Origin of the sequence: Streptomyces sp. NBC_00080 (genome assembly GCF_045041255.1) — a bacterium.
Classification (GTDB): Bacteria; Actinomycetota; Actinomycetes; order Streptomycetales; family Streptomycetaceae; genus Streptomyces; species Streptomyces coriariae.
The window spans coordinates 5,537,894-5,652,897 of record NZ_CP108235.1 but is presented as its reverse complement, the minus strand read 5'-3'; the positions used below and the strand labels follow the sequence as shown (position 1 = coordinate 5,652,897).

The window sequence follows — 115,004 nt, the reverse complement described above, 5'->3', positions numbered from 1 at the left end:
CAGCATAGGATCATCCACTTCGCCACAATCGGCTCGGCATCAGGTCTCAGACTATATGGCGTGCGGATTTGCCTACACACCGTCCTACACCCTTACCCCGGGACAACCACCGCCCGGGATGGACTACCTTCCTGCGTCACCCCATCACTCACCTACTGCAAGTCTGGTTCGTCGGCTCCACCACTTTCCTTTCCCCGAAGGGTCCGGAACGGCTTCACGGACTTAGCATCGCCTGGTTCGATGTTTGACGCTTCACAGCGGGTACCGGAATATCAACCGGTTATCCATCGACTACGCCTGTCGGCCTCGCCTTAGGTCCCGACTTACCCTGGGCAGATCAGCTTGACCCAGGAACCCTTAGTCAATCGGCGCACACGTTTCTCACGTGTGTATCGCTACTCATGCCTGCATTCTCACTCGTGAACCGTCCACAACTCGCTTCCGCGGCTGCTTCACCCGGCACACGACGCTCCCCTACCCATCACAGCGGGCGTTGGCCCTATAGCTGCAATGACACGACTTCGGCGGTACGCTTGAGCCCCGCTACATTGTCGGCGCGGAATCACTAGACCAGTGAGCTATTACGCACTCTTTCAAGGGTGGCTGCTTCTAAGCCAACCTCCTGGTTGTCTGTGCGACTCCACATCCTTTCCCACTTAGCGTACGCTTAGGGGCCTTAGTCGATGCTCTGGGCTGTTTCCCTCTCGACCATGGAGCTTATCCCCCACAGTCTCACTGCCGCGCTCTCACTTACCGGCATTCGGAGTTTGGCTAAGGTCAGTAACCCGGTAGGGCCCATCGCCTATCCAGTGCTCTACCTCCGGCAAGAAACACACGACGCTGCACCTAAATGCATTTCGGGGAGAACCAGCTATCACGGAGTTTGATTGGCCTTTCACCCCTAACCACAGGTCATCCCCCAGGTTTTCAACCCTGGTGGGTTCGGTCCTCCACGAAGTCTTACCTCCGCTTCAACCTGCCCATGGCTAGATCACTCCGCTTCGGGTCTTGAGCGTGCTACTGAAACGCCCTATTCGGACTCGCTTTCGCTACGGCTTCCCCACTCGGGTTAACCTCGCAACACACCGCAAACTCGCAGGCTCATTCTTCAAAAGGCACGCAGTCACGACGCATTGAGTAAACTCAATGCGCGACGCTCCCACGGCTTGTAGGCACACGGTTTCAGGTACTATTTCACTCCGCTCCCGCGGTACTTTTCACCATTCCCTCACGGTACTATCCGCTATCGGTCACCAGGGAATATTTAGGCTTAGCGGGTGGTCCCGCCAGATTCACACGGGATTTCTCGGGCCCCGTGCTACTTGGGTGTCTCTCAAACGAGCCGTTGACGTTTCGACTACGGGGGTCTTACCCTCTACGCCGGACCTTTCGCATGTCCTTCGCCTACATCAACGGTTTCTGACTCGTCTCACAGCCGGCAGACTGTGAAAGAGAGATCCCACAACCCCGTACACGCAACCCCTGCCGGGTCTCACACGTATACGGTTTGGCCTCATCCGGTTTCGCTCGCCACTACTCCCGGAATCACGGTTGTTTTCTCTTCCTGCGGGTACTGAGATGTTTCACTTCCCCGCGTTCCCTCCACACTGCCTATGTGTTCAGCAGCGGGTGACAGCCCATGACGACTGCCGGGTTTCCCCATTCGGAAACCCCCGGATCAAAGCCTGGTTGACGACTCCCCGGGGACTATCGTGGCCTCCCACGTCCTTCATCGGTTCCTGGTGCCAAGGCATCCACCGTGCGCCCTTAAAAACTTGGCCACAGATGCTCGCGTCCACTGTGCAGTTCTCAAACAACGACCAGCCACCCATCACCCCGAACCCTTAACGGATCCGAGTGCACTGGGGCCGGCACTGAAGGCAGCCATACGGCCATACCCTCAGATACCCAACAGCGTGCCCGGCACCCTCGCCACTCGTGATCAGCTTTCCACGCTCCGAAGAACAGTACTTGCAGCCCGAGATGACTGAGAATGCCGAATAATCAACGTTCCACCCATGAGCAACCAGCATCGGACGTACGCCGATGTACTGGCCTCTGAACCGGCCCCCGAAGGGACAGGCTTAGAAGTGCTCCTTAGAAAGGAGGTGATCCAGCCGCACCTTCCGGTACGGCTACCTTGTTACGACTTCGTCCCAATCGCCAGTCCCACCTTCGACAGCTCCCTCCCACAAGGGGTTGGGCCACCGGCTTCGGGTGTTACCGACTTTCGTGACGTGACGGGCGGTGTGTACAAGGCCCGGGAACGTATTCACCGCAGCAATGCTGATCTGCGATTACTAGCAACTCCGACTTCATGGGGTCGAGTTGCAGACCCCAATCCGAACTGAGACCGGCTTTTTGAGATTCGCTCCACCTCACGGTTTCGCAGCTCTTTGTACCGGCCATTGTAGCACGTGTGCAGCCCAAGACATAAGGGGCATGATGACTTGACGTCGTCCCCACCTTCCTCCGAGTTGACCCCGGCAGTCTCCTGTGAGTCCCCATCACCCCGAAGGGCATGCTGGCAACACAGAACAAGGGTTGCGCTCGTTGCGGGACTTAACCCAACATCTCACGACACGAGCTGACGACAGCCATGCACCACCTGTACACCGACCACAAGGGGGCGCCTGTCTCCAGACGTTTCCGGTGTATGTCAAGCCTTGGTAAGGTTCTTCGCGTTGCGTCGAATTAAGCCACATGCTCCGCTGCTTGTGCGGGCCCCCGTCAATTCCTTTGAGTTTTAGCCTTGCGGCCGTACTCCCCAGGCGGGGAACTTAATGCGTTAGCTGCGGCACCGACGACGTGGAATGTCGCCAACACCTAGTTCCCACCGTTTACGGCGTGGACTACCAGGGTATCTAATCCTGTTCGCTCCCCACGCTTTCGCTCCTCAGCGTCAGTAATGGCCCAGAGATCCGCCTTCGCCACCGGTGTTCCTCCTGATATCTGCGCATTTCACCGCTACACCAGGAATTCCGATCTCCCCTACCACACTCTAGTCTGCCCGTATCGAATGCAGACCCGGGGTTAAGCCCCGGGCTTTCACATCCGACGCGACAGACCGCCTACGAGCTCTTTACGCCCAATAATTCCGGACAACGCTTGCGCCCTACGTATTACCGCGGCTGCTGGCACGTAGTTAGCCGGCGCTTCTTCTGCAGGTACCGTCACTTTCGCTTCTTCCCTGCTGAAAGAGGTTTACAACCCGAAGGCCGTCATCCCTCACGCGGCGTCGCTGCATCAGGCTTTCGCCCATTGTGCAATATTCCCCACTGCTGCCTCCCGTAGGAGTCTGGGCCGTGTCTCAGTCCCAGTGTGGCCGGTCGCCCTCTCAGGCCGGCTACCCGTCGTCGCCTTGGTGAGCCATTACCTCACCAACAAGCTGATAGGCCGCGGGCTCATCCTTCACCGCCGGAGCTTTTAACCCCCACCCATGCGAGTGGAAGTATTATCCGGTATTAGACCCCGTTTCCAGGGCTTGTCCCAGAGTGAAGGGCAGATTGCCCACGTGTTACTCACCCGTTCGCCACTAATCCCCACCGAAGTGGTTCATCGTTCGACTTGCATGTGTTAAGCACGCCGCCAGCGTTCGTCCTGAGCCAGGATCAAACTCTCCGTGAATGTTTACCGGTAATCCGGCCGACACCACGAGAGCGGAACAGCCAGGCGGAATAAGCCCGGCCGTTCACAGCATCCTCGCTGTGTTTTGTTTCAAAGGAACCTCATCCTCGGCTATCACTGCCGGGGACGGGGTATCAACATATCTGGCGTTGATTTTTGGCACGCTGTTGAGTTCTCAAGGAACGGACGCTTCCTTTGTACTCACCCGAGAGACTCTCTCAGGCTTTCCTCCGGGCGCTTCCCTTCGGTCTTGCGTTTCCGACTCTATCAGATCTTTCCTCGACCCGATTTCCTCGGTGCTTTCCAGGTTCCCGCTTTTGTTTCGCGGTTTCCTTTCCGGCGGTTCCGACTTTATCAGAAGTTCCTGGCCGTTCTGACCGGCCATTCGTTTTCCGACTTATCGGGGGTGCCTCTGCGGAATCAGTGACTCGCGAGGCTGACAGATACTAACCGCTGCCGACCGGACTCTGTCCAGTTCCAGGCAACTGTTCGAATCTACCTCCCCACGCACTCCGTGTCAACGGCTTTTGCGGGGCGAAGAGGAGAGTAGCAGGCCAGCGGGGCCCTCCGCACATCAGGCGGCCGTCGGCACCTCGGCGCTGCGCTCGGCGGCCTCGATGTCACCCGTCTGTCCGGCCCGAACGGCTCTGCCGCCCAGGACGTAGACGTATGCGAGGAAGGCCAGCTCGGCTGTGATGCCGATGGCGATGCGGGCCCATGTCGGTAGGCCCGACGGGGTGACGAAGCCTTCGATGGCGCCGGAGACGAAGAGGACCAGGGCGAGGCCGATCGCCATACCGACCGCGGCTCGACCCTCTTCTGCCAGGGCGGTTCGCCGGGTGCGTGGGCCCGGGTCGATGACCGTCCAGCCCAGGCGGAGCCCGGTGCCAGCCGCGACGAAGACCGCGGTCAGTTCGAGCAGGCCATGCGGGAGGACGAGGCCGAGGAAGGTGTCGAGCCGGCCCGCCGAGGACATGAGGCCGGCCCCGATGCCGAGGTTGAGCATGTTCTGGAAGAGGATCCAGAGGACCGGCAGGCCCAGGAAGACGCCCAGGACCAGGCACATCGCGGCGGCCTGGGCGTTGTTCGTCCAGACCTGGGCGGCGAACGCCGCGGCCTGGTGGCTCGAGTAGTACGTCTCGTACAGGCCGCCGGGACGGGTGAGCTCGCGCAGCTCGTCCGGGGCCGCTATGGAGGACTGGACTTCGGGGTGGGTGCCGATCCACCAGCCCAGGAGGACGGCGACGGCGGTGGACAGGAGCGCCGTGGGCACCCACCAGTGGCGTGACCTGTACACCGCGGCGGGAAAGCCCTGGGTGAGGAAGCGCGTCACGTCACGCCAAGAGGCGCGACGGGTTCCTGTCACCGCGCTACGCGCGCGTGCCACGAGTTGGGTGAGCCGGCCGGTGAGCTGTGGGTCGGGCGCGCTGGACTGGATCAGGGACAGGTGGGTGGCGGTGCGCTGATAGAGGATGACGAGTTCGTCGGTCTCGGCGCCGGTGAGGCTGCGCTGCCGGCGCAGGAGGGCGTCGAGGCGGTCCCATTCGGCTCGGTGGGCGGAGACGAAGACGTCGAGGTCCATCGGTGTGCCTGCTCCTCGGCTGTTCGTCGGCGGCCGGTGATGGATGTCAGCTTGTCGTACTGCGGCGCGATGTGCCCTCAGCTTGGCAGACTGGCCGTTCTCGGGGCGGGCCAGGGAAGGGACGACGGGCGTGAGTGAGCTGGTGACGGGTGAGGCCGTGGCGTTGGAGCTGCGGCCTGCCAGGCTCCCCAGTCGAGCGTTGGCCACGCTGCTGGACCTGACCGTGGCCTTCGTGGTCTACGTCGTCGTGAGCATCGGTCTGGTGGCGGCGACGGCCTCCCTGGACGAGGCAGCGCAGATCGCGCTGTCGATCGCGACGTTTCTGCTGGTGCTGGTGGGCGGGCCGATCGCGGTGGAGACGCTCAGCCACGGGCGGTCGCTCGGGAAGATGGCGTGTGGGCTGCGGGTGGTGCGGGACGACGGTGGGCCGATCCGGTTCCGGCACGCGTTGATGCGGGGCGCGCTCGGTGTCGTGGAGATTCTGCTGACGATCGGGGTGGTGGCCTGTATCGCCTCGCTCGTGTCGGCGCGGGGGCGGCGGCTCGGGGATGTCTTCGCCGGGACGCTGGTGGTACGGGAGCGGGTGCCCGTTTCGCGGTCCGGTTTCGTGGCGCCGCCTCCGCCTTGGCTGGCGGGTCGGTTCCAGGCGGTCGATCTTTCGTCGGTGCCGGACGGCTTGTGGCTGGCGGTCCGCCAGTACCTGGGGCGGATGAACCAGCTGGATCCGCAGGTCGGCTGGGCCATGGCGGAGCGACTGGCCGGAGATCTCGCCACGCGTACGGGGACGCCGGTACCGCAGGGAGTGCCGGCGGCCGCCTATCTGGCGGCGGTGGTGCAGGAGCGGCAGGTCCGGGAGGCACGGCGGGCCTTCGGGAACGGTCCGGTGGCGGGATGGCCCGCGGGTCAGGGTGGGGCCGGGGGTGCGGGCGGTGCACCGGGGGCCTACGGACCGCCCACGCCGTACGGACCGCCCACGCCGTATGGGCCGTCCACGCCGTACGCGCCGACACCGCCGGTGCCCTACGCGCCACCGGTGTCGTACGCGCCGGCGCCTGTGGCGTACGGGCCTGCTGCAGGGCAGCCGTCTGCCGCGGCTCCTGGGGGTCCGTCGGCGGATGAGGGACGGCCCGGGGGGCCGCCTGTGGAGAAGTCGCCTGACGAACCGTCGCAGGGCTCGGCCACTGGGTTCGCGCCGCCGGCGTAGCACCGTCCGGGGTCGTGCCGTCCGGGGGGTGGCGGGGGCCGGGGTGGCTTCAGTCGAAGGTCGACGGGGGTGTTTCGAGGTCTTCCAGTTCGATGCCGGGGGCGGCGAGGACGACGTCCCCGGCGATGTGCACCGTGTGCTGTTCCCCGGTGTCCAGGGCCGTGACCTGGTATTCGTCCACGGTCAGGGGGCCGTTGTCAGTGGCGTGTGTTTCGCTTCCCAGCAAGGACCAGGACTGGTCCACGGTGCGCGGGGCGAGCACCGGATCGGTGAAGGCCACGAGGCGTACTCGGGTTGCCGAGGAAGAGGGGGTGAGGCGTAGGAGCCGGCTGGTGGCGATGAGGAATGCGGGGGATGTGCCGGTGAAGGCGTGGGCGGGGACATTGCCTTCCGTGGCCTGAGTGCCCGTGGGGTCGGTGCGGACCCAGGTGACGCCGTCGAGGGCCGCGCCGCGGACCTGCCAGCTGCTCGCGTGGAGTTCGAGACGGAGAGGGCGGCCTAGAGCGTCGAGGGTGAGGTCGACGGAGCCGGTGTGTTCGCCGGTGGGGGTGGTCAGTTGAGAGACGTAGCGCCAGCCGGAGGGGCCGGGGGCGCATTGGAAGTGCTCGTGCGCGAGGGGGGTGTGATCGTGCGGATCGTGGAGCGAATATCGGCCGCGGGGCATTGGGGTCCTGGGTGTGACGGGCCGGGTGGGTCCGTCTCGACGGGTCGGCCAGGCAGGTGACGGCCGGTCCGGCCGTGGGCCGAAGGGGCAGGCCCCCGGCACGGGGGTGCGGGGGCCTGCCTCGGAGGACCTACCCGGGCTTGAGAAGCGCGTCAGTGCACGGACGCGCTTTCAGCGGGTGAGCTGCGGACTCAGTAGCGGTAGTGGTCCGACTTGTAGGGACCCTCGACCTCGACACCGATGTACGAGGCCTGCTCGGGGCGGAGGGTGGTCAGCTTGACGCCGAGTGCGTCCAGGTGGAGGCGGGCGACCTTCTCGTCGAGGTGCTTGGGCAGCACGTAGACGTCGACCGGGTACTCGTCGGGCTTGGTGAACAGCTCGATCTGGGCCAGGGTCTGGTCCGCGAAGGAGTTGGACATCACGAAGGACGGGTGACCGGTGGCGTTGCCCAGGTTCAGCAGGCGGCCCTCCGACAGCACGATGAGGACCTTGCCGTCGGGGAACTTCCAGGTGTGGACCTGCGGCTTGACCTCGTCCTTGACGATGCCCGGGATCTTCGCCAGGCCGGCCATGTCGATCTCGTTGTCGAAGTGGCCGATGTTCCCGACGATCGCCTGGTGCTTCATCCTGGCCATGTCGTCGGCCATGATGATGTCCTTGTTGCCGGTGGTGGTGACGAAGATGTCGGCCGTCTCGACGACCTCGTCGAGCGTGGTCACCTGGTAGCCGTCCATCGCCGCCTGGAGCGCGCAGATCGGGTCGATCTCGGTGACGATGACCCGGGCGCCCTGGCCGCGCAGCGACTCGGCGCAGCCCTTGCCGACGTCGCCGTAGCCGAAGACGACCGCGGTCTTGCCGCCGATCAGGACATCGGTGGCGCGGTTGATGCCGTCGATCAGGGAGTGCCGGCAGCCGTACTTGTTGTCGAACTTCGACTTGGTGACCGCGTCGTTGACGTTGATCGCCGGGAACAGCAGGCTGCCGTCCCGGTGCATCTCGTACAGGCGGTGGACACCCGTCGTGGTCTCCTCGGTGACACCGCGGATCTCCGAGGCGAGCTGGGTCCACTTCTGGGAGCCCTCGGTGATGGTGCGGTTCAGGAGTTCGAGGACGACGCGGTGCTCGTCGTTCTCGGCCGTGTCGACCGAGGGAACCTTGCCGGCCTTCTCGTACTCCACGCCCTTGTGGACCAGGAGCGTGGCGTCACCGCCGTCGTCGAGGATCATGTTCGGGCCGCCGGTGGGGCTGTTCGGCCAGGTCAGGGCCTGCTCCGTGCACCACCAGTACTCCTCGAGCGTCTCGCCCTTCCAGGCGAAGACCGGGACGCCCTGCGGGTCGTCGGGCGTGCCGTTCGGGCCCACCGCGATCGCGGCGGCCGCGTGGTCCTGGGTGGAGAAGATGTTGCAGGACACCCAGCGGACCTCGGCGCCCAGGGCGACCAGGGTCTCGATCAGGACGGCGGTCTGCACGGTCATGTGCAGCGAGCCCATGATCCGGGCGCCGGCCAGCGGCTGGGTGGCGGCGAATTCCTTGCGGATCGCCATCAGGCCGGGCATCTCGTGCTCGGCGAGGGTGATCTCCTTGCGGCCGAAGGCGGCCAGGGAGAGATCGGCGACCTTGAAGTCCTGTCGGTTGTCGACAGTCGTCATGGTGAGCTGCTCCTCGGGGTTTTGGTCGAGAGAGTGGGTACGGCTGGTCTGCGCGGCGGCGGACACAGGGGTGCCCTATGAAGGGCATGGGCATGCCCGCGTGCGCGCAGCGCAGTCCGTCGGAGGCCCTCTCTCCCTCGGACGGTCCGCAGTGGGACCGCCCGACCGCCATCAGCAGCGACGTCTGGCTCCGTTCCAAGCTACACCGGACTGGCGGGGCGGCCCCAGTCCATCTCCGATCGGATCGAGCCGATCACGATCAGGGATGGACCGGGCCGAAGGGGATGAGGGGTGGAAAGGCGACAGGGCCCGCCTGGTGTGGGGCGGGCCCTGTCGGGGTGGTGCGGGTCAGTGCTCGGTGGGGTGCTGGGCGGGGCCGCCCGGGGTCGCCTCGCGGTCGGAGCCCTTGGCGGCCTCGGCCTCGCTGTAGATGTCGGGCTCGAGGTAGATGACGCGGGCGATGGGGACCGCGGTGCGGATGCGGGCCTCGGCGGCGTTGATGGCGGTGGCGACCTGGGAGGCCGTGTCGTCGTGCTGGACGGCGATCTTGGCGGCGACCAGGAGTTCCTCGGGGCCGAGGTGGAGGGTGCGCATGTGGATGACGCGGGTGACGGTGTCGCCGTCGACGACCGCCGCCTCGATCTTCCGGACGTCGTCGGCGGTCGCGGCCTCGCCGAGCAGGAGGGACTTGGTCTCGGCGGCCAGGACGAGCGCGATGAGGACGAGGAGGACACCGATGCAGAGCGTGCCGATGCCGTCCCAGACGCCGTCGTCGGTGAGCAGCGCGAGGCCGACGCCGCCGAGCGCGAGGATCAGGCCGACGAGGGCGCCGAGGTCCTCCAGGAGGACGACCGGGAGTTCGGGGGCCTTGGCGCGGCGGACGAACTCCGTCCAGGAGTGTTCGCCCCGCAGGGGGTTGGACTCCTTGATGGCCGTGCGGAAGGAGAAGCCCTCGGCGATGATCGCGAAGACGAGGACTCCGACGGGCCAGTACCAGTGCTCGATCTGGTGCGGGTGCTTGATCTTCTCGTAGCCCTCGTAGATGGCGAACATGCCGCCGACCGAGAAGAGGACGATGGAGACGAGGAAGGCGTAGATGTAGCGCTCGCGGCCGTAGCCGAAGGGGTGTTGCGGGGTGGCCTCGCGCTGGGCCTTCTTGCCACCCACGAGGAGCAGGGCCTGGTTGCCGGAGTCGGCGAGCGAGTGCACGCCTTCGGCGAGCATCGACGACGAGCCGCTGAACGCGAACGCCACGAACTTCGATGCCGCGATCGCGAGGTTGGCCCCCAGTGCCGCCACGATCGCCTTGGTGCCGCCTGACGCGCTCATGTTTTCGCGTTGTCCCTTCGCCTACGTGCGTACGCCGTGCAGGGCGGGGCCGACTTCGGCTTTGCCCGTCCTTTGCCGGGGGGCCATTCTTGCAGCCCTGTTCGGCAGCGGTGCGTCAGGTCGTCACGACGGGAGTCATACGACGACCGTGGCCCGGAAGACCGTACCCGCCCCGGCCACTTCGGCCTTGTGCCCCGCGGGGACGAAGACAGACGTGCCGGGCGTCAGCGCGTGCTCGCCCGCTCGGACGGTGCCCGCGGTGCAGAGCAGGATCTGCGGGGTGGGGAGGGTGAGGTCGTGGGCGGTGCCGCCCGGCGAGAGGACGTGGCGCGACAGGCGGAACTCGTCGATGGGGGTGTCGTAGACCTCTTCGCCGTCCGGGGCGGCTTCGGGGCGCAGGACGCCGGGGTCCGCGGGCTCGAAGCGGACGATGCGCAGGAGTTCGGGGACGTCGACGTGCTTGGGGGTGAGGCCGCAGCGCAGGACGTTGTCGGAGTTGGCCATGATCTCGACGCCGAGGCCGTCGAGGTAGGCGTGCGGGATGCCGGCGCCGAGGAACAGGGCCTCGCCCGGCTGGAGTCGAACGTGGTTCAGCAGCATCGCGGCGATGACGCCGGGGTCGCCGGGGTAGTGGTGGGCGATGCCGGCGTAGGGGGCGTAGTCGCCGCCGAGGCGGTCGCAGGCGGCCGCTGCCTGGGCGACGGTGTGGGCCATCTCCTCGCGGTCGGCGGTGAGGATCGCGGTGAGGACCTCGCGCAGGGCGGCTTCCTCGGGCTGGGCGTGCAGGAGGTCGACGTACGGCTTGAGGGAGTCGACGCCGAGGCCGTCCAGGAGGTCGGCCGCCTGCGAGGGGGCGCGGAAGCCGCACAGGCCGTCGAACTCGGTGAGGGCGCAGATGAGTTCGGGCTTGTGGTTGGCGTCCTTGTAGTTGCGGTGCGGTGCGTCGACGGGGACGCCGCGGCGCTCCTCGTCCTCGTATCCCTCTTGGGCCTGTTCCAGGTCGGGGTGGACCTGGAGAGAGAGGGGGGCGCCGGCGGCGAGGATCTTGAGGAGGAAGGGGAGGCGGGGGCCGAACTTGGTGACCGTCGCCGCGCCGAGTTCTCGTTGCGGATCAGCCTCGATGATCTCGACGAGGGTGCCTCGGTCGGTGCGTGAGGGTGCGCCCGGGTGGGCGCCCATCCACATCTCGGCCTGCGGTTCGCCGGTCGGCTCGGTGCCGAGCAGGTGCGGGATCGCGGTGGGGGAACCCCAGGCGTAGGGGCGGATGGTGTTGTCGAGGCGGTCCATGCGGTTCTCTCTGCCTGCCGGTCTGCCGGTCTGCCGGTCTGCCGGTCTGTGGGTCTTCTGCCGTCTGTCGCGCGTCGTCAGCCGTCTGTGGTCTGTCGTCAGCCGTCTGTCGTCAGCCATCTGCTGCGGTCCGCCGTCTGCTGCGGTCCGCCGTCTGTGTCCGGTGTTTCTCGGGTGACGGTCGGGGTCGGGTCAGGCTCCTGAGGCGAGGGCCAGGTAGACGGCGGCGAAATCCGTGGTGGCGATCAGTTCGGCGAGGGTGACGAGTTCGTCGCCTGCTTCGGGCTCGAGTTCGCTGATCGGCGTGTCGTGGCTGAGGGCCAGTTCGCGGGCGGCCGCGGCGGCGGTGAGGCCGCCGATCGGGCGGTCGCGCAGCAGCACCACGCGCGCGTGCAGCGCGGGCGCTTCCTCGACGCGGTCGCGGAAGAAGTCGTCCGGGTCGGCGCTGGCGGCGAGGGGGCCGGCGAGGATCGCGTTGTGTTCGGCGAGGGCCTGGGGGAGTTCGGCCACCAGGGCGGGGCGGCCGGCGAGTTCGGCGAGGGCGGCGGCGAAGCGGCGGCCCGCGGGGCCGGCCGAGGTGCCTTCGGTCCAGATCACCGGGAGGGAGTCGGCGAGTTCGCCGGCCAGGGTCTTCGCCGGGTTGCTGTAGGTCGCGACGGCGGGGCCGCAGCGTTCGGCGACCTGGTCGAGCCGGTCGGCGACCCGTTCGAGTTCCTCGGGCGGGGCGGAGAGCAGGGCGACGCGGTCGAGGAGGGCGAGGAGGGGGGTCAGGAGGGCCCAGAGGACTCCGGGGGCGGAGGCCGCGTCCGGTACGCCCTCGTCCTGTTCGTACGGTGCGGTCGCGAGCGGTACGAACAGTCCGTGGGCGGCGCCGGCCGCTTCGGTGAGCGGGGAGTCGGCGGGGGCCACGGCGGCGACCGTGCAGCCGCGGCGGTAGGCCTGTTCGGCGAGGAGGGAGAGGCCGGGCTCGCTGCCGTCGGGGGTGGCGATGAGGAGAAGGTCCACGGAGCCCGCCCAGCCGGGGAGTTCCCAGCGCAGGGCGCCTGCAGCGGGGGCGACGCCGGTGGGTGTCAGGCGGATGACGGGGCAGGCGGCGCCGGCGAGCGTGCCGAGGAGGTCGGCGACGCAGGTGGCCGCCGCGCCGGGGCCCGCGATGATGATGGCGCGGGGGCGGCCGTCCGGCTGGAGGTCGTGGACGCCGGCCTCGGCCGCGTACCGGGCGGCGGTGCGGACGCGGGCGCCGGCTTCGGCCGCGCCGCGCAGGAGGGCCCGGTGATCGGCCTCGGCCAGGGCCTCCGGCGTGTCGAGCAGCGAGTCGTCGAGCATGTCGGCAGTCTCCGATCGCCTGGGGCGTCGTCGGTTTGCGGGGCCGGGGTTGTGGCGGGGCGTCGCCCGGGGGCGTGGTGCTCGACGCCGTGCGCGGCCGGGCACCGGGGTGCTCGGGCCGGGGACGGCGGCGGGCCTGGGGCGGCGCGGGGTGCGGTCGCGCGGCGCGCTGTTACGCGGGGCGGCGGGCCTCGTCGACGAGGAGGACGGGGATGCCGTCCCGGACGGGGTATGCCAGGCCGCAGTCCTGGCCCGTGCAGATCAGCTCCGTGTCCTGCTCCTCCAGGGGGGAGTGGCACGCGGGGCAGGCGAGGATCTCCAGGAGGCCGGCTTCGAGCGGCATGGGGTGTCCCTTCGGGGTGTGCGGATGTGCCTGGTCAGGGTACCGCTGGTGAGGTTGGGGCGTGGGGGTTGGGCGGGACGGGGTGAGGTGGGAGGGGGCGCCCCTGCCGTGTGCCGCCCCCCTCCACCCTCTGCGAGGCCCGTGAGGCCTTCAGGCTCGGATGATGGTCAGCGCCTCGTCGCGGATCTCGGCCATCGTCGCCTCGTCGCGCGCTTCCGCGTTGAGGCGGAGGAGCGGCTCCGTGTTGGAGGGGCGGACGTTGAACCACCAGTCGGTGGAGGTGACGGTCAGGCCGTCGAGTTCGTCCAGGGTGACGTCCTCGCGGTCGCCGTAGGCCGCCTTGATCGCGGCGATGCGGTCGGCCTGGTCGGCGACCGTGGAGTTGATCTCGCCGGAGCCGGCGTAGCGGTCGTACTCCGCGACCAGGGAGGAGAGCGGGCCGTCCTGGCCGCCGAGGGCCGCGAGGACGTGCAGGCCGGCCAGCATGCCCGTGTCGGCGTTCCAGAAGTCCTTGAAGTAGTAGTGCGCGGAGTGCTCGCCGCCGAAGATGGCGCCGGAGCGGGCCATCTCGGCCTTGATGAAGGAGTGGCCGACGCGGGTGCGGACGGGCGTGCCGCCGTGCTCCTTCACCACCTCCGGGACGCTCCAGGAGGTGATCAGGTTGTGGATGATCGTGCCCTGGCCGCCGTTGCGGGCGAGCTCGCGGGCGGCCACCAGGGCCGTGATCGCGGACGGCGGGACCGGCTCGCCCCGCTCGTCGACGACGAAGCAGCGGTCGGCGTCGCCGTCGAAAGCGAGGCCGAGATCGGCGGACTCCTCGCGGACGCGCTTTTGCAGATCCACGAGATTCGCCGGGTCCAGCGGGTTGGCCTCGTGGTTTGGGAAGGTGCCGTCCAGTTCGAAGTACATGGGGACGAGCGTCAGGGGCAGGCCGTCGAAGACCGTGGGGACGGTGTGGCCTCCCATGCCGTTGCCCGCGTCGACCACGACCTTCAGGGGGCGGACGGAGGTCAGGTCGACGAGTGCGCGCAGGTGCGCCGCGTAGTCCTTCAACGTGTCGGCGGTGGTGATGGTTCCTCGGGTGGCGGCCGGGGCGGGGGCGCCCGAGTCCGTCCACCGTTCCACCGTTTCGCGGATCTCCGTCAGGCCCGTGTCCTGGCCGATCGGGGCGGCGCCCGCGCGGCACAGCTTGATGCCGTTGTACCGGGCCGGGTTGTGCGAGGCCGTGAACATGGCGCCGGGCAGGTCGAGTGCGCCCGAGGCGTAGTACAGCTGGTCCGTCGAGCAGAGGCCGATCTCGGTGACGTGTACGCCGAGGGCCGCCGCGCCGCGCGCGAAGGCGCCGGTCAGGGCGGGCGAGGAAGGGCGCATGTCGTGGCCGACGACGATCGCCTCGGCGCCGGTCACCCGGGCGAAGGCCGCACCGAACAGCTCGGCCAGCGACTCGTCCCACTGGTCCGGGACCACCCCGCGCACGTCGTACGCCTTCACGATCTGTGACAGATCAGCAGCCACGGCCAGCCTTCCTGGAGTCTGTAGGTCACCACAAACTACCCGGGCCGGTTCACCGCCCGCGGTGGGGCCGCCGAGTGGACCCACAGACGTAACCGTGCCGCCATGCTCCGCCGTCGTCCGAGGTGGGGCCGCTACGGCAGCATCCAGGCCAGCACGGGTGCGCTCTGCCCGACCACGATCAGGCACATCACCAGGAGCAGTCCGAGGCTCCACGGGAGCACCTTGCGCAGCAGGTCGCCCTCCCGGCCCGCGAGGCCGACGGCGGCGCAGGCGATGGTGAGGTTCTGCGGCGAGATCATCTTGCCGAGGACGCCGCCGGAGCTGTTGGCGGCGGCCAGCAGCTCCGGGGACAGACCGGACTCGCGGGCCGCGGTGACCTGGAGGGCGCCGAAGAGCGCGTTGGCGGAGGTGTCCGAGCCGGAGACGGCGACGCCGAACCAGCCCAGCACGGGAGAGAGGAAGGCGAGGCCCGCGCCGGCCGCCGCCACGAAGTGGCCGATCGTGGCGGCCTGTCCGGAGAGGTTCATGACGTAGGCGAGGGCCAGGACGGAGGTCACGGTGAGGATCGCGTACCTCAACTCGTGCACCGTCGCGGCCCATTCTCTGAGCGCCACGCGCGCGTGGACGCCGAGTACGGCCGCGGTGCCGATCCCGGCCAGCAGGACGAGGGTGCCGCCCGTCGCGACGACCGGCCAGGTGAAGAGGTTGCCGCCGACCGGATTCCCGTCCGGATCCACCACGTCGAGGAAGGGCCAGTCGTAGGTCCGGGTGGTCTGCGCGAGCCGGACCTTGACCGCCGGGATCTGGGCCACGGAGAAGATCACGACGATCAGCGCGTAGGGGGTGTAGGCGCGCACGACCTCGGCGCGCGGGTCCCGTTCGTCCAACTCCTCGCTGCGGGTGCCCGTCAGGACCGACGCGCGTACCGCTTCGGGGGCGGGCACGCGCGTGTGCGGTACGGCGGCCAGGGCCGCGGCGCCCGCCAAGGCGGCGCCGATGTCGGCGAGTTGCGCGGAGGCGTAGTTGGCGGCGGCGAACTGGGCGACGGCGAAGGCGGTTCCGCAGGCCAGGGCGGGAACCCAGGTCTCGCGCAGGCCTCTTCGGCCGTCCACCAGGCCGACCAGGACGAGCGGTACGACGAGGGCGAGCAGCGGTGTCTGACGGCCCACCACCGAGGCCACCGAGTCCAGCGGGAGGCCGGTGACCTGGGCCAGCGTCACGACGGGGGTGCCCATGGCGCCGAAGGCGACCGGCGCGGTGTTGGCGACGAGGGCGACCACCGCCGCGCGGACGGGGTCGAAGCCCAGGGCGACGAGCATGACCGAGCAGATCGCCACCGGGGCGCCGAACCCGGCGAGTGCCTCCAGGAGGGCGCCGAAGCAGAAGGCGACGACGAGGGCCTGGATGCGCGGGTCGTCGGAGAGGCGCCCGAAGGAGCGGCGCAGGACGTCGAAGTGCCGCGTGTGGACGGTCATCCGGTACACCCACAGGGCGTTGACGACGATCCACAGGATGGGGAAGAGACCGAAGGCGGCTCCCTGGGCGGCGCCGGAGAGTGTCTGTCCCACGGGCATGCCGTACGCGAGGCAGGCGACGAGGGCGGCGGCCAGCAGGCCCGTCAGGCCCGCCAGATGGGCCTTGAGGCGGATGCCGCCGAGCAGGACGAGGACGATCACCAGGGGCAGGGCCGCGACGAGGGCGGACAGGCCGAGCGAGTCGGCGACGGGTTGCAGTTGCTGCACGTACACGGGCGTCCCCCGATCCCGATCACGTTTCCGGTCGTTTCTCCGGTCGCTCTCCCGGTCCCGCGCTTCCGATCACGTCGGTGATCACGAGGGCGGGCGCGCGTCCGGCCGTCCCGCCGGTCACGTTCTCGGGCGCGGTTCCGTCATGCGGAAAGCGATTTCTCGTTCTTCGGCTGAACGGAATGGTCGTGTCCGCGACAACGGCGCGTCAATGGGGGTGCGGCGGTCCGTGCGGACGAGGGGAGGAAACCGGCTCAGTTGTCCGGCGAGCGCAGCACCCGCAGGTGGCCGCGGCGCGCGACCTCCATCGGGTCGATCGCCCGGCCGCCGCCGGCCCCGGCCGCGCGTCCCTGCGGGCGGGCCGCCTCACGGACGGCGTTGGCAAGCGCTTCCAGGTCATCCCCACTGGGGCGCGCGGGAGCCGAACCGTCGAGGAGTCGGACGACCTCCCAGCCGCGCGGGGCGGTGAGGCGCTCGGAATGCTCGGCGCACAGGTCGTAGCAGTGGGGTTCGGCATAGGTCGCGAGCGGGCCGAGGACCGCGGTCGAGTCGGCGTAGACGTACGTCAGCGTCGCGACGGCGGGTCGGCCGCAGGCAGTTCGCGAACAGCGACGTACAGGGCTCACGACGTTGGACGGTACCGCACTCTTGAGCGGGCCGCGACGACTCTCCACCAGGTCACTCCACCGTGTCGTGTTGTGAAACGCCCCACGCGCCTCTCCAGTCATACCCCGCTGACCTGCGCGAACACCAGTCCCTGAACACACGAAGGCTCCGGCTCGTGGTCACCACTCGACACAAACGGCATCAATTGCGATGAGTTCGCCGGTCTCGGAGAGATACGGAATCGAGCCCAACCTTGGCTGGAATGGTCATCCCGCGACATGCGGGGCACGGTGGCCGGTGGCGCTCGGACTGCCGTGTGGGGCCGGGCACCGGATCGCGGCGGGGACTACGCTTCAGTAGTGATGGACAGCCCCGTACCGCCCCCCGCCGCAGGCCCCGGACCCCGTCGTCGCGACCGCCACGGCCGGGGCATGCGGGGGCCGATCGCGCCGCCCCAGGTTCCGTTGGCCGCCAGCCGTGCCGATGTGTTCGCGGATCTCGTGCAGGACTCCGTGGAACGGCTGGAGCGTCGGTGGCCGCAGCTCGCCGACATCGACTTCATGGTGCTGGAGGTGCCGCGTCTGGACGCGGCCCCGGAGCCGTGGAACGACGAGGCGGTACCGCTGGGCGGGACGATTCCCGCGCGCGAGGGAGGGCGGGCGCGGATCGTCGTGTACCGGCGGCCGGTCGAGATCCGCACCAAGGGGCGGGACGAGCGGGCCGCGTTGGTGCACGAGGTGGTCGTCGAGCAGGTCGCGGAGCTGCTGGGGCTGACTCCGGAGACGGTGGATCCGCGCTACGGCGAGGACTGAACCCCGTCCCCCCTGGCCCGTCTCCCCCGCCCCTCTTCCGGGGTACCCCGACAGCCCTTTCGGGTTACTTCTGCAGCACCGCGACGTCCTCGTCGGCTTCCGGGACGGCCACCGTGCCGCGGTCGTCCGGCAGGGTCTGGATCGTGAAGCCCGGGACGCCCTCCGTGGTGGCGGTCAGGGTGCGGGAGGCGTAGACCGGGGTGTCCGTGAGGGGTTCCACGGTCAGCGCGTAGGTGCCCTTCAGGCCGGCCGGTACGGGGAGTTCGACCTCCTGCGTGGTGCCGGCCTTGACCGTGTAGGTCTGGGACGCGGCCGTGCCGCCGCCGCTGCCCGCGGACGCGGTGACCTTGACCTTGGCGGTGCCCTTGGGGGCGGTCAGGGAGAGGGTGGAGCCCTTGGCACTGTTGCCGGCGGCGGACGCGCGCGTGCCGACCGGGGCGGTGGCGGTGACGAACGCCGACTCCTGCCGGTCGCCCTTGCCGCGCAGGACCCGTACGGCCGCGACGACGGGCACAGACCGGCCCGTCGGGGTCAGGACCAGCGAGCCCGCCTCCCCGCGCGTGACGTCACCCAGGTCGACCGAGGCCGTCATGCCCGCCTTGACGTGCAGCGTCTCGTGTCCGGCGGGGGTGATCAGGCCCGAGGGGGAGGCGAGTTGGACTTTCAGGTCGGCGTCCGCGTCACCCGGCGCGTAGGCGATGAGGCGGACGGCCGTGGCGTCCTTGGGGATGCCCGGGACGACCTGGGTGCCCGCCGGGTCGGTGGAGGCGGCCAGCCAGTCCCCGCCGAGCTTCTCGTCCAGGGCCTGGACGGCGGCCCCCACCCGGCCGCTGCGGACGTTGACGTGGACGGTGAGGTCCTCCTGCTTCTCGCCGGTGAGCGTGGACAGCAGGATCGGCTCGCTGGAGTGCGCCGGGATCGTGATGCCCTCCCCCACCGTGGTCTGGAGGGCGCCGTCCTTGCCGTAGAGCTCGATGTCGGCGACGGCGGCGGAGTCGTCCGGATTGGTGAGGTGGACGTAGTCCGTGCGGTCGGCGACGGTACTGACGCCCGGGAACCAGAACTCCGTGTCCGGCGCGGTGCAGGTGACGCCCTGGAGGCCGCGGCCGCTGCCCGCGGTGACCTCGGTGGTCTCCTGGACGGTCCAGCCGGGCGCGAACTTCCCCTCGGCGGTGCCCAGCAGCGCGGGCGTCTCGCCGCCGGAGGTCTCGCCGACGGCCGGGGTACCGGGCGCCTTGGGCGTGACGACGGGCTTCGTCGCCTTCTTCTTGTCGCTCGCCTTGTCCGTCGCCTTGTCCGTCGCCTTGTCCGTCGCCTTGTCCGTCGCCTTGTCGGTCGCCTTGTCGGTCGTCGCGGCCGCCGACTCCGCGGTGGCTGCCACGAGTTCGGCCGTGCCGTCGGCGTCCGTGCCCTTGGTGACGGGCGTGAAGGACGTGTACGACGTGTCGGCGAGGTCGGACGTGCTGGGCGAGGGGCAGAGCAGGCTCGTGCGCTCCACGGGCAGTTCGGCGGCCGCCTGCGCGGTGTCGGCGGTGGCCGCGTCCGGCTGGTTGAGCGTGGCGAACCCGGTGACCGCGGCGAGCGCGACCGTGCCGGCGATCAGGGACAGGGTGGTGCGGTTCACTGCTGGCTCCCGTCGGGGCGCTCGCTGTCGTTGCCGTGGGGGTGCCGGTCCGGGTCGTAGGCGGGGTCGTAGCCGCCCTGGTCGTAGGCCGACGGGTCGTAGCCCTGCTGCTGCGGGTAGGTCTGGCCGTACGGCGCCTGCTGGGCCTGGCCGTCGTAGGCGTACGGGTCGTACTGGCCGGCCTGGTAGGGGTCGTAGGCCTGCTGGTCGTAGCCACCCGCCGGGTACTGCTGGGTGCCCTGGTACTGCTCGCCCGCGTAACCGCCGTACTCGGCGTTCGCGTAGCTCGCCGGGTCCCCGCCCCAGTCCCCGACCTGGCCGTCCGGGGGGACTCCCATGTCGTACGAGTGCTGCTGGGGGACCGCGACCGGGGTCTCCCCCTGCGGCGGCGACGGGAACTCCTCGTGGTGGCCGGGCTCTTCGGCCTCGGCCTCGGCCTGGGCGCGCAGGCGGCGGGCGCGGCGGCCCTCGCCGTCGACCGCCTGGGCGGGGATCGGCTCCTCCTCGGGAAGGTCGTCGTCGACGTCGCGGCGGCGGCCGGGAAGGGCGAGGACGACGAGGACGAGAGCGAGGAAGCCCTGCGCCCACAGCCAGGCGGTGTGGGTGAAGGGGTCGTCGTAGGTGACGTCCAGCTTCCCGCCGGTGGCCGGGAGTTCGAAGCCCTGGGCCCAGCCGTCGACGGTGGTGGGAGTGAGGGGCTTGCCGTCGAGGGTGGCCGTCCAGCCTTCGGCGGCGGTGTCGGCCAGGCGCAGGACGCGGCTGCCGGAGCCGTCGGGGACGGTGGTGTGGATGTCGACGGGGCCGGCGGCGACCGGGGTCGCGGCGCCCTTGCCGGAGTCGGCGACGACGGCCGCGCGGGAGACCTCCTGGTCGATCCGCCACAGGGCGCTGCCGTTCTGCTGGCTGAGCCGCTTCAGGCCGGGTGTGGCGTCCAGGACGCGGGTGACGTCGCGGGGCGCGCCCTTGTGGACGAGGACGTAGCCCACGGCGAACTTGCCGAGCTGATCGGCCTGGTCGGCGCCGGAACCGGCGACGAGATTGGCGACGACCTTGTCGAGCTGCTTGTTCTCGCCGTCGGCCGCGGCGAGTTCGGCGTCGCCGAGGCGGGCTCCGGAGCCGCGGACCAGCATGTAGGCGACGTGGGCGGCGGAGTCGCTGTCGAGGACGAGGGTGCGGGCCTGGTCGCGGTTGCCGGCCTCCTCGGCGACGAACGCGGGCACCTGTACGGGGTCGCGGCGCTCCAGGGGGCCGTCGGCGCCGCCGATCATCCAGCCGGCGGCGACGAGCAGCGGGCCGGCGGCCGAGGCGAAGGCGATGAGGGCGGCCACCGGCTGGCGCCAGCCGAAGCTCTGCTCGGCGACACGCGTGCGTGCCCCGTCGGCGCCGATGACGGCGGCGGCGAGGAGGGCGATGCCGTAGACGAGGGTGGCGGGCCCGGCCCAGGTAGAGCTGTTGGACAGGATCGCGAAGACGAGGCCCACGAGGGCGACCGCCCAGGCCGCCCAGACGCCGAAGTGGCGCTCGGAGCGCAGCAGCGCGGCCAGCGCGGCCAGCACGATGCCGATGAGCATCAGGCCGTCGACGGTGCCGGGGCCGCCGGGGCTGGCGCCGAGCAGGTCGAGCGCGGTGGCGGTCGACGCGCCGTAGTCGACGCCGGCCTGGGTGAAGAAGCCGAACGGCAGCAGGGACAGCGACCAGGGCGCGAGGATCAGCAGGGGGGTGCCCAGCTGGGCCAGGAAGCGCAGGCCGTAGGCGGTGATCTCGCGGCGGCGGACGGCGAGGACCGCGATGCCGAGGACGAGCGCGAGGGGCCAGACGATCGGCGTGAACGCGGTGGTGATCGTCAGCAGCAGCGCGTACGCCCAGGTGGCGCGCCAGCTGCCGCGGGCGCCGGACGCGTGCGTCAGGCCGCTCGCGGCGACGCCCGCGCGGGCGATGAGCGGCAGCAGGACGGCCAGGACCGCGGTGCCCACCCGGCCCCCGGCGAGGGCGCCGGTGGCGGCGGGCAGGAAGGCGTAGACGACGGCCGCCCAGGCGCGCAGGAGGCGTGACTCGACGAGCGGCCGGGAGGCGAAGTAGGCGGCGAGGCCGGCCAGCGGCACCGAGCAGACGAGCAGCACGGTGAGGGCGAGTCCGGTCGAGCCGAACAGCAGGGTGGCCAGCGTCGCGATGATCGCGAGATAGGGCGGGGCGGACGGGGTGCCGCCCGCGCCGATGGGATGCCAGGCGTCGAGGTAGCGCGACCACAGCTCGGAGGCGTCGGCCGGGGCGGGCAGCAGGGCGCCGCCCGCGAGCGCGCCACCGCCGAGCAGGTTGCGGCAGGCGACCAGGGAGACGAGCAGCAGGATCAGGAAGAGCACCGGGCCGGGCTTGCGCGCGATGCGCTTGAGGCGGGCGAACTGCTCGACCTCCAGGAAGTCGGCGTCGTCGCCGCCGGGTCCGGACTCGACGGCGCCGCCGTGCCGGCCCGCGCCGGACACGGCGTCGGGGTCGGAGGAGCCGAAGAAGTCGCCGGCGACCTGTTCGACGGTGGCCCGCACTGTCGCGCCGGGTGGCGGGAACAGGGGGCGCAGCTCATCCTTGTCGACCGCCGGCTTTCCGCGCCTGCGCCGCCCGGCGATGATCCGCTCGGGCCGCAGCAGGGTGCCCAGCAGACCGCGGATCTCGTCGACGGCCTGTCCGGGGACCTTGCCGACGAGGTAGGCGACGGTCCGCAGCAGGGTGCCGACGACCAGGCGCACCAGGATCCAGGGCAGCAGGGCGGTGCGGCTGTTGACGAGGAGGGTGTAGACGGCGCCGGCCTTGTCGACCTTGTGCGGGGAGGCGCTGGTGCGGCCCGCGCAGTCGACGGTGCGGCGCTCGCGGGAGGCGGCCTCGGCGTGCCGTACGACGGCCTCGGGGGCGATGAGGACGCGGTGGCCGGCGGCCTGCGCGCGCCAGCACAGGTCGACGTCGTCGCGCATCAGGGGCAGGCGGCGGTCGAAGCCGCCGAGCTGTTCGAAGACGTCGCGGCGGATCAGCATGCCGGCGGTGGACACGGACAGCACGGACCGGACGTGGTCGTGCTGTCCCTGGTCCTGTTCGCGGCGGTCCAGGCCCGTCCAGCGGCGGCCGGAGTGGGCGATGGTGACGCCGACCTCGAGGAGCTGGCGGCGGTCGTACCACCCGCGGAGCTTGGGGCCGACGACTGCGACGTCGTCCCGGCCCAGTTCGAGTTCGTTGTCGACCACGCGCAGCAGTTCGGCCAGGGCGTCCGGTTCCGGGGCGCAGTCGTCGTGCAGCAGCCACAGCCACTGGACGGGCTCTCCGTGCGGGAGCTCCGGCAGGTCGTAGGTGTCGTCGCGCCAGGTGCGCGTGACGGGGTCCCAGCCGCTGGGGCGCTTCAGGTACGGCAGTTCCTCGGGGGTGAGGACCGGGGCCGTCCGGTTGGCCTCCTCCACTGCCTGGCCGAACCCGGTGCGCCGGGCGAGGTGCAGGACGCGGTCGTCGCCGAGGGCCTCGGTGACCAGGCGCGCGGAGTCGTCCGAGCTGCCGGTGTCGGCGGCCATGACGGACTGGACGGGGCGCTCCTGGCCGAGCAGACCGGCGAGCGCGTCGGGCAGCCAGCGGGCACCGTCGTGGGCGACGATCACCGCGGTCACTACATGACGCGGGAACTCAGGTGTGGCAGCGCGGTCTTGATGGGCTGCCGTGTGGCTGTGCACGGACATCGAGGTACGGGCCCCGGTTCGGTGGACTGCGGTGGACGCCTGCGCCGTGTGGTGCGGCCGGGTGTCTCGGACGAGCGCCCACACTATCGGCTGGGCAGGACGACGGCCCGCCGCCTGTGGACAACCCACGTGCGACGGGCCGTTCGGACCCTATTTCTCTGCGTACCGCGATGCCGTGACGCCCTTGTGCTGTCGAACCGGGCGGTTCTCAGACCGCCGCCTTCTTCAGCCGGCGGCGCTCCCGCTCGGACAGGCCGCCCCAGATGCCGAAGCGCTCGTCGTTGGCGAGGGCGTACTCAAGGCATTCGGAGCGGACCTCGCAGGCGAGGCAGACCTTCTTCGCCTCGCGGGTGGAGCCGCCCTTCTCGGGGAAGAAGGACTCGGGATCGGTCTGGGCGCACAGCGCGCGCTCCTGCCAGCCGAGTTCCTCGTCCGCGTCGTCGACGTCGACCAGCAGTTGCTGCACCAGCTCGGTCATGTGCGCCCCTCGCTCTGTCTTTCGCGTCCCCGTGACCTGGCCGTTACCGATATCGGCTGAACGACACGAGTGAAATTACAAGTGTGCTGCTCCGGGCGAGTCAAGCCGAGATCTGCTATTGGGCCCCTTATTCACTCTGCGGAACCAAGGCCATGCGGTAAGTGTTCAAATCGCCATAAACCTTGACAAGCAGATGAAGCCCCGGAGGGCCACCGGCCCCGCACAGCGCTTGTACGGGGAAGGACGCCCAAAGGTGCGATCCCGTTGCGGCACGCGCGCGGAAGCGAACCTGATCACAGTCTGATCACGGGATCGCCACGAGGCTTGCGCGCCCGGCTTGTGCGCCATGTGTCCCGAAGGACGTGTGCACAAACCTTTCACCTCGCAGATGGACCGGATGAGGTGAACCCTGTCCCACATACCGGGCGTCGAGTTGACAGTGAAGGTGTGAACCGCTGTCCTTATGGGCATGCTCGCGAACTTGGCACTCACCTCGACCGGCTCCGCCGGGTCCCACGGTGCTGCCCGCGCTCGCTGTAGCTGTTGTCGTCGTTCCAGCTGTTGAGCCCAACGCGCTCCGGCTGCTCCTCCTGAGTCCACGCGACTCGGCTGCTGTTTCCCATCGGCCCACACCAGGGCGCTCCTGCTCCACCCGTGATCCGGGCGGACGGTACGCGACACCCAGCAGGCCCCCACTCTTCCGCCTCTTCCGCCGAGGAACCACCGCACCCCATGAACAGCGACAGCGACCTCCAGATCGCGGGCGACATCCTCGAAGTCCCGCACCTCCTCCAGGCACCGCGCGAGCACCCGGCCACCGTCGCCGAGTTCGTCGGCCTGGCCCGTTCGATCGCCGCGGACCGTGCCCAGTGGGAGCACCTGGTCCGGTACGACGCGACGACCCGCTGGTACCACCGGCTGCGCACCGGTCCCGGCTACGAGGTGTGGCTGCTGTCCTGGGTGCCCGGCCAGGGCAGCGGGCTGCACGACCACGGCGGCTCCTCCGGTGTGCTCACCGTCCTGGACGGCGAGCTGACCGAGCGCACCGAGCGCGGCAAGCGGGTACTGGGGGCGGGTGTGCAGAGGGTGTTCGCGCCGGGGTACGCGCACGAGGTCGTCAACGACGCGCTGGAGCCCGCGGTGAGCCTGCACGTGTACTTCCCGGGGCTGACGGACATGCCCATGCATCCCCGGTCCCGGCTGCACCCGGCCGAGAGGGCCCCCATCGCCTGCGCGGCGCTCGACACCTACGAACAGGTGGACGCCGTCAGCTCGTGATCCGCTCGTGAGCGGACGCCGTCCGCCGTCGGCATGTACGGGTGGACGGGATGTCCACAGGCGGGTGGTCGTCCACAACCGGCCGACGGGCTGTCGTGGAGGCCTGCGAGACTTGCCCTCATGCGCATTGTGGTTCTGGCAGGCGGCATCGGCGGTGCCCGGTTCCTGCGCGGTCTGAAGCAGGCCGTGCCGGACGCGGACATCACGGTCATCGGCAACACCGGCGACGACATCCACCTCTTCGGGCTGAAGGTCTGTCCCGACCTCGACACGGTGATGTACACGCTCGGCGGCGGCATCAACGAGGAGCAGGGCTGGGGGCGGGCCGACGAGACCTTCCACCTGAAGGAGGAGCTCGCCGCGTACGGCGCCGGGCCCGGGTGGTTCGGGCTGGGCGACCGGGACTTCGCCACACACATCGTGCGGACGCAGATGATGGGCGCCGGGTACCCGCTCAGCGCGGTGACCGAGGCGCTCTGCGACCGGTGGCAGCCGGGCGTCCGGCTCATCCCGATGACCGACGACCGGGTGGAGACCCATGTCGCGGTCGAGGCGGACGGCGAGCGCAAGGCCGTGCACTTCCAGGAGTACTGGGTGCGGCTGCGGGCGTCGGTGCCTGCGGAGGCGGTCGTGCCGGTCGGCGCCGAGCAGGCGAAGCCGGCGCCGGGGGTGCTGGAGGCCATCGCGGCGGCGGACGTGATCCTCTTCCCGCCGTCCAACCCGATCGTCTCGGTCGGCACGATCCTCGCCGTTCCGGGCATCCGCGAGGCGATCGCCGAGGCCGGGGTACCGGTGGTGGGCCTGTCCCCCATCGTCGGGGACGCGCCCGTGCGGGGCATGGCCGACAAGGTGCTCGCGGCGGTCGGCGTGGAGTCGACGGCCGCGGCGGTGGCCGAGCACTACGGCTCGGGTCTCCTGGACGGCTGGCTCGTCGACACCGTGGACGCGGGCTCCGTGGAGCGGGTGGAGACGGCCGGCATCCGCTGCCGGGCCGTCCCGCTGATGATGAGCGACCTCGACGCGACCGCGCGGATGGCCCGGGAGGCGCTGGCGCTGGCCGAGGAGGTGCGCGGGGCATGAGCGGTTCCTTCGACACCGGTTACCGGGTCTGGGCCGTGGACGGGCTGCCCGAGGTGCGGCCCGGGGACGACCTCGCGAAGCTGATCGCGGCCGCCGAGCCCGGCCTGGCCGACGGTGACGTCCTGCTCGTCACCTCGAAGATCGTGTCCAAGGCGGAGGGGCGGATCGTCCGGGCGGACGACCGGGAAGCCGCGATCGACGCCGAGACCGTACGGGTCGTGGCCCGGCGCGGGACGCTGCGCATCGTCGAGAACCGGCAGGGGCTGATCATGGCCGCCGCCGGTGTCGACGCCTCCAACACCCCTGCGGGGACCGTGCTGTTGCTGCCCGAGGACCCGGACGCGTCGGCGCGGGCGATCCGGGCGGGGCTGCGGGACGCGCTCGGTGTGGACGTCGGGGTCGTCGTCACCGACACCTTCGGACGGCCCTGGCGCGCCGGGCTGACGGATGTGGCGATCGGCGCCGCCGGGGTACGGGTGCTGGACGACCTGCGCGGGGGCACGGACGCGTACGGCAATCCGCTGAGCGCGACGGTCGTCGCCACGGCGGACGAGCTGGCCGGCGCCGGCGATCTCGTGAAGGGGAAGGCCGCCGGGCTGCCCGTGGCCGTGGTGCGGGGGCTGGGTCACGTCGTCGTGGCCGAGAACACCGAGAACGCCCGAGCCGACGGAGGCGACGGGGCCGACGGGGGCGGGGTCACCGGGGCGCGGGTCATGGTGCGCGGTGCCCGCGACGACATGTTCCGGCTCGGGACGTCCGAGGCGGTGCGGCTGGCGGTCACCCAGCGGCGGACGGTGCGGTCCTTCACCGACGAACCGGTCGATCCCGGGGCGGTACGGCGGGCGGTGGCGGCGGCCGTCACGGCGCCGGCGCCGCATCACACGACGCCGTGGCGGTTCGTGCTGCTGGAGTCGGCGGAGTCGAGGGTTCGGCTGCTGGACGCCATGCGGGACGCGTGGATCGCGGATCTGCGGCGGGACGGGAAGTCCGAGGAGTCCATCGCCAAGCGGGTGCGGCGAGGCGACGTCCTGCGCAACGCGCCCTATCTGGTGGTGCCGTGTCTGGTGATGGACGGGTCGCACACCTACGGCGACGCGCGGCGGGACGCGGCCGAGCGGGAGATGTTCGTGGTCGCCACCGGGGCCGGCGTCCAGAACTTCCTGGTCGCGCTGGCCGGGGAGCGGCTGGGGTCCGCGTGGGTGTCGTCGACGATGTTCTGCCGGGACGTGGTGCGGGAGGTGCTGGAGCTGCCGGAGAACTGGGACCCGATGGGGGCGGTGGCGGTCGGACACGCGGCGGAGGAGCCCCGGGCCCGTGGTGAGCGCGAGGTGGGGGACTTCGTCGAGGTGCGGTGAGGTGTGCGGCTCGGCGGGGTGGGGGCGCGGTGATCTGCATTGGGGGCGGTGATCCCCGCCGGGCGGTGTAGCGCGCCGGGCGGTGTAGCGCGCCGGGCGGTGTAGCGCGCCGGGCGGTGACATCCGCCCAGCGGTGACCTGTGCCGGACAGTGACGGCGTCGGCGTCGCGGTGGTCCGCGTGATCTCGGTGTCGGCGTCGCGGTGGTCCGCGTGGTGCCGTTTTGGGCGTCGTGCGGTGGCCTGTCGGTGGGTGCGCCTACTCTCGTAGCACCTCTCTTCCACTACCCGGGACTTTTCGTGTCAGGACGGTTCTCTCCCCGCCCCACCCGTACGACCGTGCGCGGTGGGCATGTCGGCGTGCCCGCCGGGGTGCCGCGGCAGGCCTCGGTGGCCGGGCGGGTGCGCAACTGGGTGCCGGAGGGGCCGATCGATCTCGGTCTGGTCCTCGGGCCCCTCCGGCGCGGACCGGGTGATCCGACGTTCCGCGCGATGCCGGACGGGTCGGTGTGGCGGGCCAGCCTCACCCCCGCCGGGCCGGGGACGCTGCGCGTCGCCGCGGCCGGCGGCGCGGTGCGCGGGGAGGCGTGGGGGCCGGGCGCGGAGTGGCTGTTGGACCGGTTGCCGGAGCTGCTCGGGGCGTCGGACGCGCCGGAGGCGTTCGTGCCCCGGCACCGCGTGGTGGCGACGGCCCGGCATCGGCGGCCGGGCCTCAGGCTGACGCGGACCGGGCTGGTGCTGGAGTCGTTGATCCCCTCCGTGCTGGAGCAGAAGGTGACCACCGACGAGGCGTACCGGGCGTGGCGCCTGCTGGTGCGCAAGTTCGGGGAGCCGGCGCCGGGGCCCGCGGCGGACGGGCGGCTCTGGGTGATGCCGGCGCCCCGGACGTGGGCGCTGATCCCGTCCTGGGAGTGGCATCGGGCGGGCGTCGACAACAAGCGGGCGTCGACGATTCTGCGGGCCGTTCGGGTCGCCGCGCGGATGGAGGAGGCGGTGCGGATGACTCCGGCCGAGGCCCAGGCTCGGCTGGAGGTCGTGCCGGGGATCGGGCCGTGGACGTCCGCGGAGACCGTGCAGCGCAGCCATGGGGCGGCGGATGCGGTGACCGTGGGGGATCTGCATCTGCCGGGGATCGTGGGGTGGGCGTTGGCGGGGGATCGGGAAGCCGATGACTCCGTGATGCTGGAGTTGCTGGAGCCGTATGCGGGGCAGCGGCACCGGGCTGCCCGGTTGATTCTGCTGAGTGGGCGGGTGCCTGCTCGGCGGGCGCCGAAGATGCCTCGGTGGGACATCGGGGCGTTGTGAGGGGCGCTCCGCGAGGGCTGGGGCGGGGGGATTTCGCCCCAGCCGCCCCTACCCGTCCCGTCCTCACCAGGAGCACCCGCCCCTTCAATCGCCGGACGGGCTGAAAGGGCTCCCCTCCCGCCGGTCGCAGAGGCCGCCTACCGGTCGCCTACTGGTCCGACGAGAAGCGGACCGCGCCCGCCGGGATTCTCGCGTCGCACCACACCCGCGCGCCGTCGCGGAGTTCGTTGTCGGGGCCGACGACCGCGCCGTCGCCGATGACCGTGCCGGTGAGCACGGAACGCTCGCCCACGCGGGCCCGGATGCCGATGAGGGAGTCGGTGATGACGGCGCCCGGTTCGATGACGGCGCCGGGGAGGATCGTCGAGCCGAAGACCCTCGCGCCCTGCGCCACGAAGGCGCCCTCGCCCACCACCGTGCCGCCCGTCAGCTTCGCGTCGGGGGCGACCCTGGCCGTCGGGAGGACCAGGCGGTCGCCGCAGCGGCCGGGGACCGCGGGGGACGGGGCCCGGCCGAGGACCAGGTCCGCCGAGCCCCGGACGAAGGCCGCCGGGGTGCCCAGGTCCAGCCAGTACGTCGAGTCGACCATGCCCTGCAGGTGGGCTCCGGCCGAGAGGAGGTCGGGGAACGTCTCGCGCTCCACCGACACCGGGCGGCCCTGCGGGATCGTGTCGATGACCGAGCGGCGGAAGACGTACGCCCCCGCGTTGATCTGGTCGGTGACGATCTCCTCCGGGGTCTGCGGCTTCTCCAGGAACGCCAGGACCCTGCCCGTCTCGTCGGTGGGGACCAGGCCGTAGGCCCTCGGGTCGGTCACCTTCGTCAGGTGCAGGGAGACGTCCGCGGCCGTCGCCTCGTGGGTGGCCACCAGCCTTCTGATGTCCAGGCCGGTGAGGATGTCGCCGTTGAAGATCAGGACCGGGTCGTCGGGGCCGGAGTGCAGTCGGGACGCCACGTTGCGGATCGCGCCGCCCGTGCCGAGGGGTTCGTCCTCCGTCACGTACTCGATGTGCAGGCCGAGTGCCGAGCCGTCGCCGAAGTACGGTTCGAAGACCTCCGCCAGGTAGCTCGTCGCCAGGACGATGTGGTCCACGCCCGCCGCTCTCGCCCGCGCCAGTTGATGCGTGAGGAACGGCACCCCCGCCGCCCTGACCATGGGTTTGGGCGTGTGCACCGTGAGTGGGCGCAGCCGGGTGCCCTTGCCGCCGACCAGGAGGATCGCTTCTGTCACCGTCGTCTCTGCTTCCTGCCGGGACCGGTCGAACCGTCATTCGACCGGCCAGTGTATGCAGACCGTTGTGTGGCGACTTCCAGGCCGTTGGTGTTCCGTCCCGGTCCCAGGAGACCGTCCCCCCGACGAGCTGAATGAGCCCCCATCTGGATGTGCGCTCCGGCCGTCCGGGGGCGTGCGGCCTCCGGGGCCTCCCCAGGCCCCGGGGCTCCCGAACCGGATCGCCCGCCTCAGCGCCCCTGGAAGCGCGCCGCGGTGGAGCGGGCCGAGCCGAGCTTGCCGTAGAGCTGCCTGCCTGGGCATTCCGTGGCGAACCCGTCCCGGTGACCCGAGATCACATTCAGTCGTACGTTCTTTCCCTTTCCGTAGAGATTGCCACCCCCGGACTTCAGGTATGTCTTTCCCTTCGGATTCGCCCCGAAGAGGCCGAGTTTCCATGCCGTCAGGCGCGCGACGGCGTTGACCGTGGCGGTGGTCGGCTTGGCGGAGGTGAAGGTGCCGAGGACGGCGATCCCCATGCTGTTGGTGTTGAAACCGAGGGTGTGGGCGCCGAGGACCGGCTTCGCCACTCCCCCGGCGCGGCCCTCGTAGATCTTCCCGCACTTGTCGACGAGGAAGTTGTAGCCGATGTCGCGCCAGCCCATGCTCCTCACGTGGTAGCGGTAGATACCACGGATGACGGACGGGGCCTGTGAGCACTTGTAGCTGTTGCCCGAGGCCGTGTGGTGCACGAACGCGGCTTTGACCTTCGTCGTGTAGACGAACTTCTTCTCGCGCAGCTTCTCGTCGGCGCCCCAGCCGCGACGCGTGACGATGCTCGGCCGCGGGCCGATGTACGGCTTCGCCCGCTGGGCCGGCGTCAACTCGGCCCCGCGCAGGGCGAGGAGTTCGCGTTCGGTGCCCAGCCGGTCCAGGGCGGGGATCTGCGTGGCGCCGAGCGGGGCGAGGGCGGCGTTGGCGGCGGACGCCGCGGTCGCCTCGGCGGTCATGGCGGTCATGGCTGCGGGCTCGGCCCCCTCGGCCCCCTCGACCTCCTCGACCTCCTCGACCTCCTCGACCTCCTCGACCTCCTCGGCCTCCTCGGCCCCTTCGCCCGCCTCGACCCCTTCGCCGGGTTCGACTCCCTCGGCTCCCTCGCCCGCCTCGGCCGCCGTCGCGGTCTCGGCGGTCTCGGCGGTCTCGGCGGTCTCGGCGGTCTTCTCGGTTGCCGCGCCGGGTGGGTCCAGTGCGTCCCGGGTGCCCGCCGGGCCGGACCCGGTGGTCAGTGTCCGGCTGCGCGGGGGGCCCGCGGGGACGTGCTCGGGGGGCGCCGAGCCAGGGTCGACGAGTTCCAGGCGCAGGCCGGAGGGGAGCAGGGCGGCGGTCGCCGTCTCCTCCGTACGGCGTTCGGTGTCCGGATGGACTCGGATCTCGACGCCGTCGGAGTCACCGACCCACAGCGGGGCCGTGGCGCCGCGGACCCGGCCCGAGGCGCTCTCGGGTGTGCCGGGGTCGGCGCCGTGGTCGGCGTTGTGGGTCTCGACGTCCTGCCAGCCGGACCAGGCGCCGGTGTCGGAGGTGCGGGTACGGACCTGGACGCGGCCGTGGAGTTCGGCGGCCGGGTCGTCCCAGACGACGCCGAGGAGGGAGAAGTGGCGTACGTCCCGGCGGGGCAGGCCCTGGTCGGTGGCGGCGCCGCCGAGTGCCCGGTCGCGGGCGAGAGCGGTGAGGGGCAGCGACTGGGTACTGCCCGGGAGGTCGGGAAGAGCGGGCACGTCCGGCAGGTCCGGCAGGTCGGGAAGAGCCGGGTGAGCCGGGTGGTCGGAGAGGGATGGGTCGGAGAGGGATGAGGTGACGGGGGTGTCGGGGCTCGTGGCCCTGGCCGTCCCGCTGGGCGCCGCCTCCGCGGCCGACGCCGGTCGCGCCGTCGCCGCGCTGGCGGGCGGCGTCAGCGGGAGGGCGAGTGCCGCCGCGCAGGTGACACCGATCGAGGTAGCAAGCAATCCGCGCATGCCAACGATCCTGGACATATCCATACATTTCTGTCCATCGGGGAATTGACGGGCCGTCGGGTGCGTTCGGCCGAACCGGTGGCTCCGGGAGGCCCGGTGACCGGTGCGGCGCCCGGGGCGGCGCGTACGCTTGCGCGGGTGACTGCCACCGATCGCACCCCGGCCGACCTGCTGCGTTCCGCGCTGGCCGCGGACCCCGCGCGCCCCTTGGTGACCTTCTACGACGACGCCACGGGCGAGCGGGTCGAATTGTCCGTTGCCACCTTCGCCAACTGGGTGGCCAAAACCGCCAACCTCCTCCAGGACGGACTGTCCGCCGAGCCCGGCGACCGGGTCGCGCTGCTGCTGCCCGCGCACTGGCAGACGGCGGTGTGGCTGCTGGCGTGTTCGTCGGTGGGCGTCGTCGCGGACGTCGCCGGGGACCCGGCGCGGGCGGACTTCGTCGTCGCCGGGCCGGGGTCGTTCGAGGCGGGACTGGCCTGCCGGGGCGAGCGGTACGCGCTGTCGCTGGCGCCGCTCGGGCGGCGGTTCGTGCCGGGCCCGCCCGAGGGGTACGACGACTACGCCGTGAACGTCCCGACCTTCGGGGACCGTTTCGCGCCGTACGCCCCCGTCGACCCCGAGGAGCCCGCGCTGATCGTGGCCGGGGCCGAGTACACCGGGGCCGAGGTCGTGGAGCGGGCGCGGGCGGAGGCATCGGGGCTGGGGCTGACGGGGCCCGGTTCCCGGCTGCTGTCGGGACTGGCCTACGACACGTGGGACGGGCTGAGCGCCGGGCTGTACGCGCCGCTGGCGAGCGGGGGGTCCGTGGTGCTGTGCGTGAACCTGTCGGAGGCCGGCGAGGAGGCTGTGGCTCGGCGGGTGGAGAGTGAGCGGGTGACGGCGACCGCGCGGTAGCCCTCCGGGCGGGCGGGGGGCGGTGCTCGGCGTCGGCGCTGCTGCGGGCTGCCGCCCCCAGGCCCCCGCTTCGGCCCTGAAGGGGCCTCGTCCTCAAACACCGGACGGGCTGATTTTCCCGCACCCCAGCCCACCCGTCGCCCCCCGCCCACAAGGCAGCCACCGTCCGCCTCACCCGTTCGGCCCACCCCCGTCCCCCCTCGCGGCCCGCTTCGCGGCATCGTCGTAGGGACAGCTCTACACGCTCGTACGGCCGAAGCCGGCCCGGAGGCGGGAGGGGTGGATCGGACGTGAGGGAAGCGGCGGGTTCCGGTGGGCCCCTGGGGCCCGGGGCGGGGGCGTCCGCCGACGGGCGGGGGCTCATACGGCGGCGCCGGCGGCGGTGGGTGCGGTACGGGGCGGGGGCCGCGGGGGTGGCCGTGCTGGGGGTCGGGGTCGCGGGGTGGGTCGTCTACGCGAAGCTGGACGGGAACATCACGCCCGACGACGCGGCCGCGGCGGAGCTCGCGCGGTATGCGCGGGAGCGGCCGACCTCGCTGGTGAAGGACGCGCAGAACATCCTGCTCATAGGGTCCGATTCGCGGTCGGGGGACGGGAACCGGAAGTACGGGCGGGACTCCGGGACCGAACGGTCGGACACGACGATCCTGCTGCATCTGGCGGCCGGCCGGCGCAGCGCCACCGCCGTCTCCGTCCCGCGGGATCTGATGGTGGACGTGCCGGGCTGCCTGCGGCCGGACGGGAAGCGGACCGAGCCGATGTTCGCGATGTTCAACTACGCGTTCCAGAGCGGGGGTTCGGCCTGCACGATCCGGACGGTGGAGAAGCTGACGGGCGTGCGGATCGATCATCACGTGGTCGTCGACTTCGCCGGGTTCAAGGACATGGTCGACGCCGTGGACGGGGTGGAGGTGTGTCTGAAGAAGCCGATCGACGACAAGGCCGCCAAGCTGCGGCTGCCCGCCGGGAGGATCACGCTCGACGGGGAGCAGGCGCTCGGGTACGTGCGGGCCCGCAAGTCCCTCGGGAACGGCAGTGACACCGACCGGATGGACCGACAGCAGCGGTTCCTCGGGGCGCTCGTCAACAAGGTGCAGAGCAATGACGTCCTGCTGAACCCGGTGAAGCTGTATCCGCTGCTGGACGCGGCCACGTCCTCACTCACCACCGACCCGGATCTGGCGAGTCTGCGCGGACTGTACGACCTCGTGCGCGGCCTGCGGGACATTCCCACCGAACATGTGCAATTCCTGACCGTTCCGCGGGAGTCGTACGTCTACAACGCCAATCGCGACCAACTTGTGGAGCCGGAGGCGGAGAAACTCTTCGAACGGCTGCGAACGGACGGGCCGGTGGTGGTTTCTCAGGAAATTCCCACGAACCCCACCCCCGCGGAGTCGGGCGACTACGGTCCGTTCGCTTTCCGGGCGCCGGGACCTGCGGCTTCCGGGGCGGTTTCGCCCACTCCGCCCGCCCCCACGTTCCGCGGCAACACCGCCGCCGAGGACGGCTGTGGGTAAAGCGCTTGCCAAGACGACCTCTTGCGGCGAACACAAGTTCAAAGAAATAGGGCGGATTGCCCGGTTGTAGGGGCGTGGAATTTGTCACGGCCGTCGCTCGCCGCCGAACCTGGCGGCTAGTGTGAGCGATCCGGTGCCCCCGGCCACGAGGTCTTCCTGGGGTCGCGCACCGAGTGACCGAGACCCGAGCGCCTTGAGGGGGAAAGGCGCCGCGTGGCCCCGACGGAGGATTCGGACAACCGTGGACGCGCAAGGCCGTGGGCGGGCGGACAACATCGACCCCGCAGACCAGTGGGTGCTCAATCCGAACACCGGCGAATACGAACTGCGACTGACTCCTTCCGCACCGCAATCGGCGGTGCCGGGGCCTCGTAGATCCGACTCCGGTCGAACCGGCGGCGGAGGAGGTCCGGCCCGCGGCCGTACGGCGGCGCAGGGCCGGGAGTCGTCGTCGCCCGAGGAGACGCCGGACCCGGAGGTGCCTTCGCCGCGCCGTCGCCGGGGCGCGCCGCCGGAGGAACCGGCGGCGAACCGGCGTGGCCGCCGGCCGGTGAAGAAGAAGACGAAGACGAAGAAGATACTGCTGTGGACCGGCGGGACCATGGCCTTCGTCCTGGTGGGTACGGCCGGTGCGGCCTATCTCTATCTCGAGCACCTCAACGACAACATCACGTCCGTCTCCGACGACGGCGCGAGCACCGGTGGCTTCAGCAAGGACAAGGCCATCAACCTGCTGGTGATCGGCACCGACAAGCGCACCGGTTCGGGCAACGAGGGCTATGGCGACTCGGGCAGCGTGGGCCACGCCGACACCACGATCCTGCTGCACGTCTCCAAGGACCGGACGAACGCGACCGCGCTCAGCATCCCGCGCGACCTGATCGTGGACGTCCCGGACTGCGAGACCAAGCAGGAGGACGGCTCCACCAAGGTCATCAAGGGCACGGACAACGTCCGCTTCAACACCAGCCTCGGGCAGGACAACCGCACGCCGAGCTGCACCGTGCGCACGGTCACCGAGCTGACCGGGATCCAGGCGGACAACTTCATGGTGGCCGACTTCAACGCGGTCAAGACGCTGACCACGGCGGTCGGCGGCGTCGAGGTGTGCCTGGCGAAGGACATCGACGACGAGGACTCGCATCTGAAGCTGTCGAAGGGCACCCACACCATCGAGGGCGAGCAGGCGCTGGCCTTCGTGCGCACCCGGCACTCCGTCGGCTTCGGCGGCGACCTGAGCCGGATCGAGCTGCAGCAGCAGTTCCTCAGCGCGCTGATGCGCAAGCTGAAGTCGAACGACACGCTCACCAGCCCGACCAAGATGATCAAGCTGGCGGAGGCGGGCACGAAGGCGCTGACCGTCGACTCCCAGCTGGACACCATCGACAAGCTGAAGGACCTGGGGCTGGAGCTGGGCAAGCTCAACGTGAAGAACCTGACCTTCACCACCGTGCCGGTGGTCGACAACCCGGCCGAGAAGGTCGCGGCCACGGTCGTCGTGAACGCCTCGACGGCGCCCACCGTCTTCCAGATGATCAAGGACGACGTCTCCTTCACCGAGGTGAAGGAGCAGGCGGCGGCGTCGAAGAACGCGGCCGCCGCGGCCGCGGCGGCCCGCCTCAAGGGCACCCAGTCCGCCGCCTCCGCGGTACGGGTGCAGGTCATGAACGGCGGCGCTCCGGCCGGCAGCGCACAGGAAACTCTTAACTGGCTGCAGAATGATGAGGGCGTGACGAAGTCCGAGAACGCGGGCAACGCGCCCGCGGCACTGAGCAAGACGACGCTCGAGTACGCGCCCGACCAGGCCGACCAGGCACGCAAGCTCGCCGCCATCATGGGGCTGCCCGGTACCGCTCTGAAGCCGGGCAAGAGCGTCAAGAACTCCCAGGGTCTGCCGACGATGACGCTGACGCTGGGCAAGGACTTCAAGGGCGCGGGCGTCTCGCTCACAGCTCCGACCACCGTGCCGGACACGGTCCAGAAGTCCACGGCGGACAAGGTCGAGTGCGCCAAGTAGGTAACCCTTCGGGCCCGTCGTGCGTCTGACTTGACGCGGGACGGGCCCGTGTCAGGCGCACGGCGGGGAGGGGCAGGGGAATTGGCGGGGAGCAGTGGGGTGCGGAGGGAGGTTCCCGCGGTCGAGGACACGGTGTCCCCGGCGGCGCGGGAACAACAGGACGAGACCGCGTCCGAGGGGGACGGCGCAGCGGGCGGCGCAGGGGACGGCGGAGCGGGCGGCGGGCGCGGCGCGGGCCGGAACGCGGATCGCAGACGCCGGCGTCGACGCGCGTTGCGCTGGTCGGCGACGGTGCTCGCGCTGGTCATACTCGGCGGCGCGGGGGCCGGATACCTCTACTACGAACACCTGAACGCGAACATCAAGAGCGACGACCTGAACATCGGTGACGCGAAGGACCGGGCGGCCGAAACGGAGGCCAACTCGGCCGGGCAGACGGCACTGAACATCCTGCTGATCGGTTCGGACGCCCGTGACACGGCGGAGAACCAGAAGCTCGGCGGCGCCAAGGACACCTTCGACGGTCCCCCGCTCGCGGACGTCCAGATGCTGCTGCACATATCGGCGGACCGCAGCAACATGTCGGTGGTGAGCATGCCGCGCGACACGCTGCTGGACATCCCCAAGTGCACGGACCCCGACGACGGGACCACCTACGGGGCGCTGACCGACGAGATGACGAACGTGTCGCTCGGCCGCGGCGGCCCGGGCTGCACGGTGGCCACCTGGGAGAAGCTCACCGACATCCACATCGACCACTTCATGATGATCGACTTCTCCGGTGTGGTGTCGATGGCGGACGCGATCGGCGGTGTCCCGGTCTGCGTGGACGCCAATGTCTACTCGCACACCAGCACCGGCAAGGGGTCCGGTCTGAAGCTGGAGGAGGGCACACACGCCGTCAAGGGCAAGCAGGCCCTGCAGTGGCTGCGTACCCGCTACGGCTTCGAGGACGACACCGACCTGGCCCGTGCCAAGGCGCAGCACATGTACATGAACTCGATGGTCCGCGAGCTGCGCGCCAACGCCAAGCTGACCAATCCCAACAAGCTGCGCAAGCTCGCCGAGGCGGCCACGAAGGCGATCACCGTGGACGACGGCCTCGACACCATCACGAAGATGTACGACCTGGCGGGCGAGTTGAAGAAGGTGCCCACCGAGCGCATCACGATGACGACGATGCCGAACCGCTACCAGGGCAGCCGGGTGGTGCCCACGGACGACGCCAAGCAGCTGTTCCGTCTGGTGCGCGAGGACATCGCCCTCGACGGCAAGGACGCCAAGAAGGCCACGGCCAGCCCGACTCCGACGGTCACCGACCCGGCCGCCGCGCCCGGCGGGATCGCGGTGCAGGTGCACAACGGGACGTCCACGAGCACGCTGGCGGCGGTCCGCGGGCGGGCCACGGCGGTGAAGGACCTGCTGCAGGGCAAGGGCTTCACCGAGGCCGTCGCGGACACCTCGGCGGCCACGGCCGTGAGCGCCACGGTGGTCCGCTACCCGAGCGCCGATCTGCAGGGCGACGCCGAGGCGGTCGCCAAGGCCCTCGGTATCCCGACGGGTCAGGTGAAGAAGTCCACCGAGGTCTCCGGGGTCACGGTCGTCGTGGGCGCGGACTGGCGCTCGGGGACGGCGTACAAGGCGCCGGTGAAGGACGACACGACGCCCGACACGGCCGGGGCGATCAACGCGTCGGACACCACCCAGTGCATGCACGTGGACCCGAACTACACCTGGTAGCCCGGGTCCTGTGGTGCCCTGAGGGCGCGCTCCGGAAGTGCTTCGTGAGCGCGCCCCTGCGTCGGTGGAGCGGTGCGGCGGTGCTCAGTGCGTGTCGCTGAGCACCGCGGGACGCCGCGAGGCGATGACCTTCCTGGCCAGCGCCTTCGGGCTGGTCAGGAAGCCGAAGCCCCACGACATGTGCATGGTGGCGAGGGCCACGGGGATCTGGAGCCGTGCCTTCGCCGGCAGCCCCTTGCCGGCCGGCAGCGACCCGGCGACGATCGCCGCGAGATAGCCGGCGGGGATCACGAAGCCCAGCGGGGTGAGCGCGGCGCCCACCACGATCCCGGCGGCTATCGCGCACACCGCGGTGGGCGGGGCGAGGTAGCGCAGGTTGATCGAGCCCTCGTGGTAGCGGGCGACGACGTGCCGCCAACGGCCGTAGTCCTTGTACTGCTTGGCGAGCGCCTTGACGCTGGGCCGCGGCCGGTACGACACCTTGAGCTCGGGCGAGAACCAGATGAGGCCGCCGGCCTCCCTGATCCTGAAGTTCAGCTCCCAGTCCTGGGCGCGGACGAACTCCTCGTTGTAGCCGCCCTGTTGCTCCAGCGCGGCGCGCCGGAAGACGCCGAGATACACGGTCTCCGCGGGGCCCGCCTGGCCTCCCGTGTGGAAGGCGGCGTTGCCGACCCCGATCTTCGAGGTCATGGCCGCGGCCACCGCGTGCTCCCAGTCGTTCTCGCCCTCGGCGTGCATGATCCCGCCGACGTTCTGCGCACCGGTCTCCTCCAGGAGCCGTACGGCGGTGGCGATGTAGTTCGGGGAGAGCATGCCGTGCCCGTCGACGCGGACGACGATCGGATGGCGTGATGCCTTGATCGCGGCGTTGAGCGCGGCGGGCGTACGCCCTGAGGGATTGGGGACCGTGTGCACGCGCTTGTTGCCGGAGGCTGTCTCGGCGACGAGCTGGGCCGCGATCTCTTCCGTACGGTCCTTGGACGGACCGATGGCGATCACGACCTCCATCTCGCCGGCGTACTCCTGCGCGAGGATCGCTTGGACGGCTCCGCGCAGATGCCGCTCCTCGTCGAGGACGGGCATGATGACGGACACTGCGGGGAGCTGCACGTCGGGCTTGGCGTTCATAGGGGGCTCACGTTACCGCGAACGGGGGACACGGCCCGCCCCGCCGGGTGCGCTGCACCGGTCGGCAGATCGTATGGGCCTACCGTTCCAACGGCTCCCCCCGCCCACCGCCGCCGCCCGGAGGTGCCCCGTTATGCCCACCACACCGCCCCGGCCCCCGCGTCGACCCCACCCGCGGCGCCGCGTACCCCGTCCCTCCGCCCGGCGCGGGCGCCCCCGCTGGGCCATGCGGGCGACGACCACGCTCTCGGTGGTACTGCTCGCCGCCGCCGGGATCGGTCACTCGGTGGTCGCCGGCCTCGACGCGGACATCGCCCGGGTCGACCCCTTCAAGGACATGAAGAACCGTCCGCGGGCCGGCCACGGCATGAACGTCCTGCTGGTCGGCACGGACGGCCGCGACAACATCACGGAGACGGAGCGCCGCCGCTACCGCCTGGGCGGGGCCCCCTGCCACTGCACCGACACGATCATGATCGTGCACATCTCGGAGGACCGTGAGCGGGCCAGCGTCGTCAGTCTCCCGCGCGACTCCTACGCCGAGACGCCGCCGCACACCGACCAGGTCACCGGCAAGGAGCACAGCGGCCACCCGATCAAGATCAACTCGGCGTACGCGGAGGGCGGGCCGCAGCTCACCGTCCGCACGGTCGAGAACATGACCCACGTGAAGATCGACCACTACCTGGAGGTCGACTTCACCAGCTTCATGAAGACGGTGGACGTGCTGGGCGGCGTGCGGATCTGCACGGCGGAGCCCCTGAAGGACCGGTACACGGGCCTGGACCTGGAGCCGGGCGCGCACACGCTCAAGGGCGGCCAGGCCCTGCAGTACGTCCGCTCCCGGCACACGGACGCCTCCTCCGACCTGGGCAGGATGAAGCGGCAGCAGCGCTTCCTGGCGGCCCTGGTGGACCGGGCCACCTCCTCAGGGGTGCTGCTGAACCCGCTGAGGTTCCGGGACGTGACGCGGGCGGTGCTCGGCTCGGTACGGGCCGACCGGGGCTTCGGCACGGACGAGCTCCTCGACCTCGGCCGGGCGATGCGCACCTTCTCCCCTTCCTCCTCCGAGTTCACGACGGTCCCCATCGGTGAGATGCAATACGTCGTGAAGGGCCTCGGCTCGACGCTGAAGTGGGACACCGCGAAGGCGCAGCGCCTCTTCCGGGCCCTGCGCGACGACGAGCCCCTCGCCGCCGCGGGAGCCCGGCCGCGCGACGGCGGAGCGGCACGCGTGGACGTGGCCCCGCAGCAGATCCACGTCCAGGTCGAGAACGGCACCCGCACGGCGGGTCTCGGCAGGCGGGTGGACGCGGCGCTGGCGGCGACGGGCTTTCGTACGACCCGCCAGCCGGTCAGCGCGGCCGCCCCCTCGACCCGGCGCACGGTCGTCGCCTACGACCCCCGCTGGGACCGTTCCGCGAAGTCGCTCGCGACGGCCCTCCCGGGCAGTGAACTGCGGGCTGTGGAGGGCCTCGGGCCCACGCTGAAGGTCATCGCGGGGACGGACTTCCACAAGGTCCGCAAGGTGCGGGCGGCCCGGGTGGAGCAGGGCGAGTCGGGAGTGGTGCGGGGGGACGAGGTGGGCTGTTCCTAGGCGGATGTGCGTTTCTGGTGCGAAACGTACGGAACGGAGTCGTCCGCCCGATGGCGCGGGGCACGTGGGAGGCGTACGACGGAAGGGCACGCACGGGGCCCGCCGGGCCCCCTCACCCCCAGGAGGAGCCATGACCCAGCCCGGAACCATGACCGCCATGAGCAAGGAGATGCAGGACTGCGTCGAGGCGTGCATGTCCTGCCACAGCATCTGCGAGGAGACCATGAGCTCCTGCATGCAGATGGGCGGCCAGGCCCAGATGCAGATCATGCGCGCGCTCATGGACTGCTCGGAGACGACCCGCATGTGCGCCGACATGATGATGCGGCGCTCGCCCATGTCGGCCGAGATGTGCGCGATGTGCGCCAAGGCGTGCGACATGTGCGCCGAGGCGTGTATGGCCATGCCGGACGATCCGCAGATGATGCGCTGCGCGGAGTCCTGTCGCCGCTGCGCCGAGATGTGCCGCACGATGGCGGGCGCCACCATGTGACCGTCGCCCGGACGCAACTCAGGGGCACCCTGTGCGGGTGCCCCTGGGTGATACCGCCGCGCGGCCGGCTCAGTTGCCCGAGACGGTGACCTTCTCGTCGTTCTTCAGCTGGCTGACCAGCGTCTTCACCTTCGCCTTGTCCCAGACGAGGTTGCCGCCGGTGGAACCGGAGATGGGCATGTTCATCGACTTGCCGTCACCGCTGTTGACGCCCTTCATCGCGAAGAACATCGACCCCAGGTCGTACAGGCCCATGTCCTTGTCGACGATCAGGGTGTCCAGGCCCGCGCTCATGGTCGGGTAGAGCTTGAACGGGTTGAGGACCGTGCCCGGGGTGGCCACCTGGTTGGCGAGGGCCGCGAGGAACTTCTGCTGGTTCTTCGTACGGTCCAGGTCGGAGCCCGCGAGCGCGTACCGGGTGCGGACGAACGCGAGGGCCTCCTCGCCGTTCAGGGTCTGCTTGCCCTTCTTGAAGTCGGCGCCCGACTTGGTGTCCTTGATGTCCTGCGGGATGTCGATCTCGACGCCGCCGACCGAGTCCACGATGTTCGCGAAGCCGGCGAAGCCGATCTCCACGTAGTGGTCGATGCGCAGGCCGGTGTTGAACTCGACCGTGCGGACCAGCAGTTCGGGCCCGTCCTCGGCGTAGGCGGCGTTCAGCTTCACGTGCCGGCCGGTGCCCTTGTAGGTCTTGCCGGACTCGGAGCCGACGAACGTCGGGATCTCCACGTCGGAGTCACGCGGGAGCGAGATCAGCGTGTCGCCGTTGGAGCCGGTGTGCAGGATCATCATCGAGTCCGTGCGCTTGCCCTCGGCGGAACCGGTGTGCAGTTCCTTCTTCTCCTCGGCGGACATGCCCTCACGGCTGTCGGAGCCGACGATCAGGTAGTTCGTGCCCTCGCCCGCCTCGGGCCGGTCGATGACCTTCGACAGGTCGACCTCGCGGTTCAGCTTGCCGTCGGCCCAGAAGTAGGTGCCCACCGACGTCACGACCAGCACGGTCAGGACGGTGATCGCCGTCCACTTGATGCGGCGGCGCCAGTTCGGCGCGGGACGCGGAGCGCGGGTGCCGAGGCCTCCCGGACCACCGGGGTCGCCGCCGCCCCCGTAGACCTCGCCCGAGCTGTAGCCGCTGTCGTAGCCGGTGTTCTGGGCGTTCGTGTAGTCGCCGTATCCCTGGCCGTTGACGTACGACGGCTGCGGCGGGACTCCGGCGCCCTGCGGCGGCGCGGCCGGGCCGCGGCGGACCTGCCGCATGACACGCGGGCTCTCGGGCTGCGCGTTCGCGCTGCCGCCGCCGTACCGGTTGCCGCGGTCACTGTCGGACCATCCCTCGGGCCAATCGTTCATGCGGACCAGTGTGCAGGGCAGGGCTGTGTGCCGTACAAGGGGCGTCGGAGAATCAGGGCCCCGCTGTTGCCAAGCTGACACAAAGTCCCGGGTTGTCCCCGTCGGCATAAGGTGGAGGACATGACAGACCAGGTCACCGCGGCGGACTCGGGCAGCACCCCGGACATCCCGGGCAAGCCCACATCCGCCTCCCGCACCACCCTCAGCCACATCATGAGCCACAACGACACCAACCTGCTGGGGACGGTGCACGGCGGCGTGATCATGAAACTCGTCGACGACGCGGCGGGAGCGGTGGCCGGGCGGCACTCCGGCGGCCCCGCCGTCACCGCGTCCATGGACGAGATGGCGTTCCTGGAGCCGGTCCGCGTCGGTGACCTCGTCCATGTGAAGGCGCAGGTCAACTGGACCGGCCGGACGTCGATGGAGGTCGGCGTCCGGGTCCTGGCCGAACGCTGGAACGAGTCCGCTCCGCCCACCCAGGTCGGCTCGGCCTATCTGGTCTTCGCCGCCGTCGACGCCGACGGCAAGCCGCGCGTGGTCCCCCCGGTCCTCCCGGAGACGGAACGCGACAGGAGGCGGCACCAGGAGGCCCAGATCCGCCGCACCCACCGCCTGGCCCGGCGCCGCGCGATCATGGAGCTGCGGGAGAAGCGGGCGGCGGAGGGGTTCGAGGACTGAGCGGGCGCTTCCCGCCCGGCCGGACGTGATCAGCTTCCGCTGTCATGTCAGGGACGGCCTCTGGGGAGGGGTCGTCGAGGGACCAAGGCAGCGAAGGGCGCCCGGTTGTCCCGGGCGCCCTTCGGCCGTCGGCTCGGTGGCCGGTTACGGCAGGTTCCTCGCCATGACGATGCGCTGGACCTGGTTCGTGCCCTCGTAGATCTGGGTGATCTTCGCGTCGCGCATCATCCGCTCCACCGGGTAGTCCCGGGTGTAGCCGTAGCCGCCGAGGAGCTGGACCGCGTCCGTGGTGACCTCCATCGCCACGTCCGAGGCGAAGCACTTCGCGGCCGCGCCCTGGAAGGTGAGGTCGGCGTCCAGCCGCTCGGACTTGGCCGCCGCCGCGTACGTCAGCTGACGTGCGGCCTCGATCTTCATGGCCATGTCGGCGAGCATGAACTGGATGCCCTGGAAGTCGGCGATCGCCTTGCCGAACTGCTTGCGCTCCTGGACGTAGCCCTTGGCGTAGTCGAAGGCGCCCTGGGCGACGCCCAGCGCCTGCGCGGCGATCGTGATGCGGGTGTGGTCCAGGGTCTTCATCGCGGTCAGGAAGCCCGTGCCCTCCTCGCCGATCATGCGGTCGGCCGGGATCCGGACGTTGTCGAAATAGACCTCGCGGGTCGGGGAGCCCTTGATGCCCAGCTTCTTCTCCGGGGCGCCGAAGGAGACACCCGGGTCGGACTTCTCCACGACGAAGGCCGAAATGCCCTTCGAGCGCTTCGTGGGGTCCGTCACGGCCATCACCGTGTAGTACTCGGAGACGCCGGCGTTGGTGATCCAGCGCTTCACGCCGTTCAGGATCCAGTGGTCGCCGTCCCGGACCGCCTTGGTCTTCATACCGGCCGCGTCCGAGCCCGCGTCCGGCTCGGAGAGGGCGTACGAGAACATCGCGTCGCCCTTGGCGAGCGGCGTCAGGTACTTCTTCTTCAGGTCCTCGGAGCCCGAGAGGATGACCGGCAGCGAGCCCAGCTTGTTCACCGCGGGGATGAGGGAGGAGGACACGCAGGCCCGTGCCACCTCCTCGATCACGATCACCGTGGCGAGGGCGTCCGCGCCCGCGCCGCCGTACGACTCGGGGACATGCACCGCGTGCAGGTCGCTCGCCACCAGCGCGTCCAGCGCCTCCTGCGGGAAGCGGGCCTCCTCGTCCACCGCGGCGGCGTACGGCGCGATCTTCGCCTCGGACAGCGAGCGGATGGCGTCGCGGAGCATGTCGTGCTCCTCGGACGGGCGGTACAGGTCGAAGTCAGCCGATCCGGCCAAGGTGTCTCACGCTCCAAAACGCTACGGTCACCGACGCTAATTACCGTTAAGTAACTCAAATTTTAGAGGTCCACCCACCCGAGTGATACGTGAGTTTGGCGACAGGGGGCCTTCTTGTGACAACTGCCCGGTGAGGGGAGCCGACACGCCCCGACTATGCTCGGGCGCGCAGCGACGGCATCCCCACCTGGAGCATTCATGGCCCTCAAGATCACCGTGATCGGCACCGGCTATCTCGGCGCCACGCACGCCGCGGCCATGGCCGAGCTGGGTTTCGAGGTACTCGCTCTCGATGTCGTGCGCGAGAAGATCGAGATGCTGGAACGCGGCGAGACCCCCATGTACGAGCCGGGGCTCGAGGAGCTGCTGCGCCGGCACGTCCCCGGGTTCGAGGGGTCCAGCGGGCGGCTGCGCTTCACCCAGGACTGGGCCGAGGTGGGGGCCTTCGGCGACGTCCACTTCGTCTGCGTCAACACCCCGCAGAAGCACGGTGAGTACGCGTGCGACATGTCGTACGTCGAGTCCGCCATGGGCTCCCTCGCGCCGCATCTGACGCGGCCCGCGCTCGTCGTCGGAAAGTCCACCGTGCCGGTGGGTTCCGCCGACCGGCTGGCCCGGACGATCGCCGAGCTGGCGCCCGCCGGTGCGGACGCCGAGCTCGCCTGGAACCCGGAGTTCCTGCGCGAGGGCTTCGCCGTCCAGGACACCCTGCACCCGGACCGCATCGTCGTCGGGGTGCGCAGCGAGCGGGCCGAGGCGCTGCTGCGGCAGGTGTACGAGACGCCGATCGGCGAGGGTTCGCCGTTCGTGGTCACCGACTTCCCCACCGCCGAGCTGGTGAAGACCTCCGCGAACTCCTTCCTCGCCACCAAGATCTCCTTCATCAACGCCATGGCGGAGGTGTGCGAGGCCGCCGACGGCGATGTCGCCAAACTGGCCGAGGCCATCGGCTACGACGACCGGATCGGCAAGAAGTTCCTGCGCGCGGGGATCGGGTTCGGTGGCGGCTGCCTGCCCAAGGACATCCGGGCCTTCATGGCCCGTGCCGGTGAGCTCGGTGCCGACCAGGCGCTGACCTTCCTGCGCGAGATCGACTCCATCAACATGCGTCAGCGCGGACAGATGGTCGAGCTGGCCCGGCAGGCGCTGGGCGGCGGGTCCTTCCTGGGCAAGCGGATCGCCGTGCTCGGTGCCACCTTCAAGCCCGACTCCGACGACGTTCGGGACTCACCCGCCCTCAACGTCGCCGGTCAGATCCATCTCCAGGGCGGGCAGGTCACGGTGTACGACCCGAAGGGCATGGCCAACGCCCGCCGGGTCTTCCCGACGCTCGCGTACGCGGACTCGGCCCTGGAGGCCGTCCGGGGCGCCGACGCCGTACTGCACCTCACCGAGTGGCAGGAGTTCCGCGAGCTCGACCCGGCGCAGCTCGCGGAGGTCGCGACGACCCGGCTGATCCTCGACGGACGCAACGCGCTCGACCCGGTCCTGTGGCGCAAGGCCGGATGGACGTACCGGGCGATGGGCCGCCCGACCGCATAGGCGCGGGGACAAGCACGGGCACCGCCCCACGCGAGGCGCGGGCAGAGGCCTACGGAGCGACGCCGGTTCGGCCGAGGCTCAGTCGGCCGAACCGGCGTCTTGCTGCATTCTGCACCACCGGCCTGTGCCCCGGCCGGTGAACTACTTCGCCCGGTACCGGCGCATCTTCGCGCGGGCCCCGCACACCTGCATCGAGCACCAGCGCCCGCGGCCCGCCGGACTGCGGTCGTAGTACGCCCAGTGGCAGGTGACGGCCTCGCAGGCCTTCAGCCGGGTCCAGGTGCCCGCGATCAGCGCCTCCGCCACCGCGGCGGCCGTACGGGCGAGCAGCGAGGACGCGCCGGCGGCGGCCAGGCGGGCGGAGCCGTCGTGCTCGTCGATCGTCACCAGCAGGGGCGCAGACGCCAGCAGCTCGCCCAGCGGGGTCACCTCGCGGTGCGGCGGATGGCCCGCGTGGGCCAGCAGGGTCGCGCGCAGCGACTCGCGCAGCTCACGCGCGCGCGCCACCTCGCCCAGGGCATCCCCGGCGGCATCCGCGCTCTCCGGGTTTCCGGGGGTTTCCGGGGTTTCCGGCAGCCCGAATCGGGCCCGGCCCTCCGCCGTGTCCAGCGCGTCCGCGCCCGACTCCAGGTCCAGCGTGTTCACCAGGGACTCGACCAGGGCCAGGCTCCCGGGTGCCGCCGATCGGTCATTCATGCTTGCGACGTTACCGCCAATGCGGGAGCATGCAGTAACCGTTACTGGTTACCCGGCTCTAGGGGTAACCCGTCCGATCGTCAGGAGGAAGTCATGGCTCTCGCCAAGCTGGGCGTCGTCGTTCTGGACTGTCCCGACCCGGGCACACTGGCCGGTTTCTACGCCGAGGTGCTGGGCGGCACCGTCGAGGGCGAGGGGGACTGGGTCGACGTGAAGGTGCCCGGTGGTCAGTCGCTGGCCTTCCAGGCCGCCGCCGGGTTCGTACCGCCCGCGTGGCCCGCGCCCGAGCACTCGCAGCAGTTCCATCTGGACCTGACCGTCGACGACCTGGACGCAGCCGAGCGGGGCGTGCTGGCGCTGGGCGCGAAGCCGCTGGACGCGCAGGACCGCTCGCGCGGCTGGCGTGTGTACGCGGATCCGGCCGGGCACCCGTTCTGCCTGTGCAGCTGCTGAGGTCCGCACGACCCCCGTACGGCCACCGAAGCCCCGTACCGCGCCCGAGCCTGGAGGATGCCATGCCGCCCGTCGCCCGTTTCCGTTCCGTCGTCCTCGACTGTCCCGACCCGCGCGCGCTCGCCGACTTCTACGCGGCGGTCCTGGGCGGTACGCCCGAGGCCGAGGACGGTGAGGACGACTGGTTCGTCCTGCATGTCCCCGGCGGTCCCCGGATCGCGTTCCAGCAGGTCGAGGGGTATACCCCGCCGGAGTGGCCGCGCGCCGACCGCAATCCGCAGCAGTTCCACCTCGACCTCGACGGCGGCGCCACCTGGGCGGAGATCGACGCGGCCCACGAGCGGGTACTGGCGCTGGGTGCGCGGCCGCTGGATCTGGAGGACCGGGAGAAGAAGGACTTCCAGGTGTACGCCGATCCGGCGGGGCATCCGTTCTGCCTGTGCCGGATCGAGCACCCGTAGCGGCCCCGCCCGGCGGGCCTGCCCGAGGACCCGCCCGGCGGCCCTATCCGTCCAGCTCCGCGATCCGCACCGTCGACGGCTCCCTGCGGTCCTGGGCCGCTCGGGCCGTGAAGTCGGCGGTGCGCAGGACGCGCTGCACGTTGCCCCAGGTCAGCAGGGCGATGTCGGTCTCCGGCCAGCCCCGGCGGAGCAGCTCGGCGATCAGGTGCGGATAGCCGGAGGCGTCGGCGAGGCCCTGCGGGTGGGCGGCGCCGGAGTCGTAGAGGCCGGACAGGCCCACGCAGGCCGGGCCGGCGATCGCGCGGACGTGGTCGAGGTGGTCGGCCACGTCCCGCAGGCCGGGGCCGGTCTGCTCGGCGGTCAGCGGTACCAGGCAGAGCCCCTTGGCCTCGCCCAGCCCGGCGAGCAGTTCGTCGGACAGGTTGGCGGGGTGCGGGCGCAGCGCGCGGGCGGCGGAGCGGGTGCACAGGACCGGCGTCTTGGAGAGCGTGAGGACGCGGCCGACGGTGAGGTCGCAGGCTCCGGAGAGGTCGGCGAGCACACCGAGCCGGTTCATCTCGCGCACGACCTCCTCGCCGAACCGGGTCAGCCCCGTTTCGCCCCCCGCCCAGGAGGTGCCGGTGAGGGTGAGGACGCGCAGCCCGAGGGAGTGCAGCACGCGCAGGACGCCCAGGGAGTCGTCGAGCGCGGCGGCCGTGGCCGGGCCGAGGACCACGGCGACGCGGCCGCAGTTGCGGGCGTCGATGATCTGCCCGGCGCTGCGGGCGAGCCGCAGTCCTTCGGGATGGGCGGCGATCACCGACCGGGCGAGGTCCAGCTGCTCCAGGGTGGCCCCGACGGCCCGGTCGGCGACGAGGCCCTCGGGCAGGTGCAGCGACCACAGCAGCGCGCCGACGTTGCCCCGGCGCAGGCGGGGCACGTCCGTGTCGACGGCGCTCTCGCCGAGCTGGAGGTCGTAGCAGGGCAGGTGCCGCAGGGCCGAGGACAGTCCGCTGTAGCCGTCGGCGACGGGGTGCGCGGCGAGGAGGGCGCGGGCGCGCTCCAGCGGGGTGCGCTCGGGCTCGTGGGCGGCCCGGACGGCCTCGGCGACCTCTGCGGCCTCCTCGGCCGTGAGCGGCGCGTACGGGCCGAACGGGGCCGCCTGCGCCTCGCCGTCGAGCTCACCGACCTCGGGAAGGGTGTGCGGCTCGTCATGGAGGTCGGCCATGGCGGTCTCCGTACGTCGATCAGCAGTACGGTCACCGTCGCACGGCGGACGGCCGGCTTCCTGGTGGACGGGGCGTTCGGGGTACGGACGCCGCGACGCCCCGGTCAGGTGCCCTCGGCCACCTGGATCGCCTCGTCCGGGGTGTCCCGGGAGCGGACCGGGTCGGCGATGGTGCGGTCGATGCGGTCGCGCTCCGCGGTGGCATCGAGGAGGACGACGACGAGACGGCGGAGCCCTACCCGGCGCTCGTCGAGCGGCTGAAGGGTCTCGGGCTCGCGTATCCGCACGTGGTGTACGCCGAGCCGGACGCACCGCTGTTCCGCCGGATCCGGGCCGAGTGGCCGGGGACGCTCGTCGCCAACCCGTGCTGACGGAACTCACCACGGACGCCGTCTCCCGCGCGGTCGACCGGCTGCTCGCCGCCGGGGCCGACCTGGTCGCCCTCGGACGGCCTTTCCTGGCCAACCCCGACCTGGTCGCCCGGCTGCGGCAGAAAGCGCCGCTGAACCCGCTGCGGGACCGCTACCTGATGTACGTGGGCGGGGCGGTCGGCTACACCGACTACCCCGCCCTGACCGACGGGCCGGCTCAGCCGTCCAGCGACTCGATCGTCGCGTGGGACGGCGACCGGGTCGCCTGAAGGTCGCGGGCCACGTCCTCCGCCGCGCCGAGTACGCGTACCGCGTTCTGCCAGGTCAGCTTGGCGAGGTCCGGCCTGGACCAACCGCGGTCGAGGAGCTCCGCGATCAGGTTGGGGTAGCCGGAGACGTCGTCGAGGCCGTCGGGGGTGAAGGCGGTGCCGTCGTAGTCGCCGCCGATGCCGAGGTGGTCGATGCCGGCGACCTCGCGCATGTGGTCGAGGTGGTCGGCGACCGTGGCCACGGTGGCGATCGGGCGGGGGTTGGTCTCCTCGAAGGCCCGGTGGACCTTCATCGCCTCGGCGGTGGTGGCGAGGTGGTGGAAACCGTTCGCGCGCATGTTGTCGTCGGCGGCGGCCGTCCAGTCGACCGCCGCCTGGAGGACGAACTTCGGCACGAAGGTCACCATCGCCATGCCGCCGTTGGCGGAGAGGCGTCCGAGGACGTCGTCCGGGATGTTGCGGGGGTGGTCGCACACCGCTCGCGCGGACGAGTGCGAGAAGATCACCGGCGCGGCCGTCGTGTCGAGCGCGTCCCGCATCGTCGTCGCCGCCACGTGCGAGAGGTCGACCAGCATGCCCTCGCGGTTCATCTCGCGCACGACCTCGCGGCCGAAGGCGGACAGCCCGCCGGCCTTGGGTACGTCGGTCGCGGAGTCCGCCCAGTCCACGTTGTCGTTGTGGGTGAGCGTCATGTAGCGCACGCCCAGCGCGTACAGGCCGCGCAGGGTGCCGAGCGAGTTGGCGATGGAGTGGCCGCCCTCCGCCCCCATGAGCGAGGCGATACGGCCCTCCGCGCGCGCCGTCTCCATGTCCGCGGCCGTCAGCGCGGCGCGCAGGTCCCGCGGATGGCGGGCGATGAGCCGCCGCACGCAGTCGATCTGCTCCAGCGTCGCCGGGACCGCGTCGGGCAGGTCCGCGCGCACGTACACCGACCAGTACTGCGCGCCGACCCCGCCCGCGCGCAGCCGGGGGATGTCGGTGTGCAGGTGGGCCTGCTGGTGGCCGGCGATGTCACGGGCTTCGAGGTCGTAGCGGACCTGCTCGCGCAGCGCCCAGGGCAGGTCGTTGTGGCCGTCGACGACGGGGAACTCGCGCAGGAGCTCGCGGGCCGCGTCCAGTGAGGTCATCTGCGTCACTTTCCGAAACCGAAGCCGTTCGAGCCCTCGACCTTGGCGCGCAGGCGCTTGCCCTTCTCGGTGGCCTGGTCGTTCAGCTCCTGCTGGAAGTCCCGCATGCGGGCGAGCAGCTCCTCGTCCTGGGTGGCGAGGATGCGGGCGGCCAGCAGACCGGCGTTGCGGGCACCGCCCACCGAGACCGTGGCGACCGGGACGCCGGCCGGCATCTGCACGATCGACAGCAGGCTGTCCATGCCGTCCAGGTACTTCAGGGGCACGGGCACGCCGATCACCGGCAGCGGGGTCACGGAGGCGAGCATGCCGGGGAGGTGGGCGGCGCCGCCGGCGCCCGCGATGATCACCTTGAGCCCGCGCCCGTCCGCCTGCTCGCCGTACGCGACCATCTCGCGCGGCATGCGGTGCGCGGAGACGACGTCGACCTCGTACGCGATCTCGAACTCGTCGAGGACCTGCGCGGCGGCCTCCATGACCGGCCAGTCGCTGTCCGACCCCATGACGATGCCTACAACTGGGCTCATTCGGTGATCGTGCCTCTCAGGTAACCGGCTGCGTGACGTGCGCGTTCGAGGACGTCGTCCAGGTCGTCGCCGTAGGTGTTGACGTGTCCGACCTTGCGGCCGGGCTTCACGTCCTTGCCGTACATGTGGATCTTCAGCTGGGGATCGCGGGCCATGCAGTGCAGGTACGCGGAGTACATGTCCGGGTAGTCGCCGCCGAGGACGTTGACCATGACCGTCCATCCGGCGCGCGGACGCGGGTCGCCGAGGGGGAGGTCGAGGACGGCGCGGACGTGGTTGGCGAACTGCGAGGTGATCGCGCCGTCCATCGACCAGTGGCCCGAGTTGTGCGGGCGCATCGCCAGTTCGTTGACCAGGACCCCGGGAGACCCGTCGGCGTGCCGGATCTCGAAGAGCTCGACCGCGAGGTGGCCGACCACGTCCAGTTCCTTGGCGATGCGCAGGGCCAGCTCCTCGGCGCGCAGGGCGAGGGCCCCGTCCAGGCCGGGCGCGGGCGCGATCACCGTGTCGCAGACGCCGCCCACCTGCTGCGACTCGACGACCGGGTACGCGACGGCCTGACCGTGCGGGGAGCGGACGACGTTGGCGGCGAGCTCGCGGACGTAGTCGACCTTCTCCTCCGCGAGGACGGGGACGCCGGCCCGGAAGGGGTCCGCCGCCTCCTCGGCCGAGTCGACGACCCACACGCCCTTGCCGTCGTAGCCGCCGCGGACGGTCTTGAGGACCACCGGGAAACCGTCGCCTGCGGCGCCCTCGGCCAGGCCTTCGGCGGCGAACGCGGCGACATCGGCCGGGTCGGTCACGATCCTGTGCCGGGGGCACGGAACGCCGATCGCGTCGAGCCGCGCGCGCATCACCCCCTTGTCCTGGGCGTGCACCAGCGCGTCGGGGCCCGGGCGGACGGGGATGCCGTCCGCCTCCAGCGCCCTGAGGTGCTCGGTGGGTACGTGCTCGTGATCGAAGGTGATCACATCGCACCCGCGCGCGAACTCACGGAGCGTGTCGAGATCGCGATAGTCGCCGATGACGACATCGCTCACGACCTGCGCCGCGGAATCCAGTGGGGTGTCACTGAGGAGCTTGAATCTGATGCCGAGCGGGATGCCCGCCTCGTGTGTCATACGAGCGAGCTGGCCCCCGCCGACCATGCCGACTACCGGGAACGTCACGCCCCCAGGGTATCGGCCACGCCACCGCGGCCGAATTCCGTGCCTCTTACCGGGACCTTTCCCGTCTCATACCGACCGTTTCCCCGCTTCTTCCCCGCTGGTCACCGCCCCGTGAGCCTGACCACAGGAAACCGACAAGAGTGGTGGTTAGCATGGCTGGGTTGACGAAACCGAACCCGGACGGGGGCCTGTACGACCATGGCGCATGGTTCCTCGGGGCTGAGGAGGGTCGTCCGCGAGCTCGCGAAGTTCGGAGCCGTGGGCGGCGCGGGGTTGCTCGTCAACCTCGGAGTCTTCAACCTTGTCCGGCATCTCACCGACCTTCAGGTGGTGCGGGCCAGCGTCATAGCGACGGTCGTGGCCATCGCCTTCAACTACGTGGGGTTCCGCTACTTCACCTACCGTGACCGCGACAAGAGCGGGCGGACGAAGGAAATGACGCTGTTCCTGCTGTTCAGCGCGGTGGGACTGGTGATCGAGAACGGTCTGCTGTTCGCGGCGACGTACGGCTTCGGCTGGGACAGCCCGATCCAGAGCAATGTGTTCAAGTTCGTCGGCATCGGGATCGCGACGCTGTTCCGGTTCTGGTCGTACCGGACGTGGGTGTTCCGGACGCTGCCGGCCAAGGATGCCGTGGCCGGCGCCGAATCGTTCCTGACGGTGACCGAGCAGTCCCGAGGGCCCGAACCGAGGGCCGGGCAGCGGGTCGGCTGACCGTCGCGCCCCACCGGCCTTCCCGGCCGCCCCACCGCCCCACCGTCCGGCCGCCCTACCTGACCGTCGTCTCGCCGTCCTCCGCGGTCCGCTTCTGCGGGGGCGTGCTGGACAGGAACAGCCCGAAGATCGGGGGCTGGGCCTGGAGCATCTCCAGGCGGCCGCCGTCGGCCTCCGCCAGGTCGCGGGCCACCGCCAGGCCGATGCCCGTGGAGTTGCGGCCGCTGATGGCCCGCTCGAAGATGCGGGCGCCCAGATCGGCGGGGACGCCGGGCCCCTCGTCGGTGACCTCGACCACGGACTGGTTGCCGGTGACACGGGTGCGCAGCGCCACCGTGCCGCCGCCGTGCATGAGGGAGTTCTCGATCAGGGCGGCCAGGACCTGGGCGACCGCGCCGGGTGTGCCCACCGCCCGCAGCTGGCGCTTGCCGGAGCTGACGATGGCCCGGCCCACACCGCGGTAGGCGGGGCGCCACTCGGCGAGCTGCTGCTGGATGACCTCGTCGAGGTCGAAGGTGACCGCCGAGCCGGTGCGGGGGTCCCGGGCGTTGGTCAGCAGGCGTTCGACCACGTCCGTCAGACGCTCCACCTGCGTCAGGGCGATCGTCGCCTCCTCCTTCACGGTGTCCGGGTCGTCGGTGAGGGTGATCTCCTCCAGGCGCATGGAGAGGGCCGTCAGCGGCGTGCGCAGCTGGTGGGAGGCGTCCGCCGCGAGGCGGCGCTCGGCGGTCAGCATGCGGGCGATGCGCTCGGCCGAGGCGTCGAGGACGTCGGCGACCCGGTCGAGCTCGGGAACGGAGTACCGCTTGTGCCGGGGCCGCGGGTCGCCCGAGCCCAGCCGCTCCGCCGTCTCTGCGAGATCGGTCAGGGGGGAGGCGAGCCGGTTGGCCTGCCGGATGGCCAGCAGCACCGCCGCGATCACCGCGAGCAGCGCCACCAGGCCGATGATCAGCAGCGTGCGGCCGACCTCCCGGGTGACCGTGGAGCGCGGCTCCTGCACCAGGACGGTCTCGCCCTCCTCACCCCGGGCCGTCGCCTTGATCACATCACCCTGGGGCTCGGTGCCGACCTGGATGACGGTCCGGCCGGGGATCCGGATCTCGGCGTAGCGGTCCTGCGTGACCTGGTCGCGCAGTATCTCCGCGGTGACGTGCTCCGAGCCCACCAGCCGGCTGTCCACGATGCTGGCCAGCCGCAGCGCCTCGGAGTCCACCCGTTCCTGGGCGCTGTTGCTGATCGTGCGGGTCTCGACGATGACGAGGGACACCCCGAAGACAGCGATGACGACGAGCACCACGGCGAGGGTGGACTGGATGAGACGGCGACGCACAGGACCCTCCGAGCGGTGATCTTCAGAAGCCCGATCCGGGCATTCCCCTCAAGGACGCGGGGAACTGCCCGGCACCGGCCGAACCCCACTCCCTCAGGGGCGCGGGGAACCGCGCGACCAGCCCCCACTCACCCGCACCCGACAACACGAGGCGAGGCGCAGACACCGGCCGAGCCCGCGGCTGGGGGTGCCCCCTCCGGGGGAGCTCAGCTCTTCTCGAAGCGGAAGCCCACGCCCCGCACGGTGGCGATGTAACGGGGGTTCGCCGCGTCGTCGCCGAGCTTCTTGCGCAGCCAGGAGATGTGCATGTCGAGGGTCTTGGTCGACGACCACCAGGTGGTGTCCCAGACCTCGCGCATCAGCTGGTCGCGGGTGACGACCCGGCCCGCGTCCCGGACGAGGACCCGCAGCAGGTCGAACTCCTTGGCCGTGAGCTGGAGTTCCTCCTCGCCCATCCAGGCGCGGTGCGACTCCACGTCGATGCGGACGCCGTGCGTGGCGGGCGGCTGCTGGGGCTCGGACGCGCCGCGCCGCAGCAGGGCCCGGACCCGGGCCAGCAGTTCGGCGAGCCGGAAGGGCTTGGTGACGTAGTCGTCGGCGCCCGCGTCCAGACCGACGACGGTGTCCACCTCGTCGGCGCGCGCGGTGAGGATGAGGATCGGGATGGCGTGGCCCTCCGAGCGCAGTCGGCGGGCCACCTCCAGACCGTCCATGCCGGGCAGCCCGAGGTCGAGCACGACCAGGTCGACGCCGCCCTGCATTCCGGCGTCGAGCGCGGTGGGGCCGTCCTCACGCACCTCGACCTCGTAACCTTCCCGGCGCAGGGCGCGGGCCAGCGGCTCCGAGATGGACGCGTCGTCCTCGGCGAGCAGTACACGGGTCATGAGCTGATGGTAGTCCGCGCCGGGCGGCGGCCGAAGTGTGATCGCCCAGCTGCTTCTTACTCACGGACATGCCGGACAGCCGACGTACCGAGCGGCCGGCCGTCCCTCCGTCGATCTTGGTACGGACCTACGGTCGGTGGATGGCATCCTGGTGGAGACCTTCAAAACCTCGCCCACGGTTCCTTGATCACCTGTGATCCGTGTCTCAAGTCCTTCCATATCAGGCGTTGTGCTGCCGTATGGTGAAGTAACGCCTGTAGCACGCACGGACCTTCGGCGGTCGGCTCGACGTCGAGGGTCTCCTTTGTGTGCGGGCCGGTCCCCGCCGGCCTCCCAAGGAATGACCTGTGGCCGGGCCCCCGACTCGATGGGGGCGTGGATCCCGGTGGTCGCCGTCCGCCGCTCCGAGACCCGGAGCGGACTCCCCCGGGGCGTGGGGGTGGACGACGCGGTCCGCCGGTGCCGGCCGCCCCCCACCGGGCGCGCAACGCTCCACTGCGGCGCGCGTCCCGAGCAGCAAGGAACGACATGGCGTCCAGCCTGACGAAGGACTCGGTCCGCCCGGGCACACCCGGCTCCGGGAAGACCTTCTTCGGCCACCCCCGCGGACTGGCCACTCTCTTCATGACCGAGATGTGGGAGCGTTTCTCCTACTACGGCATGAGGGCCCTGCTCCCGCTGTACCTGGTCGCTCCCGGCGGCCTGCACCTCAGCGCCGCGACCGCGACCGCGATCTACTCGGTCTACCTGTCGCTCGTGTACCTGCTCGCGCTGCCCGGCGGCTGGTTCGCGGACCGCGTGCTCGGCCCCCGCAAGACCGTCGCCGTCGCCGGCGCGATCATCATGCTCGGCCACCTGACCCTCGCACTGCCGAACGCCGGCAACTTCTACGGGGGCCTCGGCCTGGTCGCCATCGGCTCCGGCCTGCTCAAGGCCAACATCTCGACGATGGTCGGCCACCTCTACGACGGGCCCGACGACCCGCGCCGCGACGGTGGCTTCACGCTCTTCTACATCGGCATCAACCTGGGCGCGTTCGCCGCGCCGCTGATCATCGGCACCATCGGTGAGAACGTCAACTGGCACCTGGGCTTCGCGCTGGCCGCGCTCGGCATGGGTCTGGGCCTCGCCCAGTTCCTGCTCGGCAGCCGCCACCTGAGCTCCCGCTCCGACGTCGTCCCCACGCCGCTGTCCGCGCAGGAGAAGGCGGCCACCCTGCGGAAGGCCGCGTTCTGGGCGGCCGTCGCGATCGTCTTCTACGCCGTCGTCGGTGTCTCCGGCGTCTACACGCTGAACTGGCTGCTGGTCCCGATCACCGTCGCCGGTCTGGTCATCCCGGTCCTCGTCATCGCCCGGATGAAGCGCGACAAGGAGCTGGACCGCGCCGAGCAGTCCAAGCTGACCGCGTACATCTGGTTCTTCGTCGCCGCCGCCGTGTTCTGGATGATCTACGACCAGGGCGGCTCGACGCTGTCCCTGTTCGCCGACTCCTCCGCGAAGAACAGCGTCCTCGGCTGGGACTTCCCCGTCTCCTGGTACCAGTCGGTCAACCCGGTCCTGATCATGGCCCTGGCCCCGCTCTTCGCCTGGGCCTGGCTGGCCCTGGCCCGGCGCGGCAAGGAGCCGAGCACCGCGACGAAGTTCGCGATGGGTCTCGTCCTGGTCGGCGCGTCCTTCTTCCTCTTCCTGGCCCCGCTGTCGATCGCCGAGGGCGGTCACAAGGCGGCCGCGCTGTGGCTGGCGGCGATCTACTTCGTGCAGACCGTCGGCGAGCTGACCCTCTCCCCGGTCGGCCTGTCGGTCACCACGAAGATGGCTCCCGCGAAGTACGCCTCGCAGATGATGGGCGTCTGGTTCCTGGCCGTCACCGCCGGTGACGCCACGACCGGCCTGCTGTCCATCGCCGGCGTCGACCTCAACAAGACGGGCATAGTGGCCCTGGAGGCGGTGCTCGCCGTCATCGCCGGTGTGGCGGTGTGGATGTACCGCAAGAAGGTCAAGGGGCTCATGGGCGACGTCCACTGACGTCCGCTCCCCCCGCATGACGGAGGGCCGCCGTACCCACGTGGGTACGGCGGCCCTCCGTCGTTGCGGCCCTACGTCGTTGCGGCCCTACGTCGTTGCGGCCCTACGTCGTTGCGGCCCTCCGTCGTTGCGGCCCTCCGTCGTCGCGCCCCGCGCGGCTCAGCTCGCCCTTCTCCTGGGCATGAACGTGAACACCGCGCCGCCCAGCAGGATCGCCGTACCCGCGACCAGGCCCAGCGCCTTCAGGGTGCCGTGGTCGCCGGAGCCCGTCTCCGCGAGGCCGCCGCTCGTCGACGTGGACCCGCCCGAGGACGACGAGGAGCCACTGCCCCCGGACGCGCCGCTCGCCTGTTCCGCGGTGTCCAGCGTCAAGGAGACGGCCGTGCTGTCGGGAGTGCAGGTGGTGGTCGTGCCCATGGCTTCGATCGTGAGGACCCCCGGGGAGAGCGTGGACTCACCGGTCGCGCCGGGCTTGTAGACGCCCGTGAGGTCCGGGATCTCGATCGGTTCGTTCTGCGGGATGGGCTCGGAGTTCAGCGGGCCCTCCACCGTGACCGAGCCCTCGTCCGCGCCGCCCAGCACGATCTGCATGGTCGGCTTCACCTTGCCGGCCGGGATGTCGATCGGGCTGTCCATGACCGATTTCTTGAACTGCACGGTGAGGTCGTAACTCCCGCCGCTCTTCTTGGCGTTGATCTGGATCGGCGAGGTCGCCTTCTTCTCGCCGATCGGTGACTGGCAGGTGTAGGGGATGTCGACGACCTTGCCGGTGAAGTCGGTCTGGCCGCCGTCACCGCCGCTCTCGGACACCGAAGGGGAAGTGCTGGGCGTACCGGACGCGCTCGCCGAGGGCGACTGGCTCTGGCTCTGCGAGGGGTCGGGGGACGTACTCGGCGAGCCCGAGCCGGAACCCGAACTCCCCTCCCCCGCCGTCACGGTGATGGTCGCCGCCGGCTGGACGGCCTCCGTCGGCGCGCACTTGGTGTCCGTGGACAGCGCGTTGACGACGTACGCGTCCGGGGTCAGCGTCACCTGCCCGGCCGCCGTCAGCTTCAGCGTGCCCTTCATGTCGGACAGCGTCATCGCGCCGCCCTTGGGGATCGCAGGGTTCTCGCGCGGCCCCTGCATCGCGATGTCGGCGGTCTGCGCGCCGGCCGTCTTGAGGGTGCCGGACGGCTGGACCGAGTTCGCGGGCAGGTCGATGATGTCGGGGTTCTTCGACGCGGCCTGGGTGAACTTCCAGACGACGTCGACGGTGTCGCCGACCTTCGCCGTCGCCGGGGCGGTGATCTCGACCTTGGTGGTGCCGTTGACGTCGGGCAGACCGATGCCCGAGGGCGGAACGCACTTGGTGGCGTAGGCCACCTCGGCGGCCTGGGCCTGCCCTGCGCTCACGCCCAGCAGGACTGCCGCCCCGGTCAACAGGACGGCGGCGCCCGCCGCTGCCGCTCGCTTCCGCGCGGGCGCACGGTCAGGTGATACGGCTCTCTCACTCACGTGGATCCCTTCCTGCCGGGAGTCGTGGGACTCGTCGGATGGTCTTCGTGCGGTGCGGAGAGCCGGCCCGCCGGGCCCGGACCGGTGTCCGGGGTGAACCACGGCAGGGTCGCGTTCGGGGTGGGGGGTGGCTCGGTTCCCGGGAGCGCGACCGCCGTCCCGCGCCTGCGCCTGCGTCCGTGCCCGGGAGCGGGCGAGGGCCGCCGGACGGCGTGGCGCGGGCGTACCCGGTCCACCACCGCCATCCCGATGCGGAAGACCGCCGCCGGCACCACCAGGCAGAGCAGGATCCAGAACAGGGTCACGCCCCAGGGGCGGCCCACCCCCCACGGCTGTTCGGCGAGGACCTTCCCGCCGTACTTGAGGGAGACGGTGTAGTCGCCGTGGGCGCCGGCGGTGAGTTCGACGGGCAGTTCGACGCGGGTCTTCCCGCCGGGGCCGATCGTGCCGTGCCACTGCCGCTCGTCCCACTGCGGGGCGAACACCCCGTGGGCGGTGCCGACCTGGAATACGGGGTTCTCGACGGCCGCGGTGCCCACGTTGCCGACGGTGAAGGCCAGGGTGCGGGAGGGCGGCGCGCCGAACCAGGTCAGCAGGGAGCCCGAGCCGTCGAGCCGGGTGTCGCTGAGCACGGACAGGCGTCCGCCGGCCGTCTGCGCGGGAAGCGGTTCGACCGGGTGCCCGGCCACCTGGAACACCGCGTCGGCCTGCGCCTTCGCTCCGGTCGCGGTGGCCACGTGCACCACGCAAGGGCACGGCACCGGCGGCTCGGTCACCGGCAGGGCCCGGCTGAAACGGCCGTCGGCGTCGGTGGTGACGGCGCGGCCGTCGGCGTTGGCACAGGAGTTGGTGCCGCCGACCACGCCCCGGGCCGGTGTCGCCTGCCCGCAGATCAGCAGCATCAGCAGCGTGCGCGAGCGCCAGCCGGTTCCGTTGACGGTGATCGAACCGCCCGTGCCCGCCTGCGCCGTCGAGAGGGTGACGGCCGGCTTGCCCTGCGCGGCGGCGGCCGGGTCGGCCGAGGGCAGCGAGAGCGTGAGCAGCATCAGCAGCAGGGCCGGCACCAGCGCCGTGATCCGGGGCTTGCCTCTCATGTCAGTGCTCCCGTCACCGCGGCCCGGTTCGTGACCGTTGCGCGTCCACGTCGGCGTCGCCGTACCGCCACCGCGGCCGCCGCGACCGACAGCGCGCCGGCCGCCGTGCCCGCCGCCGCGCCCCAGGGCACGAACCGCGCCGACGCCCGCCCGGTGGCCCGCGCCGCGCCCGGCGCGGTCACCGTGAGGCGGACGGTGACGGCGTCCAGGGCCGGACGGTCGGGCCACGGTTCGTCGAGCGTGAGGCGGCGGCCCGGGGGCAGCCGGACGGGCAGGGTGCGCGGAGCGCGATCCAGGACGGCGCCGAGGACGCCGTCCGCGTGTACGGCGAGCCGCGGGACGAGGGCCGTGGTGCCGCGGTTGACCAGCTCGTACGTGATGCGGTCGCCGCGCACGGCCACGTGCTCGACGGTCAGCGCGGCCAGCTCGGGGCCGCCGACCCGGATCAGCAGCCGGACGGCGGACTCCCGGCCGGTGGAGTCCCGTACGAGGAGGCGGCCGACGCGGTCGCCGGGCGGCGCGTCCGCCGGGACCGTCACCGTGAAGGGCACCTCGGCGCGGGTGCGGGCGGGGATGCCGAGGGCCGGTTCGGCGAAGGCGACCCGGAGCCCGTCGCCGGTGGCGCGCAGCCGTACGGTGAGCGGCCCCGTGCCCCGGTTCGTCACGGAGAGCGTGTCCTGGAGCACCGCCCCGGGCGTGCCCTCCGCGTAGAAGGACGGCCGTCCCCCACCGGAGGGCGCGACCGACCAGCCGCCGGGGGTGGCCGGGGTGGCCGCCAGCAGCAGCGGCAACGACAGGGTCAGCAGCAGGGCACGGGCGGCGGCGTACGGCATCGGCGGCTCCAGCACTCGTACGAGGGAACGGTCAGCGGGGGACGCGTGCCGTCCCGCCCCGCCGGGTCAGCCACAGGGCACCCGCCGCGCCCGCGAGCAGCACGGTGCCGCCGAGGGTGCCGAGGGCGATGGCGGAGTCCTCGGGGCCGGTCTGCGGGAGGCCGCCGCCGGAGCCGCCGCCGCCCGTGCTGCCGCCGCCCGTGCTGCTCCCGCCGCTCGTGCTGCTCCCGCCGCCCGACGCGGTCACGTCGAGGGTCAGCGAGGGGCCGGCGTTGTCGGTGGGCGTGCAGGTGGTGGTCGTCCCGAGCGCCTTGATGGTGAGCACGCCGGCCGTGAAGGTGACCTTGCCGGTCTTCTTCGGGGTGTACGTGCCGCTCAGGTCGTTGATCTTGATGGGGGTGTTCTCGGGGATCGCGGCCTGGTTGGCGGGGCCGGAGACCTCGAGGGTGCCGCTGTCGGCACCGCCCAGTCTGATCGTGGCGCTCGGCTTCATGGAGCCCGCGCCGAGTTCGACGGGACTGGACGAGACGCCCTTCTGCCAGGACATGGTGATCTTGTAGCCGCTGCCGCTCCTGACGCCCTTGATGTCGATGGGCGACACGGCGCTCTTGTCGCCGATGGGCGTCTTACAGGCGTAGTTGACGTTCACGACCTCGGCCATGGCAGCGGGGGCGGCCATCCACACCGCCGAGCCGGCCAGGGCCGCGGCAGTCGCGAGCGCGGCGGTTCGCTTCCGGTACGACACGGTCCCGTCCCCTCACTCCCACCGCCCCGCCTTACTGACGAGGCATCAGATTGAGCCGTCAAGGTACGCCCGGGGCGATGAGGAGGGAAGAGAACGTACGCGCCGGAGTTGTGGCGATCCGGCGCGCGGATCCAGGGGGTTTCGAGAACACGCGGCCCCCGGCGCCACCGCGCCACAGAACCGACGGCCACCCCGAAATGGCCGATCCCACTCACACACTCCCGGGGCCGGTCGGCCGGAAGTCGGCCCACGGGGCTGACCGACCGGGAGTAGGTCTCGGGAGGCCGGTCGGAGTCCGCTCGCCCTGAAGTCGGCCGAGGGGTCCGCTCGTCCTGCCGTCGGTTCGGGCAGTCCGGGAGTCGGGCTCAGGCGGGAGGTTCCGTGGGCCCGGGGTGGGTGGTTCCCGGGCCCTGGGGTGGTCAGGCCGGGGCGCCCAGTTCCGCCCAGACCGTCTTGCCCGTGATGTCCGGGGTCCGTACGACACCCCAGTCCAGGCAGAGACGCTGGACGATGAACATGCCGTGGCCGCCGGGGCGGCCCGCCCGGTGCGGGGTGCGGGGGGCCGGCTGGCCCGTACCGCGGTCCGAGACCTCGACGCGGATCACCTTGTTGTCGCAGGTGAGGACCATCGCGTCCGGCCCCTCGGCGTGCAGGCACGCGTTGGTGACCAGCTCGGAGACGACGAGCAGCACGTCCTCCGCGGCGGCCCGTTGGTCGGCGGTGGCCGCGGGCAGCCAGGCCCACGCGTAGAGCGCCTGGCGGGCGAAGTCGCGGGCGAGCGGGACGACCCCGCTGGCGCCGTCGAAGCTCAGCCGACGTACCTGGCGGCCGCCCGGCGACCCGGACGCCACGGTCGCCGCGCCCCCTTGGGACGCCTCGACTCCCGGTGCGCCCGCTTGGGACGCCCCAGGAGCGTCGCCGGGCTCCGGGCCGCGGTCGCCCGGCGAACAAGGCCGGGTGGTGCTCATCAGCGCTTCACCTCACCGATTCCCCGATTCACCGGTTCACAATTCACAAGTCGGATCACTGCAGGTCTGTACGTAGGCGGACGGCGTTCGCGTCGGCATCGCCGCCGACATGTTCGGGTTCAGGATGTCTCCTGCCCGAGAGAACCGCCGGAACACCCCCCGTTCACGTCCGTTCGCACCCGTTTCCGGCGGACGGCGAAGCTCAGCCGTCCTCGTCACGCTCGTCGTGCCCGTCGCTCAGGGCCTCTTCGACCGTGGCGTGCACGGTGAACACCGCGTCCGCGCCGGTGATCTCGAAGACCCGCGCCACCACGGGCAGCATGCCCGCCAGATGGACCCCGCCGCCCGCGGCTTCCGCCTTCAGGCGGGCGCCGAGCAGCACGTTGAGCCCGGTGGAGTCGCAGAACTCCAAACGGGTGCAGTCCACCACCAGGCGACTGAGCCCCTTGGAGAGGCAGTCGTCGAGTGGCTCACGCAACAGATCGGCGGTGTGGTGATCCAACTCACCCGCCGGGGTCACCACGGCGCTGGAGCCCTCTTGCCGCACCTCGACCAGAAGCCGGCCAGACTGTGCGCTGCCGACCGTCCCGCGGTCCATGCCGTCTCTTCTCCTGGGGTCGTTGACTGCTTCCTGACGCCCTCGCACCCTACGCCTTCGACCCGCGCCTCAACACCCGAACAATCACACACAAACGGACATACTCGGACAAAATGCACTTGCGGCGGGGCAAGTAAAGCGGGTAGGGCTAGTAGAAGCACGTAACCGACACGGCCGGCTTTGGAGGCGCCGCACACCGCAGTGCGCTCACTGGCTTCGGCAGCCATACGCCGAGAACGATGGAGGACATCATGTCACCCCGGCTCGACGCACCGCCTACCCGCGGAGCGACGTCGACACCCCCTCCGGAACAAGAACATCTGAAACCCATCGCGCAGGACCTGGCACCGGACGTCGACCCCACCGACGTCCTCGCCGGACTTCCGGAGATCCCCCCGTACGACGAGGTCGGAGCCGTCGACGCACGGGCCCTGTCCAAGACCCTGTTCGCACGGCTCGAATCCCTCGAAGAGGGCACGTACGCGTACTCGTACGTCCGCAACACCCTCGTCGAACTGAACCTCGCCCTGGTCAAGTTCGCCGCCTCCCGGTTCCGCTCCCGCAGTGAGCCGATGGAGGACATCATCCAGGTCGGCACCATCGGCCTGATCAAGGCGATCGACCGCTTCGAGCTGTCGCGCGGCGTCGAGTTCCCGACCTTCGCGATGCCAACCATCATCGGCGAGATCAAGCGCTTCTTCCGCGACACGTCGTGGTCGGTGCGCGTCCCGCGCCGGCTCCAGGAGCTCCGGCTCGACCTGGCCAAGGCGGGCGACGAACTGTCCCAGAAGCTCGACCGGGCGCCCACCGTCGTGGAGCTGGCCGAGCGTCTCGGCATCTCCAACGAGGAGGTCGTCGAGGGCATGGCCGCGTCCAACGCGTACACGGCCTCGTCGCTGGACGCGCAGCCGGAGGACGACGACTCCGAAGGCACCCTCGCCGACCGCATCGGCTACGAGGACCACGGACTCGAAGGCATCGAGTACGTGGAGTCGCTGAAGCCGCTGATCGCGGAACTCCCGTCCCGCGACCGGCAGATACTCTCGCTCCGCTTCGTCGCCGGTCTGACCCAGTCGGAGATCGGCGAGGAGCTCGGCATCTCGCAGATGCACGTGTCGCGGCTGCTGTCGCGGACCCTGGTGCGGCTGCGGAAGGGGCTGACGGTCGAGGAGTGACCCGTCCCGTCCGTGTCCGGGTGCGCTCCCGGGCACGGACGCCGGTGTCACCCCGGCCCCTCGCCTCCGCCCTCTCTCGTTACCGTCGGAAACCTCCCCACGGAACCCCTCGGGCCACTAGGGTCACCTCCACCACAGACTGACCGGTACGTCAGCACCGGACGCGGCGCGCTGCGCATCCGGCGAGGAGGCGACCCCCATGGCCCGTGCCGACGTGGACGGCGGCGGAAACCGTGACGGTGACGACGGCGGTCACGGCGGCGGCGACGTGAGCGCCGACGTCTCGGACGCGCACCTCACCGACCGGCTCCGCGCCGCCCCCGCCGCCGCGTACCCGGCGCTGCGCGCGCTCCGCGCCCGCCACCAGCCCGCCGTCCTGGCCTACGCCCGCCTCTGCACGACCGGCGAACCGGCGGCACGGCGCCTCGCGGCCGAGGCGTTCACCCTCGCCGCCCGGGAGACCGCCCGCGGCAACGACCCCGGCGGGTCCTGGCGCCACCGCCTCCTGCTGCTGTCCGGGCAGGTGGCCACCGACTGGGCCCTCGACGACCGGGCCGGCGGCCTGGACGCGGGACTGCTGCTCGTCCTCAACACGGCGGCCCCCGGCGGCCCGGTGCCGCCGCTGCTCGCCGCGTTCCGTTCCCTGCCCTCCCGCACGCAGGGCCTCGTCTGGTACGGCGTCGTGGAGCGCGAGCCCGTCGAACGGACGGCCACGCTGCTCGGCCTGACCCCCGAGGACGTCACGTACGGCACGGGCCCCGCCCTGCACCTCCTGGCCCAGGCCTGCCTCCGGCACCGGCTCGCCGCCTCCGACGACCCGCGCTGCGGGGACTTCCGCCGGCTGATCGAGCAGTCCGTACGGCCGGACGCCCCGCGGCACAGCCCCGACCTCGAAGCCCACAGGGCGCACTGCCCGCACTGCGCGACCGCCTACGAGGAACAGTGCGCGCTGCGCGACGATCCTCGCGGGGCGCTGGCGGAGGGGTTGCTGGTGTGGGGCGGGTCGGCGTACGTGAGGGACGACCGGCAGCCGTCCGGCGGCCGGGGACCGGCGGCCGCGAGACGACCGTCGCGGCGGGTGGCGCTGGCCTCGGCCGCGTTGGGGGTGGCGGTGGTGCCCTTGGCGGTGGCTCTGCTGCTGACCTCGGGCGACTCCGGCGACGCGCAGGACGCGGCGGGAGCCGTCGTCACCGGGCCGTCGGTGGTCCCGCCGGTGACCGTGACGGCGACGGCCCCGGCGCCGCCCGCCTCCTCCCCTGCCTCCCCCTCGCCGTCCCCGACGCCGAGTCCGTCCCCCTCCCGTACGAGCGCCCCGCCGGAGCCGGAGCCCACGCCGTCACCGACCCGCGCGCCCGGTGGGACGTTCGCCCAGGTCGTGAACGCGGACAGCGGGCGCTGCCTGGAGGTGGCGGGCGACTTCGACAACGGCACGGACGTGGTGACGGTCCCGTGTTCCGGCTCGCCCAGCCAGCGGTGGCGGGTGGACGCGGCGCGCGGGGTGCTCCAGTCGTACGCCGACCAGGACTTCTGTCTGGACAGCAGGGGGTCCGTGGACAAGGGCGTGGGGGTGTGGGAGTGCGCCTCCGTGGACGGCGATCACGGGGCGAACCTGCGGTTCACCGTGGACGGCGACGGGACCGTCCGCCCGGCGATCGCGATCCTGACGGCGCTGACGGCGGACGCGGGCGGCGGGGTGTCGCTGGAACCGCTGGACGAGGACGGGGACCAGTTGTGGCGGGCCGGGGCGGCCTGAGCACGGGACGCGGTCCCCGCCGTCGGGTGTCCTCATGCTGAAAACCCCCTGGCCGGATTCCCGTCGCTGACTACGCTGGCCCGGCCCTCTGACCAGCAGAGCCGCTGGGCCAGCCGCGTCATCTGCTCATGAGGAGCCCCATGCCCGACTCCCCTGCCTCGGCCGCTCCTGCCTCGGCCGCTCCTGCCTTGCCCGCTCCGGCCTCGCCCGCCCCGGCTGCCGGTTCCTCAGCGCTCGGGCGGCTCGCCGATCTGCCCGTTCTGCTCGTCGCCGTCGTCTGGGGTTCCAGCTATCTCGCCGCCAAGGGCGTCACCACGGCGGACACCGTGCCGGCCGTGCTGGTGCTGCGGTTCGCCGTGGTGCTGCCGGTGCTGGCGGTCGTGGGGTGGCGGCGGCTGCGCGCGCTGAGCGGGCCGCAGTGGCGCGGGGCCGGGGTGCTCGGGCTGATCCTGGCCGGGATCTTCCTGCTGGAGACCTACGGCGTCGTGCACACCTCCGCGACCAACGCCGGGCTGATCATCAGCCTGACCATGGTGTTCACGCCGCTCGCGGAGAGCCGGGTGCGCGGGGTGCGGCTGCCGGGGGCGTTCATGGCGGCGGCGGGGCTGTCGGTACTCGGTGTGGCGCTGCTGACGCAGGGCGCCGGGTTCACCGCTCCGTCCGGCGGCGATCTGCTGATGCTGGGGGCGGCCGTCGCCCGCACCGTGCACGTGCTGGCCATGGCGCGCATGGACTCGGTGCGCGGCGCCGACGCGCTGTCGCTGACGACGGTCCAACTGGGCTCCGCGGTGGCCGTGTTCGCGCTGCTGGTGGCGCTGCCGGGGGCGGGCGCCTCGCCGTGGGCGGCCGCGGCGGACTTCGACGGCGGCGACTGGCTGGGGCTGGTCTACCTCTCCGTGTTCTGCACGCTGTTCGCGTTCTTCGTCCAGATGTGGGCGGTCCGCCGCACGTCGCCGTCCCGGGTCAGTCTGCTGCTGGGCACCGAGCCGGTGTGGGCGGCGGCCGTGGGCATCGCGCTGGCCGGGGACCGGCCGGGGTGGCTCGGCTTCGTGGGCGCGGTGCTCGTGCTCCTCGGCACCGGATGGGGTCGGACGGTGACGGACCGGGACAAGGGGCCGGGGTCGGCTCAGACGACCCGTACGCCGCGCCGCCACACCCCCGAGACGAGCGGCACGCCGGGCCGGTAGGCCAGGTGGACGTGACTCGGGGCGTCCAGGAGGGTCAGGTCGGCACGGGCGCCGGGGACCACGCGGCCCACGTCCGTGCGACGCAGGGCCGCGGCACCGCCTGCGGTCGCCGACCACACCGCCTCGTCGGGTGTCATCCCCATGTCCCGCACCGCGAGCGCGATGCAGAACGGCACCGACGAGGTGAAGGACGAGCCGGGGTTGCAGTCCGTGGAGAGGGCGACGGTGACGCCCGCGTCCAGCAGCCGGCGCGCGTTCGGCCACTCGGCCCGGGTGGAGAACTCGGCGCCGGGCAGCAGCGTGGCGACCGTGTCGCCGCTCGCGAGCGCGTCCACGTCCGCGTCCGTGAGGTGCGTGCAGTGGTCGGCGCTGGCCGCGTCCAGCTCGACCGCCAGCTGCACGCCGGGCCCGTAGGAGAGCTGGTTGGCGTGGATGCGGGGGTGCAGTCCCTTCGCCCTGCCCGCGGTGAGGATCGCGCGGGCCTGGTCGCCGTCGAAGGCGCCCTTCTCGCAGAAGACGTCGATCCAGCGGGCGTGCGGGGCGCAGGCGTCGAGCATCTCGCCGGTGACCAGGGCCACGTAGCCGGCCGGGTCGTCGGCGTAGTCGGGAGAGACGATGTGCGCGCCGAGGTAGGTGACCTCGTCGGTGTGCCGGGCGGCGAGGCGCAGGGCGCGGGCCTCGTCGGCGACCGTCAGGCCGTAGCCCGACTTGGTCTCGAAGGTCGTGGTGCCCTGGCGCAGCGCCTCGGACAGGAAACGGGTGAGGTTCGCCTCCAGTTCCCCGTCGGTGGCCGCCCGGGTGGCCGCCACCGTCGTGCGGATGCCGCCCGCCGTGTAACCGCGGCCCGACATACGGGCGTTGAACTCCTCGGTGCGGTCGCCCGCGAAGACCAGGTGGGAGTGGGAGTCGACGAAGCCCGGGAGCACCGCCCGGCCGCCGGCGTCGACCCGGTTGTCAGTGGCGGGTGCTTTGCTTGATTCACCGGTCCACACGACGCGGTCGCCCTCGATGACGACAGCCGCGTCCCGGACCAGCCCGAGCGGGGAAGTGTCGCCGAGGGAGGGATCGTTGGTGACCAGCGTGGCGATGTTCGTGATGACGGTGGTCGTGCCGGTCGTGCCGGTCGTGCCGGTGCTGCTGCTCATCGTCGTGTCCTCGTGGGGGCGGGAGCCGGTGGTGGTCGCTAGACGTGCAGGGCTGCCACGGCCCGCGCGAGGGCCTGCGGCACATCCGGTACGAGCGTGTGCGCCCCGTCGCGTACGACGTGACGCCCGGCGACGACCGTATGGCGTACGTCCGCCGCGGTCGCCGCGAATACGGCCGTCTCGGCGCCGAGCCTGGGCACCGGTCCCGCCGTCCTGACCGAGTCGAGCGCGATGGTCGTGAAGTCGGCGGCCGCGCCGGTCTCCAGGGTGCCCGCGTCCGGGTTGCCGAGGGCCGCGTGGCCGTCGGCGGAGGCGGCGCGCAGCAGGGCGGCCGCCGTCCAGTGGCCCCGGGTGCGGGTGCGCAGCCGCTCGTTCAGCTCCATCGCGCGGGCCTCTTCGAGCAGGTCGATGACGGCGTGGCTGTCGGAGCCGAGGGACAGCGGTGAGCCCGCGGCCTGCAGGGCGACGGCCGGGCCGATGCCGTCGGCGAGGTCCCGTTCGGTCGTCGGGCACATGCAGGTGCCGGTCGCGGAGCGGCCGAGGAGGGCGATGTCCTCGTCGGTGAGATGGGTGTTGTGGACGCCGGTGGTACGCGGTCCGAGGACGCCGTGCTCGGCGAGCAGTTGGGTGGGCGTGCGGCCGTGGGCCTCGCGGCAGGCGTCGTTCTCGGCGGTCTGCTCGGACAGGTGCACATGCAGCGGCGCCCGGCGCTCCTCGGCCCAGCGCGCCACCGTCGCCAGTTGTCCGGCGGGCACGGCCCGTACGGAGTGGATCGCCGCCCCGATCCTCGCGTGATCCCGTTCCTTGAGAAGTGAACAGCGTGCGGCCCAGGCGTCCGCGTCGCCGTCGGAGAAGCGGACCTGGTGGGCGTTGGGGGGCTGTCCGAAGCCGGCGGACAGATAGGCGGTGTCGAGGAGGGTGATCCGGACACCGGCTTCGGCGGCGGCCTCGATCAGGGCCTCGCCCATGGCGTTGGGGTCGGCGTAGGGGGTGCCGCCGGGCGCGTGGTGCAGGTAGTGGAACTCGCCGACGGCCGTGATGCCGGCCAGCGCCATCTCGGCGTACACGGCACGGGCCAGCTGGTGATAGGTCTCCGGGGTGAGCCGGTCGGCGACGGAGTACATGACCTCGCGCCAGGTCCAGAAGGTGCCGGAGCCGACCTGGACGGTGCCGCGCAGGGCACGGTGGAAGGCGTGGCTGTGGGCGTTCGCCAGGCCGGGCAGGGTGAGGCCGCGCAGGATCTCGGCGCCGGGCGGCGGGGTGTCGACGCCCGTCCGGACGGCGGTGATGCGGCCGTCCGTCACCTCCAGGGCGACGCCCGGCTCGACCTTCGTGCCGAGCCAGGCGTGCTCCAGCCAGTACGTCCGTGTCCGCTGCGTGGGGGTCACCGGCAGGCCAGTCCTTCCAGTACGTCGGCGAGGGCGTGCACCCCGGCCACGCAGTCGTCCTCGGCGGCGAACTCGGCCGGGGAGTGCGAGACGCCCGTGGGGTTGCGCACGAACAGCATGGCGGTCGGGATGGTCCCGGAGAGGATTCCGGCGTCGTGTCCGGCGCCGGTGCCCAGGACCGGGACCTTGAGGTCCGTGTCGCTGCCGAGGATGCGGGCGAGTTCGTCGCGCAGGGCGTGGTCGAACTCGACGACGGGCGTGAACGACTCACGGACGACGTCCAGGTCGATGCCGTGGACCTCGGCGTACTCGCGGGCGGCCTTCTCCACACCGCCGACCACGGTGTCGAGAGCGGCCTGGTCTGCGGCGCGGGAGTCGAGCCAGCCGCGCACCAGGGAGGGGATGGCGTTGACGCCGTTGGGCTCGACGGAGATCTTGCCGAACGTGGCGACGGCGCCCGCGAGCCGGGCCTCCCGGCGGGCGGCCAGCACGGTCTCGGCGTACGGCAGCATCGGGTCGCGCCGGTCCACGAGGCGGGTGGTGCCGGCGTGGTTGGCCTCGCCCCGGAAGTCGAACCGCCAGCGTCCGTGCGGCCAGATGGCGCTGGCCAGGCCGACCCGGTCGCCGCTCAGGTCGAGGGCGCGCCCCTGCTCCACGTGCAGCTCCACGAAGGCGCCGATCCGGGCGAGCCGCTCCGGGTCCGCGCCGATGGCGTCGGGGTCGTGGCCGGCGGCCTCCATGGCCTGCGGGAGGGTGATCCCGTCGCCGTCGGTGAGCCGGTGGGCCTGTTCCACGGTGAGCCGGCCCGCGGTGAGCCGGGAGCCGACGCAGGCGAGTCCGAAGCGGGCGCCCTCCTCGTCACCGAAGTTCACGAGAGCGAGCGGCTTGCTGAACGTGACGTCCCGAGCGCGGAGTTCGTCGAGCGCGGCGAAGGAGGACACCACGCCCAGGGGTCCGTCGAAGGCGCCGCCGTCCGGCACCGAGTCGAGATGTGAGCCGGTGACGACGGCGTCGCCGGCCGCCGGGTCGCCGAGCCACGCCCACTGGTTGCCGTTGCGGTCGACCTCGTACGTCAGGCCCCGTGCCTCGGCCTGCTCCCTGAACCACTCCCGGCAGTCGGTGTCGGCGGCGGTCCAGGCGTAGCGGCGGTAGCCGCAGGACTCGGAGTGCCGACCGATGGGGGCCAGTTCACGCCACATCTCCTGGAAGGACGCACCAGCCGCCACCGGCTGCGGGCAGTCGTTCCGCGGGGTGGAACCGGTGGGCACGGCCGAACCCGCGGTCGGCGACGAGGGCTCGGCCCCCGCCGGACCGTTGCCGCCCCTCTCGTCTCCCGGAAGGGTCACGCTTCGTCACCTTCACGCATGGGCACCCGCACGCCCCGCTCGTCGGCGACCGATTCCGCGATGTCGTACCCGGCGTCCACGTGCCGGATGACGCCCATGCCGGGGTCGTTGGTGAGGACGCGGCGGATCTTCTCGCCGGCGAGCTTGGTGCCGTCCGCCACGGAGACCTGGCCGGCGTGGATGGAGCGGCCCATGCCGACGCCGCCGCCGTGGTGGATCGACACCCAGGACGCCCCGGAGGCCACGTTGACCATGGCGTTCAGCAGGGGCCAGTCGGCGATCGCGTCGGAGCCGTCGAGCATCGCCTCGGTCTCGCGGTACGGGGAGGCGACGGAACCGCAGTCGAGGTGGTCGCGGCCGATGGCCAGCGGGGCCGCGAGCTCGCCCGACGCCACCATGTCGTTGAAGCGCTCGCCGGCCTTGTCGCGCTCGCCGTAGCCGAGCCAGCAGATACGGGCGGGCAGGCCCTGGAAGTGGACGCGCTCACCGGCCAGCTTGATCCAGCGGGCCAGCGACTCGTTCTCCGGGAAGAGGTCGAGCATCGCCCTGTCGGTCTTGGCGATGTCGGCCGGGTCCCCGGAGAGCGCCGCCCAGCGGAAGGGGCCCTTGCCCTCGCAGAACAGCGGGCGGATATAGGCGGGGACGAAGCCCGGGAAGGCGAACGCCCGGTCGTATCCGGCGAGTTGGGCCTCGCCGCGAATGGAGTTGCCGTAGTCGAAGACCTCGGCGCCGGCGTCCATGAAGCCGACCATCGCCTCGACGTGCTTCGCCATCGACTCGCGGGCCCGGGTGGTGAAGCCGGCCGGGTCCTTCTCGGCGGCGTCGGCCATGTCCTCGAAGGCGATCCCGGTCGGCAGGTAGGCGAGCGGGTCGTGGGCGGAGGTCTGGTCCGTGACGATGTCGATGGGGGCGCCCGTCGCGAGCAGCTGCGGGACGAGCTCGGCGGCGTTGCCGAGGAGGCCGATGGAGAGCGGCTTGCGCTGGTCGCGGGCCTCGACGGCCAGCCGGAGCGCGTGGTCCAGGTTGTCGGCCCTGACGTCCAGGTAGCGGTGCTCGATGCGGCGCTCGATGGCGCGCGGGTCGCAGTCGATGCAGATCGCCACGCCGTCGTTCATCGTGACGGCGAGCGGCTGGGCGCCGCCCATGCCGCCGAGTCCGGCGGTGAGGGTGATCGTGCCGGCGAGGGTGCCGGAGAACTTCTTCGCGGCGACGGCGGCGAAGGTCTCGTAGGTGCCCTGGAGGATGCCCTGGGTGCCGATGTAGATCCAGGAACCGGCGGTCATCTGGCCGTACATGGTCAGGCCCAGCTGCTCCAGCCGGCGGAACTCCTCCCAGTTGGCCCAGTCGCCGACGAGGTTGGAGTTGGCGATGAGGACACGCGGGGCCCACTCGTGGGTCTGCATGACGCCGACCGGACGGCCGGACTGCACCAGCATGGTCTCGTCCTGCTTGAGGGTCCTGAGGGTGCGGACCATCGCGTCGAAGGAGCGCCAGTCGCGGGCCGCCTTGCCCGTGCCGCCGTAGACGACGAGCTTGTCGGGGTGTTCGGCGACCTCGGGGTCGAGGTTGTTCTGGAGCATCCGCAGGGCGGCTTCCTGCTGCCATCCCAGGGCGCTCAGTTCCGTACCGCGTGGCGCTCGTACGGGGCGGGGTCCTGACATGGTCTGCCTCCTTGCGGATGGGTGATCCCGGCGGTTGTTGCTGTTGTTATTCACATCCTGACTCGATGAATAGGGCTAGTCAATACGTCGGGGCCACGGCACCGCGTCACGCCCCCGGGAACACGGCATGCGGAGACGGCCCGCCCGACCTGCCCGACCTGCCCGACCTGCACAGAGAAGGGGGCGCACGTAGCCCCGTTCACCACCCCGCGTGGACATGCGCGCCGTTGACGCGCGCCGGTGGGTCGGTGTTGAACGGTGGAGAAGGGGCGCATGGGGCGCCGATTCGGCCCGAAACAGGGTCAGTCGACCCACGTTAGCCGCCCCGCCGCATGTTCCGCTGGAAAATGCCAGAAGACTCACCCCTCGACGCCTACGTTGCGTAGCTTCTTCATCACTCAGCCGAACCGAAGGCGGGAGGGGAGCCCAACGGTGCCCGGAATCGACGAGTGTCTCCTGGAGGCCATGCGGCTGCCCGGTGCCCGGGGTGCCGCGCTGGTCGACTGGACCAGTGGGCTGGCCTTGGGCGCGGTCGGGGAGTTCCCCGGCGGCGACCACGAGGCGGCGGCCGCCGAGGCGGCCGAGGTGGCCCGGCTCACGGCCGAACAGCGGGCGTTCGCACCCGACGGCTACGACCGTCGCGACAGCCAGGACGGCCACGACGGACAGGGGGGCGGGGGCGGGGTCGCCGATCCTCCGGTCGAGGACCTGATCATCAGCAACCGGGACAGCTACCACGTGCTCCGCTTCGTACCGACGTCCTTCGACAGCAGCGTGTTCCTGCACGTGTGGCTGGCCCGGCCGGACGGCAACCTCGCGCTGGCCCGGATCCGGCTGGGCGAGATGGCCGGACGGCTGGTGCTGGGGTGACCGCGGTGAGAACGACCCCGCAAGGGACGACCCCGCCACCCCGGCTGCCCGTGCGGGAGAAGTCGGCGGCCAGGGAGCGCGGCGGCGGACTGTCGCCGATGCTGACCCGGCTCGCGGCCGAACGGGCGACCGGTGTCCTGGAGCGCGAGCGCGGCTCGCTCTACCTCGCCGAGGGCCGAGTGGTGCACGCCGAGAGCCCCCTCGCCCCGGGCCTCGACGTGCTCCTCCTGGCCCACGGCACCCTCGCTCCCGCCGTCTGGCAGGACGCGGTGGACCGGGCCGACGAGGAGTACGGCGTCGCCCGGCTGCTGCTCGACGCCGGCCGTGTCCCGCGCGGCGCGCTGGAACTGTGCCATCTGGAGGCGGTCTTCGACGCGGCGTACTTCGCGCTCACCCCCAGCAGCACTCCCGGCCGCTTCCGGTACGGCGCCGGGCACTGGCTGGGCACGCTCCGGCCGGTCCCGGTCGAGGCGGTCGAGCGCGAGACGCTGCGCCGGCGTGAGCTGCTGCACCGGCTGTGGCCGGACCCGCTGACCGACGGGGCGCCGCTGCGGCGGGCCGAGACCGTCGCGGCGCCCGCGCCGACCGCCCGGCAGAGCGCGGTGCTCGCCTCGGTGGACGGCGTACGCACCGCGTCCGACATAGCCCGGGCGCTGGGCCGGCAGGCCTTCCACACCCTGGTGGACGTCCGGCGGCTGGCGGCGGCGGGGCTGCTGACCGCCCTCTTCCCGCCGCCCCGGCAGCACCGGCCGCCACCTGCCGCGCCCCCGCTCCACCCCGGGCCGGCCGCAGGTCCCGCCGTGAGCCCCGCCGGCCCCGACCCCGACCCGCGACCGGGCATCACCCTGCCCCGTGTCAACGACCCCGACATCACCTTGCTGAAGAGGCTCAGGGATGCGCTGGAGGCCCTTTGAACGGCAGCGACCGCGCGCCGAGAGGAGCGAGCTGATGGTGTCCGAGCCAGAGATACTCGACGAACTCCGGCGGCTGCGGGCCCGGGTGCCCCAGCTGACCGGCGCCCTGACGGCCGGCGTGGACGGTCTCGTCCTCGCCCACGACACCCCCGGCGTGGAGCCGGAGGTGGTGGCCGCCCTGACCGCCGCCGCCCTCGGCGTCGCGGTGCGGATGGCGGACACCACCGGCCAGGGCGACTTCCGCGAGCTGCTCGTGCGCGGGGTCTACGGCTATGTCGCGACCTACGCGGCCGGTGAGAACGCCGTGCTGACCCTGCTCGCGCAGGACCGCGTCAACGTCGGCCGGCTGCATCTGGAGGGCCGCCGGTCCGGGGCCCGCATCGGGGAGCTCGTCGACGCGTGGGAGGCGAAGGCGCGGGAGACCAAGGCCGCCGCCCCGCCACCGGCCAGGGCGCCGGCGAAGACCCCCGCGAAGGCGCCCGTCCGGACGCCCGCCAAGCCACCCATCGTACGGACCAGATCGGCGCGCGGATCGGCCACCACCAACGCGCGCACCACCACGGAAAGTTGAGAAGGAACCGAGGAGCACAGCATGGCCAACACCGAAACCACACTGAAAGAGTGTCTCGCCTCGATCGAGGGCGCGACCGGAGTGGCGCTCGTCGACTACACCAGCGGCATGGCGCTGGGCACGATGGGCGGCAGCAAGACCTTCGACCTGAACGTCGCCGCCGCCGGGAACACCGACGTGGTGCGCGCCAAGATGCGCACCATGGAGCACCTCGGGCTCAAGGGCCAGATCGAGGACATCCTGATCACGCTGAACGACCAGTACCACCTGATCCGGCTGATCAGCGGCCGCGGCGGCAACGGACTCTTCATGTACCTGGTCCTGGACGCCAAGCGGGCCAACCTGGCGATGGCCCGCCACCAGTTGAAGAAGATCGAGGAGGACCTCGAGGTATAGCCCGTCCGGCCGGACGTGCCGGACGTGCCGGACCGGTCCGTGCCTAGACCAGTGCCGCGGTGCGGCGGCGGGACCCGCCCGGGGCCGCGTCGCCGGCCGCGATGCCGGTGCTGCGGTACGCCTTGACGGCCTTGCCCGCCGGGCGTCCGCCGCGCCGGTCCAGCCAGTCGACGCGCACCCACAGCAGTGCGTCCTCGGCCCGCTCGCGCCGTCCGAGCCAGGCGGCCTTCAGCCGCAGTCCCGTCCCCCAGCCGGCGAGCAGCAGTCCGGCGGCCGCGGGGACCGCGAAGGAGCTGCCGAGCGCCGCCACGAAGGCGAGCAGCAGCCACCAGCGGTGCCCGCGCCGCCAGGTGCGCACGGTCACCGCCCGGTCCTGGAGCACGTCGTGCTTGCCCGCCCGTGCGGCGCCCTGTCCGAGTCCGGTGATCCGCCTGCGGCCGTGCCACGCCACCACGGCGACGGCGACGATGAACAGGGCGGCCCCGGCCAGCACCCCGATCCGCCGTCCGGTGAGTCCGGGCACCAGGACCCCGACCCCCGCCGCGAACACCCCGCACCACCACAACGGCGCGGCTCCGGCCCGTACGACGACGGCCACCCGAGCCAGCCCCTGCCCTCCGCGCGCCACGTCCGCCTCCTGGTCTCTCCGGCACAGTCTCGTGACCGTTCAGACTAGTGAGCGAACGTGAGACCAGTCTGAGAGAACGCCCCGAAAAATCGCGCCCTCCGCCAGGGGCGGCCTACTCGACGAAGAGCCCTCGCGCCGCCGCCCGCGCGTCGAACTCCTCCAGCCGGGCCTGCGCGTCGGGCAGGTCGTCGCACATCGCCTCCAGCAGCACCCGCCCGAGCAGCATCGGCGCGCACGCCGTGTCGAAGGCCAGTCCGGTGCCGACGGCGGCCGGCAGCAGCAGGTCGGAGACCTTGGCGACCGGTGCGAACGCGGAGTCGGCGACCGTCACCACGCTCAGCCCCGCCTCCCGGGCATAGCCGAGGGTGTCGACGACCTCGCGCGGATGCCGGGGCAGCGCGAAGCAGAGCAGGGCCGAGGCGCCCGCCCGGACGGCGGCGTCGATCCGGTCGTGGATCATCGTGCCGCCCTCGTTCAGCAGCCGTACGTCCGGATGGACCTTGGCGGCGAAGTAGGCGAACCCGTACGCCTGGGAGGCGGCGGCCCGCAGTCCGAGCACGGGAAGCGGTCGGGAGGCCGCCAGCAGCCGGCCCGCCCGCTGCACCGGCCGGGGATCGGCGAGCAGTTCGGCGAGGTGCTTCAGGTTCTCGATCTCGGCCTCGACGGCCTGCTGGTACTCGTTGTACGAGACCGGTCCCGCCGTCTGTTCGGCGGGGGCGACCTCGCGCAGGTGTTTGCGCAGGGCGGGGTAGCCGTCGAAGCCGAGGGCGACCGCGAAGCGGGTCACCGACGGCTGGCTGACGCCCGCGAGTTCGGCCAGCTCCACGCTGGACAGGAACGGCACGTCGGCGGCGCGCCGCACCATGCTGTGCGCGATGCGCCGCTGGGTCGGTGTCAGCCGGTGTCCCTCGAAGAGCGCCTGCAGCCGGGCGGCGGGACTGTCCGGCAGACCGGCACCCGTCACCTGCGGATCCGAGGCCGCCGGATCCGATGCCCCTGGACCCGGCGCCCCTGGACCCGGCACTCCCTCACCGATCCCCGTCTCCGCGCTCATGCCCCGCTCCCCCTCCAGATGTCCGTGAACCGGTCCAGCAGTCCGGCCGCCGCCCGCACGTCGTCCGTGAGCGGCCGGTCGGCCTGTTCCGCGTCGAGCACCGCCTCGGCCAGCTCCAGCGCCCGGCCCGCCGGAAGTCCCGGTTCGGGCCGCAGTTCACGCTGGCGCAGCGCCCGTACGGCGGCGACGAGTTCGCAGCCGACGACGAGACGGTACGCGGCACAGGCGCGCAGTGTCTGCCGGGCGGCGAGCGAGGCGAAGCTGGCCTGTTCCTCGACGCCCCGGGAGAGTACAGCGTGACCGAGCGAGGCGGGCGCCGAGAAGGCCCGCAGGTCACCCAGGGCGGCCGCGGCGGCGTACTCGAGGATCATCACGCCGGAGGAGGCGGGCTCGGGGTCGGCGAGGAAGGGGCGCAGCCGGGTGTAGGCCGGTTCGTTCAGGGTCGAGAGGCGGGAGGTGGACAGCCGGGCCACCTGGGTCAGCGCCAGCCTGAAGTGGTCCAGGGCGAGGGCGAGCTGGGCCTGGTAGAAGCCGCCGTGGTGGTAGGCGGTCATGTCCTCGGGGGAGATGAGCGGGTTCTCGGCGGCCGCGTTGATCTCGATGCCGACCACGTCCTCCAGGGCGTCGGCGGCGTCGTGCGCGGGGCCGTGGATCTGGGGCAGGCAGCGGAAGCCGTAGGGGTCCTGGATCCTGCCGAGGGGTGGCGTGGGCCGGTCCTGCGCGCCGATCAACTCCCGCATGCGGCGGGCGACCTCGGTGGATCCGCGGTGCGGGCGGGCGGCGTGGACGGGGGCCGCGTACGCCTCGTGCGAGCCGTCCACGGCGAGCAGCGAGAGCGCGGCGACGACCTGGGTGGCCTCCAGGAGACCGCGCAGTTCATGCAGGGCGAGGGCGGACTGGCCGAGGGTGAGGGCGTTGCTGCTGATGAGCGCGAGCGCGTCGTTGTTGTCGAGCTGCTGCGGTGCGGGGATCCCGGTGCCGCGCCATGGGTGCTCCCCCACCAGCGCGAGCCCGACCTGTGCCAGCGCCGCCAGGTCGCCGGTCCCCACCGAGCCGAACTCGTTGACGACCGGATACGCCCCGCTCTCCAGCGCCTCGCACAGCGCGATGACGACGCCGGGCCTGAGGCCGGCGCCGCCGGCGAGCAGTTGGTTGGCGCGGACGGCGAGCATGGCCCGGACCTGCCGGGCGGGCAGTTCCTCGCCGATGGCGCCGGCGTGGCTGCGCAGCAGGCGCAGGCCGTGCCCGGCGGCCGCCTCGGTGGGCACGTCCTCGTTCCGGTTGGCGCCGACTCCGGTGGAGCGGCCGTAGACGCGACCGGTGGCGGCGATCCGGCGGGCGGCGTCCCAGGACTCGGTCATCCGCTTCGTCGCGTCGGTGCCGGGGACCGGTCGAGCGGCCCGGTCGGCTAGGCGGGCGACGTCCGCGACGCCGAGGGCGATCCCGTCGAGGACGACGAGACCGGAGCCCACCCCGGAAGGGGCGTCCATCATCCGAGACGGCATAAGGCCACGAACTCCCATCGATCCGGACACTCGATCTTGCCTGCCGGTCATCCGATACCTCGGATCAACACCGAACCGTGGAAAAGCTATTCACCTATCGAGAACTCTGCATGACGTTATACAGCCGGGCAAGGGACAACTCATGATCCAGTGCGACGCGGTCCACAAGCGCTTCCCCGACGGCACGACGGCAGTCCACGACCTCTCCCTCCACATGCCGGAGGGCTGCGTGACCGTGCTGGTCGGTTCCTCCGGTTGCGGCAGGACGACCACCCTGCGGATGATCAACCGCATGGTCGACCCGACCTCCGGAACCATCGAGGTGGGCGGCAAGGACGTCACCCGCCAGGACGCGGCCGAGCTGCGCCGCTCCATCGGATACGTCATCCAGCAGTCGGGGCTCTTGACGTGGCGAACGCGTAGGCGAAGCAGCACGGGCTCACGAAGAACCAGGCCCCGCGCTCCCCGCCGACACTTCGCCCCCCTCTCCGCCCGCTCTCCGCCGCCCTCCCGCGAACCCGACTGCGGACAGGGGGGCTATCCCCAGTGCGGCGGGCGTTCCCGCTGCCTAGCCTGGTCGGCATGACGGGATGGGAGACCACCATGGAAGCGCGCGACACGGACCTGAAAAAGGAACTCGACGCCACCCTCGCGACCCGCAGGGAACTGGGCGAGGAGTACGAGTCCGCGCTGGTGGACTCGTTCCTGGAGAAGGTCGACCAGCGCATCGACGGCGCGGTGGAGCGCCGGGTGCGGCGGCAGTTCGCGGAGCAGCAGATGGTGGCGGCCCGGGACGCCCGCTCGCCCAGGGCGACGGACTCGTGGGGCGAGCGCTTCGGCTTCGGCATCGTCTCGCTGGTGCTGGCGATCCCGTTGTCCGCGATCGGCGCGGGCACCGCGCACCTGCCGGGCCTGATCGTCTCCTGGGTGGGCATCGTCGGCGTCAACGTGGTCCAGGCCGCCCGCTCCCACCCCGGCCTCTTCGGCATTCGGCGCGGCTCCTCGAAGGGCGGCGACTGGGAGGAGTGACCCGGGCCGGGGCCGGGGAGCGGGGTTCACGCCTGGCGGGTCGGCAGCACCATGATCTGCCGCAGGTTGACGTGCCGGGGGCGGCTGGTGGCGTAGGCGACGACGTCGGCGAGCTCGGCCGCGGACAGCCCGCCGATGGCGTCGAACATGCCGTCCAGCTGCCCGGCCAGCTCGTCGTTGTCGAGGTGCGTCGCCAGCTCGGTCTCCGTCAGCCCCGGCTCCACGTTGGTGACCCGCACGTCCCGCGGCCCGAGTTCGACGCGCAGGGCCTGGGAGAGATACGTGACGGCCGCCTTGGTGGCGCCGTACACCCCGTAGTTCGGGAACGCGATGTGCGCGGCGATGGACGAGATGTTCACCAGATCCGCGGGCCGGCCCTCGGCGGCGGCGCCCACCAGGTCCCCGGTGAAGGCGCGGATCACCCGGAGCACTCCGGTGACGTTGGTGTCGAGCATCCGCCGCCACTCGTCGATCCGGCCGTCGTCGACGGGGTTCGGCAGCATGACTCCGGCGTTGTTGACGACCAGGTCGACGTTCCCGTAGGCCTCGCGGATCCTGGCGGCCGCCGCGTCCACCGACGCGTCGTCGGTGACGTCGGCGACGACGGCCAGGGCCTCGCCCCCGTCGGCGCGGATCTTCTCGACGACCGACTCCAGCCGGTCGCCGCGCCGGGCCAGCAGGGCGACCCGGGCACCCGAGGCGGCGAGCAGCACGGCGACGGCCTCACCGATACCGCTGGCGGCGCCGGTGACGACGGCGGTACGACCGGTCAGGCTCGTGTACGGGCTCCCGTACGGGTCGTGGTTCTGGTTCCCGTACCGGTTCTGGTTCTCGTGCGACATCCGTTGCTCCTGGGAAGGCGGGCCGGGGTGGTTCCCCGGCGGCACGCACCACCCTCGCCGTCCGCGTCCGCGCTACCCAGGGATGCGCTTTTCCTGGGTCTGCCAGTACCAGGTTCGCGGCCCGCCGCTCCCCTACCATCGAACGCATGGACGGGGATCTTGGGGACTTTCTGCGCTCGCGCCGCGCCCGCATCCAGCCGGAGGAGGTCGGACTGCCCTCGCACGGCCGCCGTCGGGTACCCGGGCTGCGACGCGAGGAGGTGGCGCAGCTGGCCGGAGTGAGCGTCGACTACTACATCCGCCTGGAACAGGGCAGGGGCCCCGGGGGCCCCTCCCGGACGAAGTCCGGGGGAGTCAGCGACGCGGTCCTGGACGCCGTGGGGCGCGTACTGCGCCTGGACGACACGGAGCACGCCTATCTGCGCGCCGTCGCCCGCCCCCGCAGGCCGGCCGGGCGACCGGCCGCGCCCCGGGTCCGCGCGGGCGTCCGGTTGCTGCTCGACAGCATGGAGCGCACGCCGGCCTTCGTGCTCGACCAGCGGATGGACGTGCTGGCGTGGAACACGCTCGCCGACGCGGTCTTCGGCTACAGCCGCACCGGGCCGGAGGGCCGCAGCATCCCGCGGCACGTCTTCCTCGACCCCGGCTCCCACGACTTCTACCCGGAGTGGTCCGCGGTGGCCGTCCAGTGCGTCGCGCATCTGCGGATGCTGGCCGGCCACCACCAGGACGACCGCCGGCTGACCGCGCTCGTCGGGGAGCTCTCGCTGAAGAGCGACGACTTCCGCCGGCTGTGGGCCGATCATCCGGTCCGGGAGTGCGCGTACGGGGTCAAGCGGATCCAGCACCCGGTGGCGGGCCTGCTGACCTTCCCGTACGAGACCCTGGCGGTCTCGGCGGACCCGGACCAGTCCCTGCTGGTCTACACCCCGGAGGCGGGCTCCGAGACGGAGGAGCGGCTGCGGCTCCTGGGCAGCTGGCGGGTGACGCCGGTCCAGGCGTCGCCCTAGTCCGGACCTGCGGCGGACACGACTCGGGGCCTGTCCGGTGGACAGGCCCCGAGTCGACCCAAGCTTGCGCGGGGACCGCCGCACCCCCGTTACCGGGGGGCGGGACGACGGCGGTCCCCGCGAGGGACGCGGGCCGGGTCAGGCCGGGCTTTCGCGTCCGTGGCGTCGGTGGAGGTCCGGGAGCCGCTCCGGAGGTCCGTGACGCCGTTTTGGTGCCGGTGGGGCGGGGAGCCGCTCCCGCCCTGCCGACACCCATAAATATGCCGGACGCGTGTTAACCGAGTGCTGCGCGGACGTGACACCCTCGTACCACTTCCGCGAAGTCCACCACTTCGGTAGGCAAACGGAAGTTCAGCGCCCGAGGGGGCCGTTCACCGGAGGTTTCCCCGAGGTTTCGGCCCTTGCCCCCCGAAAGTCACTTCCCGCCCTTGGCCAGGAAGGCCAGCAGGTCCTGGCGGCTGACGACACCGGTGGGCTTGCCCTCGACGAGGACGATCGCCGCGTCCGCGGTGCCGAGCACGGACATCAGGTCGCCGACCGGCTCACCGGAGCCGACCTGCGGCAGCGGGGCGGACATGTGCTTCTCCAGCGGGTCGTCGAGGGAGGCCCGCTGGGTGAACAGCGCGTCCAGCAGCTCCCGCTCCACGACCGAGCCGACGACCTCGGCGGCCATGACGTCCGGGTGACCGGCGCCCGGCTTCACGATCGGCATCTGGGAGACGCCGTACTCGCGCAGCACCTCGATGGCCTGGCCGACGGTCTCGTCCGGGTGCATGTGGACGAGGGACGGGATGGCGCCGTGCACCTTGTCGTTGAGGACGTCGGCGACACGCGCGCTGGGACCCTCGTCCTCGAGGAAGCCGTAGTCGGCCATCCACTCGTCGTTGAAGATCTTCGAGAGGTACCCGCGACCGCTGTCGGGCAGCAGGACGACCACGACGTCGTCCGGGCCGAGCCGCTCGGCGACGCGCAGGGCGGCCACGACGGCCATCCCGCAGGAGCCGCCGACGAGCAGCCCCTCCTCCTTCGCGAGCCGCCGGGTCATCTGGAAGGAGTCCTTGTCGGACACCGGGACGATCTCGTCGGCGACGGTCCGGTCGTACGCGGTCGGCCAGAAGTCCTCACCGACGCCCTCGACGAGATACGGCCGCCCGGACCCGCCGGAGTACACGGAGCCCTCGGGGTCGGCGCCGACGACCTGGACCCGGCCCTCGCTGGCGTCCTTCAGGTAGCGCCCGGTCCCGGAGATGGTGCCGCCGGTGCCGACGCCGGCGACGAAGTGGGTGATCCGCCCCTCCGTCTGCTCCCACAGCTCAGGGCCGGTGGAGTGGTAGTGGGAGAGCGGGTTGTTCGCGTTGGAGTACTGGTCCGGCTTCCACGCACCCGGCGTCTCCCGCACCAGCCGGTCGGAGACGTTGTAGTAGGAGTCCGGGTGCTCGGGGTCCACGGCGGTGGGGCACACGACGACCTCGGCGCCGTACGCCCGCAACACGTTGATCTTGTCGGTGCTCACCTTGTCGGGGCACACGAAGATGCACTTGTACCCCTTCTGCTGCGCCACGATGGCCAGCCCGACCCCGGTGTTTCCGCTGGTCGGCTCGACGATCGTGCCGCCGGGCAGGAGCTCCCCGCTCTTCTCCGCCGCCTCGATCATGCGCAGGGCGATGCGGTCCTTCACGGAACCGCCCGGGTTGAAGTACTCCACCTTGGCCAGGACGGTCGCCTGGATGCCCTTGGTCACGCTGTTGAGCTTCACCAGCGGGGTGTTGCCGACGAGGCTGATCATCGAGTCGTGGAATTGCACCGTTGTCTCCGGTTGCTTGCAAAAACAGTGGTCGTAGTGGTTACGCCAGGGTACGGCCCGGGCGGTGGCCGGGTCGGCACGTTCACTCCCGGTTGAGATTGGGCGACGGTCCGTACGGGGCAAGGAGTGGGTGTACGGACACGAGGAGGTGGCGTCGAGGCATGACGAGCATGTCGAGGGCGAGAGTGGCCCGGCGCATCGCGGCCGGCGCGGCCTACGGCGGCGGCGGCATCGGACTGGCCGGGGCGGCGGCCGTGGGGCTGGTAGTGGCGGAGGTGCATCTGGCGCGGCGCCACGTGAACAACGGGACGCATCCGCACGTCCCGCAGGCCGAAGGCCGCTACGGCCTCGCCTACGACGTGCCCGGACCCGGCAAGGAACCCCTGCGCCTGACGATGCTGGGCGATTCCACGGCGGCGGGCCAGGGCGTGCACCGCTCCGGGCAGACCCCGGGCGCACTGCTGGCCTCGGGCCTGGCGGCGGTCGCCGAACGGCCCGTGGAGCTGCGCAACGTGGCGCTCCCGGGCGCGCAGTCCGACGATCTCGACCGCCAGGTCGCGCTGGTCCTGTCGGACTCCGACCAGGTGCCCGACGTCTGCGTGATCATGATCGGCGCGAACGACGTGACCCATCGGATGCCGGCCACCCGATCGGTCCGCCATCTGTCCTCGGCGGTACGGCGGCTGCGCACGGCCGGCGCCGAGGTCGTCGTCGGCACCTGCCCCGACCTGGGCACGATCGAGCCGGTCCAGCAGCCGCTGCGCTGGCTGGCCCGCCGGGCCTCACGCCAACTGGCGGCCGCCCAGACGATCGGCGCCGTGGAGCAGGGCGGCCGCACGGTCTCCCTGGGCGACCTGCTGGGCCCCGAGTTCGAGGCCAACCCGCGCGAGCTGTTCGGCCCCGACCACTACCACCCCTCGGCGGAGGGGTACGCGACGGCGGCGATGGCGATCCTCCCCACGGTCTGTGCGGCCCTCGGCCTCTGGCCGGCGGAGGAGGAACGCCCGGACGTCTCCCGCCGCGAGGGTTTCCTGCCGGTGGCCCGGGCAGCGGCGGAGGCGGCCTCGGAGGCCGGCACGGAAGTCACCGCGGCGATGCCGACCGGCCCTCGGGGTCCCTGGGCTCTGCTGAAGCGCCGCAAGCGGCGGCGGGTCTCGGAAACGGAACCCGCGTCCCCTGCCAGCCCGTCCGGCGTTTGAGGACGAGGCCCTTCAGGGCCGACGGGTTCCGGGGGCACAGCCCTCAGGGGCCGGCGCGTGGACCCACCAGCACATTCCCCGCCCACCGCCGAAGGCCCAAGCAAGCGCTTAGTAAATTGCGGTCAGGGTCACACCGCGACACCAGTGACCCAGCCCATACGTACGGGTAACTTCCCAGACAGCCGTGCCCGTAAGAACACCCTCGCCAATGGAGCCGTGATGCCCGAAGCCGTCATCGTCTCGACCGCCCGCTCACCCATCGGCCGCGCTTTCAAGGGCTCCCTGAAGGACCTGCGCCCGGACGACCTCACCGCCACGATCATCCAGGCGGCCCTCGCCAAGGTCCCCGAGCTGGACCCGAGGGACATCGACGACCTGATGCTCGGCTGCGGCCTGCCCGGCGGCGAGCAGGGCAACAACCTCGGCCGCATCGTGGCGGTGCAGATGGGGATGGACCACCTCCCCGGCTGCACGATCACCCGTTACTGTTCCTCGTCCCTCCAGACCAGCCGGATGGCCCTGCACGCCATCAAGGCCGGCGAGGGCGACGTCTTCATCTCGGCCGGCGTCGAGACGGTCTCCCGGTTCGCCAAGGGCAACTCCGACAGCCTGCCCGACACGCGCAACCCGCTCTTCGCCGAGGCCGAGGCCCGCACCGCGGCCGTCGCCGCGCAGGAGGGCACCTCCTGGCACGACCCGCGCGAGGACGGCCTCGTCCCGGACGCGTACATCGCGATGGGCCAGACCGCCGAGAACCTCGCCCGCCTCAAGGGCGTCACCCGCCAGGACATGGACGAGTTCGGCGTCCGCTCGCAGAACCTCGCCGAGGAAGCCATCAAGAACGGCTTCTGGGAGCGGGAGATCACCCCGGTGACGCTCCCCGACGGCACGGTCGTCAGCAAGGACGACGGCCCGCGCGCCGGCGTCACGCTGGAGGGCGTCCAGGGCCTGAAGCCGGTCTTCCGCCCCGACGGCATGGTCACCGCCGCCAACTGCTGCCCGCTGAACGACGGCGCCGCCGCGGTCGTCGTCATGAGCGACACCAAGGCCCGCGAGCTCGGCCTCACCCCGCTCGCCCGCATCGTGTCGACCGGCGTCTCCGGCCTGTCGCCCGAGATCATGGGCCTCGGCCCGGTCGAGGCGAGCAACCAGGCGCTGCGCCGGGCCGGTCTCACCATCGGCGACATCGACCTGGTCGAGATCAACGAGGCGTTCGCCGCCCAGGTGATCCCCTCCTACCGCGAGCTCGGCATCGACCTGGACAAGCTGAACGTCAACGGCGGCGCCATCGCCGTCGGCCACCCCTTCGGCATGACGGGCGCCCGCATCACCGGCACGCTCATCAACTCCCTCCAGTTCCACGACAAGCAGTTCGGTCTGGAGACGATGTGCGTCGGCGGCGGCCAGGGCATGGCCATGGTCATCGAGCGCCTGAGCTGATCGCCCGGACGCGGGCCCCCGAGAGGGCCCCTGCGTAACCGTGTCGGCACCTGCGGTGACGGATCAGCCCGGAGTCCGGAAAGCCCCTGGACTCCGGGCTGTTTTGTGATCCAATCTCCCCCAGGATGTGACCTATCTCCCTCCCCGGAGGGATTTACGCAGCTCAGCGCCTTTCGGCACCAAACCCCAGGCCCAAAGTCCTGCCCGTTTCGTGACGTTACGCACTGACAGTTGGATAGTCCACCCTTCAAGCTGATGTAGGAAGTCGGGGGTCGACTTTGAACCGGGAGTACGTCAGTGAGCGCCATGCCGATCGCCTTGCTGGTCACCACGGCCGCCACGGGCGCCGTGGGCGTCGCCGTCCTGCGCACCCTCTTGCAGTTGCGCCGGCAGGTCGCCGCCCTGCACGCCCAGCTCGCCAAGGACGCCAGGAACGCCGAGGAGACCGCCGCCGAACTGCGCGGCTTCGTCCCGGCCGCCCGCGGTACCGCCGACGCGGCTGAGATACGCGCCGCCGTCGCCGACGCGCTGGCGGAGGAACGCGAGCGGGAGCTGGCCGAGGCCCGTGCCTTCTGGGCCGCGCAGGAGGCCCGTGACGCCTCCGACGCGCCCACCCTGCTGGGCCTCCCGGACAGCGAGCTGTTCCTGCCCCGTCAGGCCGACTTCGTGGGCCTGGAGCCCCTGGAGTCGGTGAGCGAGCCGACCGCGGACGCCGACGAGTTCGCCGGGGACTCCGCCGAACTGGCCGCGGCCCGCCGCCGTCACCCGTCCCACCCCGACTTCGTGCCGGTCCAGTCACCGGTCGTGAACGACCACGAGCGCACGGTGGCGACGCTGGAGGAACTGGCCGCGTCGCAGATCGAACTGACCGACGTCCGCCCGGGTCCGCTCGGCACCCTCGACGTCTACGTCTTCGCCGACGGCACCACCCTGTGCATGACCCCGGGCCACCGCGAGACGGCGGAGCGCCTGGCCGCGGCCCTCACCGCGGGCGAGACGCCGTTCCTGCTGGGCGGGTCGGGCATCTCGGGCGCATACACCCTGACGTTCCAGTGCGGGCCGGAGAACGTCTACATCCTGGCCGACCGGGTCATAGCGAGCCTGTGAGGCTCACACGCCCGCCCGCTTCTGCGCCTGCGCCACCAACTCCAGAGCTTCCCGCAGCTGGCCCTCGTCCGTGAGTACGAGGGCCAAGTCGTGCGCGGCGACGGTGATTTGATCGGCGGCGGCGAACATCCCGGCGTCCGGCATCTCGCGCGGCAGCGCTCCGGGCTCCTCGATGAGCTGCGCGCGCCGGACCAACTCTCTTGCCAGCGCCAGCGCCTCCGTGGCCGCGCCTCTCTGGAGCCGGCTCTGCGAAGCGGCGCGCAGACGATCGGCGAAGTGGTCCACCGCACGGGTCAGGGACGTCGTATCAGCCACGCCGCGAGACTACGCGTCGCACCGGCACTGTTGCCAACGGGCGAACACTCAGGCACGGTGACCTGAAGGACCGGCTTACATCCCCTTTGCTACCGGAGGCGCCGATGTCCCATGTCCTCTCCGAGGAGACCCACCGCAACATACTGGCCCGCATCCCCCATTGCACCGGTCGTGAGGTCGCCGACTGGCTGCGCACCGTCGACGAAGGCCCCGCTCTCCGCTTCGAGGAGAAGGTCAGCTGGCTGCGCGCCGAGCACAACCTCGCGTACGGCCACGCCAAGGCGATCATCCACGAGTACGACCTGAGGAGGGCCGCGCGCAAACTCCTCTAGCGCGCACGCGACACACCACCCTACGGACACGGAGAAGGGCCCCGGGATCGGATCCTGGGGCCCTTCTCACTGTCTGGGTGGATCAGTCGCTGTTGAGGATCGAGAGGAGTCGCAGGAACTCCATGTAGATCCACACCAGCGTCAGCGTGAGGCCGAAGGCGGCGAGCCAGGCCTCCTCGCGCGGGGCGCCGTACGCGATGCCGTCCTCGACCTGCTTGAAGTCGAGGGCGAGGAAGCAGGCGCCGAGCAGGATGCCGATGACACCGAACACGATGCCGAGCGGACCGCTGCGGAAGCCGAGCCCGTCGCCGCCGCCGAAGACGGTGAACAGCAGGTTCACGGCCATCAGCAGGACGAAGCCGAGCGCGGCGGCCATCACGAAGCCGTAGAAGCGGCGGTTGACGCGGATCCAGCCCGCCTTGTACGCCACGAGCACACCGGCGAAGACCGCCATGGTGCCCATCACCGCCTGGGCGACGACGCCGTCCGCGATGTACGTGGAGACCGCGCTGGAGATCACGCCGAGGAAGACGCCCTCGAGGGCGGCGTACGACAGGATCAGCGCGGGGGCCGCGCGGCGCTTGAACGACTGGATCAGGGCCAGCACCATGGCGACCAGACCGGCGCCGATGGCGATGCCGTACGACTTGCCGATGTTGGCCTCGTCGACGGGCAGCAGCACCCAGGACAGCACCGCGGTGACGACCACGGTGCCGAGCGTGGTCGCGGTGCGCGCGACGACGTCGTCCATGGTCATCCGGCCGGTGGCGGCCGGGGCCTGCGGCGGGGCGCCGTACTGAAGGTCCTGCTGGGCGTAAGGGTTCTGCGCGTACGGGTTGCCGGCCTGCTGGGCGTAGGGGTTGCCCTGCTGCGTGCCGACTGCGGGTCCCCCGGCCTGCGGCGCGGCGTTGAAGCCCGCGTAGCCGTTGTCGCGGCTGAACCCCCGTCGCGAGAAGACCGGGTTTCTGCTCCTCATTGCACTCCTCCGTGGCCACACTGCGCGGCCTTGAGCTCAAGGGTAATGGGTAGGCAAAGGATTGACCCTAGTGCTTGGGGAGGATCTTTCCCTCTTCCTGCTGGCCAACACGCTACGTGGCGTCGTGATTCCCGGCACAGGAGGGCCGTATTCATGACCAAGCCGCGACATGGCCGGTACCGGGCGGAGACCGGCCGGGCCCGGAGGGGCCCCCGACGGGACCCGCTGTCCGATCACCCGAACGGGAACCCGGTGTACGCCTCGGCCAGGTCGGTCTCGGCGGCGCGGGAGGAGGCGATCCGCTCCAGCCGGGCCAGCTGGAGACGGTCCTCGAAGGGGGTGGCGTCGGGGGCGCGGTGCAGGAGGGTGGTCATGTCGTACGAGAACCGCTCGGCCTGCCACACGCGCCGCAGACAGGTCTCGGAGTAGGCGTCCAGGGCAGCGGTGGACCCGGTCTCCCTGCGGTGCGTCAGCGCCCGCGCGAAGGTGACGACGTCCCCGACGGCGAGGTTCAGTCCCTTCGCCCCGGTGGGCGGCACGATGTGGGCCGCGTCCCCGGCGAGGAAGAGCCTGCCGTGCCGCATGGGCTCGTGCACGTAGGAGCGCATGGGGGTGACCGACTTCTGGGTGATCGCCCCGCGCGCCAGTTTCCAGTCGTCGTCGGTCTCGAAGCGGCGCTCCAGCTCGTCCCAGATCTCCTCGTCCCCCCACGCCTGCGCGTCCGTGCCCTCGGGCACCTGGAGGTAGAGGCGGGAGACGGACGGGGAGCGCATGGACAGCAGCGCGAAGCCGCGGTCGTGGCGGGCGTAGACGAGCTCGTCGTGCGAGGGCGGCACGTCGGCGAGGATGCCGAGCCAGCCGAAGGGGTACGTCCGCTCGAAGACACGGGTCGACGCGGCCGGGATCGCCTGCCGGGCGACGCCCCAGAAGCCGTCGCAGCCCACGACGTAGTCACACTCGAGGACGTCCTCGACGCCCTCGTGGCGGAAGCGGATCCGCGGGTGGTCGGTGCCGGCGTCCTCGACGGCCAGCGCCTCCGCCTCGAACAGCAGCGGGCCGCCGTCCGCGAGCTGGAGCGCGATGAGGTCCTTGCACACCTCGGTCTGCGCGTAGACCATCACCGACCGGCCGCCGGTGAGGGCGGGGAAGTCGACCCGGTGACGCTGCCTGGCGAACCGCAGCTCTATGCCGTCGTGGCGCAGCCCCACGCGGTCCATGCGCTCCCCGGCGCCGGCCGCGCGCAGCACGTCCACCGTGCCCTGCTCCAGGATCCCGGCGCGCTGGCGCTGCTCGACGTAGGCCCGGTCGCGGCTCTCCAGCACGACGGAGTCGATGCCGGCGTTGTGCAGCAGACGGGCGAGGAGGAGGCCGGCGGGGCCGGCGCCGACGATGCCGACGGTGGTGCGCATCGGGCGTTTCCCTTCACTGTTCGCACAGTGAAGTTTTCTTCACTGTATTGGGACGTGAGTCTGCGCTCCTGTTCACCGGGTGTCAACGGTCGGAACGCCGAGAGGCATGGCGAGGCGTGGGCGACGAAGGGGGCCGACCGCCGCGGCGGTCAATGCCTCAATGGAGGATGCAGCGATCGCCGAGACGTCGGAAGTGCCCAGAGCCGGACTTGAACCGGCACGCCCGCGAAGGGGCAGCGAGGTTTAAGCTCGCCGTGTCTGCATTCCACCATCTGGGCAGGCCTGACGGCTCCGTTGGAGCTTCCGACCCTATCGGGATCCGTCCCTCGAACAGCGGAACAGCGGACCGATGTTGTCTTATTTTATTGACGTCTGAGGGTGCATCAGCACCTGGAACTCGCCATCTGCACTTGCCAGTAGCCTCGCGCGTGGCAACCGCTTGCGTACGCGGAATGACGGAATTTCACCGTCCGAACGAGGTTGCTCCACCGGTTCTTGACGACCGGGCCCTCAGGGACGGGCGTCATCCCCAGGTATGACACGGCGGTCCGCCGTCCGACCCGAGTCTGCCCTCGGAACCGGAACAGCGGGTGACTACACGGCCGTCGGCGGCCAGGACGATGGTTCACGTCCCCAAGACTTGCCGTCGTCCCGTCAGGAGCCACGCCCGTGACCACCAGCCCCCTCGCCGAACGGACCACCGCCGTGGCCGCACGCGCCACGGACCTGTCGAAGATCTACGGACAGGGCGAGACCCAGGTGGTCGCTCTGGACCGGGTCTCGGTCGACTTCCGGCAGGCCGAGTTCACCGCGATCATGGGGCCGTCCGGCTCCGGCAAGTCCACGCTGATGCACTGCGTGGCGGGCCTCGACAGCTTCTCCTCCGGCTCGGTGCGCATCGGTGACACCGAGCTCGGCGCGCTGAAGGACAAACAGCTCACCAAGTTGCGCCGGGACAAGATCGGGTTCATCTTCCAGGCGTTCAACCTGCTGCCGACGCTGACGGCGATCGAGAACATCACGCTCCCGATGGACATCGCGGGGCGCAAGCCGGACAAGGAGTGGCTGGAAAAGGTCATCCAGATGGTGGGGCTCGCCGACCGGCTGAGCCACCGGCCCTCTCAGCTCTCCGGCGGTCAGCAGCAGCGGGTCGCCGTCGCCCGCGCCCTCGCCTCCCGGCCCGACATCATCTTCGGTGACGAGCCGACCGGAAACCTCGACTCGCGTTCGGGCGCCGAGGTGCTGGGCTTCCTGCGCAACTCGGTGCGGGAGCTGGGGCAGACGGTGGTCATGGTGACCCACGACCCGGTGGCGGCGGCCTACGCGGACCGGGTGATCTTCCTGGCGGACGGGCGGATCGTCGACGAGGTGTACGGCCCGACGGCCGACTCGGTGCTCGACCGGATGAAGCAGTTCGACGCCAAGGGCCGCACCAGCTGATCCCCCACCGGGACCGACCGCTCGCCGACGAGCAGGACTGAGAAGAACCCATGTTCCGTACCGCCTTGCGCAACGTACTCGCGCACAAGGCCCGGCTCCTGATGACCGTGCTCGCCGTGATGCTCGGCGTGGCCTTCGTGTCGGGGACCCTGGTCTTCACCAACACCCTTTCCGGCGCCCTCCAGAAGAGCTCCGCCAAGGGCTTCGACCAGGTCGACGTCGCCGTCACCGCCGAGGCCCAGGCCGACGTCGGCGACCGCATCGTCAAGACGCCCGAGCTGACCCAGGCGCTGCTGGAGCAGAGCGCGAAGGTGCCGGGCGCCGCGTCCGCCATCGGCGTCGTCAACGGCTTCACCGCCATCGCCGACAAGGACGGCAAGCTCGTCGGCGGCGGCTTCCAGTCGCAGGGCGGCAACTACTGGGGTGCCAAGGACGCCCGGTACCCGCTCACCGGCGGGCACGCGCCGAGCGGCGCCGACGAGGTCGTCATCGACTCCCGGACGGCCGAGCGGGCCGGGTACAAGGTCGGCGACACCGTACGCATCTCCGTCGACGGCCCCGTCCTCACCCCGAAGATCACCGGCATCTTCACCACGGACGACGGCAACGTCGCGGCCGGCGGCAGCCTCGCCCTGTTCGACACGGCGACCGCGCAGACCCTCTTCGGCAAGACCGGCACCTACGACGAGATCGACGTCCGGGCCGCCGACGGGACCTCGCAGAGCGCCCTGAAGTCCGCCTTGGACAGCGCCCTGCCCAAGGACCGGGTCGAGACCGTCACCGGCAAGCAACTCGCGGACGACCAGGCGGAGATGATCGCCGCCTCGATGAGCGGGATGAAGCAGGGACTGCTGGTCTTCGCCGGGATCGCGCTGTTCGTCGGCACCTTCATCATCGCCAACACCTTCACCATGCTGGTCGCCCAGCGCACCAAGGAACTCGCCCTGATGCGGGCCGTCGGCGCCTCCCGCCGGCAGGTCACGCGGTCGGTGCTGATCGAGGCGTTCGTCGTCGGCACGGTCGCCGGGGTGACCGGCCTGATCGCCGGTGTCGGCATCGGGGCCGGGCTGCGCTCCCTGCTGGGGACGCTCGGGGCGACCGTCCCCGACGGACCGCTCGTCGTCTCGGGCGGCACGGTCGCCGCCGCCCTCGTCGTCGGCGTCGTCATCACCATGCTGGCGGCCTGGCTGCCCGGCCGCCGGGCCGCGAAGATCCCGCCGGTCGCCGCGATGAGCAGTGTGCACGCCACCGCGAGCACCAAGTCGCTGGTGCTGCGCAACACGCTGGGCGCGCTGTTCTCGGCGGCGGGAGTCGCCGTGGTCCTGGCCGCGACGACGATGAGCGGCTCGGACGGCCAGGCCCCGATGGGTCTCGGCGCGGTCCTGCTCATCATCGGCGTCTTCATCCTGACGCCGCTGCTGTCCCGTCCGCTGATAGGGGCCGCCGCGCCCGTCCTGCGGATCTTCGGGGTGTCCGGCAAGCTGGCCCGGCAGAACTCGGTGCGCAACCCGCGCCGTACGGCGGCCACGGCCTCCGCGCTGATGATCGGTCTGACCCTGATCACCGGTATGACGGTGATGGCGGGCAGCCTGCAGAAGTCCATCGACAAGATGGCGTCCTCCGCGATCCGGGCCGACTACGTCGTGTCGATGGCGAACGGCAACGAACTCTCGGCCGACATCGACGAGAAGCTGAAGGCCACCGACGGGGTCACCGCCACCAGCCCGATGCGCAACGCGCCCGGCCGGATCGACGGCACGACCGAGTACCTCACCGGCGTCACCGGCTCCACCATCGGCGGGCTGACCGACCTCAAGGTCGACGACGGCTCCTTCAAGGTGGGCGGCGGGCAGGTCGTCGTCGACGACGCCACCGCCGAGTCCCACGGCTGGAAGGCCGGCTCGTCCTTCACGGTGAACTACGAGGACGGCAAGAAGCAGCAGCTGACGGTCTCCGGGGTCTACGAGGGCAACGAGCTGATCGAGGGCATCCTGCTGGACAACGCCGCCCTCACCCCGCACCTGGCCGAGCCGGCCGACATGCGGGTCATGGTCAAGACGTCCGGCGGTACCTCGGACGCCACGAAGGACCGGCTGGAGAAGGCCCTCGGCGCCAACCCGGCCATCAAGGTCCAGAGCAAGCAGGACCTCTCCGACGAGGTCGCGAAGATGTTCACGCTGATGCTGAACATGCTCTACGGGCTGCTCGCGATGGCCGTGATCGTCGCGGTCCTCGGCGTCATCAACACCCTCGCGATGTCGGTCTTCGAGCGGTCCCAGGAGATCGGCATGCTGCGGGCCATCGGCCTGGACCGGCGCTCGGTCAAGCGGATGGTCCGGCTGGAGTCCCTGGTGATCTCGCTCTTCGGCGGGGTGCTCGGCATCGGCCTGGGCGTGTTCTTCGGCTGGGCCGCCGGTGAGCTGCTCGGCACCCGCATGGCGACGTACGAACTGGTCGTGCCGTGGGCCCGGATGGCCGTGTTCCTGCTGCTGGCCGCCGGGGTGGGCATCCTGGCCGCGCTGTGGCCGGCCCGGCGGGCGTCGCGCCTGAACATGCTGGCCGCGATCAAGTCCGAGTAGGGCAGAACCGGTTCGGGGCCCCGTCGCGTGCTGCGGCGGGGCCCCTCGTGCGTCGGACGGCCGTCAGTTCCAGGTGCGGGCGCGCAGCGGCATCCCGGAGTCGCCCGACCCGGGGGTCCGCACGGCCAGGACCTGGTTGACGCCGATCTGGTTGCGTTCGAAGGCGACGGCGGAGGCGGCCATGTAGAGCCGCCAGACCCGGGCCCGACCGGGGTTGGTCAGGTGGACGGCCCGGTCCCAGCCGGCCTCCAGCCGGGCGACCCAGCGGCGCAGGGTGAGGGCGTAGTGCTCGCGGATCGACTCGACGTCACGGACCTCGAAGCCCGCGCGTTCGAGCTGGCCGACCGTGGTGCCGACGGGGGCGAGCTCACCGTCCGGGAAGACATAGGCGTCGATGAACGCGTCCACGCCGTACGCCGACTCGTCGCGCTGCGGACGGCGGGCGATCTGGTGGTTGAGCAGCCTGCCGCCGGGCCGGAGCAGCGCGAACAGGACCTGCGCGTACTCCAGGTACTTCTCGGAGCCGACGTGTTCCGCCATCCCGATGGAGGAGACCGCGTCGAACGGCCCGTCGGTGACGTCCCGGTAGTCCTGGACGCGGATCTCGACCTTGTCGGTGAGCCCGGCGTCGGCGACGCGCTTGCGGGCGAACGTCGCCTGCTCCTGGGAGAGGGTGATCCCGACGACGGTCGCGCCGTGCTCGCGGGCCGCGTGGATGGCGAGGGAGCCCCAGCCGCAGCCGACGTCCAGCAGCCGCGACCCCGCTCTCAGGTCCAGCTTGCGGCAGACGAGTTCGAGTTTGTCGCGCTGGGCGAGTTCGAGGGTGCTGTCCCCGGACTCCCAGTAGGCGCACGAATAGACCATGGACGGGCCGAGGACGAGCGCGTAGAAGTCGTTGCCGACGTCGTAGTGGTGGCTGATGGCGCGTCGGTCGGTGCGCCGGGTGTGGAGGTGCCCGGCCCGGCGGACCTCTTCACGCGGCGGGGCGGGCGGCAGCGGCGGTCCGGCGAGTTTCAGCAGGCCGCGCACCGCCGCACGGAAGTCCGGGTCGCGCAGCGCCCGGCCGAGCGTACGGGCATCCTCGCCGCGCTGCCAGATCAGGCCGGACAGCAGATCGAGAGCGGTGTACAGGTCCCCCTCGACAGCCAGGTCGCCGGACACCCAGGCGCGGGCGAGGCCGAGTTCACCGGGCTTGAAGAGGAGCCGGCGCAGGGCCCGGCGATTGCGTACCACCAGGGTCGGCGCGTCAGGCGGGCCCGCCTGCGAACCGTCCCAGGCGCGGACGCGCACCGGGAAGGGGGCTCCCAGCAACTGCTCGACGAGGGCATGGAGCCGCGGCGCGACGTCAGCCATGATGCACACCTCCGTGACGGGTGATCCCGCAATGTCCTGACACCACGTAAACACGGAAGAGCGCGCCGTCCAGTCCCGCGCGGCCGTCACGGCTCGGCAAAATACATGCACAGGGCACGCGTCACCGTCGGCACTCGGCGCGGGGCCCCGGCACGGGCTCAGGCACGGTGCACGCCGAAGGGGCCGTCCGCACCACGGATGGCGGACGGCCCCTTCGGGGGTGTTTCGGTGACCGTCGGCCCGGAGGCCGGAGGTCGGGTGACCTGAGGTCGGGTGACCGAAGCCGGGTGACCGGAGGTCGGGTGACCGACAGTCAGGAGGCCTTGGCCTTCTCGTTCTCGGTCTTCTCGGCGGCCGGCTTCGCGGCGACCGGCGCCGGCTTCGCGGCCTCGTAGAACTCCTCGCGCGGGGACTCCAGCGCACCCAGCGCCACGACCTCGCGCTTGAGGAACATGCCGAGCGTCCAGTCGGCGAAGACACGGATCTTGCGGTTCCACGTCGGCATCGCCATGCCGTGGTAGCCGCGGTGCATGTACCAGGCGAGGCGGCCCTTGACCTTGATCTTCATCTTGCCCATGACGATCATCGCGACGCCCTTGTGGAGGCCGAGGCCCGCCACCGCACCCTTGTTGGAGTGCGAGTACTCCTTCTGCGGGAAGCCCCGCATACCGGAGATCACGTTGTCGCCGAGGACCTTGGCCTGCCGCAGCGCGTGCTGCGCGTTCGGCGGGCACCAGGCGTTCTCGACGCCGGCCTTGCGGGCGGCCACGTCCGGGACCTGGGCGTTGTCGCCGGCGGCCCAGATGTAGTCGGTGCCCTGGACCTGGAGGGTCGGGGCCGTGTCGACGTGACCGCGGGGGCCCAGCGGCAGGCCGTAACGGGCCAGCACCGGGTTGGGCTTGACGCCGGCCGTCCACACGATGGTGTTGGAGTCGACCTCGAGGCCGTTCTTCAGCACCACGTGGCCGTCGACGCAGGAGTCCATGGAGGTGGAGAGGTAGATCTCCACACCGCGGCCCTCGAGGTGCTCCTTGCCGTACTGGCCCAGCTTGGGGCCGACCTCGGGAAGGATCTTGTCGGCGGCGTCGACGAGGATGAAGCGCATGTCCTCGCGGGACACCGTCTTGTAGTACTTGGCCGCGTCCCGGGCCAGGTCCTCGACCTCACCGATGGTCTCCGCACCGGCGAAACCGCCGCCGATGAAGACGAAGGTGAGCGCCTTGCGGCGGATCTCCTCGTCGGTCGTGGAGTCGGCCTTGTCGAGCTGCTCGAGGACGTGGTTGCGCAGGCCGATGGCCTCCTCGACACCCTTCATACCGATGCCCTGTTCGGCGAGGCCGGGGATCGGGAAGGTGCGGGAGACCGCGCCGAGCGCGATCACCAGGTAGTCGAAGGGCAGCTCGTACGCCTCGCCGACCAGCGGCGCGATCGTGGCGACCTTGCGGTCCTGGTCGATGGTGGTGACCCGGCCGGTGAGGACCTCCGCCTTGGGCAGCACGCGTCGCAGCGGGACGACGACGTGGCGCGGGGAGATGTTGCCGGCGGCGGTTTCGGGGAGGAAGGGCTGGTAGGTCATGTACGACCGGGGGTCGACGACCGTGACGGTCGCCTCGCCGTAGCGCATCTTCTTCATGATGCGCCGAGCTGCGTACAGGCCTACGTACCCACCGCCTACTACGAGGATCCTGGGACGCTCCGTGGTGCTCATGCCATCGAGTATCCACCCGCTCGAGGGGGGTCGCTCGTGCGCCCCTTCACAAGCTTCCCGGGGGTGTGTGCTATCCTCCGCGGCCCGCGTGATCCACGTCATGGCGCGGAGCGGGAACCAGCGTGTAGGGCATGGCGTTGTCAATGCCGCGTGAGCTGCCTCTCCGGGCTCGGAAGGGCTCCGTGAGGGCCGCCGGAGACACCCTCCCCAGACCTCCGCGATACGTCCGCGCGCGCCTCTTTTGAACACGTTCACAGGGGTGTTGGGCCCCCGGAAGGGTCAACGGAGACGCCTCTGTCCTCCGACAGGGCCGAATTCCTTGTGAAGAACTTCACGAACTTTCCCGAGGGGGTGCCTCCGGAACGCGTCCGAGGGGCCACGAAGGGCCCCTCGGGTCTGCTCATACGCGCATCCTGCCTGCTCAGCAGAGTGCAAGTAGCGGGTCCGCCGGGCTCACGCGATCGACCAGGCGATGCCGTCGAGGATGTCGTGCTCGCTCACGACGACCTCCTGCGCGCCGATCCGCTCCATGATCGCCAGCAGGACGAGCGCGCCCGCCGCGATCACGTCCACCCGGCCCGGGTGCATCGCCTGATGCGCCGCGCGCTGTTCGTGGGTGGCCCGGAGAAGGTCGTCGCTGATGCTCCGGACCCGGTCGAGACCGATCCGCGCATGGTGGATCTTCGTGGAGTCGTACGCGTCCAGCCCCAGCGCGATCGCCGCGACCGTCGTCACCGAGCCGGCCAGGCCGACCAGGGTGTGCGCCTCGCGCAGCGGGACCGTCCGCTCGGCGAGGTCGAGGGCGGCCTCGATGTCGGCGCGCATCGCGGCGATCTGCCCGGCGGTGGGCGGGTCGGTGACCTTCCCGTCCACGACCAGGTGCCGCTCCGTCATCCGTACGCAGCCCACGTCGACGGAGCGCGCGGCACGCACCCGGTCGTCGCCGACCACGAACTCGGTCGAGCCGCCGCCGATGTCCACCACCAGGAACGGCTTGGCCAGGTCCGCACGCCCGTCGAGTTCCCTCGTGGCGCCGGTGAAGGAGAACTCGGCCTCCTGGTCGCCCGTGATGACCTCGGGCTCGACGCCGAGGATGTCCAGCACCCCGCGCACGAACTCGTCCCGGTTCTCCGCGTCCCGGGAGGCGGAGGTGGCGACGAAGCGCAGCCGCTGCGCGCCGTACTCCTTGATGGCGGCCGCGTACTCCCGGCAGGCCGCGAAGGTCCGCTCCAGCGCCTCGGGGGCGAGCCGTCCGGTGCGGTCGACGCCCTGGCCGAGGCGGACGATCGTCATCCGGCGGTCCAGGTCGACCAGCTCGCCGGTCTCCGGGTCGGCGTCGGCGACGAGGAGGCGGATCGAGTTCGTACCGCAGTCGACGGCGGCGACCCGGGTCACCGGGCGGCCGCCGTCGCGTCGTCCCGCTCGACCGGCGCCACGCACGTGCCCTTGCGCCACCACTGCGGGAGCATCTCCAGCGCCTCGTCGCCGAGGGGGTTCACGCCCGGGCCGGCCGCCAGGGAGTGCGCGACGAGCACGTGCAGGCACTTCACCCGGTCCGGCATGCCGCCCGCGCTGGGGAAGTTCTTCAGTTCCTCAATCTCGTCCCGGCGCCGGATGTAGTCCTCGTGCGCGGCACGGTAGGCGGCGGCCAGCTCCGGGTCGGCCTGGAGCCGCTCCGTCATCTCCTTCATCACGCCGTTCGCCTCGAGCGTGCCGATGGCCGAGTTGGCCTTCGGGCACGTCAGGTAGTACAGCGTCGGGAAGGGTGTGCCGTCGGGCAGGCGGGGGGCCGTCTCGACGACGTCCGGCTCACCGCACGGGCAGCGGTGCGCGATCGCGCGCAGTCCGCGCGGCGGCCGTCCGAGCTGCTGCTTGAAGGCCTCGACGTCCGCGTCGGTGGGCTCGGTGCGCGGGGTGGTCGGCGGGGGCGTTTCCATGCCTGTCTTTCTATCGGTTCTGGCCGGCGGCTCCGGCCACCGGCTCTGAGTACCGGCTCCGACTGCCGGTTCCGGCTGCCGGTTGCGGCCGCCGGTCGGTTCACTGGTCGGAGGCGTCGGACTTGTCGACGCCGTCCCAGACGTTCGCGTACCAGGGGCGGTCGGCCGCCCCGAGGTCGGCGCGGGACTGCCTGGCCGCGTCCGGATCGATCACGACGAAACCGGTCTCCCCCGGCAGCACGTAGTGCAGGCGCTGCCGGATCTGCTGCTCGGCGTAGGCGTCGTCCTGCCAGCGCGCCTTGAGGTCGCGCAGCTGCTCGACGCGTTCGCTGGCCTGCCGCTTCTCGCGCTCCAGATCGGCGATCTCGGCGCGCTGCGAGACGTACTGGCGCATCGGATAGGCCAGGGCCACGATCAGCGTGCACAGGACGAGCGCGAGGAGCGCGGCGCGGCCGGTGAGCCGGGAGCGGCGGGCCTGGCGCTTGGTCTGGGAGCGGTAGACCCGGGCCGCGGTCTGCTCGCCGAGCAGCTTGATCCTGGTCGCGGTGGAGAAACGGTCCCGGTCCTTCACGGCCACTGCTTCCCGCCTCCCGTCTCACACGTACGTACGTCCCCGCACACGGTACGGGACCGGTACGGGGACGTACGTACGACTGGCGGAGCCTTGACCCGGTTAGGTCGGGCGGCGTCGGCCCTTGCTGTGCCCTGGGTCCGCGGAGCGGACGTGCGGGAAGGTTCAGCCCTTGAAGCGCGGGAAGGCGGAGCGGCCGGCGTACACCGCGGCGTCGTCGAGGATCTCCTCGATGCGCAGCAGCTGGTTGTACTTGGCGACGCGGTCCGAGCGGGCCGGGGCGCCGGTCTTGATCTGACCGCAGTTCACCGCGACCGCGAGGTCGGCGATGGTGACGTCCTCGGTCTCGCCGGAACGGTGGGACATCATGCACTTGAAGCCGTTGCGCTGGGCCATCTCGACGGCGTCCAGGGTCTCGGTCAGCGAACCGATCTGGTTGACCTTGACGAGCAGGGCGTTGGCGGAGCCCTCCTCGATGCCGCGGGCCAGACGCTCGGGGTTGGTGACGAAGAGGTCGTCGCCGACGATCTGGACCTTGTCGCCCAGCTTGTCGGTGATGACCTTCCAGCCGGCCCAGTCGTCCTCGTACAGCGGGTCCTCGATGGAGACGAGCGGGTACGCGGAGACGAGCTCCTCGTAGTACTCGGTCATCTCGGCGGCCGAGCGGGACTTGCCCTCGAACTCGTACTTGCCGTCCTTGTAGAACTCGGACGCGGCGACGTCGAGCGCGAGCGCGATCTGCTCGCCGGGGACGTAACCGGCCTGCTTGATGGCCTCGATGATGAGGTCGAGCGCGGCGCGGTTGGACTCCAGGTTCGGGGCGAAGCCGCCCTCGTCGCCGAGGCCGGTGGACAGGCCCTTGGTCTTCAGCACCTTCTTGAGGGTGTGGTAGACCTCGGCACCCCAGCGCAGGGCCTCGGAGAAGGACTCCGCGCCGATCGGGGCGATCATGAACTCCTGGATGTCCACGTTGGAGTCGGCGTGCGAGCCGCCGTTCAGGATGTTCATCATCGGCACCGGCAGCAGGTGCGCGTTGGGGCCGCCCAGGTAGCGGAACAGCGGCAGGTCGCTGGCCTCGGAGGCGGCGTGCGCGACGGCGAGCGAGACGCCGAGGATGGCGTTGGCGCCGAGCGAGCCCTTGTTGTCGGTGGCGTCCAGGTCGAACATGGCCTGGTCGATCAGGCGCTGCTCGGTGGCGTCGTAGCCGACGAGCTCCGGGCCGATCTGCTCGATGACGGCGAGGACGGCCTTCTCGACACCCTTGCCGAGATAGCGGTTGGGGTCACCGTCGCGGAGCTCGATGGCCTCGAAGGCACCGGTGGAGGCGCCGGACGGAACGGCGGCACGACCCGTGCTGCCGTCGTCGAGGCCGACCTCGACCTCGACCGTGGGGTTGCCTCGGGAGTCCAGGATTTCCCGGGCTACGACGACGTCGATGGACGGCACGAGCATCTCCTTCTTGGGATGTGACGCTGGTTGTGCGGGGCCCGGGGGCCTTGATGAGCCCTTGCTGAGCCTTGCGACTAGAGCCTAACCGCCCCGGGACCGTCGGCAGTCGACCGACCGTCCCGTGGACAGACAGACGGTACCTATTGTTTCCGCCCGGAACAAAGGGGGTGGCCGAGAAAAGCCGACAGGAAGTGACGAACGGGCAAAGAGAAACCCCGCTCCGGTGCGTACGGGGGAACACGCACCGGAGCGGGGGGCCCGTGGGGACGGGGGGTGACCCTCACGAGGTCTTCAGTGTGCCGACCTCGCATATGAGGGCGCTGTGGCTTCTCTGGGGGCCAGGTGTCACTTCAGGTGGAGCTGCTGGCCCGGGTAGATCAGGTCGGCGTCGGTGACGATGTCCTTGTTCAGCTCGAACAGCTTCGCCCAGCCGCCCTTGACCTTGTGCTTCTCGGCGATGGAGCTGAGGGTGTCGCCCTTGACGACCTTGTACTCGCCGTCACCCTTCTTGACCTTCTTGCCGGTCGGGGTGGTGACCGTCTTGGAGGCGGCCGGGCGGTCGGTCGAGCGGGAGGCGCTCTGCTCCTCGGTCGAGCGGCTGCTGGTGCTGCCGCTGTTCGACGAGCCGGAGGAGCTGGACGAGCCGGAGGAGCTGGACGAGCCGGCGCTCGAGCCGTTGTAGGCGGCGCCGGACAGGCCGGTGCCGCAGACCGGCCAGGCACCCTTGCCCTGACCCGCGAGGACCTTCTCGCCGATGGCTATCTGCTGGGACTTGGAGGCCTGGTCGGCGGTGGAGGCGTAGGCGGTGCCGCCGTACGCGGCCCAGGTGGACGCCGAGAACTGCAGACCGCCGTAGTAGCCGTTGCCGGTGTTGATGGACCAGTTGCCGCCGGCCTCGCACTGGGCGACCGCGTCCCACTCGGAGGCGGTGGCGGCGGAGGCGTTGCCGGCCGCCAGCAGCGGGGCGGCGATGGCGACGCCGGTGACGCCGGCGAGCGTGGCGACGCGGGTCGCCTTGGAGGGACGGCGGTGCTTGCCCTTGGCGGAAAACAGCATGGTGGATCCCCTCACCGACGCCTGCGAGGTGAGCTGTCGGGTTCGGGCCGTGTGAGTTGCCCGGCCACCTCCTCGCCCGTCGGAGCGCTGCTCCGTGGGAGGTGTGGCTTCACCCCTAGCCGTTCCGGTCAACCGACCGGTCCGGCACTTACCTTGGGTCCCCCGCTCCTGCCTACGGCGCTTGACGCGACGACTGTTCCCGGGTCGTCGCTGGCAGGATTCGGCGTTGCGACGGCCGGGGCTCGGGTTGCCGAGCGGCCTCGACCGTAGACACGCGATCGGTGGAATTTCAAAGACGATCAGGGCTTCTGAGACTCATCCCACACTTTCACCAAACCGGACATTCGGCGCGAAGCGTGACGCGAACTCCCGCTGTTTTTCTTGGGCTTTGCGCCCTATTCCACCCCTGTGTCGAGGGTCTGACCGGCGGCGATGGCGCTCGGGTCAACACCGATGAGGTCCCTGTTCTCGGCGTAGAGGGCACGCCATCCGCCGTCGATGCCAAGGGAGTCGGCGATGGATTCGAGGGAGTCGCCCTCCTGGACGACGTAGGTGGCCGCGGCATGCCGGCCCGCGGACGCGGCGGTGGTGCCGTCCACGCCGGCGTCGGTCGCGCTCCTGGTCGCGGCCTCGTCGGCGGTGGCGCCGCGATGCTTGCCCGAGCCGAGGGAGCCGGTGTCGACCAGGCTCCAAGAACCTTCATCCTGGACGTATTTGTCCGACTCGTCCGCACCCGGGGTCGCCGTGGGTGAGCCGGCGCCCGTCGAGCCGTCGCCCCGGCCACCGGAACCGCCGGACGTGCCGGAACCGTCCGTGGTGGCGGAGGAAGAGGACGAAGGGGATGAAGCGGACGCCGAAGGCGAACTGGAGGAATCGGCGGACGAGTCGGACGATCCGGCCGAGGAGTCCTCGTCGGTCGTGGAGCCCGAGGAGCCGGACAACCCCCGGGACAGGTCGGACAATCCGGAAGAACCAGATGAGTCGGACGAGCCGGAGGAGTCGTCCGCCACGCCGGTGTCCACGTTCAGCGCGCCGTTCTCCTGGGTGAGCCCGGAGGTCAGCCCGCAGGTGCCCCACGCGCCGATCCCCTCGGCCGCGAGCACCTTCTGCGCGACGGCGATCTGCTGGCTGCGGCTGGCCAGGTCGGGACTGGTCGCGTAGTCGAGGCCACCGTGCGCCTCCCAGTCCTTCTGGGTGAGGCTCAGGCCGCCGTACTCGCCGCCACCCTCGTCGGCGCTCCACGAGCCGCCGGTCTCGCACTGCGCCACCTTGTCCCACACCGTGCCGTCCGCCGCACTCGCGCCGGAGGCGGCGAGCAGCGGGATGGCGATGGCGGAGCCCGTCACTCCGGCCGCGACAAGGAGAGCCGGGGCCTGGCGGGGGCGACGGTGACGACCGTTCCCGGAGAGCATGCGAGGGGCCTTTCTCTGGACAGCACTGACCGGCGCGGCGGGTGAAACCGTTGCGTCGCGCTGACGAGAGAACGTATCGGCAGACGATCACTTGTCACAAGTTAATGCCGCGCAGATCACGTGAAGATCACAGACTTGAGTGTTGGTCACCTTTGCTCCGCCGAACGGTCACACTCCGGCTGACATCCGGTCAGGTACGGATCACTCATGAGCCGGAACGCACCGGAGTGAACTCGACCGGCAAAGTCCGCAGCCCGCGCATGATGAGCCCGCCGCGCCACCTCAACTCGGCCGGATCCACGGCCAGTCGGAGATCGGGCAGCCGGGTGAGCAGGGTCGCCAGCGCGGCCTGGCCCTCCAGCCGGGCCAGCGGGGCTCCCAGGCAGTAGTGGATGCCGTGGCCGTAGCCCAGGTGCTGGTTGTCACGGCGGGACAGATCGAGGGTGTCGGGGTCCGAGAAGCGCGCCGGATCACGGTCGGCGGCCGCCAGCACCACGAGCACGGGGTCGCCCGGCGCGATGTCCTGGCCGCCGATGCGCAGCGGCTCGGTCGCGAACCGCCAGGTGGCGAGTTCCACGGGGCCGTCGTAGCGCAGGAGTTCCTCGACGCCCGTTTCGAGCAGACCGCGGTCGCCTTCGTCCTCGGTGAGCGACCGCTGGAGGCGTGCGCGCTGCTCGGGATGGGTGAGGAGGGCGTAGGTGCCGTTGCCGATGAGGTTGACGGTCGTCTCGAAGCCCGCGAACAGCAGGATGAAGGCCATGGCGGCGGCCTCGTTCTCGGTGAGGTGCTCGCCGTGGTCCGAGGCACGGATCAGACCCGAGATGAGGTCCTCGCCGGGAGCCGGGTCGGCGGGAAGCTCCGCGCGCTTGCGGTGGATGAGCTCCAGCAGATACCCGCGCATCTTCTTCACCGACCGCGCGACACCGCCCCGCGGGCCCCCGCCGTGCCGGATCATCATCCCCGCCCAGTCGCGGAAGTCGTCCTGGTCCTCACGGGGGACGCCCAGGAGGTCGCAGATCGCGTAGATGGGGAGCGGGAAGGCGAAGTCGTGGATGAGGTCGGCCCGCCCCTCGGCGGCGAACCGGTCGATGAGCTGGTCCGTCAGCTCCTGGACCCGGGGCGCGAACTCGGCGACCCGGCGCGGGGTGAAGGCCTTGCTGACGAGCCGTCGCAGCCGAGTGTGGTCCGGCGGGTCGATGTTGAGCAGATGCGTCATCAGCTCGGCCTTGCGCTCACCGGGGATGCCGGTCTTGCCCTTGGCGTGCGCCGGTTCGTCGTGGTGCGCCGGGTTCTTGGAGAGCCGCTGGTCGGCGAGGGCCTGTTTCGCGTCGGCGTACCGGGTGACCAGCCAGGCCTCGACCCCGCTGGGAAGAACGGTGCGGTGCACGGGCGCGTGCTCGCGCAGCCAGGCGTAGGCAGGGTAGGGGTCGGTCGCGAACTCCCAGGTGAACAGTTCGGGAGCGGTGCGGTCCGGGTTGTCTGTGTCGGGCTGCTCGGTCACTCCCTGACCGTAGCGGTGTCCTCGCCGCGCTCCGCGAGGGCCTTGCGCGCGGCGGGGTGCCCCATGTCGGCGGCCTTGCGGTACCAGAGGGTGGCTTCGGCGGGGTTGCCCTGCTTCTCGAGGAGCAGGGCGAGCCGGTAGGCGGCGTAGGCGTCGCCCTGGGCGTGGCCCAGCTCGTACCCCTGGCGGGCCTCCTCCGGGAACCCCGTCTTCTCCGCCACGACGGCCCTGTGCGTGACGTCCAGCCTGCCGTCGCCGGCGAAGTAGTCCGCGGCGTCGTCCAGGCTCTGCCGCGGCTTGCGGAGGTCGGCCAGCAACTCCGCGGCCCCCTCGTCGCCGTCGGCGGCGGCGCGGGCCAGCAGCACCTCGGCGGCTTCTTCCTCGTGACTCAGCAGGAAGGACACGGCCGCGCTCCGGGCGATGGGGGCGTAGCCCGCCATCTCGGCATTGATGTAGTGGTCCATCGCCTCGCCGAGGTCGCCACGCCCCAGCAGCAGGTCCCCCAGTCGGTGTGCAGCCGCCATGTCGGCGTCGGCCACCGCCTTGCGCAGCCACTGCTCGGCCAGCGCCAGGTGCGCCTCCCCGACCAGCCGCGCCTGTGGACCATCGGGCTTCGCCTCGGCCGCCGCCCGCAGATACGGCAGCGCCTCCTCCGCCTCCCCCTGCCCGAGCAGCCGCTCGCCGACCTGCCCCGCCAGCTCCGTCTTCCCCGCGTCCACGGCCCTGCGCAGCCAGTCCAGCGCCGTCGCCTCGTTCTCGGAGAGCAGGCTCAGCATGTGCATCGCCCCGGCGTCACCGTCCCGCGCCCTGGCCGAGAAGACGACGTGGGCGGTCGCCCGGACGTTCAGGTGCACCCCGGTGTCGTACTTCGTCCCCTCCAGCGCGCAGCGCCAGACGGCCTCCGGGACCGCCCTCGCGCCCTCCTGCTGCGCGTCGGCGACCAGCGAGCCGTACGGCCGCCAGGTCTCCTCGCTCTCCCCCACCCGGAGCGGCTCTCCCGGTACCAGCATCCCGGTGACCCCGTGCAGTGGCCGGACGGCCCAGTCGACGGCTTCCTGGAACGACTCCGTATCCGGACGCCCCGTCGGCCGACCCGCCCGGTAGCTCCGGCACGCCTCCTCCAGCAGCCGGCGGGGGATGTCCCCGGTGACGCCACAGCGGGCGAGATCCGTCGCGGCCCGGATCAGCAGGTACCCGTACGGATGGCGGCTGTTGGAGCGCGCGGCCCGCTGCCACTGCACCCGGAGTTCCACGCTGATGGCCAGGTACTGGGTGACGCTGGTGGCGCCGCGCCGGTCGAGGGCCTCGCCGAGCCGGTCGTCGCGCAGGCCGGTCAGCCGCTCGACCTCCTGCTCGCTCCACCCCGCACCCACCCGCTCCGACCGTGCCAGCGTCATCAGGCGGAACGCGGGTCCGCCTTCGAAGCGGTGCATGTCGTAGTCGTCGTCGCCCATGGTGGCCACCACCGGGACCCCGAGCGTCCTCAGCTCGGCCAGCAGGGCCACCGTCAGGCCATGCTCACCGAGGTGGCCCTCCAACTCGTCCAGCCAGAGCACGTACGCGCCGTCCCGGCCGCGCAGCAGGGCGGGCAGTCCGCGCAGGTCCGTGCCGGGGGCCGGCGCGTACACCCGGGTCCCCGGGTCCGTCTCGCGGACCACGGCCGCCCAGGCCGTCCTCGACTTGCCGGTGAGCGGACCGCCCGTGATCACCAGCAGACTGTCCCGCGCGGTCCAGCCCCGCAGCGTCTCGTCGATGTCACGGCGCACATACGGCGGCAGGCCCGGATCCGCCCAGCGCCGCCCGGCGGGTCGAACGCCCATCGTCACCAGGTCGGCATCCTCCACCGTGGGCCAGCCGGCGGGGTCGGGCACCCCGAAGACCCCGGGCGGCGCGGCATAGGTGTGCTGGTTCAGAACGCCCACGACAGGGCCGTGGTAGTTACCGCCGTAGTAGCCGACGGTGTCACCGGACGAGGCCGGGGCACCGGGTTCGGAGGGCCGGGCAGTGCGCTCGGAGGACCCGGCCGCGGGATCGGCGTGCCGGGGAGTGGGATCGGGCAGCCAGGGAGTCTGCTCGAAGCGGTCGATCAGCTCGAACAGCTCGGTGAGCGCTCCTTCCTTCCCGGACAGGAGCCAGGCCTCGATGTACCGGCCCTCGACCTCGACGAGCGTCGCCTCGGAGCCGTCGAGCGGAGAGGTGATCTGCGCCGGAACCGAGCCGGCTCCCCCGTGTCGCACGAACCACCCGACGAACGCCTGCCGGATCTCCTCCCGGTTCTCCGACAGCAGCCCCCGGTTGAGCACCCTCGCGGCCCACGCCGCCAGTTCCTCCGACTCCCGTTCCATACAAGCCCCCGCACCCCACGAACCGGATCAGGAGCTCACCGTACTAACCATCGACCCCCTCGACACCCCGGATCGCGTCCCGGTACGCCCGGGCCGCCGCGCGCAGGGCCGCCTCCGGGTCGACGCCCTCCGATTCGGCCCGTGCCGCCAGGGCCAGCAGTTCGTAGCCGATGCCCTCGGCCGTCGGCAGCGGTACCTCCAGCCGTGCCGTGCGGGCCCGGGACACCAGCTTCGCCGCGAGGGCCAGGCCGGGCTGGTGGAGGGGGACGCCGTCCGTCACCGATTCCCGCCGCTTCTCCGCCGCCTTCGTGCGCAGCCAGTGCTCCTTCACTTCCTCCGGGGTGGTGGCCGTGGCGTCGCCGAAGACATGGGGGTGGCGGTGGATGAGCTTGGCGACGATCGTGCCCGCGACATCGTCGACGGAGAACGGGGACTCCTCGTCCTCCTCGGCGATGCGGGCGTGGAAGACGACCTGGAGCAGGACGTCGCCCAGTTCCTCGCGGAGTTCGTCGTGGTCCCCGTCCTCGATCGCCTCGACCAGTTCGTACGCCTCCTCGACGGCGTACTTCGCCAGGCCCTTGTGGGTCTGCTGGGAGGACCACGGGCATTCGGCGCGGATCCGGTCCATGACCTGGACGAGGTCGAGGAGCCGGGCGCCGGGGAGGTCGTAGGAGGCGGGGAGCAGTTCCAGGTCGGGCATGGACACGCGGCCGGAGCCGGCCAGGCGGGCCAGGCCGTCGGTGAGGGCCGGTTCGCCCTCGCCGGTGGCCACGACGACGACCGTGCGGCCGTCGGCGCAGGCGGCGAGCAGCTCCTCGGCGGTCGGGGAGGTCTCCTCGACGGTGACGCCCGCGTCCCGCAGATAGGGCAGCTGCGGATGCGCGCCGTCCGCGCACAGCACCCGGTCCGCCGTGCGCAGGGCCTGCCAGGCGGGCCAGGACAGCAGGCCGGGGGCGACACGGTGGCTGGTGGTGAGCAGGACGACGCGGCCGGCGGCGTCGGCCGGGGTGTGGGCAGCGGCGGAGCTGATGGCGTTCACACCCCGAACGTAACCCACGCCCGTCAGCGGCCCAGCGAGTTATCCACAGGAAGGACCGCCCGGTCGTACGATCACATGGTCACGTCGTCTGCTGCGTCCCGGCCGCCGAGATCTCCCGTACCCAGGGCGTCTTCGCGTCGACGCGGGCGACCTTCTGCGCGTCCCAGTTCCCGTAGCGCGGGTTGAGATCCACGTCGAGTGCCTTGGACGCCTTGGACAGCGCGTTCCAGAAGGCGGGCTGGCTGGTGTTCGTGCCGAGTTCGGTGGCGAGTTTCTGGGCCTCCAGCTGGAGACGGAGGTTCTCGTCGAGACGCTGCGGCGGAATGCCGTACTGCTGGAGCCACGCCGTCTCCAGGCCCTTCGCGCCGCCCGCCTGCTGCTCCAGGCCGGCCCGCATCTCCTGGACCTCCCGGCGGCTGACGGTGATGCCCGCGTCCTCGGCAGCGCGGTGCAGCACCTTGTCGAGGACCATGCCGTGCAGGGTGTCGCGGGCGAGGGAGCCGGTCTGGGCGACGGCCTGCGCGTACTGGGCGTCGTCGGTGACCGCGGCCCGCTGGGCCGTACGCACCTCGTTCACCCGGCTCTCCAGTTGCGCGACGGTGATCCGCTGATCGCCGACGACGGCCGCCGCGCCGGGATGCGCGTCGTTCCCGCAGGCGGCGAGGAGAGGGGCCGCCACGATCGCGGCGGACAGCAGGAGCGCGGTGCGACGACGGCGGTGCAAGGGAAACCTCCCGAGGAGATTGTGCGACGGTGCACAAAGTCTTGCGGTGATCGATGTTAGGCAGTGGGGCGGCTGGGGCCAACCCATTCGACCAACGATTCACCAGGACTTCGGGCACCGCCGCGCCCGCTCGTCGCCCGCTCTTCGGTGCGAGGGCTCAGCCCCGCGCGCGTGGGCCCCCCTCACGAGGGCGATCCGGTTCAGCCGACGATGGCGACCGGGGCGTCCCACGCGTCGCGGTCCACGGTGATCGTGTAGCCGCCGCGGGTCTCCTTGCTGTTCACCATGTACTGGTGGCCACGGCTGTGGCCGGTGTACTGGGTCGCGCCCCAGGGCCAGTCGGTGGTCGTGGTGTCCTTCTTGTCCCACAGGGCGTACCAGAGATTGCCCGGCAGGTCCGTCTTGTTCGTCGCGGTGGCGACGGCCTTGGCGCTGGAACTGCTGAAGCCGTAGTAGCCGGCCCGGTACGTCTTGGCGCGCAGTGTCTTGGTGAAGGAGCGCACATACGTCAACACGGCGTCGTTGCACGCCTTGTTGGTGATGTCGTAGGGCTCCATGTCGAGGTAGACCGGACTGCCGGCCTTCATACCGAGCGCCGAGGCCTTGGCGACCGCGTCCGCGCCGTCGGTCGCGCCGAGGGAGGCCGCCGTGGCGGCGGTGAGCTTCTCGGGGCTGGAGCCGGTCTGGCAGGACGGCTGGGCGCCCACGTAGATCGGGATCAGCTTCCAGCCGGCCGTGTTGACCGACTTCACCCAGGAGGCGGTCAGGTTGGGCTGCGCACAGCCGCGGTTCCTGCCGCCGACGTAGACCGCGGCGCCCCCGTAGTAGCCGTCGGCCTTCCAGGCCTTCATCGCGGCCGACGAGGGCGCGGTGCAGGCGTCGAAGGCGCGGCCGGTGTACGTCCTCTGGGCGGGCCAGGTGGTGGCCGCCATCGAAGTCTGCGCCGCTATCCCGGCCCCCGCGAGGACGGCCGCGCCGGCCACACCCCACGTGATGTATCTGCGCTTTCTGGACTGCCGGTGCTCGGCCATCCCCACCCCATCGTTCGTTTTCCGCGTACGGCGCTGTCGCCGCGTACGGTCGTGTTCCTGCTGAAGTCCCCTGATTCGGTGCGACGATACGGCCTCGGCTCGACGTCCAGCACCTGAACGGAACGCACCGTAACCCGCGACGTGTCACCGGTCGGGAAACGCAAGGCCCCCATAGGCACAAGATTCACTCATGTCACAGTAAAGAAGCGATGCCCTGCATCGGCCCGTCCGTGTCCTACCCTTGGCCCCTGGTGACTTGGGGGGCGACATGACGATGCCGACGATGCCGACCGGGGCGGGCGCGGAGAGACAGCTGACGGCCGGCTGGTTCCAGCGGCTCGCCTGGGTGGCCCTGGTCTGGGGCTCGCTGGGCTTCCTGGTGTGGGTGCCCTTCCTGTACGTGGCGGTCCGCCGCGGCCTCTCCTCGGACTGGGTGGCCTTCGGCTCGTTCGCGCTGTACGAGTGCGCGATCCTGCCGTGGGCGGTGATCACGCCCGACGGCGACGGGGACGCCCTCTTCGGCATCGCCATCCTGGTGACCCTGCTGACGGCGACGGTGCTGCTGCTGTCCGCGGTGTTCGACAAGAAGATCCCGGCCGCCCAGCCTGCGTACGGAGCGGCCATGGCTCCTCAGGGCCAGCCGTATCAGCAGGGGTATCCGTACGGGCGGTAGCCGCCGCGCGCCGGGGACCGCGGGCGCGGCACCACCTCAAAGCGGGTGCCGCATCCACACGTTGGGCTCGACGTACACCGCGTAGTCCCGCTCGGGCTCGCACCGCACGGGAACCAGCGCGCCGGGCACCTCGACGTCGCCCTGTGTGTCGAAGGGCAGCCCGGTCCAGCGACGCCACTCGGCCAGCGAGCCCGCCACCGTCATCGACGCCGGCGCGACCCGCTCGATGCTCGCGCCCGCCCGGGCGTGCACCCGCAGCCACGGGTCGTAGGGCAGCCCGTCCTCCCGCACCCGGTGCGCGTACTCCTCGATCGCGGTGCGCGGCTCGAGGTGCTTGGCGTTCGGCCGGACCGGCGCCACGACCTCGGTGAAGCCCTTCGCCCGGGCACCGTCCCGCATCGCCGCGAGCATCCGCCCGGACAGTCCGAGGCCCTGCGCGTGCGGGGCGATGACGATCGAGATCGCGCTCACCGTGTCGGGCCGCGCCCCGCTCCGCTGATCGGCGAAGGCCCAGACGAGCACCTGGTCCCAGCCCCGGGCGGGCAGCCCGCCCCGGCCGTCGGCATGCAGGGCGAACGGCACGCTGTACGCATGGGCGACGACCTGCCCCCCTTCGTCCTGCGCGAACAGCACGTACTCCGGGAACTCGACGGGGATCCGGCCGTAATGCGCGTTGCCCACCGGGTCCTGGGTCGCGAACTCCGGCCAGGTGTCGGGCATGTCCTGGACCGGACCGACCATGTCGGGGCGGTCGGCGAGGCTGGATACCTTCCATTCCATACGGTCACGGTAGGCGAGGAGGCGAGCGGACAGGACTGGATTTCGGCGGCCTCGGGCGTTCAGGGGGACTTCGACGGCCGCCGTGAGGGCGCCGCGGGGCCGCCGTCGCTCTGCCGACCCCGGCTCACCCGGCGTGGAAACGCTCCGGTGCCTTCGTGGGGTTGCCCCCGGTGGGGAGTTTCTGGGCGGGGCAGGTCTCCAGGACCTTCTCCATCGCGGACTTCTCCGCCGCGGTGACCCACAGTTCGTATTTCTTCTTCACGGCCACCTGCGCCGCTACGTACGTGCACCGGTAGGCCTTGTTGGGCGGCAGCCAGGTCGCCGTGTCGCCGTCGCCCTTGGAACGGTTGGTGCTCGCGTCGACGGCCAGCAGGTTGAGCGGGTCGTTGGCGAGAGCGATGCGCTTGCCGGCGTCCCAGTACTTGGCGCCCTTCTGCCAGGCGTCGGACAGGGCGACCACGTGGTCGATGTCGACCTTGCTGCTGCCACGCCGGTACGTCACGTCCTTCCCGGAGTACGGGTCCGACTCCAGCACGCCGTAGGACACCTTGCACGCGCCGCCGGTGAACTTCACCTGCTCCAGGTCGCGCTTGAGTATGTCGTCACGGGTGTCGCAGGAGTTGGAGTCCGTGTCCGCCCAGGCGGAGCCGAACTTCTCCCGGTCGTAGCCGGTCTTGGGTGCCCGCCCCTTCACGGCAAGCGACCCGGCCGCCGCGAGAGCCGCTCCGCCGCTCCCCGCTCCACCACCCGCCGTCGCTCCCGCACCACCGGAACCCGCACCCGCGCCGGAACCGGGGTCCGAGCCGGAGACCTGCTCCTTGCATCCGGCCACCGAAACGGCACACATCAGCACGGCGGCAACCGCCGCCCCACCCCTCAGACGCTTCACGCGCCCCTCCCCTTGCCGGCCCGATGCCACCCCGCACAGGGCGCTTTCCCCTGACGGCGACTGGCACACACGGTAGCGGGGGAGCGCTCGGGGACAGTCGGGAGGTCCAGACCACCACCGGCCCAAGTGGGCATCTCGCACATGTCGGGAATATCGTCGGTGGAGAGTCACCTCCGGAAGGAGCTCTGGATGGGCATCCTCGACAGGTTCAGGAGCAACAAGGCGGCACAGGACAAGGCCAGGAACATGTCCGACGCCGCGGAGCGGAAGGCGAACGAGAAGACGGGCAACAAGTACGAGTCCCAGGTCGACTCCGGGCAGCAGAAGCTGCACGAGCGGCTCGGCATGGACGAGGAACGGCGCGACCGGCCCTAGCCCGCAGTCTCGACCCGGACCCGGCCGCAACGCTCCGGCCGCAGCCCGGCCCGAAGACTCATGGGCCGAGCCACCGACATCACCCGGCACATGAGGCCGTCCGCGCAGAGCGAGCCCGCCGCGGGCGGCTTCGCCCTGTCCCCCGGCGGAGCGGCGGCGACGCTCACACCCTGCCGATGCCGAGCGTCGACTCCGAGGGCAGCAGCCCGGATCCCAGCACCGCGACCCAGTAGTCGCCGAGGAGTGCGGCCAGGCGTTCCGTGGATTGCGGGCCGAGCGCCTGCCAGGGGCCCAGTGCCAGCCGGTCGGTGTCCTCCTCGACACGGCGCCGCAGGTCACGGCCGGCTTCCGTCGCCGTGCCGTCCGGCTCGAGCAGGCCCCTGGCCGTCAGCCGCTCGCCCGCCGCCGCCCATTCCGCGCGGGTCCAGCCGCGGCTTTCGAAGCGCTCGACGGACGCCGCGCCTATCGCGGCGAAGGACACCAGCGCCTCGGCCGGGTCGAGGCCGGCGAGAAGCAGGGCGGCGAGATGACCGTCGCCGCGGTGCTCCCGCAGGACCGTCGCCGCCTGCCAGAGCTGGAGGTGGGGCTCCCTCGGCCACTCCGGCGCGGCGTTGGCCGCGGCGAGCGGGCGCCCTGCCGTGACAGCCGCCTCGGCGGCGCGGCGGGCGAGAGCGGCGGCCTCGGCCAGCTCGGGACTGTCCACCAGGTCGCCGAACAGCCTGCGGTACAGCCGGTCGACGCCTCTCCGTCGCGCCGCCATGGCCGCTTCGGGGGTGGCGACCTTCCAGGCGTCCTCGACGTACCGGGCGACCATGCCGGGCTGGAAACTGTAGAAGGCCGAGGTCACCGTCTCGGCGCTCACCGGGCCCAACGGGGCGGCACGGAACGGGAAGTAGCTCCCCCAGCGGTCCTCGGTCGGGTAGCCGAGCGCGTCGGCCTCCTCGAAGACCTCGGGCGCGTAGTACATCACCGCGTGCAGCGGCTCCAGCAGATGCCAGAGCCTGCGCGCCTGCGCCGGCGCGACCTGTTCGCCTCTCGCACCCGACCCGAACCGCCCGTCCCGCTCGACCTGTTCGGTTGTCTGGTGCTCGTGATTCTCGGACATGACGTCTCCCCCTCGTCGCGCTCGGACATCGGCCACAACTTGACACTGACAAGATTGCCCGGACCTCGCGAACTTGTCAATGCCTAGATACCGCGTACGCTGCTGTCATGAGCGACCGGCCCTACCACCACGGCGACCTGCGGCGCGCCATCCTGGCCGCCGCCCTGGACGTCATCGCCACCGACGGCCCCACCGGGCTGAGCCTGCGCGACCTGGCCCGCCGCGCCGGTGTCTCGCACGCGGCGCCGGCCCACCACTTCCGGGATCGCACGGGGCTGCTGACGGCGATCGCGGCGGAGGGGCACGGGCTGCTGGCCACCGCGCTGGCGGAGGCGACTGATCTACGGGACGCGGGCGTGCGCTACGTCCGCTTCGCGCGCGAACACCCGGCGCACTTCCAGGTGATGTTCTCGCCCGGGCTGCTGCGCGCCGACGACCTGGAACTGACCACGGCCCGTGCCCTGTCGGCCGCCTCCCTGACCCACGCCATCGCCACCACCGCACCCGCCGGGGACGACACCGACGCCCGGCTGGCCCGCATCGCCGTCTGGTCCCTGGCCCACGGCTTCGCCACCCTCCTGCTCGGCCACAACCTCGACGGCCTCCTGGGCGACGAGGACCCCGAGGAGGTACTCCGCGCGCTGCCGATGGTGCTGTTCCCCTCCGCCTGATCCCGGCGGGCCCGGGCGCGCGCTTGACCTTGACACCGGCGTCAGGCTCCGACGATCACCCCATGAGTCCGAGTCAGCAGCACAGCAGCCGTACCGTCGTCGTCACCGGCGCGGGCACCGGCATCGGCCGCGCCACCGCCCACGCCTTCGCCGCGCAGGGAGCGTGCGTGATCGCCGTGGGCCGGCGCCCGGCACCCCTCGCCGAGACCGCCGCCCACGACCGGGACCGCATCGTCCCGCTCGCCGTGGACATCACCGCCGAGGACGGACCGGCCACGGTCGTCCGTACGGCACTCGAACGGGGCGCCGGCCGGGTCGACGTCCTGGTCAACAACG

97 protein-coding genes, 1 tRNA gene, 2 rRNA genes, 2 pseudogenes and 1 riboswitch (2 of these 103 running past the window's edge) are annotated in these 115,004 nt (G+C 71.2%); of the genes and pseudogenes, 39 read left to right on the top strand and 63 right to left on the bottom strand.

The genetic code is table 11. The annotated features are described in order from the left end of the window. The 3 genes from OHU34_RS25340 to OHU34_RS25330 form a co-directional block, all read right to left on the bottom strand. Window positions 1–1,781, bottom strand: a 23S ribosomal RNA gene (locus tag OHU34_RS25340); it reaches 1,342 nt to the left of the window's first position. 320 nt (window positions 1,782–2,101) lie between these two features. Continuing rightward, window positions 2,102–3,627, bottom strand: a 16S ribosomal RNA gene (locus OHU34_RS25335). Together the 16S and 23S rRNA genes form the textbook arrangement of a ribosomal RNA operon. Before the next feature lie 574 nt (window positions 3,628–4,201). Further along, window positions 4,202–5,209 carry a stage II sporulation protein M gene (locus OHU34_RS25330; protein ID WP_405768439.1) on the bottom strand — a complete coding sequence of 336 codons (1,008 nt, stop codon included), beginning with the start codon at window positions 5,207–5,209 and terminating at the stop codon, window positions 4,202–4,204. A gap of 130 nt (window positions 5,210–5,339) precedes the next feature. Between OHU34_RS25330 and OHU34_RS25325 the strand changes: the two genes are divergently transcribed. Further along, complete coding sequence (locus OHU34_RS25325) at window positions 5,340–6,413, top strand: RDD family protein (protein ID WP_405768437.1); 1,074 nt, start codon at window positions 5,340–5,342, stop codon at window positions 6,411–6,413. 49 nt (window positions 6,414–6,462) lie between these two features. Here OHU34_RS25325 and OHU34_RS25320 read toward each other — a convergent pair whose 3' ends face one another. The 9 genes from OHU34_RS25320 to OHU34_RS25280 all read right to left on the bottom strand — a co-directional run bounded on the left by OHU34_RS25320 (window position 6,463) and on the right by OHU34_RS25280 (window position 16,945). After that, complete coding sequence (locus OHU34_RS25320; protein ID WP_142264624.1) at window positions 6,463–7,077, bottom strand: hypothetical protein; 615 nt, start codon at window positions 7,075–7,077, stop codon at window positions 6,463–6,465. Between the two features lie 191 nt (window positions 7,078–7,268). Further along, window positions 7,269–8,726, bottom strand: coding sequence for an adenosylhomocysteinase (gene ahcY, locus OHU34_RS25315; protein WP_142264625.1), 1,458 nt, complete (start codon window positions 8,724–8,726; stop codon window positions 7,269–7,271). 348 nt (window positions 8,727–9,074) lie between these two features. Then, a complete protein-coding gene (locus OHU34_RS25310) occupies window positions 9,075–10,055 on the bottom strand; it encodes a cation diffusion facilitator family transporter (RefSeq protein WP_142264626.1) in 981 nt (326 codons plus the stop codon). Between the two features lie 135 nt (window positions 10,056–10,190). Further along, window positions 10,191–11,342 (bottom strand): mannose-6-phosphate isomerase, class I, encoded by a 1,152-nt coding sequence (gene manA, locus OHU34_RS25305; RefSeq protein WP_230195543.1) that lies wholly within the window; start codon window positions 11,340–11,342, stop codon window positions 10,191–10,193. Window positions 11,343–11,534: 192 nt separating this feature from the next. Beyond that, complete coding sequence (locus OHU34_RS25300; RefSeq protein ID WP_230195542.1) at window positions 11,535–12,668, bottom strand: SIS domain-containing protein; 1,134 nt, start codon at window positions 12,666–12,668, stop codon at window positions 11,535–11,537. A gap of 172 nt (window positions 12,669–12,840) precedes the next feature. After that, a complete protein-coding gene (locus tag OHU34_RS25295) occupies window positions 12,841–13,011 on the bottom strand; it encodes a Trm112 family protein (RefSeq protein ID WP_079073636.1) in 171 nt (56 codons plus the stop codon). A 150-nt stretch (window positions 13,012–13,161) separates the two neighbouring features. Beyond that, window positions 13,162–14,526, bottom strand: coding sequence for a phosphomannomutase/phosphoglucomutase (locus OHU34_RS25290; protein WP_142264629.1), 1,365 nt, complete (start codon window positions 14,524–14,526; stop codon window positions 13,162–13,164). Window positions 14,527–14,657: 131 nt separating this feature from the next. Then, on the bottom strand, window positions 14,658–16,274 hold the full coding sequence (locus tag OHU34_RS25285) for an L-lactate permease (protein WP_230195541.1): 1,617 nt from the start codon (window positions 16,272–16,274) through the stop codon (window positions 14,658–14,660). Window positions 16,275–16,525: 251 nt separating this feature from the next. Continuing rightward, window positions 16,526–16,945, bottom strand: coding sequence for a DUF3499 domain-containing protein (locus OHU34_RS25280; RefSeq protein ID WP_020128555.1), 420 nt, complete (start codon window positions 16,943–16,945; stop codon window positions 16,526–16,528). 363 nt (window positions 16,946–17,308) lie between these two features. Here OHU34_RS25280 and OHU34_RS25275 point away from each other — a divergent pair, with 363 nt between their 5' ends. Then, on the top strand, window positions 17,309–17,689 hold the full coding sequence (locus tag OHU34_RS25275) for a metallopeptidase family protein (RefSeq protein ID WP_020128554.1): 381 nt from the start codon (window positions 17,309–17,311) through the stop codon (window positions 17,687–17,689). Between the two features lie 64 nt (window positions 17,690–17,753). Here OHU34_RS25275 and OHU34_RS25270 read toward each other — a convergent pair whose 3' ends face one another. From OHU34_RS25270 to OHU34_RS25260, 3 genes are all read right to left on the bottom strand, one after another. Further along, window positions 17,754–19,313, bottom strand: coding sequence for a DUF5719 family protein (locus OHU34_RS25270; protein ID WP_405768432.1), 1,560 nt, complete (start codon window positions 19,311–19,313; stop codon window positions 17,754–17,756). Further along, window positions 19,310–23,023 (bottom strand): glycosyltransferase, encoded by a 3,714-nt coding sequence (locus OHU34_RS25265; protein ID WP_405768430.1) that lies wholly within the window; start codon window positions 23,021–23,023, stop codon window positions 19,310–19,312. Before OHU34_RS25265 ends, OHU34_RS25270 begins: the two co-directional genes overlap by 4 nt. A 208-nt stretch (window positions 23,024–23,231) precedes the next feature. After that, entirely contained in the window at window positions 23,232–23,501 is a 270-nt protein-coding gene (locus OHU34_RS25260) for a WhiB family transcriptional regulator (protein ID WP_020128551.1), read from the bottom strand. A gap of 732 nt (window positions 23,502–24,233) precedes the next feature. Here OHU34_RS25260 and OHU34_RS25255 point away from each other — a divergent pair. From OHU34_RS25255 to OHU34_RS25240, 4 genes are all read left to right on the top strand, one after another. Then, window positions 24,234–24,779, top strand: coding sequence for a cysteine dioxygenase (locus OHU34_RS25255; RefSeq protein ID WP_405768428.1), 546 nt, complete (start codon window positions 24,234–24,236; stop codon window positions 24,777–24,779). A 120-nt stretch (window positions 24,780–24,899) separates the two neighbouring features. Then, entirely contained in the window at window positions 24,900–25,859 is a 960-nt protein-coding gene (cofD, locus tag OHU34_RS25250; RefSeq protein WP_142264634.1) for a 2-phospho-L-lactate transferase, read from the top strand. Then, window positions 25,856–27,214 (top strand): coenzyme F420-0:L-glutamate ligase, encoded by a 1,359-nt coding sequence (locus tag OHU34_RS25245; RefSeq protein WP_405768426.1) that lies wholly within the window; start codon window positions 25,856–25,858, stop codon window positions 27,212–27,214. Before cofD ends, OHU34_RS25245 begins: the two co-directional genes overlap by 4 nt. Before the next feature lie 298 nt (window positions 27,215–27,512). Further along, the gene (locus OHU34_RS25240) at window positions 27,513–28,517 is read left to right on the top strand and encodes a DNA-3-methyladenine glycosylase (protein ID WP_142264636.1); all 1,005 of its coding nucleotides are present in this window, start codon (window positions 27,513–27,515) and stop codon (window positions 28,515–28,517) included. A gap of 148 nt (window positions 28,518–28,665) precedes the next feature. Here OHU34_RS25240 and OHU34_RS25235 read toward each other — a convergent pair whose 3' ends face one another. After that, on the bottom strand, window positions 28,666–29,748 hold the full coding sequence (locus OHU34_RS25235; RefSeq protein WP_142264637.1) for a sugar phosphate nucleotidyltransferase: 1,083 nt from the start codon (window positions 29,746–29,748) through the stop codon (window positions 28,666–28,668). Window positions 29,749–29,978: 230 nt separating this feature from the next. After that, window positions 29,979–31,739, bottom strand: coding sequence for a peptidoglycan recognition protein (locus OHU34_RS25230; RefSeq protein ID WP_405768424.1), 1,761 nt, complete (start codon window positions 31,737–31,739; stop codon window positions 29,979–29,981). A gap of 138 nt (window positions 31,740–31,877) precedes the next feature. On the opposite strand from OHU34_RS25230, the gene OHU34_RS25225 reads away from it, so the two are divergent. The 4 genes from OHU34_RS25225 (at window position 31,878) to OHU34_RS25210 (ending at window position 37,913) form a co-directional block, all read left to right on the top strand. Next, entirely contained in the window at window positions 31,878–32,636 is a 759-nt protein-coding gene (locus tag OHU34_RS25225) for a TIGR03089 family protein (protein WP_142264638.1), read from the top strand. 290 nt (window positions 32,637–32,926) lie between these two features. After that, complete coding sequence (locus OHU34_RS25220; protein ID WP_142264639.1) at window positions 32,927–34,156, top strand: LCP family protein; 1,230 nt, start codon at window positions 32,927–32,929, stop codon at window positions 34,154–34,156. 241 nt (window positions 34,157–34,397) lie between these two features. Further along, window positions 34,398–36,173 carry an LCP family protein gene (locus tag OHU34_RS25215; RefSeq protein ID WP_405768421.1) on the top strand — a complete coding sequence of 592 codons (1,776 nt, stop codon included), beginning with the start codon at window positions 34,398–34,400 and terminating at the stop codon, window positions 36,171–36,173. Between the two features lie 99 nt (window positions 36,174–36,272). Continuing rightward, window positions 36,273–37,913: an LCP family protein gene (locus OHU34_RS25210; RefSeq protein WP_230195536.1), complete on the top strand. Its 1,641-nt coding sequence runs from the start codon at window positions 36,273–36,275 to the stop codon at window positions 37,911–37,913. Window positions 37,914–37,997: 84 nt separating this feature from the next. Here OHU34_RS25210 and OHU34_RS25205 read toward each other — a convergent pair whose 3' ends face one another. Then, complete coding sequence (locus tag OHU34_RS25205; RefSeq protein ID WP_142264641.1) at window positions 37,998–39,041, bottom strand: glycosyltransferase family 2 protein; 1,044 nt, start codon at window positions 39,039–39,041, stop codon at window positions 37,998–38,000. A 133-nt stretch (window positions 39,042–39,174) separates the two neighbouring features. Here OHU34_RS25205 and OHU34_RS25200 point away from each other — a divergent pair, with 133 nt between their 5' ends. Together OHU34_RS25200 and OHU34_RS25195 are read left to right on the top strand one after the other, a co-directional pair. Further along, complete coding sequence (locus OHU34_RS25200; RefSeq protein WP_405768419.1) at window positions 39,175–40,638, top strand: LCP family protein; 1,464 nt, start codon at window positions 39,175–39,177, stop codon at window positions 40,636–40,638. 130 nt (window positions 40,639–40,768) lie between these two features. Beyond that, window positions 40,769–41,131, top strand: a complete 363-nt coding sequence (locus tag OHU34_RS25195; protein WP_230195534.1) for a four-helix bundle copper-binding protein — start codon at window positions 40,769–40,771, stop codon at window positions 41,129–41,131. Window positions 41,132–41,200: 69 nt separating this feature from the next. Here OHU34_RS25195 and OHU34_RS25190 read toward each other — a convergent pair whose 3' ends face one another. Then, entirely contained in the window at window positions 41,201–42,481 is a 1,281-nt protein-coding gene (locus OHU34_RS25190; protein ID WP_054244199.1) for an LCP family protein, read from the bottom strand. Window positions 42,482–42,601: 120 nt separating this feature from the next. Between OHU34_RS25190 and OHU34_RS25185 the strand changes: the two genes are divergently transcribed. Next, the gene (locus OHU34_RS25185; RefSeq protein ID WP_020128536.1) at window positions 42,602–43,162 is read left to right on the top strand and encodes an acyl-CoA thioesterase; all 561 of its coding nucleotides are present in this window, start codon (window positions 42,602–42,604) and stop codon (window positions 43,160–43,162) included. 144 nt (window positions 43,163–43,306) lie between these two features. On the opposite strand, the gene OHU34_RS25180 is transcribed toward OHU34_RS25185, so the two are convergent. After that, a complete protein-coding gene (locus OHU34_RS25180; protein ID WP_020128535.1) occupies window positions 43,307–44,464 on the bottom strand; it encodes an acyl-CoA dehydrogenase family protein in 1,158 nt (385 codons plus the stop codon). A gap of 198 nt (window positions 44,465–44,662) precedes the next feature. Between OHU34_RS25180 and OHU34_RS25175 the strand changes: the two genes are divergently transcribed. Next, a complete protein-coding gene (locus tag OHU34_RS25175) occupies window positions 44,663–46,006 on the top strand; it encodes a UDP-glucose/GDP-mannose dehydrogenase family protein (RefSeq protein ID WP_020128534.1) in 1,344 nt (447 codons plus the stop codon). 141 nt (window positions 46,007–46,147) lie between these two features. On the opposite strand, the gene OHU34_RS25170 is transcribed toward OHU34_RS25175, so the two are convergent. Continuing rightward, entirely contained in the window at window positions 46,148–46,702 is a 555-nt protein-coding gene (locus OHU34_RS25170) for a CGNR zinc finger domain-containing protein (protein ID WP_405768416.1), read from the bottom strand. A gap of 93 nt (window positions 46,703–46,795) precedes the next feature. On the opposite strand from OHU34_RS25170, the gene OHU34_RS25165 reads away from it, so the two are divergent. Together OHU34_RS25165 and OHU34_RS25160 are read left to right on the top strand one after the other, a co-directional pair. Then, entirely contained in the window at window positions 46,796–47,155 is a 360-nt protein-coding gene (locus tag OHU34_RS25165) for a VOC family protein (protein ID WP_405768413.1), read from the top strand. 62 nt (window positions 47,156–47,217) lie between these two features. After that, window positions 47,218–47,616, top strand: coding sequence for a VOC family protein (locus OHU34_RS25160; RefSeq protein ID WP_142264645.1), 399 nt, complete (start codon window positions 47,218–47,220; stop codon window positions 47,614–47,616). Between the two features lie 43 nt (window positions 47,617–47,659). On the opposite strand, the gene OHU34_RS25155 is transcribed toward OHU34_RS25160, so the two are convergent. Both OHU34_RS25155 and OHU34_RS25150 read right to left on the bottom strand, forming a co-directional pair. Further along, window positions 47,660–48,823, bottom strand: coding sequence for a dipeptidase (locus OHU34_RS25155; RefSeq protein ID WP_405768410.1), 1,164 nt, complete (start codon window positions 48,821–48,823; stop codon window positions 47,660–47,662). 104 nt (window positions 48,824–48,927) lie between these two features. Then, a complete protein-coding gene (locus OHU34_RS25150; RefSeq protein ID WP_405768407.1) occupies window positions 48,928–49,110 on the bottom strand; it encodes a hypothetical protein in 183 nt (60 codons plus the stop codon). On the opposite strand from OHU34_RS25150, the pseudogene OHU34_RS25145 reads away from it, so the two are divergent. Further along, window positions 49,024–49,463 (top strand): annotated as a pseudogene (locus OHU34_RS25145) (alkene reductase); the annotation flags it as partial. The gene OHU34_RS25150 and the pseudogene OHU34_RS25145 sit on opposite strands and share 87 nt — an antisense overlap. Here the strand turns inward: OHU34_RS25145 and OHU34_RS25140 are convergent. From OHU34_RS25140 to OHU34_RS25130, 3 genes are read right to left on the bottom strand one after another with little or no spacing between them, the layout of a single operon-like run. After that, a complete protein-coding gene (locus OHU34_RS25140; protein ID WP_142264647.1) occupies window positions 49,412–50,590 on the bottom strand; it encodes a dipeptidase in 1,179 nt (392 codons plus the stop codon). The pseudogene OHU34_RS25145 and the gene OHU34_RS25140 sit on opposite strands and share 52 nt — an antisense overlap. Before the next feature lie 5 nt (window positions 50,591–50,595). Next, on the bottom strand, window positions 50,596–51,117 hold the full coding sequence (gene purE, locus OHU34_RS25135; protein ID WP_078615627.1) for a 5-(carboxyamino)imidazole ribonucleotide mutase: 522 nt from the start codon (window positions 51,115–51,117) through the stop codon (window positions 50,596–50,598). Continuing rightward, window positions 51,114–52,286 carry a 5-(carboxyamino)imidazole ribonucleotide synthase gene (locus OHU34_RS25130; RefSeq protein ID WP_267022763.1) on the bottom strand — a complete coding sequence of 391 codons (1,173 nt, stop codon included), beginning with the start codon at window positions 52,284–52,286 and terminating at the stop codon, window positions 51,114–51,116. The genes purE and OHU34_RS25130 overlap by 4 nt, the downstream gene beginning before the upstream one ends. A 198-nt stretch (window positions 52,287–52,484) precedes the next feature. Between OHU34_RS25130 and OHU34_RS25125 the strand changes: the two genes are divergently transcribed. Then, entirely contained in the window at window positions 52,485–53,000 is a 516-nt protein-coding gene (locus tag OHU34_RS25125) for a GtrA family protein (RefSeq protein WP_142264649.1), read from the top strand. 55 nt (window positions 53,001–53,055) lie between these two features. Here the strand turns inward: OHU34_RS25125 and OHU34_RS25120 are convergent, their stop codons facing one another. Both OHU34_RS25120 and OHU34_RS25115 read right to left on the bottom strand, forming a co-directional pair. Further along, window positions 53,056–54,330, bottom strand: a complete 1,275-nt coding sequence (locus tag OHU34_RS25120; RefSeq protein ID WP_142264650.1) for an ATP-binding protein — start codon at window positions 54,328–54,330, stop codon at window positions 53,056–53,058. A 206-nt stretch (window positions 54,331–54,536) separates the two neighbouring features. After that, complete coding sequence (locus OHU34_RS25115; protein ID WP_020128522.1) at window positions 54,537–55,214, bottom strand: response regulator transcription factor; 678 nt, start codon at window positions 55,212–55,214, stop codon at window positions 54,537–54,539. A 528-nt stretch (window positions 55,215–55,742) separates the two neighbouring features. On the opposite strand from OHU34_RS25115, the gene OHU34_RS25110 reads away from it, so the two are divergent. Beyond that, window positions 55,743–57,239 carry an oligopeptide:H+ symporter gene (locus OHU34_RS25110; protein WP_405768401.1) on the top strand — a complete coding sequence of 499 codons (1,497 nt, stop codon included), beginning with the start codon at window positions 55,743–55,745 and terminating at the stop codon, window positions 57,237–57,239. A 159-nt stretch (window positions 57,240–57,398) separates the two neighbouring features. On the opposite strand, the gene OHU34_RS25105 is transcribed toward OHU34_RS25110, so the two are convergent. The 6 genes from OHU34_RS25105 to OHU34_RS25080 all read right to left on the bottom strand — a co-directional run bounded on the left by OHU34_RS25105 (window position 57,399) and on the right by OHU34_RS25080 (window position 62,974). Continuing rightward, entirely contained in the window at window positions 57,399–58,664 is a 1,266-nt protein-coding gene (locus tag OHU34_RS25105; protein WP_200839919.1) for a hypothetical protein, read from the bottom strand. Between the two features lie 68 nt (window positions 58,665–58,732). Continuing rightward, the gene (locus OHU34_RS25100) at window positions 58,733–59,830 is read right to left on the bottom strand and encodes a hypothetical protein (RefSeq protein WP_142264653.1); all 1,098 of its coding nucleotides are present in this window, start codon (window positions 59,828–59,830) and stop codon (window positions 58,733–58,735) included. Further along, on the bottom strand, window positions 59,827–60,663 hold the full coding sequence (locus tag OHU34_RS25095) for a hypothetical protein (RefSeq protein WP_405772361.1): 837 nt from the start codon (window positions 60,661–60,663) through the stop codon (window positions 59,827–59,829). Before OHU34_RS25095 ends, OHU34_RS25100 begins: the two co-directional genes overlap by 4 nt. 31 nt (window positions 60,664–60,694) lie before the next feature. Then, complete coding sequence (locus OHU34_RS25090) at window positions 60,695–61,408, bottom strand: LPXTG cell wall anchor domain-containing protein (RefSeq protein WP_142264654.1); 714 nt, start codon at window positions 61,406–61,408, stop codon at window positions 60,695–60,697. Between the two features lie 419 nt (window positions 61,409–61,827). Next, window positions 61,828–62,376, bottom strand: a complete 549-nt coding sequence (locus OHU34_RS25085) for an ATP-binding protein (RefSeq protein WP_028806640.1) — start codon at window positions 62,374–62,376, stop codon at window positions 61,828–61,830. Between the two features lie 202 nt (window positions 62,377–62,578). Beyond that, the gene (locus OHU34_RS25080) at window positions 62,579–62,974 is read right to left on the bottom strand and encodes an STAS domain-containing protein (protein WP_142264655.1); all 396 of its coding nucleotides are present in this window, start codon (window positions 62,972–62,974) and stop codon (window positions 62,579–62,581) included. 239 nt (window positions 62,975–63,213) lie between these two features. Between OHU34_RS25080 and OHU34_RS25075 the strand changes: the two genes are divergently transcribed. From OHU34_RS25075 to OHU34_RS25065, 3 genes are all read left to right on the top strand, one after another. Then, window positions 63,214–64,149, top strand: a complete 936-nt coding sequence (locus tag OHU34_RS25075; protein ID WP_230195528.1) for an RNA polymerase sigma factor SigF — start codon at window positions 63,214–63,216, stop codon at window positions 64,147–64,149. A 199-nt stretch (window positions 64,150–64,348) separates the two neighbouring features. Further along, window positions 64,349–65,902, top strand: coding sequence for an RICIN domain-containing protein (locus OHU34_RS25070; RefSeq protein WP_230195527.1), 1,554 nt, complete (start codon window positions 64,349–64,351; stop codon window positions 65,900–65,902). A gap of 140 nt (window positions 65,903–66,042) precedes the next feature. Then, window positions 66,043–67,089, top strand: a complete 1,047-nt coding sequence (locus OHU34_RS25065) for a DMT family transporter (protein WP_142264657.1) — start codon at window positions 66,043–66,045, stop codon at window positions 67,087–67,089. Here OHU34_RS25065 and hutI read toward each other — a convergent pair. From hutI to hutU, 4 genes are all read right to left on the bottom strand, one after another. Continuing rightward, the gene (hutI, locus tag OHU34_RS25060) at window positions 67,029–68,234 is read right to left on the bottom strand and encodes an imidazolonepropionase (protein WP_142264658.1); all 1,206 of its coding nucleotides are present in this window, start codon (window positions 68,232–68,234) and stop codon (window positions 67,029–67,031) included. The two genes, OHU34_RS25065 and hutI, sit on opposite strands and share 61 nt — an antisense overlap. Before the next feature lie 38 nt (window positions 68,235–68,272). Next, a complete protein-coding gene (locus OHU34_RS25055) occupies window positions 68,273–69,622 on the bottom strand; it encodes a formimidoylglutamate deiminase (protein ID WP_142264659.1) in 1,350 nt (449 codons plus the stop codon). Continuing rightward, window positions 69,619–70,821: an allantoate amidohydrolase gene (locus OHU34_RS25050; protein ID WP_405772359.1), complete on the bottom strand. Its 1,203-nt coding sequence runs from the start codon at window positions 70,819–70,821 to the stop codon at window positions 69,619–69,621. Before OHU34_RS25050 ends, OHU34_RS25055 begins: the two co-directional genes overlap by 4 nt. 143 nt (window positions 70,822–70,964) lie before the next feature. Further along, window positions 70,965–72,629: a urocanate hydratase gene (hutU, locus tag OHU34_RS25045; protein WP_142264660.1), complete on the bottom strand. Its 1,665-nt coding sequence runs from the start codon at window positions 72,627–72,629 to the stop codon at window positions 70,965–70,967. Window positions 72,630–73,061: 432 nt separating this feature from the next. Here hutU and OHU34_RS25040 point away from each other — a divergent pair, with 432 nt between their 5' ends. Genes OHU34_RS25040 through OHU34_RS25025 form a run of 4 tightly spaced genes read left to right on the top strand, consistent with a single transcriptional unit; the run spans window position 73,062 to window position 75,380 of the window. Then, the gene (locus tag OHU34_RS25040; protein WP_142264661.1) at window positions 73,062–73,499 is read left to right on the top strand and encodes a hypothetical protein; all 438 of its coding nucleotides are present in this window, start codon (window positions 73,062–73,064) and stop codon (window positions 73,497–73,499) included. Beyond that, window positions 73,496–74,413, top strand: a complete 918-nt coding sequence (locus OHU34_RS25035) for a transcriptional regulator (protein WP_230195523.1) — start codon at window positions 73,496–73,498, stop codon at window positions 74,411–74,413. Before OHU34_RS25040 ends, OHU34_RS25035 begins: the two co-directional genes overlap by 4 nt. Before the next feature lie 34 nt (window positions 74,414–74,447). Continuing rightward, entirely contained in the window at window positions 74,448–74,984 is a 537-nt protein-coding gene (locus OHU34_RS25030; protein WP_142264663.1) for a roadblock/LC7 domain-containing protein, read from the top strand. A 21-nt stretch (window positions 74,985–75,005) separates the two neighbouring features. Next, window positions 75,006–75,380: a hypothetical protein gene (locus tag OHU34_RS25025; protein WP_020128504.1), complete on the top strand. Its 375-nt coding sequence runs from the start codon at window positions 75,006–75,008 to the stop codon at window positions 75,378–75,380. Window positions 75,381–75,423: 43 nt separating this feature from the next. On the opposite strand, the gene OHU34_RS25020 is transcribed toward OHU34_RS25025, so the two are convergent. The 3 genes from OHU34_RS25020 to OHU34_RS25010 form a co-directional block, all read right to left on the bottom strand. Then, on the bottom strand, window positions 75,424–76,008 hold the full coding sequence (locus tag OHU34_RS25020) for a hypothetical protein (protein ID WP_142264664.1): 585 nt from the start codon (window positions 76,006–76,008) through the stop codon (window positions 75,424–75,426). A gap of 112 nt (window positions 76,009–76,120) precedes the next feature. Beyond that, window positions 76,121–77,062, bottom strand: a complete 942-nt coding sequence (locus OHU34_RS25015; RefSeq protein WP_405768392.1) for a MurR/RpiR family transcriptional regulator — start codon at window positions 77,060–77,062, stop codon at window positions 76,121–76,123. Then, on the bottom strand, window positions 77,059–78,567 hold the full coding sequence (locus OHU34_RS25010; protein WP_405768390.1) for an aromatic amino acid ammonia-lyase: 1,509 nt from the start codon (window positions 78,565–78,567) through the stop codon (window positions 77,059–77,061). Before OHU34_RS25010 ends, OHU34_RS25015 begins: the two co-directional genes overlap by 4 nt. Before the next feature lie 142 nt (window positions 78,568–78,709). Here OHU34_RS25010 and OHU34_RS25005 point away from each other — a divergent pair. Both OHU34_RS25005 and OHU34_RS25000 read left to right on the top strand, forming a co-directional pair. Further along, window positions 78,710–78,985, top strand: a pseudogene (locus OHU34_RS25005) (ATP-binding cassette domain-containing protein); the annotation flags it as partial. Window positions 78,986–79,170: 185 nt separating this feature from the next. After that, on the top strand, window positions 79,171–79,596 hold the full coding sequence (locus OHU34_RS25000) for a hypothetical protein (protein WP_200839921.1): 426 nt from the start codon (window positions 79,171–79,173) through the stop codon (window positions 79,594–79,596). A gap of 26 nt (window positions 79,597–79,622) precedes the next feature. Here the strand turns inward: OHU34_RS25000 and OHU34_RS24995 are convergent, their stop codons facing one another. Next, window positions 79,623–80,438: an SDR family oxidoreductase gene (locus tag OHU34_RS24995; RefSeq protein WP_405768387.1), complete on the bottom strand. Its 816-nt coding sequence runs from the start codon at window positions 80,436–80,438 to the stop codon at window positions 79,623–79,625. Window positions 80,439–80,584: 146 nt separating this feature from the next. On the opposite strand from OHU34_RS24995, the gene OHU34_RS24990 reads away from it, so the two are divergent. Further along, window positions 80,585–81,448, top strand: coding sequence for a helix-turn-helix transcriptional regulator (locus OHU34_RS24990; protein WP_142264667.1), 864 nt, complete (start codon window positions 80,585–80,587; stop codon window positions 81,446–81,448). Window positions 81,449–81,863: 415 nt separating this feature from the next. Here the strand turns inward: OHU34_RS24990 and OHU34_RS24985 are convergent, their stop codons facing one another. Next, window positions 81,864–83,252, bottom strand: coding sequence for a cystathionine beta-synthase (locus tag OHU34_RS24985; RefSeq protein ID WP_054244172.1), 1,389 nt, complete (start codon window positions 83,250–83,252; stop codon window positions 81,864–81,866). Between the two features lie 161 nt (window positions 83,253–83,413). On the opposite strand from OHU34_RS24985, the gene OHU34_RS24980 reads away from it, so the two are divergent. The 3 genes from OHU34_RS24980 (at window position 83,414) to OHU34_RS24970 (ending at window position 86,998) form a co-directional block, all read left to right on the top strand. Beyond that, on the top strand, window positions 83,414–84,451 hold the full coding sequence (locus OHU34_RS24980) for an SGNH/GDSL hydrolase family protein (protein WP_142264668.1): 1,038 nt from the start codon (window positions 83,414–83,416) through the stop codon (window positions 84,449–84,451). A gap of 219 nt (window positions 84,452–84,670) precedes the next feature. Further along, the gene (locus OHU34_RS24975) at window positions 84,671–85,891 is read left to right on the top strand and encodes an acetyl-CoA C-acetyltransferase (RefSeq protein ID WP_142264669.1); all 1,221 of its coding nucleotides are present in this window, start codon (window positions 84,671–84,673) and stop codon (window positions 85,889–85,891) included. A gap of 297 nt (window positions 85,892–86,188) precedes the next feature. Further along, on the top strand, window positions 86,189–86,998 hold the full coding sequence (locus OHU34_RS24970) for a hypothetical protein (protein WP_142264670.1): 810 nt from the start codon (window positions 86,189–86,191) through the stop codon (window positions 86,996–86,998). Between the two features lie 3 nt (window positions 86,999–87,001). On the opposite strand, the gene OHU34_RS24965 is transcribed toward OHU34_RS24970, so the two are convergent. Beyond that, a complete protein-coding gene (locus tag OHU34_RS24965; RefSeq protein ID WP_230195519.1) occupies window positions 87,002–87,313 on the bottom strand; it encodes a hypothetical protein in 312 nt (103 codons plus the stop codon). Window positions 87,314–87,417: 104 nt separating this feature from the next. Here OHU34_RS24965 and OHU34_RS24960 point away from each other — a divergent pair, with 104 nt between their 5' ends. After that, a complete protein-coding gene (locus tag OHU34_RS24960; RefSeq protein ID WP_020128488.1) occupies window positions 87,418–87,645 on the top strand; it encodes a DUF4287 domain-containing protein in 228 nt (75 codons plus the stop codon). Between the two features lie 82 nt (window positions 87,646–87,727). Here the strand turns inward: OHU34_RS24960 and OHU34_RS24955 are convergent, their stop codons facing one another. The 3 genes from OHU34_RS24955 to OHU34_RS24945 all read right to left on the bottom strand — a co-directional run bounded on the left by OHU34_RS24955 (window position 87,728) and on the right by OHU34_RS24945 (window position 90,308). Continuing rightward, window positions 87,728–88,621: a Bax inhibitor-1/YccA family protein gene (locus OHU34_RS24955; protein ID WP_142264671.1), complete on the bottom strand. Its 894-nt coding sequence runs from the start codon at window positions 88,619–88,621 to the stop codon at window positions 87,728–87,730. 233 nt (window positions 88,622–88,854) lie between these two features. Continuing rightward, entirely contained in the window at window positions 88,855–90,030 is a 1,176-nt protein-coding gene (locus OHU34_RS24950) for a 4-hydroxybenzoate 3-monooxygenase (protein WP_142264672.1), read from the bottom strand. A 194-nt stretch (window positions 90,031–90,224) separates the two neighbouring features. Further along, a tRNA-Leu gene (locus OHU34_RS24945) sits at window positions 90,225–90,308 on the bottom strand. A gap of 391 nt (window positions 90,309–90,699) precedes the next feature. Between OHU34_RS24945 and OHU34_RS24940 the strand changes: the two genes are divergently transcribed. Together OHU34_RS24940 and OHU34_RS24935 are read left to right on the top strand one after the other, a co-directional pair. Continuing rightward, window positions 90,700–91,470, top strand: coding sequence for an ABC transporter ATP-binding protein (locus tag OHU34_RS24940; RefSeq protein WP_142264673.1), 771 nt, complete (start codon window positions 90,700–90,702; stop codon window positions 91,468–91,470). A 50-nt stretch (window positions 91,471–91,520) separates the two neighbouring features. Further along, window positions 91,521–94,049: an ABC transporter permease gene (locus OHU34_RS24935; protein WP_142264674.1), complete on the top strand. Its 2,529-nt coding sequence runs from the start codon at window positions 91,521–91,523 to the stop codon at window positions 94,047–94,049. Window positions 94,050–94,112: 63 nt separating this feature from the next. Here OHU34_RS24935 and OHU34_RS24930 read toward each other — a convergent pair whose 3' ends face one another. The 13 genes from OHU34_RS24930 to OHU34_RS24870 all read right to left on the bottom strand — a co-directional run bounded on the left by OHU34_RS24930 (window position 94,113) and on the right by OHU34_RS24870 (window position 110,175). Further along, window positions 94,113–95,402: a cyclopropane-fatty-acyl-phospholipid synthase family protein gene (locus tag OHU34_RS24930; RefSeq protein WP_230195516.1), complete on the bottom strand. Its 1,290-nt coding sequence runs from the start codon at window positions 95,400–95,402 to the stop codon at window positions 94,113–94,115. 313 nt (window positions 95,403–95,715) lie between these two features. After that, the gene (locus OHU34_RS24925; RefSeq protein ID WP_142264676.1) at window positions 95,716–97,110 is read right to left on the bottom strand and encodes an NAD(P)/FAD-dependent oxidoreductase; all 1,395 of its coding nucleotides are present in this window, start codon (window positions 97,108–97,110) and stop codon (window positions 95,716–95,718) included. Between the two features lie 453 nt (window positions 97,111–97,563). Beyond that, window positions 97,564–98,505, bottom strand: a complete 942-nt coding sequence (locus OHU34_RS24920; protein WP_405768379.1) for an exopolyphosphatase — start codon at window positions 98,503–98,505, stop codon at window positions 97,564–97,566. Next, entirely contained in the window at window positions 98,502–99,047 is a 546-nt protein-coding gene (locus tag OHU34_RS24915) for a DUF501 domain-containing protein (RefSeq protein ID WP_230195515.1), read from the bottom strand. The genes OHU34_RS24920 and OHU34_RS24915 overlap by 4 nt, the downstream gene beginning before the upstream one ends. Before the next feature lie 100 nt (window positions 99,048–99,147). Continuing rightward, window positions 99,148–99,624, bottom strand: a complete 477-nt coding sequence (locus OHU34_RS24910) for a septum formation initiator family protein (RefSeq protein ID WP_142264678.1) — start codon at window positions 99,622–99,624, stop codon at window positions 99,148–99,150. A 159-nt stretch (window positions 99,625–99,783) separates the two neighbouring features. Continuing rightward, on the bottom strand, window positions 99,784–101,070 hold the full coding sequence (gene eno / locus OHU34_RS24905; RefSeq protein ID WP_054244161.1) for a phosphopyruvate hydratase: 1,287 nt from the start codon (window positions 101,068–101,070) through the stop codon (window positions 99,784–99,786). A gap of 342 nt (window positions 101,071–101,412) precedes the next feature. Next, window positions 101,413–102,123 carry a transglycosylase family protein gene (locus OHU34_RS24900; protein WP_405768375.1) on the bottom strand — a complete coding sequence of 237 codons (711 nt, stop codon included), beginning with the start codon at window positions 102,121–102,123 and terminating at the stop codon, window positions 101,413–101,415. Window positions 102,124–102,126: 3 nt separating this feature from the next. Beyond that, window positions 102,127–102,313: riboswitch (cyclic di-AMP (ydaO/yuaA leader) on the bottom strand. Between the two features lie 205 nt (window positions 102,314–102,518). Further along, the gene (locus OHU34_RS24895; protein WP_142264680.1) at window positions 102,519–103,535 is read right to left on the bottom strand and encodes a transglycosylase family protein; all 1,017 of its coding nucleotides are present in this window, start codon (window positions 103,533–103,535) and stop codon (window positions 102,519–102,521) included. Between the two features lie 205 nt (window positions 103,536–103,740). Further along, entirely contained in the window at window positions 103,741–105,036 is a 1,296-nt protein-coding gene (locus OHU34_RS24890) for a cytochrome P450 (RefSeq protein ID WP_142264681.1), read from the bottom strand. Beyond that, a complete protein-coding gene (locus tag OHU34_RS24885; RefSeq protein ID WP_405768372.1) occupies window positions 105,033–107,381 on the bottom strand; it encodes a hypothetical protein in 2,349 nt (782 codons plus the stop codon). The genes OHU34_RS24890 and OHU34_RS24885 overlap by 4 nt, the downstream gene beginning before the upstream one ends. 43 nt (window positions 107,382–107,424) lie before the next feature. After that, window positions 107,425–108,420, bottom strand: coding sequence for a nucleoside triphosphate pyrophosphohydrolase (locus OHU34_RS24880; RefSeq protein WP_200839705.1), 996 nt, complete (start codon window positions 108,418–108,420; stop codon window positions 107,425–107,427). Window positions 108,421–108,499: 79 nt separating this feature from the next. Continuing rightward, window positions 108,500–109,144, bottom strand: a complete 645-nt coding sequence (locus OHU34_RS24875) for a SurA N-terminal domain-containing protein (protein WP_142264683.1) — start codon at window positions 109,142–109,144, stop codon at window positions 108,500–108,502. 200 nt (window positions 109,145–109,344) lie between these two features. Next, entirely contained in the window at window positions 109,345–110,175 is an 831-nt protein-coding gene (locus OHU34_RS24870) for a glycoside hydrolase domain-containing protein (RefSeq protein ID WP_142264684.1), read from the bottom strand. 268 nt (window positions 110,176–110,443) lie between these two features. On the opposite strand from OHU34_RS24870, the gene OHU34_RS24865 reads away from it, so the two are divergent. Continuing rightward, complete coding sequence (locus OHU34_RS24865) at window positions 110,444–110,848, top strand: hypothetical protein (protein ID WP_020128471.1); 405 nt, start codon at window positions 110,444–110,446, stop codon at window positions 110,846–110,848. A gap of 36 nt (window positions 110,849–110,884) precedes the next feature. Here OHU34_RS24865 and OHU34_RS24860 read toward each other — a convergent pair whose 3' ends face one another. Next, window positions 110,885–111,628, bottom strand: coding sequence for an N-acetyltransferase (locus OHU34_RS24860; protein WP_405768368.1), 744 nt, complete (start codon window positions 111,626–111,628; stop codon window positions 110,885–110,887). Window positions 111,629–111,752: 124 nt separating this feature from the next. After that, window positions 111,753–112,517 carry an HNH endonuclease family protein gene (locus OHU34_RS24855; protein ID WP_142264687.1) on the bottom strand — a complete coding sequence of 255 codons (765 nt, stop codon included), beginning with the start codon at window positions 112,515–112,517 and terminating at the stop codon, window positions 111,753–111,755. Window positions 112,518–112,706: 189 nt separating this feature from the next. Between OHU34_RS24855 and OHU34_RS24850 the strand changes: the two genes are divergently transcribed. Beyond that, complete coding sequence (locus OHU34_RS24850) at window positions 112,707–112,892, top strand: antitoxin (RefSeq protein ID WP_142264688.1); 186 nt, start codon at window positions 112,707–112,709, stop codon at window positions 112,890–112,892. A gap of 163 nt (window positions 112,893–113,055) precedes the next feature. On the opposite strand, the gene OHU34_RS24845 is transcribed toward OHU34_RS24850, so the two are convergent. Then, window positions 113,056–113,997 carry an SCO6745 family protein gene (locus OHU34_RS24845; RefSeq protein ID WP_142264689.1) on the bottom strand — a complete coding sequence of 314 codons (942 nt, stop codon included), beginning with the start codon at window positions 113,995–113,997 and terminating at the stop codon, window positions 113,056–113,058. 107 nt (window positions 113,998–114,104) lie between these two features. Between OHU34_RS24845 and OHU34_RS24840 the strand changes: the two genes are divergently transcribed. Beyond that, window positions 114,105–114,668 carry a TetR/AcrR family transcriptional regulator gene (locus OHU34_RS24840; RefSeq protein ID WP_142264690.1) on the top strand — a complete coding sequence of 188 codons (564 nt, stop codon included), beginning with the start codon at window positions 114,105–114,107 and terminating at the stop codon, window positions 114,666–114,668. A 62-nt stretch (window positions 114,669–114,730) separates the two neighbouring features. Further along, window positions 114,731–115,004: the 5' end (the start) of an SDR family NAD(P)-dependent oxidoreductase gene (locus tag OHU34_RS24835; RefSeq protein ID WP_142264691.1), read on the top strand. 491 nt of this gene lie beyond the right edge of the window; only the first 274 of its 765 coding nucleotides appear in the window; it begins with the start codon at window positions 114,731–114,733; its stop codon lies beyond the right edge, outside the window.

Coding starts and splice junctions, on each gene's coding strand:
- OHU34_RS25125 (WP_142264649.1), top strand. CDS start 52,485: ATGGCGCATGGTTCCTCGGGGCTGAGGAGGGTCGTCCGCGAGCTCGCG.
- hutI (WP_142264658.1), bottom strand. CDS start 68,234: ATGAGCAGCAGCACCGGCACGACCGGCACGACCGGCACGACCACCGTC.
- OHU34_RS24925 (WP_142264676.1), bottom strand. CDS start 97,110: ATGAGCACCACGGAGCGTCCCAGGATCCTCGTAGTAGGCGGTGGGTAC.
- OHU34_RS25140 (WP_142264647.1), bottom strand. CDS start 50,590: ATGACCTCACTGGACGCGGCCCGCGAGCTCCTGCGCGAGTTCCCCGTC.
- OHU34_RS24955 (WP_142264671.1), bottom strand. CDS start 88,621: ATGAGGAGCAGAAACCCGGTCTTCTCGCGACGGGGGTTCAGCCGCGAC.
- OHU34_RS24865 (WP_020128471.1), top strand. CDS start 110,444: ATGACGATGCCGACGATGCCGACCGGGGCGGGCGCGGAGAGACAGCTG.
- OHU34_RS25175 (WP_020128534.1), top strand. CDS start 44,663: ATGGCCCTCAAGATCACCGTGATCGGCACCGGCTATCTCGGCGCCACG.
- ahcY (WP_142264625.1), bottom strand. CDS start 8,726: ATGACGACTGTCGACAACCGACAGGACTTCAAGGTCGCCGATCTCTCC.
- OHU34_RS25115 (WP_020128522.1), bottom strand. CDS start 55,214: ATGACCCGTGTACTGCTCGCCGAGGACGACGCGTCCATCTCGGAGCCG.
- OHU34_RS25320 (WP_142264624.1), bottom strand. CDS start 7,077: ATGCCCCGCGGCCGATATTCGCTCCACGATCCGCACGATCACACCCCC.
- OHU34_RS25050 (WP_405772359.1), bottom strand. CDS start 70,821: ATGTGGCGTGAACTGGCCCCCATCGGTCGGCACTCCGAGTCCTGCGGC.
- OHU34_RS25255 (WP_405768428.1), top strand. CDS start 24,234: ATGAACAGCGACAGCGACCTCCAGATCGCGGGCGACATCCTCGAAGTC.
- OHU34_RS25205 (WP_142264641.1), bottom strand. CDS start 39,041: ATGAACGCCAAGCCCGACGTGCAGCTCCCCGCAGTGTCCGTCATCATG.
- OHU34_RS25300 (WP_230195542.1), bottom strand. CDS start 12,668: ATGCTCGACGACTCGCTGCTCGACACGCCGGAGGCCCTGGCCGAGGCC.
- OHU34_RS25265 (WP_405768430.1), bottom strand. CDS start 23,023: ATGTCCGTGCACAGCCACACGGCAGCCCATCAAGACCGCGCTGCCACA.
- OHU34_RS25010 (WP_405768390.1), bottom strand. CDS start 78,567: ATGCCGTCTCGGATGATGGACGCCCCTTCCGGGGTGGGCTCCGGTCTC.
- OHU34_RS24950 (WP_142264672.1), bottom strand. CDS start 90,030: ATGCGCACCACCGTCGGCATCGTCGGCGCCGGCCCCGCCGGCCTCCTC.
- OHU34_RS25185 (WP_020128536.1), top strand. CDS start 42,602: ATGACAGACCAGGTCACCGCGGCGGACTCGGGCAGCACCCCGGACATC.
- OHU34_RS25110 (WP_405768401.1), top strand. CDS start 55,743: ATGGCGTCCAGCCTGACGAAGGACTCGGTCCGCCCGGGCACACCCGGC.
- OHU34_RS25095 (WP_405772361.1), bottom strand. CDS start 60,663: ATGCCGTACGCCGCCGCCCGTGCCCTGCTGCTGACCCTGTCGTTGCCG.
- OHU34_RS24975 (WP_142264669.1), top strand. CDS start 84,671: ATGCCCGAAGCCGTCATCGTCTCGACCGCCCGCTCACCCATCGGCCGC.
- OHU34_RS24915 (WP_230195515.1), bottom strand. CDS start 99,047: ATGGAAACGCCCCCGCCGACCACCCCGCGCACCGAGCCCACCGACGCG.
- OHU34_RS24870 (WP_142264684.1), bottom strand. CDS start 110,175: ATGGCCGAGCACCGGCAGTCCAGAAAGCGCAGATACATCACGTGGGGT.
- OHU34_RS25330 (WP_405768439.1), bottom strand. CDS start 5,209: ATGGACCTCGACGTCTTCGTCTCCGCCCACCGAGCCGAATGGGACCGC.
- OHU34_RS24850 (WP_142264688.1), top strand. CDS start 112,707: ATGGGCATCCTCGACAGGTTCAGGAGCAACAAGGCGGCACAGGACAAG.
- OHU34_RS24840 (WP_142264690.1), top strand. CDS start 114,105: ATGAGCGACCGGCCCTACCACCACGGCGACCTGCGGCGCGCCATCCTG.
- OHU34_RS25155 (WP_405768410.1), bottom strand. CDS start 48,823: ATGGCCGACCTCCATGACGAGCCGCACACCCTTCCCGAGGTCGGTGAG.
- purE (WP_078615627.1), bottom strand. CDS start 51,117: ATGAGCCCAGTTGTAGGCATCGTCATGGGGTCGGACAGCGACTGGCCG.
- OHU34_RS25170 (WP_405768416.1), bottom strand. CDS start 46,702: ATGAATGACCGATCGGCGGCACCCGGGAGCCTGGCCCTGGTCGAGTCC.
- OHU34_RS25070 (WP_230195527.1), top strand. CDS start 64,349: ATGGCCCGTGCCGACGTGGACGGCGGCGGAAACCGTGACGGTGACGAC.
- OHU34_RS25200 (WP_405768419.1), top strand. CDS start 39,175: ATGCCCACCACACCGCCCCGGCCCCCGCGTCGACCCCACCCGCGGCGC.
- OHU34_RS25025 (WP_020128504.1), top strand. CDS start 75,006: ATGGCCAACACCGAAACCACACTGAAAGAGTGTCTCGCCTCGATCGAG.
- OHU34_RS25080 (WP_142264655.1), bottom strand. CDS start 62,974: ATGGACCGCGGGACGGTCGGCAGCGCACAGTCTGGCCGGCTTCTGGTC.
- OHU34_RS25190 (WP_054244199.1), bottom strand. CDS start 42,481: ATGAACGATTGGCCCGAGGGATGGTCCGACAGTGACCGCGGCAACCGG.
- OHU34_RS25085 (WP_028806640.1), bottom strand. CDS start 62,376: ATGAGCACCACCCGGCCTTGTTCGCCGGGCGACCGCGGCCCGGAGCCC.
- OHU34_RS25165 (WP_405768413.1), top strand. CDS start 46,796: ATGGCTCTCGCCAAGCTGGGCGTCGTCGTTCTGGACTGTCCCGACCCG.
- OHU34_RS25310 (WP_142264626.1), bottom strand. CDS start 10,055: ATGAGCGCGTCAGGCGGCACCAAGGCGATCGTGGCGGCACTGGGGGCC.
- OHU34_RS24860 (WP_405768368.1), bottom strand. CDS start 111,628: ATGGAATGGAAGGTATCCAGCCTCGCCGACCGCCCCGACATGGTCGGT.
- manA (WP_230195543.1), bottom strand. CDS start 11,342: ATGGACCGCCTCGACAACACCATCCGCCCCTACGCCTGGGGTTCCCCC.
- OHU34_RS24895 (WP_142264680.1), bottom strand. CDS start 103,535: ATGCTCTCCGGGAACGGTCGTCACCGTCGCCCCCGCCAGGCCCCGGCT.
- OHU34_RS25030 (WP_142264663.1), top strand. CDS start 74,448: ATGGTGTCCGAGCCAGAGATACTCGACGAACTCCGGCGGCTGCGGGCC.
- OHU34_RS25195 (WP_230195534.1), top strand. CDS start 40,769: ATGACCCAGCCCGGAACCATGACCGCCATGAGCAAGGAGATGCAGGAC.
- OHU34_RS25260 (WP_020128551.1), bottom strand. CDS start 23,501: ATGACCGAGCTGGTGCAGCAACTGCTGGTCGACGTCGACGACGCGGAC.
- OHU34_RS25245 (WP_405768426.1), top strand. CDS start 25,856: ATGAGCGGTTCCTTCGACACCGGTTACCGGGTCTGGGCCGTGGACGGG.
- OHU34_RS25230 (WP_405768424.1), bottom strand. CDS start 31,739: ATGCGCGGATTGCTTGCTACCTCGATCGGTGTCACCTGCGCGGCGGCA.
- hutU (WP_142264660.1), bottom strand. CDS start 72,629: ATGTCAGGACCCCGCCCCGTACGAGCGCCACGCGGTACGGAACTGAGC.
- OHU34_RS24885 (WP_405768372.1), bottom strand. CDS start 107,381: ATGGAACGGGAGTCGGAGGAACTGGCGGCGTGGGCCGCGAGGGTGCTC.
- OHU34_RS25160 (WP_142264645.1), top strand. CDS start 47,218: ATGCCGCCCGTCGCCCGTTTCCGTTCCGTCGTCCTCGACTGTCCCGAC.
- OHU34_RS24960 (WP_020128488.1), top strand. CDS start 87,418: ATGTCCCATGTCCTCTCCGAGGAGACCCACCGCAACATACTGGCCCGC.
- OHU34_RS24995 (WP_405768387.1), bottom strand. CDS start 80,438: ATGTCGCACGAGAACCAGAACCGGTACGGGAACCAGAACCACGACCCG.
- OHU34_RS24900 (WP_405768375.1), bottom strand. CDS start 102,123: ATGCTGTTTTCCGCCAAGGGCAAGCACCGCCGTCCCTCCAAGGCGACC.
- OHU34_RS24990 (WP_142264667.1), top strand. CDS start 80,585: ATGGACGGGGATCTTGGGGACTTTCTGCGCTCGCGCCGCGCCCGCATC.
- OHU34_RS25000 (WP_200839921.1), top strand. CDS start 79,171: ATGGAAGCGCGCGACACGGACCTGAAAAAGGAACTCGACGCCACCCTC.
- OHU34_RS25100 (WP_142264653.1), bottom strand. CDS start 59,830: ATGAGAGGCAAGCCCCGGATCACGGCGCTGGTGCCGGCCCTGCTGCTG.
- cofD (WP_142264634.1), top strand. CDS start 24,900: ATGCGCATTGTGGTTCTGGCAGGCGGCATCGGCGGTGCCCGGTTCCTG.
- OHU34_RS25275 (WP_020128554.1), top strand. CDS start 17,309: ATGCGGGGGCCGATCGCGCCGCCCCAGGTTCCGTTGGCCGCCAGCCGT.
- eno (WP_054244161.1), bottom strand. CDS start 101,070: ATGCTCGTGCCGTCCATCGACGTCGTCGTAGCCCGGGAAATCCTGGAC.
- OHU34_RS25065 (WP_142264657.1), top strand. CDS start 66,043: ATGCCCGACTCCCCTGCCTCGGCCGCTCCTGCCTCGGCCGCTCCTGCC.
- OHU34_RS25075 (WP_230195528.1), top strand. CDS start 63,214: ATGGAGGACATCATGTCACCCCGGCTCGACGCACCGCCTACCCGCGGA.
- OHU34_RS24930 (WP_230195516.1), bottom strand. CDS start 95,402: ATGGCTGACGTCGCGCCGCGGCTCCATGCCCTCGTCGAGCAGTTGCTG.
- OHU34_RS25015 (WP_405768392.1), bottom strand. CDS start 77,062: ATGAGCGCGGAGACGGGGATCGGTGAGGGAGTGCCGGGTCCAGGGGCG.
- OHU34_RS24845 (WP_142264689.1), bottom strand. CDS start 113,997: ATGTCCGAGAATCACGAGCACCAGACAACCGAACAGGTCGAGCGGGAC.
- OHU34_RS24980 (WP_142264668.1), top strand. CDS start 83,414: ATGACGAGCATGTCGAGGGCGAGAGTGGCCCGGCGCATCGCGGCCGGC.
- OHU34_RS24935 (WP_142264674.1), top strand. CDS start 91,521: ATGTTCCGTACCGCCTTGCGCAACGTACTCGCGCACAAGGCCCGGCTC.
- OHU34_RS25295 (WP_079073636.1), bottom strand. CDS start 13,011: ATGCCGCTCGAAGCCGGCCTCCTGGAGATCCTCGCCTGCCCCGCGTGC.